Origin of the sequence: Paenibacillus sp. UNC451MF (assembly GCF_000686845.1) — a bacterium.
In the GTDB taxonomy this organism is placed as follows: Bacteria; Bacillota; Bacilli; order Paenibacillales; family NBRC-103111; genus Paenibacillus_S.
The window spans coordinates 115,344-196,170 of sequence record NZ_JMLS01000017.1; the positions used below are offsets into that span (position 1 = coordinate 115,344).

General features: G+C 44.0%; 65 protein-coding genes, 1 pseudogene and 1 other annotated feature (1 of these 67 running past the window's edge). Of the genes and pseudogenes, 53 read left to right on the top strand and 13 right to left on the bottom strand.

The genetic code is table 11. The features are described from left to right. From BP97_RS0117620 to BP97_RS36745, 3 genes are all read left to right on the top strand, one after another. Positions 1-1,553, top strand: the 3' portion of a protein-coding gene (locus tag BP97_RS0117620; protein ID WP_028550270.1) for a PAS domain S-box protein. The gene continues 367 nt to the left of window position 1, outside the view; the window shows 1,553 of its 1,920 coding nt (coding positions 368-1,920); the start codon falls outside the window, past its left edge; its stop codon occupies positions 1,551-1,553. Positions 1,554-1,651: 98 nt separating this feature from the next. Beyond that, positions 1,652-1,916 (top strand) — a binding site (T-box leader). Between the two features lie 156 nt (positions 1,917-2,072). Beyond that, a complete protein-coding gene (gene asd, locus BP97_RS0117625; protein ID WP_028550271.1) occupies positions 2,073-3,158 on the top strand; it encodes an aspartate-semialdehyde dehydrogenase in 1,086 nt (361 codons plus the stop codon). Between the two features lie 265 nt (positions 3,159-3,423). Further along, positions 3,424-4,644 carry a mandelate racemase/muconate lactonizing enzyme family protein gene (locus BP97_RS36745; protein WP_051620695.1) on the top strand — a complete coding sequence of 407 codons (1,221 nt, stop codon included), beginning with the start codon at positions 3,424-3,426 and terminating at the stop codon, positions 4,642-4,644. A gap of 145 nt (positions 4,645-4,789) precedes the next feature. Here BP97_RS36745 and BP97_RS0117635 read toward each other — a convergent pair whose 3' ends face one another. Continuing rightward, positions 4,790-5,974, bottom strand: coding sequence for an MFS transporter (locus tag BP97_RS0117635; RefSeq protein WP_028550272.1), 1,185 nt, complete (start codon positions 5,972-5,974; stop codon positions 4,790-4,792). 99 nt (positions 5,975-6,073) lie between these two features. Between BP97_RS0117635 and BP97_RS0117640 the strand changes: the two genes are divergently transcribed. The 3 genes from BP97_RS0117640 (at position 6,074) to BP97_RS41720 (ending at position 8,129) form a co-directional block, all read left to right on the top strand. Next, positions 6,074-7,021 (top strand): helix-turn-helix transcriptional regulator, encoded by a 948-nt coding sequence (locus BP97_RS0117640; RefSeq protein WP_028550273.1) that lies wholly within the window; start codon positions 6,074-6,076, stop codon positions 7,019-7,021. A gap of 99 nt (positions 7,022-7,120) precedes the next feature. Continuing rightward, a complete protein-coding gene (locus tag BP97_RS0117645; protein ID WP_028550274.1) occupies positions 7,121-7,429 on the top strand; it encodes a hypothetical protein in 309 nt (102 codons plus the stop codon). Positions 7,430-7,664: 235 nt separating this feature from the next. Next, positions 7,665-8,129 (top strand): YiaA/YiaB family inner membrane protein, encoded by a 465-nt coding sequence (locus BP97_RS41720; RefSeq protein ID WP_028550275.1) that lies wholly within the window; start codon positions 7,665-7,667, stop codon positions 8,127-8,129. 58 nt (positions 8,130-8,187) lie between these two features. On the opposite strand, the gene BP97_RS0117655 is transcribed toward BP97_RS41720, so the two are convergent. Continuing rightward, entirely contained in the window at positions 8,188-9,552 is a 1,365-nt protein-coding gene (locus tag BP97_RS0117655) for an MFS transporter (protein ID WP_036746110.1), read from the bottom strand. 173 nt (positions 9,553-9,725) lie between these two features. On the opposite strand from BP97_RS0117655, the gene BP97_RS0117660 reads away from it, so the two are divergent. Further along, positions 9,726-10,385: a helix-turn-helix transcriptional regulator gene (locus tag BP97_RS0117660; RefSeq protein ID WP_028550277.1), complete on the top strand. Its 660-nt coding sequence runs from the start codon at positions 9,726-9,728 to the stop codon at positions 10,383-10,385. 113 nt (positions 10,386-10,498) lie between these two features. Here the strand turns inward: BP97_RS0117660 and BP97_RS0117665 are convergent, their stop codons facing one another. Continuing rightward, positions 10,499-11,497, bottom strand: coding sequence for a cation diffusion facilitator family transporter (locus BP97_RS0117665; RefSeq protein WP_028550278.1), 999 nt, complete (start codon positions 11,495-11,497; stop codon positions 10,499-10,501). Between the two features lie 213 nt (positions 11,498-11,710). After that, positions 11,711-12,094, bottom strand: a complete 384-nt coding sequence (locus BP97_RS39740; protein WP_197035485.1) for a YmaF family protein — start codon at positions 12,092-12,094, stop codon at positions 11,711-11,713. A gap of 226 nt (positions 12,095-12,320) precedes the next feature. Between BP97_RS39740 and BP97_RS0117670 the strand changes: the two genes are divergently transcribed. The 13 genes from BP97_RS0117670 to BP97_RS38955 all read left to right on the top strand — a co-directional run bounded on the left by BP97_RS0117670 (position 12,321) and on the right by BP97_RS38955 (position 25,023). Continuing rightward, positions 12,321-12,566 carry a glycine zipper domain-containing protein gene (locus tag BP97_RS0117670; protein WP_028550279.1) on the top strand — a complete coding sequence of 82 codons (246 nt, stop codon included), beginning with the start codon at positions 12,321-12,323 and terminating at the stop codon, positions 12,564-12,566. 332 nt (positions 12,567-12,898) lie between these two features. Beyond that, a complete protein-coding gene (locus tag BP97_RS39745) occupies positions 12,899-13,213 on the top strand; it encodes a heterocycloanthracin/sonorensin family bacteriocin (RefSeq protein ID WP_081824247.1) in 315 nt (104 codons plus the stop codon). 156 nt (positions 13,214-13,369) lie between these two features. Continuing rightward, positions 13,370-15,298: a putative thiazole-containing bacteriocin maturation protein gene (locus BP97_RS0117680; RefSeq protein ID WP_028550281.1), complete on the top strand. Its 1,929-nt coding sequence runs from the start codon at positions 13,370-13,372 to the stop codon at positions 15,296-15,298. Continuing rightward, complete coding sequence (locus tag BP97_RS0117685) at positions 15,295-17,238, top strand: TOMM precursor leader peptide-binding protein (protein ID WP_028550282.1); 1,944 nt, start codon at positions 15,295-15,297, stop codon at positions 17,236-17,238. The genes BP97_RS0117680 and BP97_RS0117685 overlap by 4 nt, the downstream gene beginning before the upstream one ends. A 21-nt stretch (positions 17,239-17,259) precedes the next feature. Beyond that, positions 17,260-18,837 carry a SagB family peptide dehydrogenase gene (locus BP97_RS0117690; protein WP_028550283.1) on the top strand — a complete coding sequence of 526 codons (1,578 nt, stop codon included), beginning with the start codon at positions 17,260-17,262 and terminating at the stop codon, positions 18,835-18,837. Between the two features lie 114 nt (positions 18,838-18,951). Next, a complete protein-coding gene (locus BP97_RS0117695; protein ID WP_051620698.1) occupies positions 18,952-19,512 on the top strand; it encodes a GNAT family N-acetyltransferase in 561 nt (186 codons plus the stop codon). Positions 19,513-19,600: 88 nt separating this feature from the next. Then, positions 19,601-19,810 carry a hypothetical protein gene (locus BP97_RS0117700; protein WP_028550285.1) on the top strand — a complete coding sequence of 70 codons (210 nt, stop codon included), beginning with the start codon at positions 19,601-19,603 and terminating at the stop codon, positions 19,808-19,810. Positions 19,811-19,947: 137 nt separating this feature from the next. Next, complete coding sequence (locus tag BP97_RS0117705) at positions 19,948-20,346, top strand: Rrf2 family transcriptional regulator (RefSeq protein ID WP_028550286.1); 399 nt, start codon at positions 19,948-19,950, stop codon at positions 20,344-20,346. A gap of 114 nt (positions 20,347-20,460) precedes the next feature. Then, complete coding sequence (locus BP97_RS0117710; protein ID WP_028550287.1) at positions 20,461-21,363, top strand: NAD(P)/FAD-dependent oxidoreductase; 903 nt, start codon at positions 20,461-20,463, stop codon at positions 21,361-21,363. Between the two features lie 135 nt (positions 21,364-21,498). Then, a complete protein-coding gene (locus tag BP97_RS0117715) occupies positions 21,499-22,764 on the top strand; it encodes an FAD-binding protein (protein WP_028550288.1) in 1,266 nt (421 codons plus the stop codon). 198 nt (positions 22,765-22,962) lie between these two features. Continuing rightward, positions 22,963-23,676: a kasugamycin N-acetyltransferase AAC(2')-IIb gene (gene aac(2')-IIb / locus BP97_RS0117720; RefSeq protein ID WP_028550289.1), complete on the top strand. Its 714-nt coding sequence runs from the start codon at positions 22,963-22,965 to the stop codon at positions 23,674-23,676. 118 nt (positions 23,677-23,794) lie between these two features. Further along, positions 23,795-24,331, top strand: a complete 537-nt coding sequence (locus BP97_RS0117725) for a GNAT family N-acetyltransferase (protein ID WP_028550290.1) — start codon at positions 23,795-23,797, stop codon at positions 24,329-24,331. A gap of 245 nt (positions 24,332-24,576) precedes the next feature. After that, the gene (locus BP97_RS38955; RefSeq protein WP_051620699.1) at positions 24,577-25,023 is read left to right on the top strand and encodes a FixH family protein; all 447 of its coding nucleotides are present in this window, start codon (positions 24,577-24,579) and stop codon (positions 25,021-25,023) included. Positions 25,024-25,109: 86 nt separating this feature from the next. Here BP97_RS38955 and BP97_RS0117735 read toward each other — a convergent pair whose 3' ends face one another. Beyond that, positions 25,110-26,012, bottom strand: coding sequence for a LysR family transcriptional regulator (locus tag BP97_RS0117735; RefSeq protein WP_231506330.1), 903 nt, complete (start codon positions 26,010-26,012; stop codon positions 25,110-25,112). Between the two features lie 104 nt (positions 26,013-26,116). Here BP97_RS0117735 and BP97_RS36755 point away from each other — a divergent pair, with 104 nt between their 5' ends. The 6 genes from BP97_RS36755 (at position 26,117) to cyoE (ending at position 31,719) form a co-directional block, all read left to right on the top strand. Further along, positions 26,117-26,773, top strand: coding sequence for a histidine phosphatase family protein (locus BP97_RS36755; RefSeq protein WP_036746111.1), 657 nt, complete (start codon positions 26,117-26,119; stop codon positions 26,771-26,773). Positions 26,774-26,985: 212 nt separating this feature from the next. Continuing rightward, positions 26,986-27,891, top strand: a complete 906-nt coding sequence (gene cyoA, locus BP97_RS0117745) for a ubiquinol oxidase subunit II (protein ID WP_028550292.1) — start codon at positions 26,986-26,988, stop codon at positions 27,889-27,891. A 25-nt stretch (positions 27,892-27,916) separates the two neighbouring features. Further along, on the top strand, positions 27,917-29,902 hold the full coding sequence (locus tag BP97_RS0117750; protein ID WP_028550293.1) for a cbb3-type cytochrome c oxidase subunit I: 1,986 nt from the start codon (positions 27,917-27,919) through the stop codon (positions 29,900-29,902). Continuing rightward, positions 29,899-30,510: a cytochrome o ubiquinol oxidase subunit III gene (cyoC, locus tag BP97_RS0117755; protein WP_051620701.1), complete on the top strand. Its 612-nt coding sequence runs from the start codon at positions 29,899-29,901 to the stop codon at positions 30,508-30,510. The genes BP97_RS0117750 and cyoC overlap by 4 nt, the downstream gene beginning before the upstream one ends. Position 30,511: 1 nt before the next feature. Further along, positions 30,512-30,838, top strand: a complete 327-nt coding sequence (gene cyoD / locus BP97_RS0117760; protein ID WP_036746112.1) for a cytochrome o ubiquinol oxidase subunit IV — start codon at positions 30,512-30,514, stop codon at positions 30,836-30,838. Next, on the top strand, positions 30,835-31,719 hold the full coding sequence (gene cyoE, locus BP97_RS0117765; protein ID WP_028550296.1) for a heme o synthase: 885 nt from the start codon (positions 30,835-30,837) through the stop codon (positions 31,717-31,719). Before cyoD ends, cyoE begins: the two co-directional genes overlap by 4 nt. Positions 31,720-31,792: 73 nt before the next feature. On the opposite strand, the gene pdxR is transcribed toward cyoE, so the two are convergent. Next, positions 31,793-33,229 (bottom strand): MocR-like pyridoxine biosynthesis transcription factor PdxR, encoded by a 1,437-nt coding sequence (gene pdxR, locus BP97_RS0117770; protein ID WP_028550297.1) that lies wholly within the window; start codon positions 33,227-33,229, stop codon positions 31,793-31,795. A gap of 270 nt (positions 33,230-33,499) precedes the next feature. Here pdxR and BP97_RS0117775 point away from each other — a divergent pair, with 270 nt between their 5' ends. The 6 genes from BP97_RS0117775 (at position 33,500) to BP97_RS0117800 (ending at position 40,612) form a co-directional block, all read left to right on the top strand. After that, on the top strand, positions 33,500-34,453 hold the full coding sequence (locus tag BP97_RS0117775; RefSeq protein WP_028550298.1) for a carbon-nitrogen hydrolase family protein: 954 nt from the start codon (positions 33,500-33,502) through the stop codon (positions 34,451-34,453). A 341-nt stretch (positions 34,454-34,794) separates the two neighbouring features. Beyond that, positions 34,795-35,532: a hypothetical protein gene (locus BP97_RS0117780; RefSeq protein ID WP_028550299.1), complete on the top strand. Its 738-nt coding sequence runs from the start codon at positions 34,795-34,797 to the stop codon at positions 35,530-35,532. 12 nt (positions 35,533-35,544) lie between these two features. Continuing rightward, entirely contained in the window at positions 35,545-37,233 is a 1,689-nt protein-coding gene (locus BP97_RS0117785; protein WP_028550300.1) for a vWA domain-containing protein, read from the top strand. 21 nt (positions 37,234-37,254) lie between these two features. Continuing rightward, positions 37,255-38,394, top strand: a complete 1,140-nt coding sequence (locus BP97_RS0117790) for a toxic anion resistance protein (protein WP_028550301.1) — start codon at positions 37,255-37,257, stop codon at positions 38,392-38,394. Positions 38,395-38,507: 113 nt separating this feature from the next. After that, the gene (locus BP97_RS0117795; RefSeq protein ID WP_028550302.1) at positions 38,508-39,443 is read left to right on the top strand and encodes an aminoglycoside phosphotransferase family protein; all 936 of its coding nucleotides are present in this window, start codon (positions 38,508-38,510) and stop codon (positions 39,441-39,443) included. A 239-nt stretch (positions 39,444-39,682) separates the two neighbouring features. Then, the gene (locus tag BP97_RS0117800; RefSeq protein ID WP_028550303.1) at positions 39,683-40,612 is read left to right on the top strand and encodes a tyrosine-type recombinase/integrase; all 930 of its coding nucleotides are present in this window, start codon (positions 39,683-39,685) and stop codon (positions 40,610-40,612) included. Positions 40,613-40,767: 155 nt separating this feature from the next. Here BP97_RS0117800 and BP97_RS0117805 read toward each other — a convergent pair whose 3' ends face one another. Together BP97_RS0117805 and BP97_RS0117810 are read right to left on the bottom strand one after the other, a co-directional pair. After that, entirely contained in the window at positions 40,768-41,085 is a 318-nt protein-coding gene (locus BP97_RS0117805) for a thioredoxin family protein (protein ID WP_028550304.1), read from the bottom strand. A 3-nt stretch (positions 41,086-41,088) separates the two neighbouring features. Further along, positions 41,089-41,460, bottom strand: a complete 372-nt coding sequence (locus BP97_RS0117810) for a MerR family transcriptional regulator (RefSeq protein WP_028550305.1) — start codon at positions 41,458-41,460, stop codon at positions 41,089-41,091. 224 nt (positions 41,461-41,684) lie between these two features. Between BP97_RS0117810 and BP97_RS0117815 the strand changes: the two genes are divergently transcribed. Beyond that, a complete protein-coding gene (locus BP97_RS0117815; protein WP_028550306.1) occupies positions 41,685-43,256 on the top strand; it encodes an FAD-dependent oxidoreductase in 1,572 nt (523 codons plus the stop codon). Positions 43,257-43,364: 108 nt separating this feature from the next. Here the strand turns inward: BP97_RS0117815 and BP97_RS0117820 are convergent, their stop codons facing one another. Next, positions 43,365-44,210: an AraC family transcriptional regulator gene (locus BP97_RS0117820; RefSeq protein ID WP_036746114.1), complete on the bottom strand. Its 846-nt coding sequence runs from the start codon at positions 44,208-44,210 to the stop codon at positions 43,365-43,367. Between the two features lie 124 nt (positions 44,211-44,334). On the opposite strand from BP97_RS0117820, the gene BP97_RS0117825 reads away from it, so the two are divergent. The 4 genes from BP97_RS0117825 (at position 44,335) to BP97_RS0117840 (ending at position 51,661) form a co-directional block, all read left to right on the top strand. Beyond that, entirely contained in the window at positions 44,335-45,633 is a 1,299-nt protein-coding gene (locus BP97_RS0117825; RefSeq protein WP_028550308.1) for an ABC transporter substrate-binding protein, read from the top strand. A gap of 44 nt (positions 45,634-45,677) precedes the next feature. Then, positions 45,678-48,251 (top strand): glycoside hydrolase domain-containing protein, encoded by a 2,574-nt coding sequence (locus BP97_RS36760; protein WP_051620703.1) that lies wholly within the window; start codon positions 45,678-45,680, stop codon positions 48,249-48,251. A gap of 5 nt (positions 48,252-48,256) precedes the next feature. Beyond that, positions 48,257-50,380, top strand: a complete 2,124-nt coding sequence (locus tag BP97_RS0117835; RefSeq protein WP_051620704.1) for an alpha-N-acetylglucosaminidase — start codon at positions 48,257-48,259, stop codon at positions 50,378-50,380. Positions 50,381-50,746: 366 nt separating this feature from the next. Next, entirely contained in the window at positions 50,747-51,661 is a 915-nt protein-coding gene (locus tag BP97_RS0117840) for a hypothetical protein (RefSeq protein WP_156043248.1), read from the top strand. Between the two features lie 183 nt (positions 51,662-51,844). On the opposite strand, the gene BP97_RS0117845 is transcribed toward BP97_RS0117840, so the two are convergent. Further along, positions 51,845-53,146, bottom strand: a complete 1,302-nt coding sequence (locus tag BP97_RS0117845) for an FAD-dependent oxidoreductase (protein ID WP_081824249.1) — start codon at positions 53,144-53,146, stop codon at positions 51,845-51,847. Further along, complete coding sequence (locus BP97_RS0117850; protein ID WP_028550312.1) at positions 53,143-54,450, bottom strand: ABC transporter substrate-binding protein; 1,308 nt, start codon at positions 54,448-54,450, stop codon at positions 53,143-53,145. The genes BP97_RS0117845 and BP97_RS0117850 overlap by 4 nt, the downstream gene beginning before the upstream one ends. Before the next feature lie 171 nt (positions 54,451-54,621). Between BP97_RS0117850 and BP97_RS0117855 the strand changes: the two genes are divergently transcribed. Both BP97_RS0117855 and BP97_RS0117860 read left to right on the top strand, forming a co-directional pair. Next, positions 54,622-55,434: an AraC family transcriptional regulator gene (locus BP97_RS0117855; RefSeq protein ID WP_028550313.1), complete on the top strand. Its 813-nt coding sequence runs from the start codon at positions 54,622-54,624 to the stop codon at positions 55,432-55,434. Between the two features lie 83 nt (positions 55,435-55,517). After that, positions 55,518-56,072, top strand: a complete 555-nt coding sequence (locus tag BP97_RS0117860; RefSeq protein WP_028550314.1) for a YdcF family protein — start codon at positions 55,518-55,520, stop codon at positions 56,070-56,072. Positions 56,073-56,115: 43 nt separating this feature from the next. Here the strand turns inward: BP97_RS0117860 and BP97_RS36765 are convergent, their stop codons facing one another. Further along, positions 56,116-57,057: a nucleoside hydrolase gene (locus tag BP97_RS36765; protein WP_036746118.1), complete on the bottom strand. Its 942-nt coding sequence runs from the start codon at positions 57,055-57,057 to the stop codon at positions 56,116-56,118. A 622-nt stretch (positions 57,058-57,679) separates the two neighbouring features. Between BP97_RS36765 and BP97_RS0117870 the strand changes: the two genes are divergently transcribed. The 13 genes from BP97_RS0117870 (at position 57,680) to BP97_RS0117930 (ending at position 78,937) form a co-directional block, all read left to right on the top strand. After that, positions 57,680-59,011, top strand: a complete 1,332-nt coding sequence (locus BP97_RS0117870) for an ABC transporter substrate-binding protein (protein WP_028550315.1) — start codon at positions 57,680-57,682, stop codon at positions 59,009-59,011. Positions 59,012-59,178: 167 nt separating this feature from the next. Beyond that, positions 59,179-59,940 carry an AraC family transcriptional regulator gene (locus BP97_RS0117875; RefSeq protein WP_028550316.1) on the top strand — a complete coding sequence of 254 codons (762 nt, stop codon included), beginning with the start codon at positions 59,179-59,181 and terminating at the stop codon, positions 59,938-59,940. Positions 59,941-60,016: 76 nt separating this feature from the next. Continuing rightward, positions 60,017-60,856, top strand: a complete 840-nt coding sequence (locus BP97_RS0117880; RefSeq protein ID WP_081824251.1) for a helix-turn-helix domain-containing protein — start codon at positions 60,017-60,019, stop codon at positions 60,854-60,856. 276 nt (positions 60,857-61,132) lie between these two features. Next, positions 61,133-62,794, top strand: a complete 1,662-nt coding sequence (locus BP97_RS0117885; protein WP_028550318.1) for a discoidin domain-containing protein — start codon at positions 61,133-61,135, stop codon at positions 62,792-62,794. Between the two features lie 438 nt (positions 62,795-63,232). Next, positions 63,233-65,152 carry a glycoside hydrolase family 97 protein gene (locus tag BP97_RS36770; protein ID WP_051620705.1) on the top strand — a complete coding sequence of 640 codons (1,920 nt, stop codon included), beginning with the start codon at positions 63,233-63,235 and terminating at the stop codon, positions 65,150-65,152. 111 nt (positions 65,153-65,263) lie between these two features. After that, positions 65,264-67,537, top strand: a complete 2,274-nt coding sequence (locus tag BP97_RS0117895; protein WP_028550319.1) for a helix-turn-helix transcriptional regulator — start codon at positions 65,264-65,266, stop codon at positions 67,535-67,537. Positions 67,538-67,678: 141 nt separating this feature from the next. Then, positions 67,679-68,650: an ABC transporter permease gene (locus BP97_RS0117900; RefSeq protein ID WP_028550320.1), complete on the top strand. Its 972-nt coding sequence runs from the start codon at positions 67,679-67,681 to the stop codon at positions 68,648-68,650. Positions 68,651-68,677: 27 nt separating this feature from the next. Then, positions 68,678-69,556 (top strand): carbohydrate ABC transporter permease, encoded by an 879-nt coding sequence (locus BP97_RS0117905; protein WP_028550321.1) that lies wholly within the window; start codon positions 68,678-68,680, stop codon positions 69,554-69,556. A gap of 61 nt (positions 69,557-69,617) precedes the next feature. Beyond that, positions 69,618-71,126, top strand: a complete 1,509-nt coding sequence (locus BP97_RS0117910) for an extracellular solute-binding protein (RefSeq protein WP_028550322.1) — start codon at positions 69,618-69,620, stop codon at positions 71,124-71,126. Between the two features lie 95 nt (positions 71,127-71,221). After that, the gene (locus BP97_RS36775; RefSeq protein ID WP_051620707.1) at positions 71,222-73,756 is read left to right on the top strand and encodes a glycosyl hydrolase family 95 catalytic domain-containing protein; all 2,535 of its coding nucleotides are present in this window, start codon (positions 71,222-71,224) and stop codon (positions 73,754-73,756) included. 31 nt (positions 73,757-73,787) lie between these two features. Beyond that, positions 73,788-76,343, top strand: a complete 2,556-nt coding sequence (locus BP97_RS36780) for a glycosyl hydrolase family 95 catalytic domain-containing protein (protein WP_442952372.1) — start codon at positions 73,788-73,790, stop codon at positions 76,341-76,343. Positions 76,344-76,635: 292 nt separating this feature from the next. Next, the gene (locus BP97_RS0117925) at positions 76,636-78,114 is read left to right on the top strand and encodes an Lsa family ABC-F type ribosomal protection protein (protein WP_028550323.1); all 1,479 of its coding nucleotides are present in this window, start codon (positions 76,636-76,638) and stop codon (positions 78,112-78,114) included. Positions 78,115-78,283: 169 nt separating this feature from the next. Next, entirely contained in the window at positions 78,284-78,937 is a 654-nt protein-coding gene (locus BP97_RS0117930; protein ID WP_028550324.1) for a M48 family metallopeptidase, read from the top strand. Positions 78,938-79,150: 213 nt separating this feature from the next. On the opposite strand, the gene BP97_RS0117935 is transcribed toward BP97_RS0117930, so the two are convergent. After that, a complete protein-coding gene (locus BP97_RS0117935; protein WP_028550325.1) occupies positions 79,151-80,194 on the bottom strand; it encodes a YheC/YheD family endospore coat-associated protein in 1,044 nt (347 codons plus the stop codon). Positions 80,195-80,393: 199 nt separating this feature from the next. Here BP97_RS0117935 and BP97_RS41435 point away from each other — a divergent pair. Then, positions 80,394-80,827 (top strand): annotated as a pseudogene (locus tag BP97_RS41435) (collagen-like protein); the annotation flags it as partial.

Here is an 80,827-nt window from a genome sequence, read left to right on the forward strand (position 1 = left end):
ACAATACGAAGAATAAGCTTGCTGAACAGAAGCTGCAGGAAAGTATTGAGCGTTATACTTCATTAAAAAAGTACAACCACGACGCTATCATTTCATTCGGACTGGATGGCAATATTATCAACGGCAATCAAATGGCGGAGCAACTGACTGGATATAAAATTGAAGAGCTTTTCGGTGTAAGCATTTCCAAACTGTTGGGACAAAAAAATCTTGCTGGAATCTTTTCAGCAAACCAGGATTACTCTTCCATTGAAAAAAATATTAATTATATCCAACACAAAGAAGGTCACGCGATAGAAGTGCTAGCAACGTTAGCTCCCATTTTTATACATAATAAAAATGCAGGTTTTTATATTATTGCTAAAGACATGACTGAGCAAAAGCGGCTGCTTATTGAGAAAGAAGCCGCAGAAAAGACGAATAAAGCCAAAAGCGAATTTTTGGCAATGATGAGTCATGAGATACGGACTCCTATGAATGGGGTTATCGGAATGACGGATTTGCTCTTGGAAACAAAATTAGATCAAGAACAGCAAGAGTATGTTCAAATAATTAAGAAAAGCGGGAACACGCTTCTGACGATCATTAACGATATTTTGGATTTTTCCAAGATTGAATCAGGGATTTCAGAAGTTGTTGTAGAGCCATTCAATGTCAGAGCGATTGTGTTAGAGACATTAAATATCATTATGCCAAGGGCACTTGAGAAAAACTTGGAGATTTCTACTGCCGTCTGCCCAAAAGTTCCTAACATTGTAGGTGGCGATGATACCAAATTAAGACAAGTCCTTATCAATTTGCTTAGCAATGCCGTTAAATTTACATCAGAAGGAACGATTTCAATCTCGGTGGATTGTGTCACTCATGAACAGAGTACGGTGTTTCTTCAATTCAAAATTCAGGATACAGGTTTAGGAGTTCCAAGAGATAAGGTGAATCGCTTATTTGATCCTTTCTACCAGGTCGATAATTTTATGACGAGGAAGACGGAGGGAACTGGTTTAGGCTTAGCCATTTGTAAAAAGCTTGTTCAATTAATGGGGGGAGAAATATGGTACGAAGCCTCTGCAGATCCTTCAGGTTCGCTTTTTATCTTCACAGCCCAATTTCAAGTCGAACTCCAAACGGAATCCCAATCTATAGATCTTTCCCTTGAGCAGGAAAGTGAAGCTTCGAATTCCATTAATATTTTGATTGCTGAGGATAATCCTGTTAATCAGATCGTCTTAAAGAAAATGTTGGAAAAGCTTGGCTACCGTTCAACGATAGTGGAAAATGGAAAAGATGTGGTAGTAGCGGCTCAGAGCTTCCCGTATGACCTTATTTTCATGGATGTTCAAATGCCTGTGATGGATGGGTTAGAAGCAACCAAGACGATAAAAGCCAATTCAACGAGTCAGAAGACTCCTTACATTGTGGCAGTAACCGCTCATGCAATAAAAGGCGACCGAGAAAAATATTTAGCCGAGGGTATGGATGAATATGTTAGTAAGCCTATTAGTATGAATGCCGTATCAAGAATCATTGACAAATTCATGGAGAACGCACCTTAGGGTGTGTTCAGAGGCATGATCAAAATTAACAATGGTGTGGATTTTTTAAAAAAATGTTTACCGCACCGCAGTTTTTTGATATTATAATCGCAACACATTCAAATGCGATGAAGAGACGAGTAAATAAATGGATTCTTTCACAGAGAGCTCCCTTAGCTGAAAAGGAGCAAAGATTTCTTTATTGAAAAAAGACTCAGAGCAGCACATCGGAACCTTAATTAAAGAGGATGGTGCGCCAGGAGCTCCTGTTACAGAGCTAGAGTATAAGCATTACATCGTAATGCCGTACTTGAAGAGGCAAATATGGCGACATATTAGCGAATCTGGGGTGGTACCACGAGCATATAGAATCTCGTCCCCAAGACAAATAGTCTTGGGGGTGGGATTTTTTTTATTGTAGCAAAGTTAGCCGCAAAACATGTTATATAATGTACGTCAAATCAGAATGTTAGAATATCGAAAAAACAGATGTTACAAAATGAACGCTTAATTATATCATTTGAAAGGATTTGAATATCTATGTCAGAAAAACTAAGAGTCGGTATTGTTGGAGGTACAGGCATGGTTGGCCAGCGCTTAGTTCAATTGCTGGATCAGCATCCTTGGTTTAAGGTGACGGCAATTGCAGCCAGTGCCAGCTCTGCCGGGAAGACTTATGAAGAAGCAGTGAAAGCCCGCTGGAAACTGTCTGACCCTATTCCAGAAGATGTGAAAAACATCATCGTTCAGGATGCTTCGAAAGTAGAAGAGGTAGCCAGTCATGTCGACTTTATCTTTTGTGCAGTTGAGATGAACAAGAATGAAATTCAAGCATTAGAAGAAGCCTACGCGAAAACGGAAACGCCTGTTATTTCCAATAACTCGGCTCATCGCTGGACACCTGATATCCCGATGGTCATTCCTGAAATTAATCCAGAGCATATCGAAGTTATTGCTGCACAGAGAAAGCGTCTGGGAACCTCGAGAGGATTTATTGCCGTTAAGCCTAACTGTTCTATTCAAAGCTATGTACCTGCACTTCATGCTCTGCTGGATTATAAACCAACAAAAGTGGTTGCATCGACGTATCAAGCGATTTCCGGAGCAGGCAAAAACTTTACCGATTGGCCGGATATGTTAGATAATGTTATTCCGTATATTGGCGGCGAGGAAGAAAAGAGTGAGCAGGAGCCACTGCGCATTTGGGGCAGCATTGTAAATGATGAGATTGTAAAAGCAAGTGCACCATTGATTACAACACAGTGCATTCGCGTTCCAGTAACCGATGGACATTTGGCTACAGTATTTGTATCGTTCGAGAACAAACCTTCGAAGGAAGAAATTCTCAGCCGCTGGCAGCAATTCAAGGGACGTCCGCAGGAGCTTGGTTTGCCAAGCGCGCCAAAGCAGTTCATCACGTACTTTGAAGAAGAAAACAGACCACAGACTAAATTGGATCGCGACATCGAGCATGGTATGGGCGTTTCTACAGGCAGATTGCGCGAGGATTCCATTTACGATTATAAATTCGTAGGTCTATCACATAATACATTACGTGGAGCAGCAGGCGGTGCAGTTCTGATTGCAGAGCTGCTTAAAGCGGAAGGTTACATCCAAGCAAAATAAACAAATACGCATTGTGATTTATCCTAAAAAAACAGCAAGCATCCTATGATTTAGGGGATTGCTGTTTTTTTTAGTATAAGGATCTAGTAAGGCATGATAATTAGAGAATCTGATGCATTGCTGAGGTAATAAATGGTATCATAATCATGAATACATGGAAAAAGGAAGATTCTTTTAGTCAAAAGAGAAATGATGTTTGTAACAACCTGCTATTAAATAGAGGGTGCATGCTTCTGAAGACACTATAGTTTTAGGAGGAAAACGTATGGTAAATACTTATAACGATTTGTCCTATTTACATTTAGAAAGCGCTCTCACCCATGCGAAAAGTAATGTTAGCATCGCTGATTTAGAAGAAGCGGCGAATTCTGCTGTTTTAAATGTGGAAGGGATTACTTCACCGGTGATCATACAGTCCATTGAGCTGTTGTTCAATAACGGATTATACTTCTTGAGGACCCGATCGAAAGACGGTTCTGAAGGGGTCGCTGTGACAAGCGAGCGTGCAGGTTATTTGTATCCTTTGCTCCAGCAGCTGATCATCCCTTACTTTATAGGCAAGGATGCCAGAGATTTGGAAAAGCTATTAGATGGTGTTTATGTGTACCAAAGCAATTATAAACTGTCCGGGCTTGCTCTTTGGTGCTGCATATCATGGGTGGAGGCCAGCTTGCTGGATATGTTAGGTAGAATGAGTGGCAAGCCGATCGGCGATCTTCTAGGAGGTGTCATTCGCAACGAGATTCCTATTTATGTGGCAAGTGGCAACAGAGGGACAACGCCTGAAGAGGAGATTGAAGTGTTGCAGAAGAAGGTCGCCGAGACGGGAGCCAGGGCTGTTAAATTTAAAGTAGGCGGCAGAATGAGCAAAAATGCCGATTCCATAGAAGGGCGATCCGAAACGCTCATTTATTTGACGCGCAAAACTTTTGGTGATGATTTCACCATACATGCTGATGGAAATGGTTCCTATGATCCTCCGGTAGCTATTAAGTACGGTAAGATTTTGGAGGAAATTGGTGCCTTCTTCTATGAAGAGCCTTGTCCATTCGAGCATCTTGAGGATACCAAGGAGGTCGCGGATGCGCTTCAAATCCCACTGGCCTTCGGGGAGCAAGAAACCAGCTTAAGGCGGTTCCGGTGGATTATCCATAATGATGCCGCTCAAGTAGTGCAGCCTGACCTACAATACAACGGAGGATTTATAAGGAATACCCGTGTTGCCAGAATGGCTGCTTTAAAAGGCATACCTGTCACACCGCACATTTCCGGCGGGTTTGGATATATCTATATGCTTCATTTTGCATCGTACATTCCGAATATTGGGAAATTTCAGGAGGACAAAGCGGGTGTGAAAGTGACCGACTACCTATTCACTCCGCAAATGGAAGTGAAAGATGGCGTCTTTCGAGCACCTACAGGCCCCGGTCTTGGAATGGATTATTCAGTGGTTGACAAAGTGCTTCGTAAAGCGCACCTGATTTAAGATAAAATCAAAATTAATGTGAACTGGCAATACAGTAAAGACCTCATAAAAAGGCCTTTCTCAAGGCCTTTTTCCACTGTTTGCGAGCAGATTGTCGGTATAGTTTTATCAACTTTCCATTTGTATCTCTTCAAACGCACTTAAGCTACGCATTAGATTTGGCTTCAGCTTTTGCCGCTTGTGTCGACAGGACACCGCTTGTAATAAAAACAAGCAGCGAGCACGCCAAACAGATCCCCGTAAAAATACCGACAGCAGAATAACCGTTAAATCCCGCATACAGCAATCCGGCCATCCAAGCTCCGAACGTGGTCGCTCCATTCATGGTTGATGTGGCAAGACTTGAAATAGTACCACGGATAGTAGGATTTAAACTATTCAGCAGTCCCACCATAAGCGGGAATAAAATACCAAGGATAGCGAATATGAAAAAGTAAACACCTTTCACTATATTAACCGACGACACATGAGGCAATATGATATAAGCTGAGATAATAATGAGCATCCCCACCGCCATAGTCTGAAACTGATTTAATGCTTTTATCACATAAGGAGAGCATAGGCTGCCGAGAAAATTTCCAAGCCCCAAGAAGATGATCACATAACCAGCCTCATCAATAGAAAGGTAAAAGCGGTCCGTCATCCATTTCCCGAGAAAAGCAAAGGCGGCGCTGCTCCCTAGATGAACAAAAAAGTAGGCGAGGAAGGTGCCTCTTGCTTTGCCGCTCTCTAGAAGGGGAACGTATCTTTTTAATATAGACGGTTTAGTTCCTTGGTGGTGGTGCGGTTTCATACTAGGCACTGCAAAAAAGACTGCAACCGCCAGCAGCAGTGAAAATAACCCGATGGTCCAGAATGGAAGAGACCAATTGCTTGCTGCCAGCAGGCTTCCGATCGGCACACCAAGCGCTTGAGAGACTGCGAGCCCTGCGTAGGCAACGCCCAGTACTTTACTGATTTTAGCCGGGGGAAACAGAGTTGGAATGGATGCCCACACTTGCGGCGCAGTAAACGCTGCGCTGACTCCCGCCAAAAACCGGAACAAGCACATAGTCCAAAAATCAACGGCAAACCCGCACAAGCATGTTGAAACGGCGAAGCATGTAAGGCCTGACAACATTACTTTTTTTCGATCCCATCCATCGGATAAAGGTCCGGCGATCAGCGCAAACACCGCTGAACCCAAGGTGTAGGCTCCCATCATCCATCCTGCCATTTCTGTAGGTACACCGAACCTATCTTGCAGTGTCGGAAGCAAGGGAGAGATCAGAAACGTATCCGTACCGATAACGAACATGATAAGAAAAAATAACACGAGAATTTTACTCATTCTATTCACCATTTTCTTTTTTATTTGATCTTGACCCCTATTCTAGAGGATAATAGTGACAAGAGTTGTCACGAAATATAAAATAATTGGAGCTAGCTCATGTCTAAATCGAAGCGTTTATTGGAACTGATGATGACGGTCAATCGAAAACGGAAATTTACGGTTAAAGAGCTTGCTATGGAGTTTGGCGTATCCACTAGAACAATGTTAAGGGATCTGCAGGAATTAAGTGAGCTAGGGGTTCCGCTTTATTCGGAGGTAGGTCCGCACGGTGGCTATCAGGTGTTGAAGGAAAGAATTTTGCCACCCATCGCATTTTCAGAAGAAGAGGCTGCCGCCTTGTTTTTTGCGGTATATGCACTTCGTCATTATTCTTCTTTGCCTTTTGAAGCGGAATCTGCCTCCGCACTGGACAAATTTTATTTACACATGTCGGGGGACGTTCGAGATCGTATTGATGAAATGAAAAACCGTGTAGACTTTGTGACGCCGACAAGACAGCAGGAATCCCCATACTTATCGATTTTGCTCGAGGCAGCCGTCCAACAAAAGGTACTGCTCATCCAGTACGAGCCGCGGGGAGAAGAGGCGGGGCGGAAAATACAACCGATCGGAATTTATGCCAATAACGGCTTGTGGTTTTGTCCGGCTTATTGCTTTCTGCGTAAAGATTTTCGCATATTTCGCTGCGATCGAATTCAATCTGCGGCATACGATGTTGACGGTACGGAGCCTATGGATCTACGGCACGTACATCTTGAAAATAAGGAGTTGGTATTTCAGAAGGAGAAGGAGTCTACCCAGCTTTATGCAGAACTGAGCCGAAAAGGGGTACAGATGTGTGAGGCTGTATTATGGCTGGGTTCCCACCTGAATATCCGCGAGGATGGCACAGGCTGGCTGGAAGGTCCAATTCCACAGAGCGATCTCGCATTTTATGCCAGATTTTTCATAGGTTTGGGCAATGAGGCGACAGTCAAGCATCCTACGGAACTGATTGATTATATAAAACGACTATTCAAAGAGATCATGTCCAACTATGAATAGTGCGAAATTTGATGCGTGACGGAAGTAATGGGAGATTTTTTGTAAGCGAAGCCAGTTGTTGTTAAACTAAAGAAAATGGAACCTATTGGAGGCATCTCAATGAGTCAACGCTATCGAATTACAAGAGCATTTCAGGAAAATGGAAATTCAGAACAAACAATAACATTGGAAGAATGTAAAGAATATTTTACGTCTAAACCAGATTTCGCTTATACACCAGTATTTACTGTGACAGGTTCAACCAGCATGTCCATTGAGGGAGACTTTTTCATGTGGAGTTACGGTGAGGTAAAGATCCCATTCCGATATTATGAGGGAGATATTTATGTATCCGGCACTAACGAAGCAGTAATCCCCAAGATGCTTGAGGTTGCGAGCGATTTGAGGGCGGACGTGGCAGAAGGGTGATTTAGTAAACAAAATGGAAAGATACTGAGGCAAATCATAATCTTAAGTTATTCAAAGGGGACATATCCACTAAGGTGCGAATCGCTACAGACGAATATCAGTTTGGTACTAGTTTAAATTAAGCCTTTTCACATAGTACACGGCAAGTTAACATATTTGTAAAAGAGAACCAATGATGTTGACGAACTAACCATCTGCATATTAGTCGCTTGTAACCTTAAGAGGAGGTACCCCTATGTACCCAAAGTATCAAAGACGTAACACACTTGCTTTCACAGCAGCATCTTACTTCGCCCTTGCTGCTGGAATATTTTTATATTGCCTTGGTATTTACAATGCTGACTGGCAATTAAATGTAAAAGGTTACTACTTGTTATGTATGTTCTTAATCATTATTACAAGCATAGTAACCCAAAAGGTGATACGGGATAATGCTGAGGATAAAGAACTAAAAAACGAAAATCCAAAACATCGTTTACGTAACACTCCCGCATTCACAGGAATGGCGATAGTGGGGTTAATAATCGGTTTCTGCATGTTTTTCATTGGATTATACAATGCAACATTTGAATTAAACGAAAAGGGCTACTATATTGCCGTTATGCTTTTGATCTCTTATAGTTCTATCGGGGTACAAAAAGTGACTCGCGATAACGCTGAGGACAAGGAGATCTTCGAGAATCATAATCTCAATGGATAATATCAGAAAAACCCGCCAGTACGATTAGGCGGGTTTTTCTGATATTAGCAGCAATCCATCATCCCGCTTGGACTGCTTTCTTCATTCGCGATCCTGCGAATAAGCTTGTGAGAATTAATACAAGATTAAGCGTCATAGCGATGGTTATACTTGTTTCCATGTCCAAGCCTGTCGATTGAGTGATGGCAATAAGGGCACCGCCGATTCCGATGACAATCCCCGGCGTGAAGGAATCGGCAAATTGGAGGTTAGCCGATACTTCCCCGGATTCACCTTCTTTGGAATTGGCGAATGCGACGGCGCCGCTAGTCGGATGAGCCAATCCTATCCCTATCCCCGTGATCATTTGACCAATAACGGATACAGCAATTGTAGATGTTGGGATCCAGAAGACAATGCCAATTCCAACAATCATAAAAAGTACTCCGATTATGATCCGTTTATGTCGGCCACGGCCTTGATCTGCAGTATCCCAATAGGATTGCATGAAGGAAATGGCGCACCAGCTAAGCGCGGCGCTTGCTACGACTAGCCCGGCTACATCGGCTGTTACTCCCTTAGTATCTGTTAACGACAGCACTAGGAAGTTTTGTGTGCTCGCATAAGCAGCGAAAAATAATCCCCGGGACGCAATAAGAGAAGGCAGCCCCTGGCGAAGTCTCAATGTCCCTGAGGGCAGCAACTTACGAAGCGGCTGTATCATAAAAACCAATCCTACAATCAGCATGAGGCCAATTGCCTTTGGAAGCATACCGAGACCGCTCAAGAAAATTCCGGTACCGATGGCAAGCAAGATGGATAGCCAAGTGGAGCCTGAGGTGCTTCTTTCTTGAACAGCCGGAACCTGCAGTTTACGGAAGACAGGCAAGCTGAGAAGGGCGGCTAGAAGCAGAAAGGGAAGTACTCCCCAAAAAACGAAGCGCCAAGACAGTTGTTGTGCAATGACACCTGCAACGTAAGGACCTATCATAGATGGCAGCACATAGGCGGTACCAAAAGCACCCAATATTTTCGTGCGGAGCTTATCGGGATAGCTTAAAGAGATCGCTGTATAGACGCAAGTCATCATGGCACCGGCGCCGAAACCCTGCAACGCTCGGGAAATGATCAGAATCAGCATATGATTCGCCATGGCAGCAGCAATAAGCCCCAATGCAAATAGAATCATGGCGAGAGTGAAAGGCAGAGCAGGTCCTTTCTTGTCAATTTGACGCCCAACTACCAAAGTCCCAATAATTTGCGCAAGCAAGTAAGCGCTGAAAATCCACCCATAAAGATGGATTCCATTTAAATCGCCCGCAATGGCAGGTGCCACCGTAATGACAGCTAATCCTTCGAAACCTACGGCCATTACCGCCAAAATGATTCCAATAGATAAGGCTATGTATTTCGGTCCAAAAATACTATTTTCTGTGTCAGGCAAAACGATCAACCTCCATTTGCTCAGTTTTTTATTATGTATACTTCGTATCCGGATACTTTGTAAACATATTACTTTACAAAATACAGGTGAAAGTTTACTTTGTCAATATTTATCTTTATAATGTCTGTATACTTCTTATTTCTCATTTTCGTGTACAAAGAGGGTGTTATTAAATGAAAAATAACAGTCATGGGAGAGAGGCCAACGCTGAAAAAACAAGGCGTACCATTGTGAAGCTGTTAAAACAGCAAGGTCCTTCGGATGCACTTCAGCTGTCGACTGAGCTTGGCATATCAAGAATGGCCGTGAGGCAGCACTTATACGATCTGCATGAACAGCAGTTGGTAACGTTCGAGGAAGAAGCTAGAGCTATGGGGCGCCCTGCAAAAATGTGGAGACTGACCCAAGAGGCTAATCGACTTTTCCCTGACGGGTATGCCGATCTTACCGTCAACTTAATTGATTCGATGAGGGAGGCGTTTGGAGAAGAAGGGTTGGAGAAGCTGCTTGAAATTCGAAACCGCAAGCAAGTGGTCGAATACAAGAAAAAAGCGCCAGTCCACTTACCCCTAAATGAACAATTACAGGCACTTGCCGAACAACGTACGGCTGAAGGCTATATGGCTGAAATCATTGAGAATGCGGACGGTACGTATTATTTTGTTGAAAAGCATTGCCCTATTTGTGAAGCGGCACAAGTCTGTTCGGGACTTTGCAGTAAAGAGTTGGAAATGCTTCAGCTCGTCCTGGGCAATGAGGTTATAGTGGAGAGAAAAGAGCATATGCTAACAAGCGGCAGCCGATGTGTGTATCAGATCCAACGATGTTGTTAGCCTTTGTGGAGGAAACGGCATATTACGGAAACAGTCTCCATGGCGTGAAAGAATAAAAAACCGACCCGTAAAGAAGGATCGGTTTTTTGCATATCGTCTGAATCAAACTAACATTATGCGAACTTATTTAAAACATCTGGTGTCCAGTCTTTTACACCATTATCTTCTAAAATACCTAATACAACGTCTGTAATATCTGGGTCAGCAATCAATTTATCTTGAACTCGGAATTTTATATCGTCAGCATCGGCTAATGTGAGGCCTTTGCGTAATTCAATCATCGCATCGACGTGATAATAACGTCCTTCTTGTGTAATACGAATCTCGTTAATGTCTATTACATCCTTATCGGAAAGGATTAGCATCGCTACTTTTTCAGCTACATCGCGAGGGGCAGCCACACCGATCAAACCAATCATATTGTCATATCCAACTCGAAATGCAACGCCGACCATCAATAAACCGATGAGGATAGTTACGACACCATCAAGAGCTTCAAATGTGGTTAGAGAAGTTATTAATACCGCCATCATAGCTAATGCCGCACCCGTGACAGCAACAAGATCCTCGTAAAATACCAAACGAGTAGGGGGGGCTGAGCGACCTACATGTTTAAAGGATGCAACAATAAAACCTAACCCTCTAGTTTCAACTCTTGCTTCTTTCATAATTTCCTTCATAGCTTTTAATAAGATTAGACCGTCAACAACAAGGTTAAACAGTAATGCTACAATATTTAACCAAATTCCTTGACCAGCTTGAACTGGATGATGAATCAAATGCCATCCTTCTCGAACCGTTTCGTAAGCCATGATGGATACGACAATAACCGCAATCATACAAAAGATGTTAATAACTCGACCAAATCCAGTTGGAAATTGACGAGTAGGTTTTTTCTCTGCAAGGATGCTACCTACAAACACAAAACCTTGGTTAATACTGTCCGCCAATGAATGCATTGCAGAGGCAAACATTGCACCGCTACCACTCATTGAAGCACCTACACCTTTGGCAATGGCAATAAAGGCATTACCGATCATCGCAATAGCGGATGATTTATTTCCTTTCTTAATCAAGCTCAATAAATTTTCTCGTTCCGGGTCCGGGTCCATTTCTTCCTCCTTAAAATTTGGAAATCCTTTTGAATATTACCTAATCCACATCTGCTTTAAACTCTTGGGCTTAGATATCAATAATTAATACGAGCGAATATTACAGCAGTTTCACTTAACAAAAAAATTTTCTTCTCTATGTATTACCGAAATTCCAAGTAACTCAAAAAGCTTGTGTGCCATATACACACAAGCTTTTATTTATCCATTTCTTTAGCCTACTTCACGCCCTGTTGTACCTTGGTACCTATGAGAATGTGGAAAACGTCCGTTTACTGTTGTAAACCCTTGAAAATAGTGGTAATGTCCACCAGTAGGGAAGTCAATAGCAGGGCCAGTAACTCCACGAAGGTTATGTGTATGCCCGTCATCAAGCGAGGTAACAGCGTAATAATCATGTGTATGTTGAACACCACTAGCAGCAGGCTCGGTCATTCCAGCATAATGATGATCATGTCCTGCATCAAATGAGGTAATCCCTGAAAATGGATGTGAATGAACAGGCCTCCCATCCCAAGAAGTGATATACAATTTGTGTGAATGGTCTGACTCAGAATCATTTGAGTGAAAGATAAAGCCTGTAATAGGTATCTCCATAATACACACCCACGCTTTCTATGATATTTGCCTATCCATAATATGAATGGGGAAGACGATTGGATACTCCTCCATCCGGTGAATGACCAAAATCAGCTTTTTTGGGTAATGACTGAAGAAATTTTCCAAAGTAAGAATTCTTTCACACTGGTTAGGGCAAGATACTTTGGGGAACTGCAACTGCGAGAAGAAGCATTTCCTAATACAGTGTGAGGGAGTGAGATGAATGGTAAAGAACAATGAGCGTAATCGTAATGATGATTCTGCCCAAGAAACGACTGAGATGGCTGGTGCTGACGTAGGCGAAGCTGTAGGAACAGCAGGTGGCGGTGCTCTAGGAGCAATCGTAGGCTCTGCCTTGGGGCCTGTTGGTACCGTTGTAGGTGGTATAGTAGGCGCAGCTGTTGGTAACAAGGCCGGCGAGAACGTTGGAGATAATGAAGCTGCAAATGATAATAATCAGAAAGATTAACATGATGTGAGAAAAAAAGGTGCAGGTGAAATCCTGCATCTTTTTTTACTAACTTCTTACATTCCAAGAATCGAATTCTTAAAAACCGTGCCTAGACGGCTTTTTTTATTTTAAGGGACCAAATCCTTGTCTAAATTAAGACAAGAATTTGGTTATTTTTTTGAGCAAAGAGAAGCGTTTAATTGGCATTTGGTACAAACGCCTATAAAATGGGCGTTTGATTCAGTAACAAATGCGGAGATACTCCATAAATTGGAATTATGTTCATCAAGAGCAGTTGAGCCTTCCATTATGCTCATACCAACTAGAAAAAATTATTGGAGGTTTTTAAAATGAATGAATTCCAAAATGATCTTCAACAATTAAGCGTTTCTTCCCAATTTCAATCCAGTGAGATGACGCCTTGGAGCCAACAAAGCCAATATCCAGAAGGTCAGTATCCCTATGGAGTGAATCCGGTGGATCCAGCACGGTTATGTATTGGTTTTGGTGTCGGTTTTTGTGTCGGCTTTTGCGGTGGTTTTTGCACTGGCTTCTGTGGAGGTTGCGGCGGCTGCGGAGGCTGCGGAGGTTGCGGTGGATTCCGCTGCGGAGGTTTTCGTTGTGGTGGATTCCGTTGCGGCGGCTGCCACCATCGTTGTCGCTAATCGTTTCGTCTCGCTGAAAACCCTGCCCCTGCAACGACAAGTTGTCAGGGGCATTTATTCATTATGGGCAATGGCATGTGGGACGAATTGATGTACATATATTACTAGGAGAGCGATTCTACAAATTGGCACTATGTACCATTTAGGAGGAGTGAAATGACAAATTTAACCCCTGCTGCACGTCTGAAAGTAAAGGAGGACACGTTTTTTCTCCCTGTTCCGAACGATGCGGTGTATTTCCGGAATAATGTAGGCACATTTCGGATGGAAGGCGGGATGATCGAGCGTTGGATTGAAAAATTAGTTCCTATGTTTAATGGGGAGCATACATTAGCGGATTTAACGAACGGATTATCGCACCCGCATCGGGAACGGGTTTACGAAATCGCGAACGTGTTGAACCAGAAGGGCTTTGTCCGGGATGTTAGTAAAGACAGGCCGCATCAATTATCGAACGAGATTATCCAAAAGTTCGCTGCTCAAATCGTATTTTTAGAAAGCTTTGGCGATTCAGGGGCATATCGGTTTCAGAGTTATCGGCAGACTGGCGTACTAGCAGTAGGCTCTGGTCCGTTTTTTGTCGGGTTGGTTTCTGCATTATTAGAGTCAGGACTTCCAAAGATCAATATGTTGATAACGGAATCCGAGCCAACGAACCGAGAGCGGCTGGCAGAATTGGCGGATCAAGCCCGTCTTAGTGATCCTGATGTGGTGCTTAAGGAGATTAATAAACGAAAAGAAGGAGCAGACGGTTGGAGGGACGCTGTACAACCATATCAAGCGATTTTGTATGTATCTCAAGTTGGAGATTTAGAGGAGTTCCGACTCCTCCATGCAGTTTGCAAAGCAGAGAAGAAAGTTTTGCTTCCGGCCATGTGCCTTCATCAGACAGGAATGGCAGGTCCCGTCGTGCATCCAGAGTATGAAGGGTGCTGGGAATCGGCATGGCGCCGAGTCCACCAAACGGCTGTTCACAAGAATCCTGAGCAGCATTCTTTCTCAACCACTGCCGGGTCGATGCTTGCTAATGTGATTGTGTTCGAGCTTTTTAAAAAAGTTACTGGAGAAACTGAGCTAAGAAACTCGTTTTTTCTGCTGAATCTGGAAACATTGGAAGGGGGCTGGCATCCATTCATACCGCATCCTTTGGTACACGGGTTTGCGAAGCCACAGGCGGATCGAGCATCGAAGCTGCAATTTGACGGGAAAGAGGAGAGTTCGGACCCAGATGCATCCAACCGTTTGTTTACTTATTTGAATCAATTGACTTCACCGCAATCGGGAATCCTCCATATTTGGGAAGAGGGGGATCTAAAGCAACTCCCACTTTCCCAGTGCCGTGTCCAGGCGGTTAATCCGCTTTCGGAAGGACCGGTCGAAATGCTGCCGGAGATGCTTGGAACAGGTCTTACACACGAAGAAGCGCGGTGGGAAGCAGGGTTGATTGGGATTGAAGCGTATGTAGCCCGCTTGGCGGAAATGCTCGTGCCTACTAAAGAAGTTATGGGAATCGGTGTAGGAGGAACTACGGCAGAAGCGATGTTACGTGGGTTACAAGCAAATTTAACCGAACGGTTGGCTGCACAGCAGGAAGTTCGGAAGCCATATGTCACACGGGTGCAGTTGAGCAGAGTGGAAGATGAACGATGTCGGTATTATATGCAAGCTTTGACTGCTATGGGGAAAGAACCGGTGATTGGCTTGGGCGAGGAAGTTTTGGGATTCCCTACAGTTTGGGTCGGTACAACTGACTATTGGTATGCCAGTACCGGATTAAATAAAACAATGGCTTTGCAGAGAGCACTTAAAGCGGCGCTGCAGAAGGTACAAAATCAATCCGTATACCCAGCGCATCACGTGCTGGAAACCGCATCGGTGCGAATTGGAAACGAAACGATGTCTGATCTCATGATTCCTTCGAGTGAAGGAACTGCACAATCACAGACAGCATTACAGGAAGCTTTGGAGATTCTGACGAAGAACGGCAAGCAGCTCTTTGTTGTGGATCTAGCCGTGGAGCCGTTTTTGAAAGAAGGGCTTAGTGGTGTATATGGTGTGCTGCTTCGAGAGGGGGAATCCCGGTGAACGTAGGGGTAGCTATTATTGGCGAGGGAGGATTGGCGGGGCTCGTAAGTAAAGAGATGTCCTCCCTATGCCAGGTTGTGCGTCTGAACGATTTTAAGGAAGAAGTTCCTGAATCGGTCGATTTTGCCTTGGTACTGCACGATGCATGGCATCCTTCTGTTCATCGGGAGGCGGAAGAGATGTTCCGGGCAGCAGGCATTCCATGGCTGCGAGGCTTTGTTACCTTCGGTGAAGGTGTAATCGGACCACTGGTTCGGCCAGGGGTCTCCGGTTGCTCGCATTGTGCTGACACACGCCATCTCATGGCGGGACGTGACCGCAAGGAAATGTGGATGCTGGAGCAGCGTCTGACTGAGGCAGGGGGAATTCCTCACGATGCTTGGGCATCGCGTACTGGACTTTTACAGATGACACATCTGCTTGTTAAAGAGTCACAGAAGGTAATTCAGGGCAAACGGTCTCAATTGGAGGAACTGATGTTTTTCCTTGATCTGAAAACATTGACGGGTAAAACTCATTTCTTTTTGCCCGACCCGCTATGTCCGACATGCAGCTATTTGATAGAAGATACGCCGGAGAGGGCGTCCATTTTGCTTCAACCAAGTCCTAAAATCAACAGAAAAAGCTACCGAAGTCGATCATTAGAGGATCTGGCGGGATTTTTAGTTAAAGATTATTTGGATTATAAGACCGGGTTCTTGAATGGAAAAATGGTTGATCTTGTTTCTCCTTTTGCCGATGTGAGCGTAAATCTTCCGATGTTTGATCAGGATGAGCCAACGGCTGGCCGTACCCATTCCTACGCGGAGAGCGAGCTGACAGCTATTATGGAGGGATTGGAGAGATATTGTGGAATGGCGCCCCGTGGCAAAATGCCGGTGATCCATGATAGTTATCGTAATCTGGCGAATCATGCCCTTGATCCTTCAGCAGTAGGCTTGTATGCGAAGGAACAATATGAGCAGCCACATTTTCCATTCAAGCCCTTTCACTCTGAAGAGCCTATCGACTGGGTGTGGGGTTATTCATTCGAGAGACAAAGTCCGATATTAGTACCGCAACAGCTAGCCTATTACAGTTCTCCCTGCGGACATGGGTTTATCTATGAAACGTCCAACGGCTGCGCGTTGGGTGGAAGCATGGAGGAGGCAATATTTTACGGCATCATGGAAGTGGTGGAACGAGATTCTTTCCTGATGACTTGGTATGCGCAGCTTCCGCTCCCTCGGCTTGATGTACATTCTACCGGTGATTCCGAATTGGAGCTTATGATCAACCGCTTGCGAACGGTGGCAGGATTCGATGTGTATTTGTATAACGCGACTATGGAAAATGGAATTCCGAGCGTTTGGGCGTTGGCCAAAAACATGAAACCCAAAGGGGTAAATCTCATTTGCGCTGCAGGAGCACATCCGGATCCGGTTCGTGCTGCGAAAAGTGCGGTTCACGAATTATCTGGGATGATGCTGACGCTCGATGGAAAGTTCGAAGAAAACCGAGAGAGGAACGTGCAGATGTTCCACGATCCGTGGTTGGTTCGCAGTATGGAGGATCATTCTATGCTGTACAGCCTGCGGGAAGCAGAGGATCGTCTTCAATTTCTACTGGAAGATAACCGACCTTTAAGGACATTCCAGGAGGAATTCAAACAAGCGCCTGAACACACAGATCTGACCGATGACCTGAAGGCTGCGCTCCAATCGTTCCACCGGTTGAAGCTCGATGTGATCGTAGTCGATCAGACGACTCCAGAATTAAAACGAAACAATCTATATTGTGTTAAGGTGCTAATTCCAGGAATGCTTCCAATGACTTTCGGTCACCATCTCATGAGGGTGACGGGGTTGGATAGAGTATTAAAGGTACCGGCACTACTCGGGTATGTAAAGCAACCGCTGCTCTTAGAACAGCTTAATCCGCATCCGCATCCGTTCCCATAAAACGACCTAGGAGGAAGGAAGATGAGTCTGGAAAAATTCCTGGGCAGCCTTCATTCGGATAGCGATGATTTCAAGCCTTCGGATTGGGAAGTCGATTGGGATGATGCGCCGCTAACATATAAGCTATACCGCAACTTACCTGTTATTCCACTTTCCCCTGAGCTGCCATTGTCTCTCTATAGATATAAATCGCCCGCCAATCCTGATCTGACAACCATCGGTCACATTCTCTGGCATGTTTATGGTCTAACCCGAATAAACCAGTTACCTACATATTCTTCCATGGGCTATACGGGCAGCCCTGTACAGATGTACCGGCGGTTTGTCCCTTCGGGCGGCGGTTTGTACCCGAACGAGCTATACGTATATTTGAAGACAGCGGATGCTCCTGTAGGAGTATATCATTATGACGCGGCGCATCATCGGTTGGTTTTGCTCCGCGAGGGCGATTTTGATTCCTATCTGACCCGGGCACTAGGTAATCGATGCGACATATCGGGTTGTTTTGGAACGGTCTTTACTTCAGTCATGTTTTGGAAAAACTATTATAAATACAATAACTTTGCTTATCGCCTACAAGGACTAGACACTGGTGTATTGACGGGTCAATTACTCGAGGTGACGAGACGGTTCGGTTATGAATCAAGTGTATATTTTCAATTTCTTGATCGAGCAGTCAATCATCTGCTTGGGATAACCGATCAGGAGGAAAGTGTATATGCTGTCATTCCGCTTTCGGCCAAACCAACAGCAACAAGACTTAATCAGGGGATCGTCGAATTGGCGGGAAGCTCTGCCGTTGAATTGTGCAGGGAACTTCCAGTCATTCGGCACGAGCACTACGTACGGTCGCTAGAAATCAAGGAGTACCCGATGCTGACCAAGATGAACGAAGCTTCAATGTTAGATTCAACCAGTTCTTTTGGATATGTTAAGGCGGTGAAGCATGTTGAAAGCGGGCTTCAGACCGTATTCATGCCCCGTGTGGATCGGTTAACGTATGATTTAGCATCCGTCTGCCGGAAGCGAGCTTCGCCAGAGTCGAATTTCGTATTGAGTAAGGTGACACAGTCAGAAGTGGCGACTCTCCTGCAAGAAGCGACGGCTTCTTTGTCCTATAATAATGATTTGAATGGTAATAATGAAAATCCTATTTCACGTATTTCCTTATACTGTTGCTTGTATAACGTTGATGGCATTCCAAACGGAGCTTATTGTTATGATAGTGAGGCTCATTTGTTACGCCGAGTACGGCCAGGAGATCAACGGCTACGGTTACAGAAGGGAATGTCGTTGGATAACGTGAATTTGTTTCAGGTACCAATGTGCTTGCATGTAGTTGGTGACAAGGACTACCACAAATCGGTATTAGGGTATAGGGGATATCGAATACAGCAGATGGAAGCGGGTATGCTTGTACAAAGCTTGTTATTAGCGGCGTCTTCCATCGGATTGGGTGGGCGGCCATTGCTCGGATTTGATCCTGCTCTTTGTGACGAACTTTACCAATTGACTGATCAAGGAAAGACTACCCTGATCCAAATTCCGATCGGTCACTATCGTTATCGTGCTCTTTTGGAAGGCAGCCTGCACAGTTAGTCAGAAACGCTTATCATCCAACCAATGATTTGCTAATCTTACTCCACCAGTAATGTTATAATCATAGAAGATTAACTTTTCTTGGACATGGATTATCGAAAGTGGTGAATAGGATTGGATACATTGGAGTACCAGATCACAGACGAGTGGGACGAAACCCGTTGGATCACCGTGGAGCAAATCTACGAACAAGCGTTTCCGCTTGACGGCAAGAAAAGTCGAGACATCATTCGTCGCATGTTTGAAAAACGTATGTGTCAGCTGCACACAATCGCTCAAGGATCAGAAATCGTTGGGATGGCGCTAACTGGAATCGATAAACAAGCAGACGCTTTGCTAATCGATTATTTAGCGGTTCGTACTGATGTTCGCGGCAGAGGTTACGGACGATTACTGCTGGACCGAATCAAGCAATGGACGCGTACGGCTGCGGGCTGCAAAGGAATTATTGTTGAAGTGGAATCCGAACCGACGGAGGAGAATAGCCGGCGAGTCCATTTTTGGGAAATGAACGGGTTCCATCTTACTGCTTATGTTCATCAATACATTTGGGTACCTGAGCCTTATCAGGCAATGTATTTGAACTTCGATGAGATGGATCGGTTGCCTGAGGATGGGATAATGTTATTTCGCAGTATTACACGGTTTCATGAAAAGGCGTATCGTCGTAAATAATAGTGTCCCCCCGATAACAAAGAATGAATCACAAATGAATATTCTGTCCATATTAACTGTGGTGTGAATTATTAAGGAGGAATATTCAATGACAGACCAACAATCGAATCAACATGAGCAAAGTGCAAGAACCAAAGCTCAAAATGAGTTGAATCACGCACTCCACGCGCTTAACGAAGCAACTCATAGTAATGTCAATCGAGAACAAGACGTTCAGGCTGCAAAAGAGCAGCTGCAAAAAGCCCAATTGGAACATATGCAGGCTAAAGTTTCTGACAGCCAAGACTCACTTTCTTAAACGATAATTGCCCCCCCAAGAGGGGGTGTTTTTATATACAAAAGTCCTACAATGCAGAAAATGAATCCAGGCAGTTGACATACTTGTTGTTTCAAGGATATTATAGATACAATAAGTCTTTGTATTGAGGTGTTATTATGAGATTTACAAAAGCGACCAATTATGCTCTGCATACTATGCTCTTGCTTGTTGATGCTTCTTCAGCGAAGCCAGTTGGCGTTCAGCAGTTGGCGGAATCTCAAGGTGTTTCACCCACCTATCTTTCCAAAATTTTAACGAGGCTCGTGAAAGCTGGAATGATCGAATCGATTTCCGGGGCCAACGGAGGCTATCGATTATCCCGCAAAAAAGACGACATTAATTTTTTGGATATTATCCATGCCATTGAGGGGAATGCCTCCTTGTTTGAATGTGATTTTGTCCATGGCGACGAATGCTTGATTCAAGCTGTTATGAAGGAAGCGGAAGAGAAGATGGAGGGGCATCTCAAGAATACAAAATTGATGGATCTGGCCAAAAAGCAAACGCAAGTTTAAGGAGAACCATGTTAGGTTGAATGAAAGATTAAGATTCTCTAAGTGTGTTAAGTATTTTTTGGTTTTATTATAGATATAAAGAATCTGTAATATCTATTATAGGAGATGATCATTATGATTTACGATTGCGCGATAATTGGTGGAGGCCCTGCCGGGTTAAATGCTGCTCTTGTACTCGGTAGAGCAAGAAGAAGCGTGGCTTTGTTCGACAATAATCGCCCCAGAAATGCCGTTACACATGCATCTCACGGCTTTATTACGAGAGACGGCGTAACACCGGCAGAGTTCCGCCGCGTTGCCTATGAGGAGGTACTGCGATATCCTTCTGTCGATCATCTGCAAACCGAGGTTGTTACGGTTAGTAAAATCGATTCCGGATTTGAGATGATTGATTCATCAGGCGTTGTAACTCGAGCTCGAAAGCTGATTTTGGCGACAGGAGTTAAGGAGATATTTCCCGAAATTGAAGGTTTACATCCGTTGTATGGGAAAAGTTTGTTTAATTGTCCCTATTGTGATGGTTGGGAGCTACGCGATCAACCGCTTGTCATTGTTTCAGAACATTCGTCAGTTTTTCATACGGCCAAAATGCTCCACAACTGGAGCAAGGATTTAATCGTCTGCACGAATGGCCAGGTGTCTTTGTCGGATGAGCAAAAAAAGCGGCTTCTATCAAAAGGGATTGATGTGATAGAAAAACCTATAGCGGCTTTCATAGGTAAAGATGGCCAGTTAGAACATGTTCGTTTTGCCGATGGGACTCAAATCCCAAGGGCTGGTGGCTTCGTGGCTCCCAAATTTGTGCAAAGCGCACCGTTCGGCGAACGTTTGGGCTGTGAAAGGACGGAGTTAGGCGGGATCAAGACCGATCATTCGGGAAGAACCTCAATACCTGGTTTATATTCTGCAGGAGATGCTTCGTACTTCATGCCTTCCCAATTAATTTTTGCCGCGGCAGACGGCAGCAGAACTGCTATGGGGGTTAATATGGATTTGACGGAAGAAGATTTTGAATAACAATGTAATGTGTCCCTTATTCATGACACAAATGTTCCTGAAAAATGAACTCTCCTAAAGGAATTAGGTATTTCTCGACGAAATATTTTACTTGAGAGACTTATCTGAATTAGTCCAGCAAGGAGTGTGTGGATTATGGAAGTATTTCGAAACTGGGCAGGTAACTATAAGTACAGCACCTCGCACCTTCATGTTCCCGAAAATACGGAACAAGTACAAGAATTAGTGGCACGCTGCGGCCGAATCAAGGTGCTTGGTACGCGCCACTCATTTAATGGAATCTCCGATTCTACTGAAAATCTGCTCTCTTTGCAGAAGCTTAATCGAGTGATTGCATTAGATCGCACTAGCAGTAGAGTGACGATCGAGGCCGGTGTCCGATATGGTGAGCTATGCCAATATCTTCACAGCAATGGCTATGCGCTGCACAATCTGGCTTCACTTCCTCATATTACTGTCGTAGGTGCATGTGCTACGGCAACGCATGGTTCCGGTGATCTGAACGGCAACCTAGCGACAGCAGTTCATTCCCTGGAGGTCATCAAAGCGAATGGGGAGACGATTGTCTTCTCACGGGATCAACAAGACGGGGTCTTCGATGGAACCGTTGTAGGACTAGGGGGCCTGGGTGTAGTCACCAAAATGACTTTGGATATATTACCGGAATTTCAGATGAGTCAGCAAGTATATGACAATTTGCCTCTGGTACAGCTTAAAGACCATTTCGATGATATATTTTCCAGTGCTTACAGCGTCAGTCTATTTACTGATTGGAAGAATGCGACATTCAATCAAGTGTGGATAAAACAGAAAACAACAAATCAATCCTCCGATCCGATGGAGCCTGAGTTTTTCGGAGCGGCACGGGCAACTGCACGACGACACCCAGTGCCAGGTCAGACATCAGAGAATTGTACCGAACAGATGGGCATTCCAGGACCATGGTACGAACGGATGCCGCATTTTCGCATGGATTTCACCCCAAGCGCCGGAGAGGAGCTGCAAAGCGAGTATTTCGTATCGCGCCATGATGCATATCAAGCATTGTGTGCGATTGACCAGATACGGGAATACATATCGCCACTGCTCTATGTTTCCGAGGTTCGTACGATTGCAAAAGACGAGCTGTGGATGAGCCCTTGCTATAAGCAGGAATCTGTAGCTATCCACTTTACGTGGAAGCCTAATTGGGAGGCGGTTCAAAAAGTATTGCCTATCATCGAGGAAAAGCTCGCGCCTTTCCATGCTCGTCCACACTGGAGTAAGCTCTTTGCCATGCAGCCGGAGCAACTGCATTCCCTCTATGAGAAGCTGCCCGACTTTCAACAGCTGCTCCTTCGATGTGATCCCGAAGGGAAATTCCGCAATGACTACTTGAATAAATACATTATGGGGAACTAATTCCTTGGTTATTTACTTTATTGTATAGAGTAATCAACAATACGAAGCTGCCGTTGAGAAGAACGGCAGCTTCGTTGCGTTTAAAAACGGCAGGATAGTTCGGTTATTATTAAATATTCTCTGGTCATCTTTGGGTATGTTGATACTATGGATAGTGATTCGTGAGAAAATCACTTTAATGGACTGGAGGGGTGGAATTTGAGTAATCAGGACTGGATCAAACCCTATAAGTTGGTGGAATACCATGCAGAGGCTTTGTTTACACATGACCATAACTTGCGGCTACGCACGATAAATGAACCCTGGCCCGGAGCTGCCGATGCTCCACGGTTTTTCTTGGGTCGATCTATTGAGGGAACGACTCTCAGTCGATTCCGGTATGATGTACAGGAGAAGCTTGTCAGGCAATTAGAAGGACTTTGCGCTGACGAACCAATTGTGACAGATTTCCAGACGAAGCCAAAACATTTTGAAGCGTATATGAACCTCCTCCAAGGGAAAAGGTTCACGATGGGACCATGTTATCTTGTTCCTAGAGAGGCCGCATCTACAATGAAGGTAGTCAACGTCAACCGGGAAAATATGAAGGAATTGTTGGGCGGAAATTTCGAATGGATGACTTCAGAAATAGACTACGCGCAGCCTTGCGTAGCGCTAATAAGGGAAAACCAGGCTGTCTCGATTTGCCGAAGTGTTCGCATCACATCCATGGCACATGAAGCTGGTCTTGAGACCTTGGAAGAGTTTCGTGGTATAGGATATGCTGCTTCAGTTGTAGCCGGATGGGCAATGGAGGTTCGGAAGGTAGGAGGTTTACCGTTATACAGTACCTCGTGGGACAATCTTGCATCCCAAAGTGTAGCTAGAAAATCAGCATTGTCCTTTTATGGAGTCAATTTCACAGTTTATTGAACCGTTTCGTATAGGGAGATGTGTTTAATCCTATTTGAGGTAGCGGGTAGAATTAGAGAAGCGTAAATGTGATAAAATAAAGGGGAAATCAAACTATTTTGAATTAGGAGAATTAAATGTGAGCATAACTATCAGAAAAGAACTATTAGATGATTATAAATTGACTGAAAGAATCATAAAGAATGCATTTGCTAATTTAGAGTTCAGCGATAAAAAAGAACATGAATTGGTGGCTCGAATTAGAAAATCAGATGTTTTCATTCCTGAACTATCATTAGTGGCCACGGACAAAGATAATAATGAGATCGTTGGACATATACTTTTATCTAAAATAAAAATTATTAATGATAATCAAAGTGTTGAATCACTTGCTCTTGCTCCTGTTTCGGTCTTGCCAAATTACCAAAATAAAGGCATAGGAGAGCAGTTGATTCTTGAAGCATTACAAAAAGCAAAAGAATTTGGATACCATTCTGTCGTTGTACTCGGACATCCACAATATTACCCGAAGTTTGGCTTCAAAAAAGCATCTTTATGGGGGATAACGGCACCATTTGAAGTGCCAGATGAAGCATTTATGGCGCTTGAGCTGCGTCAAGGAACTCTTGATAATGCTTCAGGAGTTGTTGAGTATCCAAGTGTTTTCTTTGATTAAGTTACGATTACAATCTTAATTGTCGTTTCCAGTATATTGCCGAAGGATAGTCGTCGGATCGAAGAAGCTCATTATTCTCTAGAGGCCATCATTAATACTGAAAAAAGACATAAACCATTCTTCAATGGGAAGGATGATTTATGTCTTTTTTGGTATTCATAACTTTTATTTATACATAGAACAAATTATATATTATTAATGGATGCTTGGTCTGTGTATACTTGAGCTACAAAGGAGGTTGAAACATGATCAACTACACAAAGTATATGAGAAAAAGCATATTATCGCTGGTCAGTTTAGCTTTTCTGTTTATGTCTACTGCTTGTTCTGGAGCCATTGATGCAAAAAGCAGCTCTGCACAAGCGGTTGACGTTGATGTAAAAACGGTTCAGGAAGTGCTGCTACCTGGACGAGCAATTCTTATAGACGCTGACGTAGCCCAAGGGAATAATAAGGTAAAGGATGCGGATGATGTCAAAATAGAAATTTGGAAAAAAGATAGTGACAACCATAAAATGATTACTGCAACTCATTGGCTTGACGGCACTTACCGTACTAAAACGTTATTTTCGGAAAGTGGAACCTATTATATGCGAGCGCACGTCAAGGATCAAAGAGGGGATGTTACAACTACCGAACAGGAATTGTTCGTTAAAGATGTACTTCCTTCCGAGAGTCAAATAAAGTCTTGAATCATCGTTTAACTATAAATTAGATAGCTCAGGAACTCTATGGAATCACCATTTCCAAGAGTTCTTTTACATAGGTCGGGTTTCATTTAAGCTTTATTTTTAAGAACTATAGAAATAAAATCGCGAATATATCCTTCCAAATAAGCCGGTTCATGTGAACAAAGTACGATCTTATTCGTAAGCCGGATTCCGTCAACCTCAACCTTTGCCAGCTCTCCACGCCTAATGAATTGACTTGCTACAAGAAGAGAAACATAACTGACCCCGTATCCCGCTACAACAGCTTGAATCGTTTCATTAAGTCCATTAAATTGCAATTCTATACTTGGAGGACTCACGTTCTGGGCTGTGCATACTTCAACTAGCCTTTTTCTTGTGGTGCTACCTTCCTCCCTCATGATAAACGGTTCCTTGATCATTTCCTCAATTGAAATATGCTGGTTGGCATATTTATGGTTGGGAGCAACCACGAAAACAAATTCATCACTGTATAATTCCAAGCACTGCAGAGAGTGGTTGGTCTGTGTCGTGATATTACTGTTCCCAAAAATTGCGATATCTACTTCGTAATTATTCAAGCTCTCAAATGCGTTTTGTGAATTAACAGTCGAGATTTCGACTTCTACCTGAGAATATTTTTGTTTAAAAAGAGAAGCCCACCTCGGGATAAGAACACTTGTTGCAAGATAATTACCGGAGATTCTCAGCTTTCCTTTGGGATGACTTTGGTAATCTTCGATCATGCCTTGAATTTGCTCTTCCAAAATAAATAGCTTTTCCGTAGGTTTAAACAGCTTTTGCCCAAATGGGGTTAGAACCAAGTTTCGACCCTTTTTCTCGAATAAAATGATACCATATTGCTTTTCGAAATTTCGGATTTGGGCTGAAATAGCGGGTTGACTGATGTTCAGCCTTTTGGATGCCTCTGTAACACTTCCGGCTATTGCAACATGATAAAACAACATCAAGGCATGCAGATTAATGGACATTCGAGCACCTTCTATACATTCTATTAATATATAATATAAAACCTATATTATTATTTTATGCATTACGAAGGTATACTTCAAGTAATTGGGAAAGGGGATGCGTTATGGATAGCACATCAGTCTACCTCGTTAGACATGGACAGACGGAATGGAATGTGGAACAGAGAATGCAAGGGCACTTGGATTCACCCTTAACTCGAGAGGGCCAAAAGCAAGCCGCTCAACTGCGAGACCGATTAAAGGAGATGAAGTGGGACGCCATATTCTCAAGTTCAAGTCCGAGAGCTGTCCAAACAGCCGAGATAATTTCCGGAATGAACCGTGAGCATGTCAGACAATTGGATGCATTCAAAGAAATCAATATGGGCCTGTGGGAGGGCCAGCTCTTAACTGAAATACATGGGCTTTACACAAGGGAGTACGGACGGTTTTTTGAAGAGCCACACCTATATTGCCCGACTGAAGGAGGAGAGACTTACTTTGAGTTGTTGGTACGGGGCGTATCCGCTTTGGAAGATATTTTAACCGCTTTTAAAGGGGGAAAGATTCTTATTGTAACTCACCGTATCACTTTGAAAGTCATTATGAACTATTACTTTGGGAACACGCTAAGTGAGATGAGGGAAATGCCAGATATTGCCCCAGCTAGCCTAAGCAGCATCCATTTCAAAGACGGCAAATCCTTTATAGAATTGTATGGCGATAATTCACATTACGCAAACCATTTAGCAGCAGCCTACCCCAAGGAAGCTGAGAAATGAATAGTGCTAAGAAAGTTCAACTGTCAGAAAATTGGCTCTCCTGTGGTGGGCTATTTTTTTTGGAAATATGACCAAATCATGATCAAATGATCTCAAAATGTTGAACTTGGAGGGTGGAATTGTGTCCTCAAGCGGTTGGTGACACTTTTGCCGCTCTCTTTTAGAGTGAAGCTTAATGCAAGCCATACTGAAACAAGGAGTTGAGACACAACATGAATTTTTCCCAAACGCTGAGATGGTTCGCATTATTATCCATGATGATGGTTTTGCTGTTCCTCTTCACTGGATGTTCCGATATCAGCGTACTTAATCCGAAGGGACCTATTGCGGAGCAGCAGAGGGATTTGATGCTCATTTCAACAGCGTTATGCTCCATAGTCATTATCCCGGTACTCATTCTAACGGCCATCATCTTATGGCGTTATAGGGATAGAAAGGGCAGAAAAGCAGACTATTCGCCGAATTGGGCACACAGCACCAAGCTGGAGGTTATCTGGTGGGGGATTCCGATTATCGTCATTCTGGCGATAGCGGTGATTACCGTCCAATTCACTTATGCGTTAGAGCCTTCCAAACCGATAAAGTCCGATGTCAAACCAATGACCGTTCAGGTGACCTCTTTAAACTGGAAGTGGCTGTTTCAATATCCTGAACAAGGGATAGCCACCGTGAATGAGTTAAAAATTCCTAAAGGCGTTCCTATCCGGTTCGAGATAACGGCTGATTCTCCTATGAATTCTTTTTGGATTCCTCAGCTTGGAGGACAAATCTATGCTATGTCCGGCATGGCCATGACGCTTTATTTGCAAGCGGATGAATTAGGTACATTTTGGGGATCAGGCGCCAACTTTACTGGTAAAGACTTTGCGAAAATGTATTTTGACGTAGACTCCATAACACAGGACCAATTTGATCAATGGGTAAGAGGGGTTAAAGCGGATTCGCCAGCGCTTACGCTCGATGGCTACAGGCAGTTGGCTGAGCCTTCCGCTTCTAAGGTTCTGACGTACTCTTCCTTCCCTGAAGGATTGTTTCAAAAAATCGTGACCAAATATGCAGCATCTCATCATCATGAAATGTCTGTACAGGAAGATAACACTATGCACGAGCATAAGTAAGCTGTAGGAAAGGAGAAATAACTTCATGCTGGATCATGCCAAAAGCTTCGCCTCCCAATTTTTCGTAACCGGCGATCCGTTGATTTATGGTGCCGATGTAAGTATCGTACTGACTCTGTTGGCTATTTTATTTGCACTGACTTATTTCAAAAGATGGGGGTGGCTGTGGCGAGAATGGCTGACAACGGTCGATCACAAGAAAATCGGTATTTTGTATATTCTTTCCGCTTTTCTTATGTTGTTTCGCGGCGGGGTGGACGCTCTACTAATGCGAACGCAGCTCGCGATGCCGGAGCTGGGATTTCTGCAGCCTGAACATTACAACTCGATATTCACCACGCATGGCGTCATTATGATATTGTTTATGGCTATGCCCTTTATGTTCGGTCTATTTAATGTGGTGGTGCCGCTTCAGCTCGGAGCGCGGGACGTAGCGTATCCGTTCCTGAATGCACTCAGCTTCTGGCTGTTCTTCGCTGGAGCCATGCTGTTCAATCTGAGCTTTGTTATCGGCGGTTCGCCAGATGCAGGCTGGCTTGCTTACCCGCCTTATTCTGAGCTGATGTATAACCCTGGTGTCGGACAAGACTTCTATATATGGGGCATCCAAATATCCGGGATCGGCAGCTTGATGACCGGTATTAATTTTATCGTTACCATTCTAAAGATGCGTGCACCAGGCATGAAGCTGATGAAAATGCCGATGTTCGTTTGGTCTGTACTCTCGAGCTGTATTGCAATTATTTTCTCGTTTCCCATCCTGACCGCGACATTGGCGTTGTTGTTTTTGGACCGATATGCCGGAGCACACTTTTTCACATTAGATGGCGGCGGGAATCCCATGATGTACATTAACCTGATCTGGATGTGGGGACATCCCGAAGTCTATATTATTGTTCTGCCGGCGTTCGGTATTTTCTCCGAAGTAGTGGCGACCTTTTCCAAGAAAAAGCTATTTGGCTATAAATCAATGGTGTATGCGATGATGATCATCAGCGTTTTATCGTTTCTTGTGTGGGCGCACCATTTCTTTACGATGGGTTCGGGGGCGGACGTCAATGCCTTCTTCGCTTTGTCCACAATGCTGATAGCCATCCCGACCGGGGTCAAAGTGTTCAACTGGCTGTTTACCATGTTTCGGGGCAAGATAACTTTCGAATCGCCTATGCTTTGGACGGTTGGGTTTATTCCTTGTTTTGTGATTGGCGGTATGACAGGAGTGCTGCTATCGGTTGCTCCAGCGGATTTTCAATATCATAACAGTTACTTTCTGATCGCACATTTTCATCAAGTGATTATAGGCGGTGTCGTGTTCGGGTACTTTGCAGGCTTGTATTACTGGTGGCCTAAATTGTTCGGTTTCAAGCTGAACGAGCGCATCGGCAAGTGGGCGTTCTGGTTCTGGAATATCGGTTTCTATGTATGCTTTATGCCGCAATATGTACTCGGGTTAATGGGCATGACACGGCGTGTCGTCACCTATAGCTGGGATAAAGGCTGGTGGGAGCTCAATCTGGTATCTACTATCGGCGCCGGGCTCATGGGAATTGCGTTTCTGTTCCAGGTGTGGCAAATTGCCCATGGCGTCAAGCATTTTCGGAAAAATCTCGATACGACAGGGGATCCATGGAACGGACGCACTTTGGAATGGTCCATTCCTTCTCCAGCGCCTCACTACAATTTTGCAGTGATTCCGCAAGTATCGGAGCAGGATGAATGGTGGGAGGAGAAGCACCGAAGGGGAGAGGGACCGTATGTTCCGAATGCTGCAAAATCATTAGAGCCGATTCATATGCCCAAAAACTCCGGTATTCCGATAGTAATGGCGGGGTTCTGGTTTGTAGCTGGCTTCGGATTCGTGTTCCATTGGCTGTGGTTAATCATACCTGGATTAGCGGGCGTTGCAGCTTGCATGCTAGCTCACTCTTTTAACTATGATACCGACTATTATATTCCGGTCGACGAAGTTCAGCGTACGGAGGCAGCTTTAAGGAAGGTGAACAACTCATGAATGGCACCCATCTGACTGAACCGTCAGTTACAGGGCATCACGAACATCCAGATTTGGAAGAGATGCGCACGTTCGGCTTCTGGATTTACCTCATGACGGATATTATGATCTTCGGCACGTTCTTTGCCACTTATATCGTTCTGAAAAACAGTACCAATGGAGGACCCGGTCCAGCCGATTTGTTCGAACTGAATGGAGTTATTGCAAGCACATTGATATTGCTTACAAGCAGTTATACATGTGGGTTGGCCGTACTTGCCATGCACAAAGGAAAACAGAAGGCTCTGGTAGGGTGGCTCGGCCTCACGGCTTTGCTCGGTGCCCTGTTTATCGGACTGGAGGTCAAGGAGTTTGCCGAATTCGTGAACGAGGGCGCAACGATGGGTACCAGCGCATTTTTATCGGCATTTTACACGCTGGTAGGTACTCATGGATTGCATGTCACAATTGGATTGGTTTGGATGATCGCGTTGATGATGCAGCTGACCAAAAAGGGGATTACCCCCGTAACGAAACGAAAAGTCCATGTAATCAGCCTGTTTTGGCACTTTCTGGACGTGGTTTGGATTTTTGTATTTACCGTTGTCTATCTAATGGGGGTGAACTAAGATGGCGCACATGATTTCGGCACATTCACAGGAAGAAACGCATGGATCCTTTCGATCGTATACAATAGGTTTCTTATGTTCCCTCATCTTGACTGCCATTCCTGTCGCCATCGTCATGGGGGGGTGGCTTACGGGGAGCACTAAAGCTATTGTATTGATGGCGGCGGGAGTACTTCAATTGGTCGTGCAGCTGTTTTTCTTTATGCATCTGAGGGAAGAGAAGAAGCCGCGTTACAATTTGATTTCACTCCTTCTTGGGCTGGTGATTCTGTTGGTCATCGTTGCTGGGTCGATGTGGATCATGCTATACAACATGGTGGCAGCATGAGCCTAACATCTTCATTCCGAGACTGGATCGAATTGACCAAACCACGCATTCTTCAACTAAATCTCATTGCTGCATTTGGGGGCTACTGGTTAGCTTCCAAATGGTCAGTGGATTGGGAGCTTCTGTTATGGGTGCTGATAGGAATCACGCTTACGATGGCATCTTCTTGTGTCATGAATAATGTGTGGGATTATAAGCTTGACCAAAGAATGAACCGGACCAAGGATCGGCCGCTTGCCACGGAGAGAATTAAACGCAAGAGTGCGTTGGCATATGGATTGATACTTGGGATTGCGGGAGAAATCGTGTTATTCTGGAAAGTAAACGAACTTTGCGGTTGGCTCAGCCTTGTCGGCATGTTTGTTTACATAGTGGTCTACACTATATGGTTGAAACGAGCCTCCACCTGGAGCACATCGATTGGAGGAATATCAGGAGCCATACCACCGGTTATTGGTTATTGTGCTTTTTCCAATGAGATCGATACAGGAGCACTTCTTCTGTTTGCGTTATTGTTTCTATGGCAGCCAGCTCATTTCTGGTCGCTTGCAATTCGACGCGTTGAAGAATACAGAGCAGCGGGATATCCGCTGTTACCAGTCCAGAAAGGAATTAGACGAACCAAACAGCAGATGATTCCTTATGTCGTTCTGCTGCTCCCGACAATCATTTTACTCTATTTGTTTGGCTATTCCGGGCTCGTCTTCCTGATCGTATCCTTGCTAGCATGTGTGGCCTGGTGTTGGCACACGCTGTGCGGGATTGTGACTGTCAACAACGATGCTTGGGCAAAAACCAATTTTCTTTTATCTGTCAATTACTTGATGATCGTGTTTGTCGTTATGATTCTGGATACGCCAGGACGCCCTTTTTTGAATTGAACGAAAGGGTAGGAATGGGAAAAAAAGGTTGGCATCGAGAATGCCAACCTTTTCATTATATGGTACCGGAAGGCTAGGTCATCAATTCCCTTAGCGCTTCAGCAAATTTGGAGATACCAGATTTTATTTCTTCGGCATTTGCTCTTGCATACGTGAACCGAACGAAACCCGGGTCTGAACCATACACGCTGCCAGGTACAAAAACGACGCCCTTTTTGATCGCTTCTTCCAGCAGTTTAGCATCGGGAACTACGTGCAACAGCTTGCACCACAAATGCAACCCGCCCTGAGGCGCAGTGAAGGTAACCAAATCCGGCAGCTCCTTCCGCAGAGATTCGATCAGTAGATCCCGTTTGAACTGCAATTGGATTTGCAGACGATCCAAATGAGGTCTAAAGTAAGACGATTTGATGAATTGGGCGGCTACCTGCTGCGGAATGACGCTTAGACCAAAGTCCATTTGCTGTCTGGCATCAGCGAGTCTCTCCACAATTGATCGCGGTGCTACCATCCAGCCGATCCGTAGACCGGAAGCGGCAATTTTGGAAAATGAACCGATATAAAGAATGGAACCGTTCGAATCCATCGATTTGAGCGGCATGGGTACTTTACCCTCGTAAGCCGTTAAGCTAAAAGGATCATCCTCCACAATTGGAAGTCCTAATTCGCTTGCGACGTCAAACAATTGTTTTCGCCGTTCCAAACTGATTACGGTACCAGTCGGGTTTTGAAAATTCGGGTTCAAGAACACCATCTTGATACGATGCTTTTTGTATAAAGAGCGAATGTCGTCCGGACACACTCCGTGCTCGTCAACAGGCAGCCGGAACAGACGCAGACCAGCGGATTGAAACATGGGCAATGAGTAGCAGTAAGAAGGATCTTCTATTGCAACGGCATCTCCTGGAGACAATAAACATTGCGTAATTAAATACAAAGACTGCTGGGAGCCGGATGTTATCAAAATGGATGATTCGGATGCTTGTATACCCCGATATGTATCCAAATAGGATACCAGTGCTTCTCTTAGCGGAACATAGCCTTGTGGGTTGTCATAGCCCAAATAAGATGTGTAACGATGTTCACTCATCAGTGCAGCAATTTCGTTGACGGGAGCTAAATCCGGTGATAGTTCGCCGCTGGCAAAATCTATCAAAGAAGGCTGCTGAGTCAGCGCTTCTCGAATCCTGCGCAAAAAGGGCAGATTGGGCAGAAAGCTGCCACCCTCGGCGTATCGACTCCAGTTAGGCGTATGCTTCGGCATAGCTCCCCATTTGGTTCTGCTTACACGCGTTCCGCTGCCTGCCCGGCTTTCAATGATCCCCATTGATCGAAGCTCGCCAAATGCCAAAATGACGGTGCTTCGGTTGACACCCAGTTGTTCCGCAAGTTTTCGTTCGGAGGGAAGCAAGCTGCCCGGGGGGAATTCACCGTAGGAAATTTTTTGTTCCAGGTGGTCTGCAATTTGTTCATAAAGAGGTTTGCTGCTTTGTCGATCGGGTTTCCACATGATTTCATCACCCTTTGTTCGTAAATAAAACGTAGCTGTGATGTTTATCATACCATTCATCTTTAATAGGTATGAACATGGTTTTCATCGTAACGTTGACAATTGTTTATCTATTTTTTGAACTTGGATGGTTCAAGAATGAATCAATTGGCTGGTCCGATTTCTTCTCCTTTTGGATGGTTTAATTGCTGCTCATTTCATTTATCATAGTAATCAAATAGGATTTATTTTGGGTTCATTGCCAAATTTTATACGGTGAGGTGTATTGAGATGAGAAAAAATCATTTAAAAGTAGCTGTTGTTCAATCCGCTCCCATATTGTTCAATAAACAATCTGCTTTGGACAAGATTGCTTCCATGACGAAGGAAGCTACCCATCAAGGGGCAGAACTGATCGTATTTCCTGAAGTCTTTTTGCCAGGCTATCCACGAGGACTGAGTTTTGGAACACGAGTCGGAAGCCGCACCGCAGACGGGAGAAAAGATTGGGAACGTTATTGGGCAAGCGCTATCGAAATACCGGGAGCCGAAACCCGGACTCTTGGTGAACTGGCAAAGGAGCTTGGGGTTTATCTGGTTATTGGCGTTGTAGAGCGGGATCAAGAATTTAGTACCGGCACGTTATTTAATTCGATTGTTTACATCGGCCCGGATGGGGAGCTTCTGGGCAAGCATCGAAAGCTAGTTCCTACAGGCTCCGAACGACTTCTATGGGGACAAGGGGATGGTAGTACGCTGAGTGTCTTCAATACGCCTTTCGGTAAAATTGGCGGATTGATTTGCTGGGAAAATTATATGCCACTAGCGAGAACGGCCATGTACGCACAAGGAATCGATATTTATATTGCGCCTACAGCGGACGCTCGCGATACTTGGCAAGCTACCATACGGCATATTGCTTGTGAAGGCCGCTGCTTTGTCATTTCCTGCAATCAGTATGTAACCAAGGCGTCTTATCCCACGGACTTGGCATGTTATGAAGACATTAAGGAAGATGCCGACATCCTCAGCAGAGGGGGAAGCGCCATTGTCGGCCCGCTTGGCGACTACATCGTTGAGCCGCTCTATAATGAGGAAGGGATTTTAATCGCAACATTAGATCTTAGTGAGATCATCCAAAGCCGTTTCGATTTTGATGTTGTTGGGCATTACAGTCGCCCGGATATATTTCAATTGGTCATTAACGATAATAAACAAGAGATTGTTCGGTCAAAAAAGCTGTAGATCCTTTACATTATATTATGTGACACGGCCTTGTGGTCGTGTTTTTTTTCTTTCCGTTCAAGAATGTAGGGGAGAAGGTTCATGCAGTTCATGTATCATCCAGGAATGGATTGTCCAGGGTGATGTTTTTGCCTATTTTTTTTACAATTTGAATACAATTCTTATGATGGTGCGTAGTACATGGTGGAATATATTTATAATTACCCAATATAGTCAAAAAACAACAATATGATAACTTTTTTTGGTAAAATAGACAGGGTAGGTGCTTTTAGCAGAATTTGTCTAATTCAAGAGGATCCTGGAATGATTAGCTGCGTAGTACCCATAGGAGGTGAATACATTTGAATATTACAAAATACATAAAGCTAATGGGACTAATTATCAGTGTGGTCGTTGTGAATATCTTAGTCCTTTCTCCTGGATTTATTGGAGTAAAGATAGGTGGCAGCCCTCTCGAAACTGCAGTTGGAGTAACTGTATTATTTGCAAGTGTGCTTGTGCTGCTCTACGGGAGTTATGCATTGCTATTTAAAACGCCCGCAGCGTTACCCGTAAAACAGATCAAAACATATGAGGACTATGTAGAGGCTTTGACTCACTACAGAAAAGTAAAAGTGTTGGAGTCAGACATCACTCTTGCGTTAAGGCAGCTGGAACGAATTAGAAAAAAGAAAGACACCTTATTAGAAATCCTAAATCAGAGATTTGAATCCACGGAGTTAAGTTACATAAAGTTTACTTCCGTGACTCAAGAGGTAGAAAAGCTATTTTATCTTAATTTAAGAAGTGTTCTGAACAGGCTTCATGTTTTTGATGAGGCAGAGTATGAAAGTGTCATCGTTCAGAAATCAACACAATTATCCCCAAAGATTCTTCAAGAGAGAACTATAGTTTATAACGAGTATATGAATTTCATCAAAAATTCTCTTTCTACGAACGAAGAAATCTTATTAAAGCTAGATAAGCTGATATTGGAAATATCTCGGCTAGATAGCTTGGAGCCTGGGGATATTGAAGCGATGCCTTGTATGCAGGAGATAGACTCCTTAATTAAACAAACAAAACATTACAAACAGTAAGAGGTGCTAAGAATGCAAAAAAGAAGTAAATTTTTTCTGGTTTCAGGAATTATGGTTGTATTCGTATTTATCATGGTATATGCAGGAGTAAGTCTAACTTCAAATTTTGGAAAATCAAAAGCACAAATTACTTCTGAAGATGCAGCAAAGAAATTAAGAAAGCTTTACTCTGATGTTTCCGTTGCAACCGAGACACCCGTGAAGGGGCAAATAGACCTTAACCCGATAGATGTCGCGGCATCCTTGCCTGATATTTCCAAGTTCCCTATAACCGTAAACAACACGACGGATAATTTTGTTGAAATTTTCTCGTCTACTGAGAAGTCAGGGACTGGCGTTGACGGTTGGTTGACTGAGGTAGCAACGGAGTTTAACAAAGCCAATATCATGGTAAACGGCAAATCTGCTTCCGTAAAAATTCGCAATATTGCTTCCGGCACTGCTGCTGATTATATTAAATCCGGTAAATATGTTCCAGACGCTTTTACCCCTTCAAATGAATTGTGGGGAGAAATGGTCAAGGCCAGCGGGGTCAAGACGCAGCTCGTATCCAAGCGTCTCACAGGTAACGTTCCTGGAATTGTTATAACTAAGTCTAAATATGATGCTATAGTGGGCAAATATGGTTCGGTGAATGTAAAAACCGTTACGGATGCTATTGCGAATAACGAACTTGCCATGGGTTATACCGATCCCTTTGCCAGTTCCACTGGGTTGAATTTTCTTGTAACCGCGCTCAGCACGTTCGACAGTTCGAATATTTTGAGTGATAAAGCGGTTCAAGGATTTGAAAAATTTCAATCTAACGTACCATTTATTGCATCTACAACCATACAGATGAGGGACGCGGCTAAGTCTGGTGCACTTGATGGATTTGTTTTGGAATACCAGACGTATGTCAATACAGCCGACTTGAAATCTGGCTTTGTCTTTACCCCATTTGGTGTAAGGCATGACAGTCCATTATATGCATTGGGCGATCTTTCGCAAAACAAATCAGAAATTCTCTCTAAATTCTCGGAATTCGTAACGCAGGATAAATATCAAAAGGCGGCACAACAAAAAGGCTTTAACAGTCTAGAGGAGTACAAATCCGAACTCGCACCCGTCGATGGTAACCTTCTGTCATCTGCGCAAAAGGTTTGGAAAGAAAAGAAAGACGGTAGCAAGCCCCTTGCAGCGGTTTTTGTAACGGATGTTTCGGGCAGCATGGCGGGAACGCCTATCAACCGATTGAAGGAATCATTGATAAAAGGTCAAAAATATTTAGGTAAAAGCAATAGCATCGGTCTTGTCTCTTATTCAAGTGGCGTAACCATAAAGCTGCCTATCGGTAAATACGATACTTCCCAGCAGTCTATGTTTGTCGGGGCTGTGAATAGTCTCCAGGCTAGTGGCGGCACGGCCACCTTTGATGCCATTATTGTAGCGTTGAAGATGCTTCAAGATGAGGTAGCTGCCAACCCCGATGTTAAGCCTATCATCTTCGTCCTTAGTGATGGAGAAACAAATGAGGGCCATTCATTAAATGACATTAAAGGGTTAGTCGAGGCTTTCAAGATCCCTATTTACACTGTTGGCTACAACGCAAACATAAAGGCACTTCAAAGTATTTCAAGCATCAATGAAGCAGCAAGTATTAATGCAGATACAGATGATGTGGTCTACAAGCTAGGCAATTTATTTAATGTCCAAATGTAGTGTAACCAAAGGAGGATTGGCATGTCATTTTCTATGGAAGTTGTAAGTACGGAAGTAATTAAAGAAGTGATAGAGCAAGAGGTAAAGCCTGTACCTGAGGAGATAGCAAAGCTGAAGGAGGCAGCGGATGCGAATGTTGCGATCATTATGGCATTAGATCTTGATTCGCTTGATAAGAAGAAAGAAATATTGCAGTCTATTGACACCTATGGCTTGAATACAATGAGAATGTCCTCGAAAAAAAATACAATGCTGCAGGTTTCTGTAGGAAATCTTTCAAAAATTGGCGACGAGGGGGGACCGATAGCAAAGGGTCTTGCCGAGTTGCATACTCAGTTAAAAGATTTGGACCCGAGCGTAGTTGACTTTGCAAAGAGAGGTCTCCTTGGAAAATTGTTCAATCCGTTGCGTGCGTACTTCCTTAAATATGAAAAAGCGGACGTGGTGATAGCGGATATTGTTGTTTCTTTGGAGAAGGGGAAATCGACCCTCAAAAATGACAACACAACCCTTGAAATCGAACAACAGGAAGTCAGGGAATTGACTAAAAAACTTAGAAAAGAAATTCAACTGGGGATGTTAATGGATGAGTCCATTGAAGCGCAAATCGAAGCAGCGAAACTGCGTAACGAGGATCCAGATAAAATCCGTTTCATCACAGAAGAAGTGTTATTTCCTTTGCGTCAGCGCTTAATGGATATGCAGCAAATGTTGGCTGTGAATCAACAGGGCATTATGGCTTTCGAGGTTATAATTCGTAACAATAAAGAGCTCATTCGTGGAGTAGATAGGGCTAATACGGTTACTATTTCTGCTTTGCGAATTGCTGTAACTGTAGCAAGCGCGCTTTACAATCAAGGAATCGTTCTGAAAAAGATCGACCTCTTGAACCAAACGACGAATGATATTATCGCAGGTACGTCAAGGATGTTGAAGGAGCAAGGGGTTGCAATACAAAAACAAGCTATGCAAACTAGTGTTTCGGTAGAGACATTGAAACAGGCCTTTACTGACGTATTGTCTGCTTTCGATTCTATTAGCATGTATAAGCAAGAAGCACTTCCTAAGATGCGTGAAACGATCGATCAATTCCGAACATTGGCGGATGCTGGCGAGAAGCAGATTCTGCGGTTAGAGAAAGGGAATATGTTGGGTCTTTAATCATTAGAAAGAATTAGATCCTGCCAGAATTAGTGCGGTCATGTTCTACTTGGCCGCACTTTTTTCTTTTATCAAACATAAGTTTCTGAGCTTGTTGAAGGAGGATACAACGAATGGAGGACTCTGTAGTAATACAAGCAGAACGGATTGCGGGCTATTTTCTGCTAGAACAAGTGAAAACATCATACCAGATCGTAGGTAAAGGCACCGTAAATAAGGTTTGCGTTGTTGAGACGGAGAGTCGTAAAGTAGTTGTCCGTATGAACGATTCAAGTACATTTCCAAGCTTTATTAAAGAAAAATGGTGTATCGAGCAGGCAGCTGCAGTTGGCATTCCTGGACCTAGGGTGTTGTCCATTGGATTAGTTAATGAAACAGCTTATATGATTCAATCTTTTATTGATGGTGATAACGGGTTAGATAGTACGATTCGCAAGTCCTATGTTTGGAAGCAACTTGGCGAATACGCCAAACTTATTCACTCGATTCAAGTGAAAGGATACGGAGAAAATCTGATTGATCCAGTCCGTGGTGTGTTTCAGTCACCTTCTCATCCGGGATCAGACGGCAGTTGGGAGGGGTATGTGCAGTATAATATCCATAGTTTGACAGAGTATGATCGATTGATTGAGCTTGGAGTAATCACTCAGAAGGAATCGCAGAGAGTGCGAAAACTGTTCGAGAATTTGAAGAAAGAAACATTCCGCTTCGGTTTAAATCATGGAGATATCTCTTTGAAGAATACGATTGTCAGTCAGGCAGGCCAAGTTATATTACTGGATTGGGGCAGTGCAGAAGTAAGTGTGGTACCACATGGTGATATTATCCAAATGATACAGTGCCAAATCCTAAATGAAAGGCCGAATGTTGACGAACTCAAAACATTTTTAGACGGTTACGGGATAAGTGAAAAAGAGCTTACTGCCCTGAAACATTTGCTGCTGTTAAGAGCTTTCGATAAACTCAGGTGGGCTATTGATCGAAGACCTGACCTGGTCGAACCCTTTGCTGCGTTTGCAAAACAAGTCGTTAATAGGATAATGGATTAGAAGTAATTGAAAGCTGTACAGCTCGAATTTAGCAATAGCTCCGCGGCTTGGAATATACCAGGGTTAGCCACTTCGAATAGAAGAAGCAGATTTATTGTCCCCATGGACAACATTGTAAGATCTTGTAATTTAGGTTTTGAACGATTTTTTTAGTGCAAATAAAACTAGATATCACTATAATTATAGTATAAATTTCTTCTACATTGATGTTAGAGAGCGAAGAGAGGAGGAAATTTAGAATGGGCCATGCCTATTTCGATGATGATCTACTGGATTTTTTTGATATATGGATGAAAGACCAAGGCTTTACTTCCCAAACGCAAAAAGCTTATCTTGGCGATACGCGACAGTTTTTAGAATCGATTGCGCCAAAGGCAATAACAGAAATTGAATCCATCGATATTATGCGATTCCTTACTAAAGTACGGCAGCGTGGAGCAGGCGACTCAACAAGGAACCGATATTTATCATCTGTGCGCACATTTTACAACGCCTTAGTAGAGCACAGGTATGTTTCGAATAATCCCGCATTGCATATAAAAAAGTCAAGGATTGAAAAAGAAAAGATGCCTTCCTACCTTGAGGAAAATCTGTTATCCCTTTTTATAGAATCCATCGAAGGCAAATATCAAATTAGAAACGTAGCTATGTTCCTTCTAATGAGTTATGCTGGACTGCGCGTTAGTGAATTGAGTAAAATGAATATTTCAGATTTCAAAAAATCGACCAACGTTTTAGAAGTTAATGGTAAGGGGAGAAAATGGAGGACAATCCCACTTCCGGAGCAGTTGGTTTATATTCTCAATTTAGCGCTCGAAGAACGTATTCAACCTAAAAAGGATACGGAGCAAGCTTTTTTTATTTCTCAGTTTGGTCGGCGGATAACCATTCGAATGATTCAAAAAATTGCTGAAGCCAACTTCTCAGTGCTCAAAAAGAAGTATAGCGAGCTTCAGGGAAAAGCGCTAAGTAGTCACAAGCTAAGGCATACGTTTGCTACTCAGCAGGTAATCGCAGGGACGGATATACGGACTTTACAAGAACTACTTGGGCATTCAAGTATTCAAACTACTCAAATTTATACGCACGTTGGTGATAAGCAAAAACAAGAAGCTATGAACCGAGTCGTACCTTATTTGCCCAAATTCCGCAGTCAAGTTTCACTATAAGCTCTTGGCAATGAGTGGCTAAACAAAGCCGATGAAAAACGATATGCAATTCACGAGATTTCTTCTTGTTCTGGAGAATAAATCGCAAAAAGCCGCCCGTGAAGGCGGCTTTTGCATTTAATGATGCTGTTTAATCCATGTGACGAAGAATTCAGTCATAAGTAACGTGAGAGCAGCGTTTCGTACACACTTTTCGGCCGAAGCCCTACCAGCTTTTCAACGGGTTCTCCGTTGTGGAACACAATGACGGTTGGCATCGACATAATTCCGTACTCGGCAGCTACCTCAGGCGATGCATCACAATCCACTTTCAATAACGATAACCTTTCCCCATACTCGCGGTCTAGCTCTTCGAGAATTGGCAGCAGCACTTTGCACGGAGGACACCAAGAAGCGCCAAATTCGACGAGCGTCACCCCTTGTTCGCGTATCATTCTTCGAAAAGATGTATCATTGTTAACTTTCATGCTCATAGCTCATTCCTCCTTATCGTCAATTTGTCGCTCATCTAAGATGGAGCGGATGCGATCCTCTAAATTCAACTTGATATTTTGCAGCAGATGAATCTGATCATCAATCTCCGCAAGCTTCTGACGGTAAATGGGGAGCACTTCCTGACAGAATGCTTCCTTGTTCTTCAAGACACATTGCAGAAAGCCAGCAATCTGCTCTGTTGACAGCCCGAGGGCCAGATATAACTGAATTGTCCGCACCTGTTCTTCTGTGAGTGGCGAATATTCCCGATATCCGTTACCATGGCGGGCTGGAGTAAGTAGACCCTGCTGCTCGTAATAGCGCAACGATCTAATGCTAACCCCTGTACGGGCTGACAGCTCCCCGATTTTCATACAAAGCACCTCCTTTTCGGACGATACACATTCATTATAAACCCTGACATTAATGTGAGGGTCAAGTGGTTTTATTATAAAAATGCCGGAGACATTAGATCACAATGTGGAAGTCTTTTTGTGGTTCTGCAGATACATTGCAACATAAAAAACTAGTTTACGTCTAGAAGAATAGGGTTAATTAAACAAATATGCCTAAAGGAGGGAAATGGTGAATGATGAACATGGAAAAAAATATCCAAGCAGATATTGCCATTATAGGCGGAGGGGTAGGAGGTTGTTCCGCAGCGCTAGCCGCATGCAGTTTGGGAAAGAAAGTGTACATGACCGAAGAATACGATTGGATTGGCGGTCAGTTGACGAGTCAGGCTGTTCCACCTGATGAGCATAAGTGGATTGAGCAATTCGGCTGTACGCGAAGCTATCGAAAATTTCGCGACCAGGTCAGGAGCTATTACCATCATAACTATCTGTTATCGGAATATGGGCGTTCGGCATACTATTTGAATCCCGGTAACGGCGGAGTAAGCCGGCTATGCGCTGAACCGCGCGTCATGCATGCCGTGCTGCAGCAGATGCTCGCACCATTCATCAACAGCGGGAAACTCACCGTTCATACACGTTGTAAAATAACAAAAGCACATACACAAGGTAACAAGATCCAAGCCGTTTCCGTAAAACACGAAAATGGGGAGACACTGACTGTCCACGCAGCTTATTTTCTTGATGCAACGGAATGCGGGGACGTGCTGCCTCTTGCGGAGGTTGAATACGTAACCGGGGCAGAATCGAGACAAGAAACAAGCGAACCACATGCATTGGAGGGTCCTGCTGATCCTTATGATATCCAAGCATTTACTTACTGCTTCGCCATGGACTATTTCGAAGGTGAAAATCACGTGATTGATAAACCCAAAGATTATGAGTTCTGGCGTACTTTTCAAGCGCCATTCTGGCCAAACCCGCAGCTGAATTGGGTATCACCAGATCCCAAAACGCTGGAACCGACGGAAGAAACTCTTTTTCCCGGTACAGATAAATATCCTTTGTATGTTTATCGTCGTATTGTGGATCAAGCGAATTTTACATCCGGAACGTATCCGTCAGATATTTCGTTAGTCAACTGGGCTCAGAATGATTACTTTCTTGGAAACATCTACGATGTGCCTGAATCACTGGTCGAAAAGCATCTGCACCAAGCGAAACAGTTGAGCTTTTCTTTGTTATACTGGCTGCAGACGGAAGCTCCTCGGCCTGACGGGGGAGTGGGTTACCCGGGACTGAGGCTGCGTCCAGATGTTGTCGGGACTACTGATGGAATGGCTCAGGGGCCGTATATTCGGGAATCGCGCAGGATAAAGGCGGAATTCACGGTATTAGAACAGCATGTAAGTGCTGCAATACGAGACGAGCAGGGGGCAGAAGAGTTCCCAGACAGCGTAGGAATCGGATGTTACAGAATTGATTTGCATCCAACTATGCGGGGACACAATTTCCTGGACATTTCTTCGGTACCTTTTCAGATTCCACTGGGTAGTCTGATTCCCAAACGGGTTACGAACCTACTAGCTGCATGCAAAAATATTGGGACGACCCATATTACGAATGGTTGCTACAGACTTCATCCGGTTGAATGGAATATAGGGGAGTCCGCAGGCTATACAGCAGCATTTTGTTTGAACCAGAGCATGAACCCCAGTGAGGTTCGCGCAAACGCAGAGAAGCTCAAAGAACTTCAAGCTTTACTTACGGCGAATGGGATCGAATTGGCTTGGCCTAAGATAGGAGCTGTGTAACCGATCCTCACTTAGAGTTAACATGATTTACAGTTGCAAGAATCATTATATTCTAATAAAGATCGCTCTCCACCTGGTAAAACAGGGAAATGAGGAGAGCGATCTTTTTCAGCCTTCTTTTGACATAACACCGAACATCATTCGATACTGCAAGGGTGAAAAGCCAAACTGATTTTTAAACTGACGGCTGAAGTAATGAAGCTGGATTCCTACCGTTGAAGCGATGTCCGTAACCGACAAGGAGGTGGAGGTCAGCAGTTTTTTTGCCTTCTCCATCCTTAATTCATGAATGTATTGAACGGGCGACAACCCTAGCATCGATTTGAATAATTGGCTGAAATACTGAGGATTCATGTGAACCAACGATACGAGTTCGTTCATTGTAATCGGCTCTGACAGATGATCCTCTATATATTGTACGACGAGCTCCATCTTCTCGTGAGACAACGCTCCAGCAAGATGTACCTTCTCAATTCCTGATTGTTCGAAAAAGTAATGCAGCAGCTCGAACAGAAGCGCCTTCACTTTCCAGACGGCAATAAGATCAGGACTCCTGAAATAATGGACAAGCTCCTGAAATAGCCTTTTTACTCGCTCCATATCGCTAACTTCTATATAAAACGGTGTTTGTAATACATCCAGTAAACTCAAATCTCCGATGGACGCCGTAAAATGGCAAAAATATTTTAAATACGTATGATCGCTGATGGTCCCATGCCCTTCCCGAATTCCCGAAGGAATCAAATATAATTGCCCAGCTCGGGGACTGAATTCTTGATCGTTGATGCTAAGCCATCCTTCTCCATCCAAAATAAAATAAAATTTATGAAGCTCGGGAACAAAACTCATATTTCCCCAACTGCGCGGAACTCTTACCATACTGGCAGACGTAACCGTCGTTTGCATATTGGACAAATAATGCTTCAAAAGTCGATTGTGATGGATCAGAATCATAATTTCCTCCATATTATGGTAAATTTTTAGGAACTTTAAGTGGTTTATGCAAAGATATTATACAACAGAATCTTTAGAATGGGAGTGAAAGGAGAGGTTTATAAGCTGAAAGGGAGGAAGGGATATGGTTCGATCATTCGGTTTGTTATTAATTGCGGTATGGATTGTATTAACGACTGCAGGTTGCACTCCAACAGAAGGAAGTAACAGTAAGGAGCGGGGAATGGAACAAGAAAGCTCCCTCAAACCCGTCAATTTAAAGGTACTCGGCATTATTACATTCTCCGACGAGCAGTGGGACAACATCTTCGTCAAGCCGATCCAAAAGAAATTTCCTAACGTGACATTGGAGAGATTGAACGAAAAAAATTACAGGGAAAGACTAACATCGGGGTATGTTCCAGACCTGCTCATTACTTCTTATGCTTCTATTCCAGATTTGATCGAACTGAAGGTTGCCGGCGATATCGGACCCATGATGCAAAAATATAAGTTCGATGGTACCAATTTTGATAAGCCTGTTATGGACATGTTCAAAAGCTTCCCTTCATTCCAATTTGCCGGTTTACCAATGTATAAAAACCCTAAGGTAATGTTTTACAACAAAGATATTTTCGATAGGTTTGGCGTTCCTTACCCTACGGATAATATGACCTGGGAGCAAGCAGTAGAGCTTGCCCGCAAATTGACAGTTACTGATGAAGGCATTCCTTACATGGGACTTCAGCCGGGAGGGCTGTCGCATCTTGCAGGACAATTATCTCTTCTGCAAGTCGATCCGAAAACGAATAAAGCTGCGGTTAATTCCGACGATTACCAACGGCTGTTTCAATTTTTGAAGCAGATCCAAACGATTCCAGGTATGGATTTGGGCAAGGCCAACTCGGATGCTTTTTTCAAAAACCGCACGCTTGCGATGTACGATTATTGGACGACGGACGGTTTGATTCCACTAGAGGAAGCTCATAAAACGGGAAATCCGTTGAACTGGGATTTGGTTACTTCGCCAATGTTCGCAGATAAACCTGGAATTCACTCGATGACGGATGTACATGTCATGCTCATGTCTGAGATGAGCGAGCACAAAGATCTGGTGTATCAAATCATGTCCTATATTGCCTCTTCAGAGGAAGTTCAATCCGAGTTCGCCAAAATTGGAAGAGCTCCTGTGTTACGCAGCGATAAAGTATTTCAACACTTCGGAGAAAATTTCGCTAGCGTGAAAGGAAAGAATCTTGAAGCCATCTTTAAGACTGGATTCGCGCCAAGACCCGCACCTTCTGCATATGAAGGATTGGCCAGTAAGCCAGTGAATGATGCGCTGTCCCGAGTCTTATCCGGTAGCGAGGATATCAACACCGCATTGAGGAAAGCTGAGGAGGAAGCCAATAAAAACATTGAAACGGCTGCAACAGCGAAGTAGCGGGATGATGCGAATGACTGCTAGAGAAGGAGTGTAATAACCAAGTGACGCAAAAAGAGAGTGAAGTAAGGAAACAGCGGCTTGTTGATAAAGGAGTTCAAGAACAATCAGACTTCTACTTACTTGCAGTGGAGAGGGAACGGCCCATTGTTACACTTCAGGATATGCCTGAAGATTGGCTTGAACGTTCCGAGCGGAGAGAGTTTACAGCTGTCACAAGACCGGGCGAGTTTTTTGCTCTACAAATCGTGTTATTCGCTAGTAGCTGTTCGTTGCAGCAGGTACAAGCAGACTTCAAGGATTTGGTATCCGGGCATGGACAGCGAATTCCTTCTTCAGGGATCGAATGCTTTGCCTTGGAAGGACAAGATGCCTCAGGTCAATTGTTCAAGAAGGACGTTACTGTCAATCAGGGTGGGGTTCAGTCATTATGGATTGGAATCTCTGTTCCGACAGATGCATCAGCGGACCATTATATCGGTGAATGGACCATTATGGCTGGCAGCAAACGTAAGCAGTTAACCGTTAGGCTTACCGTAGCGGGGGAACCATTGGACGATGCCGGGGATAGCGAACTATGGAGACATTCCCGTTTAAGGTGGCTGAACTCGGATGTGGCCCTGGATGACGATGTTACATTGCCCTATACTCCGGTTACCTTAAAAGGCATGACGGTAGGATGCCTTGGCAGGGAAATGACGTTAGACGAGCATGGATTTCCCGAATCGATTATCAGTCGGTTTAATTACGCGGTGGACGGAATGCTGGAAAAAGGACGGCCTATTCTCGAGGAACGGATACGACTTGTTGTGGAGAGCCAACACGGAGAAGTCGAGTGGAAGAGTAAGGGATTCCAAATCGAACAGCAGACAGACAGCTGCATCGGTTGGATTGCGGAAAGCGACAGTAGAACATGGGAGATGAGTTGTCAGGCTAAGTTGGAGTTCGATGGATTCGTTCAATTCGACGTGACCTTAAGGGCGAAAGAGTCGGTATGCATCAACGATATACGGCTGGATATTCCTTTTGTACCAGAAGTGGCGCGCTATGCGATGGGAATGGGCCATAAGGGAGGATTCCTCCCCGACCAGCTTGATTGGAAATGGGACCCATCCAAGCATCAAAATGCGATATGGATCGGAGACGTCAATGCCGGTCTTCGGTGCCGGCTTCTCGACCCGGATGGACAGAGACCGTTCGTTAATATCTACTACAAGCACCGTCCGATAACGGTCCCGGACAGTTGGCATAATCAAGGTAAAGGAGGCGTTACACTCTTAAGGCAAGAACGCAACGTACTATTCCGCGCTTATAGCGGAGAACGTATTGTCGATAGGGGAGAGGAGCTCCATTTCCAGTTCGATCTGATGATCACACCGCTGAAGACTATCGATATGCTCGGTCATTGGAACAACCGGTATTATCATCGTCTGGAAGGAAAGGCGTTAATGAATACGTGGCAGGCAGCAGCGGAGGCAAGCGGCGCCAATATCATCAATGTTCATCATGGTGCCGAAGCCCATCCTTATATTAACTATCCGTTCCTTGAAGTGGAGAACTTGAAGCAATTCGTTGAGGAAGCTCACGACAAGGACTTGAAGGTTAAGCTGTATTACACCGTTCGGGAAATGTCCGATCATATGGTGGAACTGAAAGCACTCCGAAGCTTGGGTGATGAAATATTTCCACATCCGAACCCAGCAGTAACCACTTCATTGTGGCAGGGGGATGCCGCCGCTTGGGTGCGCGAGCATCTGGGAGATGACGTCATACCGGCATGGAAACATGAATTTAAAGTAGGAAAACATGCCGGGGAAATTGATGCGGCTATTCTTACAGACGGCACTTCGAGGATGGTCAACTACTATCTGGAGGGGCTGAAATGGCTCGCGGAGCAGGTCGGTATTGATGGTATTTATATTGATGATACCGCATATGACCGTATCGCAATGCGTCGTGCCCGCAAAGTTCTGGATCGGGCGAAACCCGGCTCCCTCATCGATTTTCATACATGGAATCATATGAACGAGCGGGCAGGCTTTATCAACAATGCCATTTTGTATATGGAGCTGTTTCCTTATCTGGACAGCTTATGGATTGGAGAAGGCTTTCGCTATAACGAGGTAAGCCCTGAATATTGGCTTGTAGAAATAAGCGGTATCCCATTCGGATTAATGGGAGAAATGCTCGGTCATGGCAATCCGTGGCGCGGGATGGTATACGGCATGCCGAATCGGCTTGGTTGGTTCGGCCAAAGTCCCGAACATCTCTGGAAGCTGTGGGATCACTTCGGTATTCAGGAAGCACAAATGCTCGGTTATTGGCATCCTGATAATCCGGTGCATCCCGAGCGATCCGATGTGCAAGCCACTGTCTACAGTATGCCTGAGCAATTACTCATTGTTCTTGCGAGCTGGGCGGAGGAGCCGATCGAGTGTGGGCTGCAAATCGATTGGGAGAAGCTTGGTTGGAATCGCGAATTGATATCCATCGAAGTGCCGGCGATTCCGGATGTTCAAGAACGATTGACACTGGAATCATTAGACAGGATACCGCTGCAGCCTCAGCAAGGTTTACTTATTGTATTGCGATCAAATAAGAGACAACAGGAGGAGTAACGCTCATGATAGGAGATATGAAGAAGAATTTTTTTAATAAAGAGGTTGTAAACGGCTTATTGAACAGGCTACTGGGTTCAGCGAATCGAGAACAATTTGATCTGGAAGAGATTGCACAGGAGAATGGACTTGATGTGTTTGAAATTGAAAACAGAGGTAAACGCGTCGTGCTCCGGGGCTCTAACGGCATCAGTCTTGCTTCCGCTCTCCACTGGTATTTGAAATATAGTTGCCATGCTCATATATCCTGGTCGGGAAATCAGCTTTCATTGCCGGAGCAGCTTCCTCAGGCAGTAGAGATTCGTAATACGACGCCATACCGCCACCGCTATATGTACAACTTCTGCACCTTCAATTATTCGATGACTTGGTGGGATTGGGAGCGTTGGGAGCGCGAAATCGATTGGATGGCTCTGCACGGGATCAATATGCCGCTCTCCGTAACCGGACAGGAAGCGGTTTGGATGGCGACCGGGCGCAGACTCGGGCTGTCAGACGAAGATATGCTGCAGCATTTGACAGGACCGGCATATTTGGCATGGCACTATATGGGAAATGTAGACGGTATGGGAGGACCACTTCCGCAAAGCTGGATCGACGGGCAGCAGGAGCTGCAGCAGCAAATACTTGAGCGCGAGCGGCAATTCGGTATGACACCGGTACTTGCGGGATTCTACGGTCATGTACCAGCTGTATTGAGAGAGAAGCGTCCCGGCGCGAATATCACGCAGCTTAAGTCATGGTTCGGTATGCCCGGCATTCACTTCCTCGATCCTCGCGACCCGTTGTTTGACGAGGCAGCTGCTATTTTTTACGAGGAACAGGAAAGGCTCTATGGCACGAACCATTTGTATGCTATGGATCTGTTCCATGAAGGCAAATCTCCTGACAACTCGCCAGAATATGTGACGGCGTCAGCAAAGGCTGTTTGTCAAAGCATGTTGAACCACGACACAGAGGGAGTTTGGGTCATGCAAAGCTGGTCGATGTCAGAGCCGATTGTGCGAGCGCTCCCAGAGCGGCATCTTCTGATGCTGGATCTGTATGCGGAGAATAACGCCAAGTGGAAGCAAACCCATGCCTTCTACGGCAAACCGTGGGTTTGGTGCATGCTGCATAATTTCGGAGGGCGCAACGGAATGTTCGGCGATTTGGAGGCTGTGGCGCAAGGTCCGGCGCAGGCGCTTCACGATCCGGGGAAGGGCGATATGGCAGGAATCGGATTCGCTCCCGAAGCCATAGAAGAAAACCCTGTATTTTACGAGCTGCTGAGTGAAATGGTTTGGCGGAAGGAAGCTCCCGAGCTGGATAAGTGGGTGCCAACTTATTTGCAACGCCGTTATGGGAGCCACAATGAAACAGCAGTGGAAGCGTGGCATTGGCTACGACGGTCGGTATATTCCAAAAATTCGAATTATGAAACCGTCGTTTGTGCCAGACCCAAGCTGGAGATCAGACGAACATGCAATGGAACTGTAGTCCCCTTTTACGATGTACGAATGCTGCTACGTGCATGGGAGTGTTTGTTGGGTTCTGGGGATGAATTGCGGTCATCTGCCAATTACCAGTACGATCTTGTCAATGTAGGCCGTCAAGTGCTGTCTGATATCGCCAGGCCTCTGCACTTGAAAATGATCGAGTCGTTTCGGCAAAAAGACCGCACGCTGTTCAATCACAATTGGAGCGCATTGGAGACACTGATCAGTGATCTGGATGAGTTGCTTGCAACGAATGTTCATTTTCTTACAGGACCTTGGGTAAACAGTGCGAAGAAGTGGGGGGGCAATACCGAAGAGAAGGCGCTTCACGAGTTCAATGCCCGCACGATCATCTCCACCTGGTGGCCTGAAGTCACTTTCGACGACTATGCACACAAACAGTGGTCCGGTATTATGTCAAGCTTTTATCTGGAAAGGTGGAGAAGATTCGCCGTCTGTTTGGAAGCTGCTATCGACGAACCGGATGCATTCGACCAGGAAGCCTTTGACCTTGATATTCGCAAATGGGAGCTAGACTGGATGAAGGGAAGCGATGCGTTTGCCACAGAACCGGCAGGGGACCCCGTAGCCGTATCCCGTCGGTTGTGCGAGACATATGCGTCTTGGGTCGACCATTTCTGGAATAAATAATACTATTCAAAAAGGTTGCTCCTTATAATAAAGCCAACCTCCTATTCCGAGAACCGGAGTAGGGGGTTGTTTGTGTTCATTTTTCACTTTATATTTGATACAAAACACTAAACAGCAACTTAGAACTGTTAAAGCGGTATAATGAAATAATCGATGCCAATACGTTTAGGTAAAAACTGTTATGGAAGAGACTGGAAGGATCATGTAAAATAGGAATGCAGATCAGAACAGCTGCGGTTGAGACTGAATAATGGGAGAGGATAATTACGATAAGAGAACTAAATGAGTTCAACTTACAGCAATCTTTAGGTGTTGAGAAAGGGGTACACTTTGCAACTCTGTATACGTGAATATGAAAGTCATGATTTGGAGCAGGTACTGAAATTATCACATGCTTTTTATGCTGGAATTCAGGGTTCATTTTCGTTGGTTGACAATATAATGGGAAATCGAATGATTGCGAAGTATGTGATAAGTGATTTGGAAACTGGACTCATTTATGGATATGCACTACTAGCAGAACAGATTATGCAAAAAATCAAGTTAAGATTAGAGTTTGTCGTAAAAAACGACTTCACGCTGATGGAGGTAATTCATGAACTTTACAACAAAATAGAAAATGTCATAAAAAAGGTGGCCCCCTACACAGTCGAAACAAGAATGTTCACTCCAAATTCGAAAGAAATCAATTTTTTTACAGGAAAAGGGTTTAAAGAAAATCATCGTATGGTAAAACAGATTCTTCATATTCAGTCAGCTAACATAGATTCTATTACTGGTCTTGAGAATGATCTGCAGAATAAAGGAATCATTATCAGCACGTTGGCTGAAGAGAAAGTCTATCGCTCAGAGTCCTTGAATGATTTAAAAAGACTTATACTTGACACCAATCCCGATTTTCCAAACGAGCTCCCATCACATTTAATGCAACCAAATAAGGATACATCATGGTTGAACAAATCAGAACTAATTCCAGAGGCATTTTTTATCGCAATTCAAGAAGGATGTTATGTCGGTTATTCATGTCTATTTAAGGGTCCAAATAACTCATTGATTCAAGGTAATACAGCTATTTGCAGGGATTTAAGAAATCTCGGAATTGCTACATTACTGAAATTGAGAGGGATCTCTTTCGCCAAGATGAATAGCTTTGACATTATCTATACAGCAAATCGAGATTCGAATAGATCCATGGCAAGGATTAATGAAAAGCTTGGGTGGATTATGTACGATAGTGAAATTCGTATGGAGAAGATAGTAAATAAACAATACGGAATTTAATAATGTCAGTTAATATAATCATTGTTTGCTGTTTTGAATAGGACAGGTGATGTTAGAAGAGGAGTTGTAACCGCTATCTATCCAGCACTTAGAGAAGCGAAAGGACAATAGCGGTTTTTTGGGGATACGATCGAGAACTTAGCCTTTTTCCAGATGAGTCTACAGGGAAATGTAAATACTACTCTACGGGACAATAGCCCCGAATCGTTCCAATTCACGACGCAGACGGTCAATAGGAACGTCTCGTACCGAACTTCGCTCTTCAACTGCAATCGCTGCAGCCATTCCTGCTACCTGTCCGGTGGCCATACAGCTGGCTTGAACGCGAAATGCCGAATTCGCCATCCTGTCGCCGGAAACGCAGCGGCCGGCAACGAGTAGGTCATCGCTTCCTTTCGGAATTAATGCCCGGTAAGGCAGTGTGGGTACAACTCCCGGCGCAATCATTTTTTGCTCGATATGAAAGTCGCTATGATGGTGCAAATCGATCGGATAAAAGCTGTTGCAGACCGCATCCGGCCATACATATCCGGACACATATGCTAATTCGTCCACGACCGCTTCTCCATCGATGCGCCAAGTTTCACGAATTCCGCATTCGTTCGCAAAATATCGGACCTCCAGCTTTTCGCAGCCAGGAACACTTCGCAGCATTGTTACAGTATCTAGCAAATATTGTCTTGCTTGGATCTCCGCAAGCGTCTTCGTCTCCGAATCTGAACCATCAATCCCCTGAATATGCATATGAATACGCCCCGACTTCAGATCATGGTACAAATTGTTTCGGCTGCGGCCGATGACTCCGTTTCGATAGGCATCCTCATATATCCGATTCAGCTCTTTTTCGTTCACAGCCGTGAGATCGTAACCATCAATATCATTGATCAGCGTTCCCGGTTGAAGCTGCTCTCCTTTCATGCGCGAGTATCCCATTATTCCCGTTACATTAGCATCACCGGTCGCATCAATAAGCTTGCTGGCCTTAAACCACTTTAAGCCCTCCTTGCCGACCAGCGCTACATAGTTTCCATCATCTCGTTTTACAACGGCAGCCGGCATTTCATGAAATCTTAGACACACGCCTGCTTCAAGACACATCTGATCCAGCACCGAACAATAAATAAACCGGTTCACCCCTATTTGTTGCATCCAATGCTTTTGCGGGATAATGGAGAAGTCAGGAAGTTCCGCTCCACCCAACGACGCAGTACGTTCAATAATTTCCCACCCGATACCCCGTATCACCTGCTTACCCCAAGCATGAAAGAGGCCAGGAAAATTGACCGATGCTACGGTTGTCGTTCCGCCGAGGACACCGTTTTTTTCTACTAGCGCTGTCCGTTTTCCAGCACGAGCTGCTTGAATTGCCGCCACACATCCAGCTGATCCGCCACCGAAAACTATGATGTCATATTCTTCTTGTACCGTAATACTTGCATGTATAGGGTTGTCTGCCAACAATCCGGCGTTTTGCTCCATATTCATTTTCTCACCGCTTCCAAAGCTTTATTGGCCTGCTCCTCAGTCTCTCTCAGTGCAGTATTCAGATCCATATTGCCCACAATGACCTTTGCCAGATTCACGCTAAGCGGCGTTGATATCAAGCCATCATTTGCGGAACGGATGATTGGAGCAGCAGGCTTATTCGTCGATAGCGCCTCAATGATTTGTTTATCTTTATAGGTTGTATCCTGACCGAATGCATCTCGGACAGCCTGGCTTTTTACGACAGGTATAAAGCCCTTCTTCGATAGAGTCGTCTGGAATTCGTCCGAAACTAGAAATTTCAAAACTTCCATCCCCTGATCCTTATACTTGCTCGTACTCGTAATAAAGAGGCCATTCGGATAAGGCTGGGAGCCTACTCCCGGCAAATCGCTGAACACAGGCAAGCTGACAATCCCCCAGTTGAATGTGTTAAAGTCAGGCTGCATTTGCAGGTAAAAATTCATAACAAACATAGCCATATTTTTGTCTTTCATAAAGTTGTCGTTATTGAATGTTTTATTTAATGAGGTTAAATATCCGCGATAACCGTCCGCAAAGGTCGGCTCCAGAATGGTTTTGCTGATCAGCTTGTAATAATCACTAGTATTGATTGCCGCTTTTCCCGTCGCCTCATTGATAAAAGGCAAAGAGTACGGATTCATCGTCAACATGTGATTGATGGAAACGCCAAGACCAATGTACTGTCGATCTTCGAAACGGGTTAACCTATTTCCCAACGCAATAGCCTCATCCCAAGTCATTCCATTTTTAGGATAAGGGACGCCGAATTTATCGAAAATGTCCTTGTTGTAATAAAGCACCAGCCCTCCATCATGAAGCGGAAAACCGTACAATTTCCCTTGATCGCTTAGCGATTGGAATACAGCAGGTTCGAACCGTTCCATATCAATTTTATGTGTCTTAATAAGCGGAGTCAGATCATAGTTGAAACCGTTATCAATTATATTGGTGCGCATGCCCCCTATTGAATCATGAATCAGGTCGATTGTTTGACCGGAAGTGATTACATTTTGAAGCGAGTTTTGAGCGTTTCCCTGAATGTAGGTGAATTTGTACTTCGGAAACTTTTGTTTAAGTGCTGTCCCAAACCGTTCATTCCATACTTCTTCCGAATTGCCGACCGCACCAAAAACAACGAGTTCAGCTGGCTCATCGGTATACGTTTTTGATTCAGCATCGGGTATCGGTTGTTCCGATAGGTTCAACGTTTCGCTGCATGCCACCAAAACGAAAGCCATTAGCAGACACGTTGCGAATGCCTTACAATTGGTCTTTCTCATGGTACGTACAACCCCTTTGTTTTATGGGATATAGCAGGCCTGCTATCCTCATTTATTGTAGGTGAATGGATTTACTTTCTCCATACACTTTTGTAAGCTAAATGATATACAAATGATCCTAGCTAAAGAACAAGTCGTTCACGGATGATCTTACAGAAGAGGGGAAATCTATTGAATATTCCGTTAATCGGACTTATCCCGCAATTGACGTATTTTCGGCACGTGGTTCGACGAGAACAATTTTTTGAATATGAGAGTATTCAGAAGGAATGGCTCTTATTTGCTGTAGAGGACGGATCGTTTTATTTTGAAATCGAACACCATCACGCAACCGCCTCTTTCGGCGATCTCGTCTTCTGTCCACCTGGCGTCGTGTTTCGTCGGGTTGTCATCTCTCCCGTCACGCTCTTTGTACTCCGGATGGGGTGGAGGGACGATCAGGGGAATGAACTCAATCCTATGCAGCTCGATAGTCTTCCGATTGGTAAAGTCAGCTTGCGCAATATGGAAAAGCTTCTTGCCGATTACACTGCATTAAAACAGAACAATTACCTTGACGAGCGATGGAACATGGTTATTAAAAGCCATTATCTGCACCATATCTGGCTTCTGCATTGCGAAGAAGCGGAAGACTTGCCGACCGTAGTGGTTCCCCGTACCTCAGATCCACTCGTTCAGAAGGCGACTAAGCTTATTCAGACGCAAGCATTTGAGCAGTTAAGCTTGAATTCGATCGCCTCAACCCTTGGAATTAGCAGGGTGCAGTTATGCCAAAAGTTCCAAGAGGAACTAGGGACGACTCCAATCAAATATCTCACCGCCCTTCGTATCGAGAAAGCCAAGAAGCTGCTTACCGAAACGAATTTGACGCTGGATCAAATATCGGAATGCTGTGGCTATCAGAACGGGTTTTACTTAAGCCGTGTATTTAAACACAATTGCTCGATGACTCCCAAACAATACCGTAAGGAACATCGCCTGTAGGGACATCTCATAGTTAACGGACAGGATTATGTGATGATAAGCAAGTCATAGGCAAGTAGTTCGATAATGTGGAGGAATAAACCATGTCTTATCCATTCGATTGCATTACCAACTTTATTTTCGTTGAAACCGAAATTGCTCCAGCAGATGTGATTTTAGTTCCTGGTGCAAGTCATCCACAATTAATGGAAAAAGCGGCTTCCTTGTATCTACAGGGACTAGCGCCGTATATACTTCCATCTGGCGGAGCTAACCAATATGTAGAAACCACTGAATGGGATTTTTTACGGAATATTGCCATTGCGAATGGAGTGCCTGAAGAAGCCATTTTAAAGGAAGATAAAGCACAAAATACTTTTCAAAATGCTCGTTTTTCGCTGGAGGTTCTAAAAAATAAAGGAGTTTCCCCTAAAAAAGTTATATTGGTTTGTAAAGCAGGACACTCTCGTCGAGCATTATTAACTTATCAAACCGTGTTTCCAAAAGAAACTGAATTCTTCATCTCGCCTGTAATCGACAGAGCAGGAATAACCAAGGAAAACTGGTTTTTATCTGAAGTTGGGGTAAGTCGTATAATGACTGAAGTTGAGAAAATCGGTAAATACTTTGGTCATTCTATTTTAAATTGGGTTAAATAAAAGAAATACCGGCTACTGATGAATTCAGTAGCCGGTTTTAGCGTCATTTTGTACCAAAAACCGAATATTGTTCAAGCTTGAAAAAGAAATCCTTGAAGATCGGGTCTCTATGCACAAAATTAGCATAACGGATGAAATGGCGCGAGTTATCTTGACTCCAGGTGATCTGATTCGTCAATAGGGGACTATGGACAAGTGCGGTTGGAACGGTAGCAGGGTTAACTAACCACGCGATTACGGAAATGTCCCAGATGACACGGGAGTATGCAAAATGGTCCTTACTGCATGCTTCATAACGTTCCGCGAGGAAATCTCCGATAGATCCTTTGCCCTTAACATATCGCTCCACTTCGGGAAGCGTCGTTAATAAGTGGGATGCTACGCCGACACATGGGATGAGTACAAGCGGCACGCCACAATCAAACAGGATTTGGGCTGAGAGAACGTCCTGCTTCAGATTGAATTCATTCGTATCAGCCCAATCGAGATGGTGACCTCCCAACCAAACGACAACGATTCTTTCTATAATCTTGGGTTCAAGCAGGATTGCTGAAGCAACGTTGGTGATTGCACCTATGCCAACTACATATAATGGTTCATTATCCGGAGCAGCCATGGCACGTGCAATAAGATCACGGGCAGCCGGACTATCTACCGGCTCTTCAGCCGCTCGCAAGAACCTCTCAGAACCTCGAAAGACGAAGTCCTCCGCATGAACATTCATTCTTTGCAAAATACGAATAATTTCGTCATAACTTTTTTTCATCCCGTCCTTGGGACCTTCGGACAAGTGGTTAAAAAACGGTGCAGCATAAATCGCATGCAGATTGATTTTTTCTTTGGATAACAACGTGTAGACAATAGCGAATTGATCGTCGATTTCATTAAACGTGTCCGTATCAAGCACGACATTTACCATGCCTAACGGCGGCTGCAAGCGCCGAATAAGCTGTTCTTCATGGATTCTCGGGAATTTGACCGGCATAGGAATTCACCTTTCTTTTTGTGATTGAGATAAGTTTTCTATATCTTTTGGTTATTTCATGATGAATTATAACGAAGAAGGTATGTGAATTATATATTTATTCGGAGGTTCTTTTATATATATCGGCTTTATAAACAACGGAAGACGATCTGGCTTAGTTGGGATGGTCTCTTTTCAACGCGAATCTATTCAGATGCTTATAAATAGCCAAAAAGTATAATTGAGTATCCGAAAAATGATAAGATTCGTGAACGATGATGCAGATAAGGAGAGACGACGTTAAATCATGATAATTTTTTGAGGCATGCTCCGAATGATCATCAAGATATGTTAAAAAAAGCCGAAAGATATAAATGAATTCTCCGAATAATTATATTATTCATCCCTAAGCGCCAGTATAATTTTGTCATGATTCATATAAATCGTTTGAATGAACAAGTCAATGATAAGGAGGGCGATTGCAGCAGATCATTTTTTGCCAACTTAATTTGAGTGTCTTTAATGAAAGCGCTTTATACGAGGATAATATGTGACTTGAGGCTTTGAAAACGGGGGATAGGTTTCCAACGGTGTGTGAGTTGGGACCGAACCATTATAACAATTAGAAAGGGAGGAAGCAGTAATGTTCACAAAAAGCGTCGTGTTGACAGTAACAGCAGCAAGCCTCTTGACAATCATGGCCGGATGTACACCACCTTCGGTAGAAGAGAAGAAACCAGAGACCTCACAGCAGCCGAAGATCGAAGTTCCGCAAGGCCCGGTGACCTTCAAAGTCGCTTCGAGCAGGACTAAGGATAGCTTCGAGGAGGTAACCAAGTCTATTCGTGCGAAATATCCGAACGTTAAATTGGAATTCATGACCAATTACAAGCTTGAAGAGAAGACGCTTAGAGAGATGATCGCATCGGGGGATGTGCCAGATATTTTCGACGTTGCTACAACCCATATTCCAATTATCCTAGACTTAGACTTTCCTCTTGATCTCGAGCCGATAATCCAAAAGTATAATGTAAACCTCAGCCATATCGATCAGGAAGCGCTAAAAGACATTCGTGCTTATAATGGGAAGCAGATGATGATACCGACGAACTTGACGCCGCCAATGGCACTTTTTTACAACAAAGATTTATTTGACCGTTATGGTGTACCGTACCCGAAGGTCGGAAGTACGTGGGATGAACTGATGGATTCAGCCAAAAAGCTGTCACGTTCCGATGGTGGTATTAACTACATGGGGTTGTCTACAAGCAATAACGCCAACTATATGGTTAAACAGATGTCTCTGTCTTATATTGACCCCCAAAATGGTAGATCCGGCTTAGTCTCGAACGAAGGATGGAAAAGAATGTTTGAGAAGTGGAAGGATATCTACAGTATCCCGGGCAATTACCCAACGGGTACAAGATTCACCGCTGGAACGAATTATTTCCTGAAGGATAAGAACCTGGCCATGTATCCGTTCTATCTCTTTTTGCTGCAAGAGAAGGCATTTCAGGATGCTGCGAGCAGTGGGTTTAATTGGGGAGTAACGACTTGGCCAACCTTTAAAGATGCTCCGGGGGTTGGTTTTGGGAGCTTTTCCGGAGGATTTATGATTAGCAAATCGAATAAGTATCCAGAATTTGCTTTTCAAGTCATGATGACCTTGATGTCGGATGAAGGGCAGATCGATCTGGCGAAGAATGGCATGACACCGAGTGTGACAAAGCCGGAGCTCCGCAGCCACATCTATGAAGGCAATCCGGTTGTGAATCAAATCCCTAAAGACATATTGACCGCCATTTATAACACGAAAGAACCAAAGCCAGTTTTCAGAACTAAATATGATACAACCGCTTTAAGCATCGTAACGAAATATATGCATGAATATCTTGATGGCAAAACAGATTTGAACACAGTGCTCTTAAGAGCGGATGAGGAAATCAATAAGGTTATCGAAGCGGATAAGAAATAAGAGAACGTAACATCGGTGCTAGTAGCTTCGCTATGATGCGTAAAGACGGTTCCTGGGTATCCAGGAGTCGTCTTTTGTTGTAGTCTTTGCATAGGACTGCATTTGGGAAAGCAGTGGGAAGTGCTAAGCAAATATTTGGGGTTTTCAACACCCAGGAGGGAGTAAACATGAACGTTATTCTCAATTTGTTTCATACGGTAACTCGCGCTGCGGACAGTTATATTCATTTTCACACTCACAACGGTTTTGAAATCGTATATTACGTCAACGGAAGTGGTACGACGCAGATTGACAAAGAGAAATTTGATTATGATGCCAGTTGTTTCTCTGTCAGTCAGCCGGGTTGCCGACATGATGAATACCGTCGTACTACCACGGATGTAATCTATCTCGTTTTTAACTGCAATATCTCAACGATCCCACTTCGGAATGGTCTATACCGCGATCCCGACGGAACCATCTGTAAGCTGCTGCAGCGGATGGCTGCAGAACTCTCTTGCAAGTCGAAATACTATGATATCCTTCTTCGCTGCCTCCTAATGGAAGTTATTGTAGAGATCGGCCGGATCACGAATGTTGAGACGGTAGAAGAGGCAGACGATAACCTGATCTATGCTAAAAACTACATCGAGCAATATCACGGTGAGAAAATGGATCTGCAAGGTCTTGCCAAAACGCTAGGTTACAGCTATGACTACTTTCGTCATTTATTTAAAGACTATACAGGTTATTCGCCTATGCAATATGCCGTTCAACAGCGTCTTGAACGCTCCAGACAGATGCTTACGGAGGGCAGAGAACCGATTACAACGATCTCAATTGAATGCGGCTTCTCCAACAGCCCTCAATTTTGCAAAATGTTCAAGAATCAATTTGGGATGAGCCCGAAGCGATTTCGGGAAAAGCATGGGGTTATGCAAAAGCTATAAATACCAGAATTCCTATTTTTCTGAAAAAGTTATAAAATAAACTACATACAAGCCTTTGGCAGATTGTGGGGGACAAATGATGAAGGGAAATAGCATGCCTGATAGCCTGAACCGCTTATTGCGCCACCGGCTTTCCGGCTTGAGGCTGAATTTGATACATGCAAAGTATTCGGAATGTCCTTCGAACTGGATAAGGCACAATTTCATACCCGAATATAATAAGTTCTACTATATTACCGAAGGTTACGGTTCCATAAAGGTTGGCAACCATATCTTTGAACCAGAGCCGGGGCAGTTGTTCTTTGCCCCAGCAGATATTTTGCAATCCTTTGCAGTGACTAATGGACAGCCTTACCGGATGTATTGGAGTCATTTTATTTCCAATATAGGATTAGGACAATTATTCCAAACGTTCGGTCTCCCGAATATTGTTACTGTGAGGGAGCCTAGCCGATTGCTGGAGCATTTTCGTCAAATGAGTACAAATCGAGAAAGTCCGTTGCCTACGTCTTCTTTGAAAATCCAATCAGCTCTATTTGAAATTCTGTCTTTGTTTATTGATACAGCATTGTCCGAAGGGGCCGTCAGTGTGCCTGTTTTATCTGATAGCAAGCTACTTGACACGATTCAATACATCGATCAAAATCTGTCCAATGAATTTACAATCGACGAGCTGTCGGAAATCGCGCATTTTCATCCAAACTATTTTATACGTTTCTTTAAAATGCATTTGGGTGTTCCACCGATGCGCTATATTTACGAACGGAGACTTGAGAAAGCCAAGGAGCTGCTGGTGAGCACGGACTTGAAGATCAGTGAAATAGCTGATTCCACAGGGTTCTATGAAGCATCCCATTTCTCCACAGCCTTTAAAAAATATACGGGTATTTCGCCGTCGGCGTATAGGAACAAGTAGATGTACCCCTAGCTAAGTGCGTAGGAAAGGAGTTTGGGAACAGAACTTTTACAAAGTTAGTTAGATATAAGCAGTAGTTAATATTATTCATTTCAGTCAAAATGAAAGCGCTTTATAATAAAAAAGCACAAGATTCAGCTGTGCAAGTAAAAGGTTATAGACCCTAGTATGAAAGGGGGAGTAGGCTTTAGACTGATTAGAAGCAGAAGATTCCGGAGGAATACTGCACCGCATTCTATTCAAGCCAATTGGCACTGAAAAGGAGGAAATTATCTTATGTCTAGGTTCTTTGCTATTCTTAAGGTACAAATGAAGTGTCTCGCATTAACCGGATTGCTCTTAACCAGCCTCTCACCGTTTACAGTCGGTCAGGTTCAAGCCGCCGATCCTATGGTGGTTGACAGTTTCAGTGGTCCTGTTACTCAGAATGAAATAAATTCGTTTAAATCCTACATCTTAAGCCTTCAGCCTGTCGTTTGGCCCAATACCGAATCCATGCAAAACGAATATGCCCAAGGGAAAAGTGGCGAAAGCATTAAAGCTATGGGGCTTATGTATGAAATGACAGGTGATACGGCTATTCTTGATCGTATGATCTACTTCTGCGGGGTCCTTCTCTCCCAGCGTAACGATATATTGCCGGCTCCATACGGCCAACGGACCGTATGGACTAATACTATTGCTCCCGTATGGCCGGGCAACAGTACTGGAACCGCGTCCGCAGATTCAGCCAACGGCGACCCGGTCGGTCATCTTGCCAACTGCGCCAGGTTAATCCTTTCAACTCCATCGATTTGGAATACGACGGTTCCGGACGGCAACCCTTATGGTCACGGTGTGACCTATAAACAACGTGCAACCAAATTTTTAACTGAAGCCGATTTTGTAGTCAGCCAGTTCATTTTTCCAAAGCTGCTTAATTTATCGAACGGCAATAAGTACTACTTTTCATCGCAATCCCCTTACATGACCAATGGGGCAATGCCTTGGAACCAGCAAATGATGATTTCGTTCGGCTTGCAAAATCTTGCCGTTGCTCATGAACTTCTGGGAGATAATCCGACGCTTGTATCCCAATATGACAGCATTGTACAGGCGAATGTGAATTGGTTTTTTGCCAACAATTCTGCCAAACAGGTTTATACGAACAGTGCCGGTAATACCACTTACAATTGGGGTTATAACCCTACGCTTCTGAGCGGGGAGGATAACAGTCACGGGAGTCTGGACGTAGCAGGTTTCTATCGCCAATTTTTAAGCGGCCGTTACGGCATAACGGCTGCGCAGCTGAAGCCTCTTGCCAACATGTATGCAGACATTATGATGAGGGGGCCAAACGATTTTGCGGGTAAAGTTGACGGAACGGATGGCTCAGGGAACAGTGCACCTACGACGTATGCCCGGAGCGGATACTTATTCTTGACGGCGCTTCGTCCGGATGTATACAACGCGTTAACCAACGCGGATTCGTCGAGAGCTGGCACAAGCATGGATATATTCTCCCGATTGATGTGGGCAAAAAACAAGAGGTACCAAAATGGCGGGAACCTTGCCTCGGGTAAGACCTACAGTGCCTCCTCGACTTGGAGCTCGTCGTACGACGCTAATAAAGCGTTCGACGGTGACGCTGCAAGCCGTTGGTCGGCGTCAAGCGGCTCTGTGAGTAACCAATGGATCCGTGTTGATTTAGGCACCGCGAAAAATTTTAATCAGGTGTTCGTTAAGGAAATCACCTACAATAGGATTACGTCCTACAAGCTGCAATACTCTAATGACGGAACGACATTTACGGATATTGCTGGTACGTCGGGAACAACGATCGGTGCAGGCAAGTCGATAGATTTTAGTAATATTAGCGCCCGATATTTGCGGCTTTACATCAACTCTGCCAGTCAGGAGCCGACCGTTAACGAGATAGAGGTATACGAATCAAATTGAATCAGGTAATTAAAGTAAACTCGAACTAGATAGTATTCCATTTAAATCATAGTGTACCTGCCATCTTGTTTCTAAGGATCGGCAGGTATTTTTATATTGAACATTTGCTATTTGATCGAACTCTTCAGTTAACTGCACAAGCTGATTGTGTGGAAAAAGTGAGTTATATACAAAAATACCTTGGAAAAAGACATTCCCTTTTTGAGTGAGTGTTATAAAATAAAAATAGGATCGGCAATGGGGACAGGCACAATTTAGTGTGGAACCTACTACCTTGGTGGAACTTTGCATGTCCAGCTTACTTATTGGCATTTAGTTCGTCCTTTCAAGTGCTCGGTGATAGTATACTAAAATGAAGACGCTTGCAAAAGTAAGGGATGTATGTGAGTAGATTTAATTTTGAGGAAATCTTTATTCTACTTTTAGGAGGCAAACTACATGCAAACTGGACCGAAATCGACGATTGAATTGAATGAGGAAGAGAAGCCATCAAGAAGAACACAACGGGTACTACCGTTGAACGAGGTTGAGGTAGTCAGTCCAGACGGCAGAGTGAAGTTCATCGTGGGCTCCAATCCGGAGCGGATAAGCTTCAAAGTGACACTAGATGACACCATCGTCATTGAACCATCCGCATTACACATGATAGTAGACGGTTACCATCTATCTTCGGGTGTCATTTTGGGTGGACTCGAAACGTACAACATAGACGAAACCTATGCGTGGCACGGCGCCCATAGCACAGCAACCAATCAATGCAATGGCGTGAAGATGCAGCTTACCCATGATCTAAGCATGACTTCTTATATTTTGGAAATCCGGGTATTTAATGATGGCGTAGCCTATCGTCATGTCGTTGCAGGTGAGGAAGAGGATGTTCGCGTACCGGACGAAGCTTCCGAGTTCATCCTTCCAGCGGGTTCTACGGTCTGGTTCCACGGGCTAGAAGGACACTACGAAGCTGAATATGCCAAGGAGGAAGTGTCCAATACCCTATCGGGTCAGTGGAGCGGCCCTCCATTGACCTTCCAGCTGCCGGATAATAAGGGGTATGGTGCAATAACTGAAGCCAATCTGGTGAATTATAGCGGAATGGCCTTGGAAAGTGACGGAAGGCGTGGTTGGGTTATTGGTCTTGCTCATCGTCATCCGATAAATTATCCGTATGAGCTTCGATATGGACGTGAAGAGGCGAAACGTCTGGCTACGCCAGCTTCGGTTAACGGCACTGTGACCACGCCTTGGCGCGTGGTGTTGGTGGCTCGTGACTTAAACATGCTTGTGAACTGCGATATTGTGCACAATCTATGTCCTCAGGCGGACACGCGACTGTTCCCTCAACAGGTGAAAACGCCTTGGGTGGAGCCAGGCCTCGCCGTATGGGATTACCTGGACAGGAATTACGAGCCAAGGGAGGGTATCAGTCCTTTGGATCTGATGAAACGCTTCTCCCTAATGGCTAATGAGATTGGTGCCAAATATCACATTCTGGAGGGCTTCGCCTACCGCTGGTCTGACGAAGAAATCCGGGAGTTTGTGGATTACTCGAATGCTCTAGGCGTAAGAGTCATGTTCTGGAGGCACAGCAATCAGTTACGGACTGAGGAGAGCCGAGAACAGTTTTTCTCACGGCTGCATCGACTGGGTGTGAGCGGTGCCAAGATCGACTTCTTTGACCATGAGGCCAAGGAAAATATTGATCTTTACGAGGAGCTGCTCAGATTGGCTGCGGAGTACGAGCTTGTGCTCAACTTCCATGGCTCCAACAAGCCAACAGGCCGCATCCGAACTTGGCCGAATGCCATGATCTATGAAGGAATCCGAGGTATGGAATCAAGCGGGTTGATGAAGCGGGCACGTCACGAGACGATTCTGCCTTTCACTCGCTATTTGGCTGGACCAGCGGATTACACAACGATGATCTTCACGGAACGGAGAAGGGATTCAACTTGGGCGCACCAGATCGCATGCCTTGCGACATTCCACAGTCCGATGCTGACGATCGCTGCGCATCCGCAGAGTGTTCTGGATAATCCAGCTGTGGAAGTTATCAAAAGCATTCAGGCTGTATGGGATGAGACTATAGTGCTGCCGGAGTCGAGGATTGGGGAGCTGACGATCTTCGCAAGGCGGAGCGGCGAGAAATGGATATTAGCGGTCATGAGTGCCAGTCCTGCCCCAAAAATCCAAGTGCCTTTATCCTTCCTTGGTGAGGGGGCATATAAGGCAGTCTTCGTGCATGACAATATGGAAAATGATGGAGCCGTTGTCGTTGAGAATAGCACTTCAGAGCGAACCGAAACGTTGACAATTGAACTGAACAGCGGCGGCGGATTTGTCGGCCTGTTCACAAAGTAACAGCTATAATAACATCAAGCCTTAGCCTAACCTCCATGGTTTGACTAAGGCTTGATCTGTTTCAGTAGCTCGTTTCCGGATACATTACTTTCACCGGATAGGAGAATGATCATGACAAAGAAAAGTTACTTTTTAAAATTGCTGGCTTTCAATATTGCCCTCGTCATCATTTCTGTATCTTTTCTCGGTTACATAGCATATTGGAAAACATCCGGGGTATTAAATGAGAGGATCCACACTGTTAATACAGAGATGTTGATCCAAACACAGCTTCAATTAGAAAACTCGCTTCAATCCATAGAATCCGCCATCGTACAATTGTCATTATCGCCGATCTTCACAAAAATTTTGGAAGATGATTTAAATATCATAAGCTATGATAATTATTTAAAGGTCAGAAACATGGTGCTTGAAATCAGCTCCTTGTACTTACATGACTCCATTATTAATAATATCGAAATCATTAATTTGGAAAAAGGCTGGGTTTTACGCAATGGCGGAGTCCTTGCTATTACCGAGGTATATAATGACGAAGAAATCGAGAAGTTTAGGCAGTCCGGCACCGGGTCATCATGGAGCAAGTTGAATGCCGACTACTTTCAATATACGTTAAAGGTTCCTTTTGCAAGCTTTCAACAGTTTCAAGGTATTATTCGAACGAAGCTGTCCAGTCACGAAATTAATCAAGAGCTGATGGCAAATAAAGAGCTGGGCGAAATCACGTTGATCGACGCTAATGGCCAGATGATTCGAAGCTTTACGCAATATAAGCTGAGAGACGACAATGTTAACGAAATCGTTGACCAAATTCACTCAAGAACTAGTCAGGCTCCACAAGGAACGTTCCTCGCCAAGCTCGGCGACGCCGACTATTCGATAATTTACATGCAGTCCGCCAAATATAAGTGGACGTATGTATCTGTCGTTTCTACCTTAGAGGCCAGACGAGACTCGCGATTTATCGGCTTATTTATTTTCATTACGGGCATTTTCGTGGTAAGCGTGTTTTTTGTTCTTTCTTTATTCGGTACGAGAAGGCTGTATTCACCGATCAAACGGTTATACCAGCTGGTTTCGTTGTACTCCAACGAGAAGTCTCCATTGCAGAGCAATGAACTGGACTTTATGAATAACAAGCTGCTTCTATTTTTTCAGGATAGTAAGAAGCTTCAAGGGCAGCTGGAAATTCAGACGCAGCAGCTGAACGATTTTTTTGCCTTTAAGCTGTTCCAAGGGGAAGTCAAGCAGCGAGAGATTGATAAGAATTGGAGCAATCAAGTTCATTGGTGCCAATTTGGAGTGCTTACTGTACAAATCGATACCATAGAGGGGACCGTATACAAGGATTCCGATAAAGATCTTTTGCTATTTGCGGTCAAAAATATGGGGACTGAAATCGCAGGGGAATTACTTGTGCTGAATCCCGTCATTATGCATAATATAGCCGTCGTTTTAATGGGTGTAAATCATCGCAGCGCTGGGGCATTCAAGGAAGAAATATATTTGCTATCGCGCTCTATTCAGCAAGCTATTAAGCAATATTTGCGGCTGCAAATCAGCATCGGGATCAGTGCACCATTCACCAAATTAGTACAGGCCGGAGTAGCTTTCCACGAAGCAGCCGATGCGCTCAAATCGCGGATTACCCATGGCCGTGAGGCGATATTATTTGCCTCTGAAGTCGATGTAGCCGATGCGGTGAAGGTGAAGTATCCGACACATATTGTGAAAGAATTAACCGATGCCGTCAAATTTGGTGATACCGACCAGTCCAAGCGTTCTCTAAATTCCTTTACCAAGGAAATATTTTCTGGTCAGTACGATTATCGGAATTGCTCCATGTTTGTCTTCCTATTGCTTATGGATTTGATTAAAATTTCTAATCACTCAGATGAAAGATTTCTCAAATTATTCAGGGAAAAGCCGATCTTTGACCAACTGGATTTATTGCTGCAAACGTCTGCTCAGGAAACGGAAGAGTGGATTCATAGTCAGGTTGTAGAGCCGATTATCGAAGAAATTCTTGCAAGGAACGAGACCCAACAAAGGAATATAACGAAAATGCTGATACAGTACATACAGGACGAGTATGATACGGAATTGACTCTAGAAGGCTGCGCATCCCGTCTTCACTACAATCCCAATTATTTGGGGCAAATCTTCAAAAGAGAAACAGGGAGCACCTTCAGTGATTACCTGTCTCAATACCGGCTGATCCTTTCAAAGAAGTTGCTCGTTGAAACCAATGATCAAGTACAAGAAATTGCGGAGAAGCTCCGCTTTAGCAATTCACAGAATTTTATTCGTTATTTTCGCAAAATGGAAGGGATGACGCCGAAACAGTATAGGGATTATGAAGCAAAACGCGGATCTTTGTCCCGATAATCCCTAAACCACTACACTGTGGATTATAGATAACTCTTGTGAACAACGGTGATCACCAAACAACTGCGGGACGGATTATTTACGACTTACAGCCCGGCTTGGTATGTTACGGTTAGAAACCGGTCAGAGGGAGGGAATGAAATGAATACGCTTGCAAAAGGGGCTCAGGAAACGCCTTCTACGGCGAGCGTAAGGACGAGCGGTAAAATGGATCGATTCGTAAAAGAATTGATTAGAGACCGTTGGCTTTACCTTATGCTGCTACCAGGCGTACTGTTTTTTGTTGTGTTTCGCTACTTACCTATGTGGGGGCTAGTCATCGCATTTCAAAATTATATGCCGTTTCTGGGGATCATGAAAAGCGAGTGGGTAGGCTTTGCTCATTTCGAGTATTTGTTTACAAGCCCTGATTTCTGGATGCTGCTGCGCAATACCGTCATTTTGGCCGTCTACAATATATTTTTCTTTTTTCCGCTGCCGATTATCATTGCACTCCTTCTTAACGAGCTTAGACATGAATGGTTTAAAAAAATGGTTGTTTCGCTTATCTATGTGCCGCATTTTCTTTCTTGGGTTATTGTGGTCTCTTTCTTTTATATCTTTTTTACGATTAAAGACGGCATCATAAATGAGCTGATTCAGTCACTCGGCTTTGCTAAGATCCATTTTCTCGATAGTGCAGCCTGGTTCCGAACCGTGGTGACACTGGAAGTAATTTGGAAAGAAACCGGTTGGGGAACAATCATCTTTATGGCTGCATTGGCAGGTGTAAACCCCCAATTATATGAAGCGGCAAGGATGGATGGAGCGAACCGTCTTCAGCAGCTTTACCACATCACATTGCCTTCGATTCGAAGCACTATCATTATCCTATTAATTTTACGGTTAGGTTCGTTCTTAGATACTGGCTTCGAGCAAATTTTCCTAATGCTCAATGCACTCAATCGTGAGGTCGGTGAAGTGTTCGATACCTATGTATACACAGTGGGAATTCAAGGCGGTCAATTTAGCTTTAGCGCAGCAGTCGGTATGTTTAAATCGGTGATCGGACTCCTGCTCGTATTAATCACCAATCGGTTAGCTAAGAAGTTTGGTGAGGAAGGCATTTACTAGTAAGAAACGTGGAAAGGAGAGAGGGGAATGCATTTATATCGTTCTTGGGGCAGCCGGCTATTTGACACTCTCAACTATGTTCTTATGTTTCTCATAGCCTCCGTTACGGTCATCCCATTCCTGCTTAACGTGACTGGTTCATTCGCTTCTCCGGAAGAGGCATTGCACAAAAACTTTATTCTCATTCCGGAACATTTTTCGTTAGAAGCATACCGTTATATATTCAGCACGAACATCATCCCCCGCTCGCTGCTCGTCACCATCTTTATTACGATTGCAGGTACAGTGATTAATATCGTACTTACCTCATTAATGGCCTTCCCATTGGCAACGAAGCGTTTGCGTCTTCGTCGGCCAATCATGCTGATGGTTATCTTCTCCATGCTGTTCAGCGGGGGGATGATTCCTACTTATTTGGTGATTAAAAGTCTAGGGCTCTTAAATACATATGGGGCGTTGCTGCTTCCGAGTGCCATAAGTGCATTTTATTTGATTATCTTGAAGAACTTTTTCATGCAGCTCCCGGATGAGCTTGAGGATTCTGCCCGAATCGATGGCTGCAATGACCTTCAGACATTATTTCGAATCGTGATTCCTTTATCCATGCCGGCTATTGCGACACTAACGCTCTTTTATGCGGTTGGACATTGGAATACGTTTTTTAACGCCTTGCTGTATATTAATGACTCTGCAAAATTTCCAATTCAAGTGTGGCTGCGCACCATCGTCATCTTGTCACAAACAGGGATAGGGGATTCTGCGAATTCGTTCGAAGGAGCTATTCCTCCGGGCAAAACGATTCAAATGAGCGTCATCGTCGTATCCACGCTTCCTATATTGGTTGTTTACCCATTCCTGCAAAAGCATTTTGCCAAAGGCGTGCTGCTTGGGTCGGTTAAAGAGTAGGGTCGATTGCTCTGTGAAGGTTATCAATGCATCATACCAATAAAATGGAGGGTTGATTTTTATGAAAAGAGGTCGGCTGAGCAAGTCTGTTACTTCAACTGTATTGTTCACGGTTTTCATTTCAGCCTTAACTGCTTGCAATACCAATACGGAAACGGCAGCCCCAGCCCCAGACGCTTCGGGTACCGGCCCGATGACCATTAAAATGATGAGTCAGTATGAGAGTGCGGAGCCGCCTACTGCGGATAACCCCGTTATCAAGTATATCGAAAAGGAAACCAATACGAAATTGAATATCACGTGGGTACTGAACTCCAATTATACGGATAAATTGAATGTGACGATGGCATCTGGGGATCTGCCTCAGGCGATGCTTGTTGTCAATCCGCAGGATACCGTGATTGTCAGTGCAGCACAAAACGGCTTTTTCTGGGATGTGGAGCCTTATTTGAAAGACTACCCCAATCTGAGCAAGCTTGATAAGAACACGCTCAATAATACTCGGATTAACGGAAAAATATACGGGCTTTATCGCGGCCGCTATCCGGAAAGAATCGTGCTTTATTTCCGTAAGGATTGGCTCGACAATGTAGGTATCAAGGAGGCGCCTAAGACGGTGGATGAATACTATCAGGTGCTCAAAGCGTTTACGTATAACGACCCGGACAAGGATGGGAAGCAGAATACGTGGGGAATCACCGAGAACAAAGATCTTGGAACCTACACATTCCCGCTCCTGTTCGGCGCTCCGAACGGTTGGGGCTACGCAAACAACCAAGCGATTCCCGATTTCATGACTAAAGAATATATGGATTACCTTAAATTCATGAGAAAGCTATATGACGAGAAAATTTTAAACCAAGACTTTGCTACGGTGCCAAATGCTAATGTGTCGGATGACTGGAGTAAAGGGAAAATCGGCATCCGAGGCAATATTGCTGAAAACTATCGCGGAGATTCCTTCTCTTACCTCGGCAGAACACTACCTGGTGCGGATGTTCACATTATTCCGGCGTTAATCTCGACTACGGGACAGAAACGGGTCCAAACAAGCAGCGGCTATAACGGCATGTATATGTTCCCGAAATCAAGTGTGAAGACCGAGGCTGAGCTCAAGAAAATTCTTGGCTTCTTTGACAAAATGGCTGACGACAAAATGATCAAAACCGTTATGCTCGGAATTGACGGAGTTCATTATAAAGAAGAGAACGGTGTAACAAAAATTTTGGATGATACGAAATACAACAAAGAAGTGGTGCCAGTAGTCCATATGGCGATGCGATTAGATCTCATAAATAACGGTACACCACTTGCCAAGGAAGCAGCGGATGCCTTGAAGGAAATTAAGCAGTACGGTGTTACCGATGCAACCTTCGGACTTATCCTAAGTGACGACGGGAAGAAAAAACTATCGACTAATAAGAAAATTATCGATGACGCCAAAATCAAATTCATTATGGGTGTGATTGATGAGGCAGGCTACGCTAAGGAGATCGATCGATGGAAGCAGTTGGGCGGTAACGACGTCATTAAAGAATACACCGATCTGTATAACAAAAATAAGAAGTGAAGACAAGTCGTGGCTTTGCTGGATCAGGGCAAAAGCTCTGGTCCATTTCCTACGGAAGCGAAGTTATCTATCATATCTGGGAGCGTGAATTCATAATGGATTATAGGGAGCTTGTTTCGCATGGAGACTTACATTATAACCATACGGTCAAAAGAAGCGAGGGCGGGCTGCCTATTGGCAATGGTAAAATGGGCAGTCTGCTTTGGACCTCACCCTCTGCCGTCAAATTCCAGGTCAACCGAGTCGATGTGTATGCCAATGACCGTTCCACGAACAGCTTCAATCAGAGACATACGGATTACGGCTATGCATGCGGCTTTGTGGACATCGATTTGGTCGACTACGGAGAGGATGTTTTCCAAGACGGCACGGTCCACCAGCACTTAGATTTATACGATGCGCTTGCATCCATACGGGGCAATGGTGTGAAGCTTGAGGCTTTTGCATATGATCACAGCGATTTGTTTGCCATTAAGGTGGATGACGAAAGGGACCTACCTCAGGGTATCAATATTAAGCTGAAAATGCTGCGTCCAGCCGAGGTTATAACTAAAAGTCACTTGGCCGTTTCCACATTAAGCATGCAGAAAGGCATCATGCTCCTAAAGCAGGAATTCAGAGAGGGTAATTATTATTGCTCGTCGGTAGTTGCTATTGGCATCTCAGGCCGGGAAGGCGTCATTCGGATGAACGATGAGATGGGTGGTCGTGAGCCTGTATGTGACTTCAGGGAAAGCAAGGTGCTTGGACAACCAAATGAAACGGAAATGCGCTTATGCGTCAAACCGGAAGCGGGCAGCTTTGAAATCTTAATTGCGAGTGCCGCTACCTTCGATGAGAACGAAGATATTACGACTGCGGCTGTTAATCAACTGGTATCCGCCCAGAATGCGGGCTATGAGCGTATGCTGCAAGAACATAAAGCATGGTGGAATGAGTTCTGGAGTAAGTCCTACATCCGATTAAGCAGTGCAGATGGCAGCGCCGAACGTGTAGAAACGCACTATACCTATTACTTGTACCTTATGGCAGCGAATTCCCGTGGAGGAAAATACGCTCCGAATTTCGGCGGCATGCTGTTGAGTCCACGGGGCGATTTCCGACATTGGGGCGCCATGCAGTGGTGGAGCAACCTAAGACTTTATTACAATGCCGTTCTCGCTACAGGCCATCATGAGCTCATGCTGCCTTACTTCAGCATGTACTCAGGAATGTATGATTCCTGCGCCAAAGCAGCGGAGCAGCAGTGGGGGAGTAAAGGAATCTACATTCCGGAAACCGTATGGTTTAATGGTGTGGATGAGCTGCCAGAGGATGTCGCTGTGGAGATGAGAGAACTGTACTTGCTGCAAAAGCCATGGGAGGAGCGCTCGGAGCGGTTTAAACAATATGCCCACAACAAGCATCCGCACGAAAGCCGTTGGAATTGGAAAGGACATGAACGATGGGTGGATGGAAATTTAACCTATACCGATAAGAGCTGGGGTCCCTTTGGTTCCACATCGCATATGTTCGTCAACATCGCTGGGATTGCTTATCATTATTGGAACTATTATGAGTTCACCAATGACTCGGAATGGCTAAGAGACCGGGCTTACCCGATGATAAAAGGGGCTGCCGAGTTTTTGCGTAACTACCCTCATATGCGCAAAGACGAAGACGGCAAATATCATATGTACAATACCATTAGCGGGGAAAAATATATCGGCGGCAAAGATACGATACAGGTGATGTCTTCACTGTATGGGATTATGCCTGTGCTAATCAAGGCGGCGGACATTTTGGCCGTGGACTCAGAAATGATCCCTGTATGGAAAGAGTTTTACCACAATCTGGCTCCCATTCCGACGAGTGATCATCCTGAAGCGGTGTTCAAAACCAAAGAAAATGAGCCTGCAGTATGGGTAGGAGCCATCGGAAAAGTGCTAGACGAGAGAAGAGACATAGCTACAGATCCGATGCGTTACTTTAATCTGTGTACTCTGGAAACCGCCTTTGACAATCCAGAATGGTTTGAGATTGGCATGGCTACCCTTGCCTTCCAGGAAGCTCAACTGGGTGGAGACTGGGGCAAGGCAGCGACGGAGATGTCCTCCATTACTTCTGTGCTTGCAGGTATGGGGCATGCGGTGGGCTTCAAGCAAGCTGTAATGGCCCAGCTGGAATGTATTAATGCAGAACGAGAGTATTGCTATTATCAGGACACCGGCCGAATCAAGTTCTATGATAACCGGCTAACGGTTAGAGAAGGAGTCAACGCGATCAGTGCGCAGCGACTGGGCAATGTGGCGAACGGACTGCAATATGCATTATGTCAAAGTCAACCTGGTGGTCCAGGCAAAGCATCGGTCATTCATGTGTTCCCTGCCTGTCCGAAGGATTGGGATGCTGAATTCTCTCTTTGGTGCCATGGCGGCTTTAAGGTGACTTCTGCGATTCTTAAAGGTGTCATCGACTCCATCTCCATTGAGTCCACACTTGGCGGAATCTGCAGGCTGCGCAACCCATGGGGTGACAAGAAAATAGCGATTGTTCATGAAGACCAAAAAGAGATAACGCTGCTGGGGAGCTTGATCGAATTTGAGACTTATCGGGGGGCAACCTATTCGATAGCTGTACCCCATCATTAATCCTTGAGGAGTGTGTTCATAAGTGACAAAGATGGTCGAAGTAGGCAAGATAAATTATCGTGATCTCGTTTCTCGTGCGGATCTGCATTATGAGCATACAGTGAAACGTAGTGAAGGCGGTCTGCCTCTAGGAAACGGGAGGATGGGAAGCTTACTATGGACATCGCCTTCTGCGTTGAAATTTCAGATTAATCGGGCAGACGTATACGCTAATGACTGCAATACTAACAGCTTCAATCAGAGGCATATGGATTATGCATATGCGAGTGCATTTGTGGATATTGATTTCGTTGATTTTGGGGAAGATGTGTTTCTGGATGAAAGCATCAGACAGCATTTAAGCCTTTATGATGGAATAGCATCTATCCGTGGGGATGGGGTTACAGTGGAGGCCTTTGCTTCCGCCTATCAGGATGCTTTTGGGATTAGAGTATTGGATGAGAGAGAAGATCCTCAGGGAATCAATCTCAAACTAAAAATGCTTAGGCCTGCGGAAGTCGTGACCAAGAATCACTCGGCTGTATCCACTCTGAGTATGGCGGATGACATGGTTGTGCTTAAGCAGGTATTCCGGGAGGGAAGCCATTACTGCAGCTCCGCCGTTGTTATTGGAATCTGTGGGCGGGAAGCGAGAGCTAGAATGAACGATGAGTTCGGGGGTCGGGAGCCTGTAGGGCAATACCGGAAGAGCCAGGTTATCGGCCAGCCAAATGAAACCGAGATGCGCTTGTGTGTGAAGCCTGGTCAAGGCATGTTCGATATTTTTATCGGCAGCGCAGCCAGCTTTGACGAAGACGAGGATGTAGTTGCTGAAGCCATAAGGCAAGTACAACATGCTTTAAACACAGGGCTCGATCGCATGTTACTGGAGCATAAAGCTTGGTGGAACCAGTTCTGGGAAAAATCCTATATCCGCTTGCACAGTGAAGATGGCACAGCTGAATATGTGGAGCTTCACTATACCTACTACTTGTATTTGATGGCATCCAACTCCAGGGGAGCACAGTACCCACCGAATTTTGGAGGCATGCTGCTTAGTCCTCGGGGAGATCTGAGACACTGGGGAGCCATGCATTGGTGGAACAACATGAATTTATATTACAACGCAGTGCTCCCATCTGGCCACAATGAGCTTTTTCAGCCGTATTTCAACATGTATTCGGGCATGTATGATTCTTGCGTAAAGGCGGCAGAGCAGCAGTGGGGAAGCAAGGGAATCTACATTCCTGAGGTTGTGACGTTTAACGGAATGGAAGTGCTGCCTGAGGATATCGCGGAGGAGATGAGGGACTTGTACCTGTTGCGGAAGCCATGGGATCAAATGTCTGATCGATTCCGTGTATTCGCTAACGCCAAGAGGCCTCATGAAAGCCGTTGGAATTGGAAGTATCTGGAGAAATACGTGGATGGCCAATTTCAGTATGTAGAACGTGGGTTCGGGCCATTCGGATTTACGACTCACATGTTCGGCACCCAAGTCGGAATCGCCTATCATTACTGGCTGTATTACGAATATACGAAAGACGAAGCATGGCTTCGAGAGAGGGCATATCCCATCATTAAAGGAGCTGCCGAGTTTTTTCGCCATTTCCCCAACTTGAAGAAGGATGCAGACGGAACTTATAACATATATCACACAACCAGTGACGAAAAATATTATGACGGCAAAAACACGATGGACTCGATGGCAGCAATGCATACCATTTTTCCTGTTCTCCTGAAAGCTGCAGAGATACTGGACATGGATGAAGAACTGAGACCGGTTTGGCAGGAGCTGTACGATAATCTTGCTCCGCTGCCTAGAAGTGACCATCCGGATGCCGTTCTGAGAACTGCAGAAGGTGAATCCGCTGTCTGGGTTGGTGCCATCGGTCCGGTACTGGATAACAAGAGCAATGTAGATTTGAAGCCTGGGCGGTTTGGTGATTTATCTTCACTGGAGACAGCCTATGATCAACCGGAGCTGTTCGAAACTACCGTAGCAACTATCAAGTACTATGAGACGTTAATTGATTATGATTGGAGCCGGGCGGCTTACGAAATGTCGGGTACGGGACGGGTGCTGGCCCACATGGGACTCGCCGAACCATTCAAACAAGTAGTATTGGCGCAGTTGGAGTGCGTCAACGCAGAACGGGAATACTGTTACTTTGATGATACGGGTAGAGTGAAGTTTTTCGACAACCGACTGACGGTTCGAGAAGGAGTGAACTGCATAAGTATACAGCGGTTAGGCAATGCGGCGGCGGCCCTCCAATCGGCTCTTTGCCAAAGCCAACCCCCAGGTCCGGGTAAAGAGTCAGTGATTCGAATCTTCCCTGCATGTCCCGCAGATTGGGATGCGGAGTTCTCTTTATGGTGCCATGGAGGCTTTAAGGTGACATCTTCGATTCGAGAAGGGGTTGTATCCATTGTAAAAATCTGTTCTACAATTGGAGGCACATGCCGTGTAAGAAATCCTTGGGGTGAAGCCGAAGTTAATTTGATTCAAGCAGGTAATCAAACCGTGACGCTGACAGGCTCTCTCTTGGTCTTTAATACGCATGCAGGCAATGAATTCGAATTGATTCGTGGCTCAATAAAGTAAATCCATTGTTGAAATTAATAAATGGGTATGTTAAGATACATTTAATTTAATGACTGGAGTTGAAAAGTATAATGTAATATTTCTTGCTAATTATATAAAACAATAAAACAATAAAAGCGATATTTTTCGCATGTTTTATTCTTTATATGCAAGAAAGTTACTACATCTTTTCAACTCAAACAATATATCCTTATCTAACTCTATAGAGAGTTGGATTAGCTGTATTTATTTGAGCTACAAGAAAGTAACTTTCTTGTAGCTTTTATTTTTTTTCATACAGGAGGATCATTTCATGTCATTAATTAATGTTACAAATTTAACGTTTGGCTATGACGGCAGTTACGATAACATATTTGAAAATGTAAGTTTTCAAATAGATACAGATTGGAAATTAGGATTCACAGGAAGAAACGGCAGAGGGAAGACAACATTTCTCAATTTGCTGCTTGGTAAATATGAATACAGCGGTAATATTTCTGCTCATGTCAGTTTTGAATATTTTCCTTTCCATGTCGACAACAAAGATAATAATACCCTTGATGTAATCAGTGACATTTATCCAGACTATCTTCATTGGCAATTAATGCGCGAGCTCTCATTGCTTAAGGTTTCTGAGGATGTTTTGTACCGGCCCTTTGATTCATTGTCTAACGGAGAGCAAACGAAAGTGCTATTGGCTGCATTATTTCTTAAGGAAAATAGTTTTCTGTTAATTGATGAACCAACCAATCATCTTGACATGAATGCAAGAAAACTTGTCAGTGATTATCTGAATACCAAAAGCGGTTTTATTCTGGTGTCTCACGACAGATCCTTTCTTGATAACTGCGTTGATCATATACTTTCAATTAATATGAGCAGCATAGAAATTCAAAAAGGTAATTTCTCCGACTGGTGGGAAAATAAAACGAGACAAGATAACTTTGAGCTCGCAGAGAACGAGAAGCTAAGAAAAGACATTAAACGCTTGTCTGATTCTGCTAAACAAACGAGCAACTGGTCACACGAAGTGGAAAAAACGAAAAACGGTACAAGAAATTCCGGTTCCAAAGTAGATAAAGGGTATATTGGTCATAAGGCAGCTAAAATGATGAAGCGCTCTAAAGCCACCGAGCATAGACAGCAAGCTGCTATTGATGAAAGGTCTCAGCTCCTTAAAAATATTGAAAGCTCTGATAGCTTAAAGATTTCTCAGCTTGCTTTTCATAAAAACCAGCTCGCTGAACTTGAACATGTTTCGATTTATTACGGAGATAAGATGGTTTGCAAAGATGTTAGTTTTACTATTGAACAAGGCGAGCGAATTGCACTATCAGGTAAAAATGGCTCCGGAAAATCAAGCATCATCAAACTTATTTGTGGTGAGGATATAAATTATACTGGTACGTTCAGAAGGGGAAGCCAGCTTAAAGTATCCTACGTTTCACAGGACACCTCACAATTACAGGGTAATTTAACGGACTACGCTGCAAACAATGGGATTGATGAAAGTCTTTTTAAATCGATTTTAAGAAAGCTAGATTTTTCCAGGGTTCAATTTGAAAAGGATATTTCAGCTTTTAGCGGCGGCCAAAAGAAGAAGGTGCTGATTGCAAAAAGCCTTTGCGAGAAAGTGCATTTGCATATTTGGGATGAACCGCTTAATTTTATCGATGTTATTTCTCGGATGCAAATTGAAGAATTACTGCTGGAACACTCACCGACCATCCTTTTCGTGGAGCATGACAGGGAATTTTGCAGCAATGTTGCAACCAAGATCATTGAACTTTAAAGTTATTTGGTGATTGATATAACTACTTAATAAACTATCCTGATTTGACCGAGCAAAGGGTGAGGGCTCTCGACCCAATCAACACTATTGGCTCAGAGTTACCTTGCCCCTGACTTGGTTCACTACTTTGATGAGAATTAGAAATAATCTTTTAGGAACGATGATAATTATGAAAATTGAATTTGAAAATAATACGATAGAATTTAATGTTCTATATGGAATTAGGAAAAAGATTACGATTCATATTGATTCTATGGGTTTCATAACGGTTAAAGCACCTAATGATACCAGTAAAGAATTGATTATGAGAGCTGTGAAACAGCATGGTCAAAGGATCCTAGAAAAATTACATAGCATTGCTGAAGCTCGTGAAATTCCAAAGACAAGAGACTATCAAGAAAAAGGAAAGTTTCTTCATCTTGGAAAATATTATTTTCTTCATGAGTTAATCGAGACTAATGGTTTAAATGAAGAAGAGTTGAAGCTAAATTTAAAGAAGTTCTATTTCGCTAGCTGCAAGAGAGTTATAGGGGAAAGAGTCAAAATGTATCAGACACAACTGAAAGTAAAACCCAAAACAATTGAGATCGATGAGTCCAAGACCAAGTGGGGAAGCTGCAGCTCGGATAAAAAACTCACCTTTAATTATCGTTTAGCCATGGCTCCAATGGATGTTATTGATTATGTAGTCATCCATGAACTATGTCATCTTACACATATGAATCATGATCGATCATTTTGGAGACGTGTTGGAACTATTATGCCGGATTATAAAGAAAAGGAACAGTTTTTGGCCATGTATGGACATGCTATGACACTTTGAGATTATGGATGAATGCATTTTTATTAGAATAGTGTGAAGCTTGTATAGGATCCCCAGATCGAATCATAAAAATGTCTTGCAGATCAGACTGCAAGACATTTTTTTCTTATGAATGGGTTACGGGTTATTATCTACCGAAAGAGGGGCGAGGTGCTTGGAGATAAAAGGTATTTGTTCATTCAATAATTTAAGCATTGTTACCTTATTTACATTTTATGATTGAGAGAGATAATAAGCATATTCTACTGGTCTACCATAAATCAGTTTTTTGTGTTTAAAACTCTTGATGTCCTTGTAAATATTTTTTTGGGGTTTTCCATTAAGTTCAATAATCCATAAATCACTTTGTTTGTCTAATACAAAATCCACACTTAATTCTCCCAATAAACCCATTTGAATTTCTGCTTCTTGTGCGGCCTTTACACTTACTTCGAACAGAGATTGAAGGATTTCATTTATTTTTTCAGGTGAAAATAATCGCGGAAGAATTTCTGCAACATCACAAATGCTTTCACACATACTCGTGTTAAAGTAATGTTCATAAGCCACTCTACATGTTATGGTGGAAATCATCCATTTTCCAAGGATATCCTTTTGAACAAGCACCCGGATATCAAAATGCTGATGATCAAGTAGATTCATATGAATCCCCTGTTGAACCATGTAATTCTTTTGCCCGAGAAGTTCATCCAATTTTTCCTGAATGCTTTCATTTTTTCTGCAAATGTATCTTGGAGCCAAACTATGCAAAGAGATGTGAATATCTTCATTATCCGTAAGTTCAACTCTATACACTGACGTCCCTTTAAATCCATAAATTGGCTTAATGTAGACAAGTCTATATTTCTCTAATAACTCTGATATTTTCACTTCATTATATAAAAATGTGTCTGGGACATACGGCTTAAGATTTGATTGTTTTAATAGGTTATAGAGATCCCATTTATTGAAAAAATTGATATTGTTGAAGCATTTGTTCCTACCAATTACCTTCTCTAGGCGTTGAATGGTGATTAATTTTTTGTTAAAACAACGGTTATAGACGGCATGAGGAAAAGAAAATGAACTTTGTTTCCATTTGCCTTTTTTCAAACTAAGTCCAATAATACGTTGTTCTTTCCAATGAATATCTGACGGAGTAAAAGCGTAAAGTTTTAATTTTAGATTATGATAACGCTGATAAATCTTCAAAATTCTTTTTCTAAATTTCCTTTTTGTAACCATAATACCTATTATTGGGTGATTGTCCAATTTCATCACTCCTTAGCCATCGATGCCTATTATCATTTAATGCTGTCGTTGACAAAATGGTATGGGACAATCGCTTAGCTATACTAAAAATCCAAAAAATAATGGTTTAATTACCTTTTTTTTTGTTTTTAGTAGGCATCCACAGTGTTTGTCTTATAGGGCTTTTAATATGATGAAATACGTTTGATAACAGGGAGATGAGACTATGGGAAGATACAATTGTCCTCCAGGACCTCCAGGACCTGAAGGACCAGAAGGACCGCAAGGGCTACAAGGCCCAGCAGGGCCAGAAGGACCTATTGGAAAAGAAGGACCTGCCGGGAAAGAAGGACCTGCTGGGCCACGAGGTAACCAAGGTCCAGCTGGACCTGCTGGACCGCAAGGTAACCAAGGTCCAGTTGGACCAGAAGGACCGCGAGGTAACCAAGGGCCAATTGGACCAGAAGGACCGCGAGGCAACCAAGGTCCAGTTGGACAGCAAGGAGCGACTGGGGCAACGGGAACAGCAGGAGCGATGGGACCGGCAGGGGCAACAGGAGCAACGGGACCAGCGGGAGGGCCAGCAGGAGCAACAGGCTCGACAGGTGAAACTGGAGCAACCGGAGGTACTGGGGCTACGGGAGGTACTGGTGCAACAGG

Excerpts from the sequence above, each read along its gene's own strand:
- BP97_RS0117810 (WP_028550305.1), bottom strand. The coding sequence starts at position 41,460 with ATGAAAATCGGGGAGCTGTCAGCCCGTACAGGGGTTAGCATTAGATCG.
- BP97_RS36755 (WP_036746111.1), top strand. The coding sequence starts at position 26,117 with ATGGATAGCACATCAGTCTACCTCGTTAGACATGGACAGACGGAATGG.
- BP97_RS0117835 (WP_051620704.1), top strand. The coding sequence starts at position 48,257 with ATGATAGGAGATATGAAGAAGAATTTTTTTAATAAAGAGGTTGTAAAC.
- BP97_RS0117895 (WP_028550319.1), top strand. The coding sequence starts at position 65,264 with ATGACAAAGAAAAGTTACTTTTTAAAATTGCTGGCTTTCAATATTGCC.
- BP97_RS0117900 (WP_028550320.1), top strand. The coding sequence starts at position 67,679 with ATGAATACGCTTGCAAAAGGGGCTCAGGAAACGCCTTCTACGGCGAGC.
- pdxR (WP_028550297.1), bottom strand. The coding sequence starts at position 33,229 with ATGTGGAAACCCGATCGACAAAGCAGCAAACCTCTTTATGAACAAATT.
- BP97_RS0117925 (WP_028550323.1), top strand. The coding sequence starts at position 76,636 with ATGTCATTAATTAATGTTACAAATTTAACGTTTGGCTATGACGGCAGT.
- BP97_RS36770 (WP_051620705.1), top strand. The coding sequence starts at position 63,233 with ATGCAAACTGGACCGAAATCGACGATTGAATTGAATGAGGAAGAGAAG.
- BP97_RS0117640 (WP_028550273.1), top strand. The coding sequence starts at position 6,074 with ATGTCTAAATCGAAGCGTTTATTGGAACTGATGATGACGGTCAATCGA.
- BP97_RS0117750 (WP_028550293.1), top strand. The coding sequence starts at position 27,917 with ATGCTGGATCATGCCAAAAGCTTCGCCTCCCAATTTTTCGTAACCGGC.
- BP97_RS0117645 (WP_028550274.1), top strand. The coding sequence starts at position 7,121 with ATGAGTCAACGCTATCGAATTACAAGAGCATTTCAGGAAAATGGAAAT.
- BP97_RS0117680 (WP_028550281.1), top strand. The coding sequence starts at position 13,370 with ATGACAAATTTAACCCCTGCTGCACGTCTGAAAGTAAAGGAGGACACG.
- BP97_RS0117880 (WP_081824251.1), top strand. The coding sequence starts at position 60,017 with ATGATGAAGGGAAATAGCATGCCTGATAGCCTGAACCGCTTATTGCGC.
- BP97_RS0117825 (WP_028550308.1), top strand. The coding sequence starts at position 44,335 with ATGGTTCGATCATTCGGTTTGTTATTAATTGCGGTATGGATTGTATTA.
- cyoC (WP_051620701.1), top strand. The coding sequence starts at position 29,899 with ATGAATGGCACCCATCTGACTGAACCGTCAGTTACAGGGCATCACGAA.
- BP97_RS0117790 (WP_028550301.1), top strand. The coding sequence starts at position 37,255 with ATGTCATTTTCTATGGAAGTTGTAAGTACGGAAGTAATTAAAGAAGTG.
- BP97_RS0117885 (WP_028550318.1), top strand. The coding sequence starts at position 61,133 with ATGTCTAGGTTCTTTGCTATTCTTAAGGTACAAATGAAGTGTCTCGCA.
- BP97_RS0117910 (WP_028550322.1), top strand. The coding sequence starts at position 69,618 with ATGAAAAGAGGTCGGCTGAGCAAGTCTGTTACTTCAACTGTATTGTTC.
- BP97_RS39740 (WP_197035485.1), bottom strand. The coding sequence starts at position 12,094 with ATGGAGATACCTATTACAGGCTTTATCTTTCACTCAAATGATTCTGAG.
- BP97_RS41720 (WP_028550275.1), top strand. The coding sequence starts at position 7,665 with ATGTACCCAAAGTATCAAAGACGTAACACACTTGCTTTCACAGCAGCA.
- cyoA (WP_028550292.1), top strand. The coding sequence starts at position 26,986 with ATGAATTTTTCCCAAACGCTGAGATGGTTCGCATTATTATCCATGATG.
- BP97_RS0117805 (WP_028550304.1), bottom strand. The coding sequence starts at position 41,085 with ATGAGCATGAAAGTTAACAATGATACATCTTTTCGAAGAATGATACGC.
- BP97_RS0117870 (WP_028550315.1), top strand. The coding sequence starts at position 57,680 with ATGTTCACAAAAAGCGTCGTGTTGACAGTAACAGCAGCAAGCCTCTTG.
- BP97_RS36780 (WP_442952372.1), top strand. The coding sequence starts at position 73,788 with ATGGTCGAAGTAGGCAAGATAAATTATCGTGATCTCGTTTCTCGTGCG.
- BP97_RS0117800 (WP_028550303.1), top strand. The coding sequence starts at position 39,683 with ATGGGCCATGCCTATTTCGATGATGATCTACTGGATTTTTTTGATATA.
- BP97_RS0117665 (WP_028550278.1), bottom strand. The coding sequence starts at position 11,497 with ATGGACCCGGACCCGGAACGAGAAAATTTATTGAGCTTGATTAAGAAA.
- BP97_RS0117635 (WP_028550272.1), bottom strand. The coding sequence starts at position 5,974 with ATGAGTAAAATTCTCGTGTTATTTTTTCTTATCATGTTCGTTATCGGT.
- BP97_RS0117775 (WP_028550298.1), top strand. The coding sequence starts at position 33,500 with ATGAGAAAAAATCATTTAAAAGTAGCTGTTGTTCAATCCGCTCCCATA.
- cyoD (WP_036746112.1), top strand. The coding sequence starts at position 30,512 with ATGGCGCACATGATTTCGGCACATTCACAGGAAGAAACGCATGGATCC.
- BP97_RS38955 (WP_051620699.1), top strand. The coding sequence starts at position 24,577 with ATGATCAACTACACAAAGTATATGAGAAAAAGCATATTATCGCTGGTC.
- BP97_RS0117845 (WP_081824249.1), bottom strand. The coding sequence starts at position 53,146 with ATGAATATGGAGCAAAACGCCGGATTGTTGGCAGACAACCCTATACAT.
- BP97_RS0117705 (WP_028550286.1), top strand. The coding sequence starts at position 19,948 with ATGAGATTTACAAAAGCGACCAATTATGCTCTGCATACTATGCTCTTG.
- BP97_RS0117785 (WP_028550300.1), top strand. The coding sequence starts at position 35,545 with ATGCAAAAAAGAAGTAAATTTTTTCTGGTTTCAGGAATTATGGTTGTA.
- BP97_RS36775 (WP_051620707.1), top strand. The coding sequence starts at position 71,222 with ATGGATTATAGGGAGCTTGTTTCGCATGGAGACTTACATTATAACCAT.
- BP97_RS0117815 (WP_028550306.1), top strand. The coding sequence starts at position 41,685 with ATGGAAAAAAATATCCAAGCAGATATTGCCATTATAGGCGGAGGGGTA.
- BP97_RS0117735 (WP_231506330.1), bottom strand. The coding sequence starts at position 26,012 with ATGTCCATTAATCTGCATGCCTTGATGTTGTTTTATCATGTTGCAATA.
- BP97_RS0117860 (WP_028550314.1), top strand. The coding sequence starts at position 55,518 with ATGTCTTATCCATTCGATTGCATTACCAACTTTATTTTCGTTGAAACC.
- BP97_RS0117795 (WP_028550302.1), top strand. The coding sequence starts at position 38,508 with ATGGAGGACTCTGTAGTAATACAAGCAGAACGGATTGCGGGCTATTTT.
- BP97_RS0117710 (WP_028550287.1), top strand. The coding sequence starts at position 20,461 with ATGATTTACGATTGCGCGATAATTGGTGGAGGCCCTGCCGGGTTAAAT.
- BP97_RS0117820 (WP_036746114.1), bottom strand. The coding sequence starts at position 44,210 with ATGATTCTGATCCATCACAATCGACTTTTGAAGCATTATTTGTCCAAT.
- BP97_RS0117690 (WP_028550283.1), top strand. The coding sequence starts at position 17,260 with ATGAGTCTGGAAAAATTCCTGGGCAGCCTTCATTCGGATAGCGATGAT.
- BP97_RS39745 (WP_081824247.1), top strand. The coding sequence starts at position 12,899 with ATGAATGAATTCCAAAATGATCTTCAACAATTAAGCGTTTCTTCCCAA.
- BP97_RS36765 (WP_036746118.1), bottom strand. The coding sequence starts at position 57,057 with ATGCCGGTCAAATTCCCGAGAATCCATGAAGAACAGCTTATTCGGCGC.
- BP97_RS0117875 (WP_028550316.1), top strand. The coding sequence starts at position 59,179 with ATGAACGTTATTCTCAATTTGTTTCATACGGTAACTCGCGCTGCGGAC.
- BP97_RS36745 (WP_051620695.1), top strand. The coding sequence starts at position 3,424 with ATGGTAAATACTTATAACGATTTGTCCTATTTACATTTAGAAAGCGCT.
- asd (WP_028550271.1), top strand. The coding sequence starts at position 2,073 with ATGTCAGAAAAACTAAGAGTCGGTATTGTTGGAGGTACAGGCATGGTT.
- BP97_RS0117905 (WP_028550321.1), top strand. The coding sequence starts at position 68,678 with ATGCATTTATATCGTTCTTGGGGCAGCCGGCTATTTGACACTCTCAAC.
- cyoE (WP_028550296.1), top strand. The coding sequence starts at position 30,835 with ATGAGCCTAACATCTTCATTCCGAGACTGGATCGAATTGACCAAACCA.
- BP97_RS0117670 (WP_028550279.1), top strand. The coding sequence starts at position 12,321 with ATGGTAAAGAACAATGAGCGTAATCGTAATGATGATTCTGCCCAAGAA.
- BP97_RS0117715 (WP_028550288.1), top strand. The coding sequence starts at position 21,499 with ATGGAAGTATTTCGAAACTGGGCAGGTAACTATAAGTACAGCACCTCG.
- BP97_RS0117700 (WP_028550285.1), top strand. The coding sequence starts at position 19,601 with ATGACAGACCAACAATCGAATCAACATGAGCAAAGTGCAAGAACCAAA.
- BP97_RS0117850 (WP_028550312.1), bottom strand. The coding sequence starts at position 54,450 with ATGAGAAAGACCAATTGTAAGGCATTCGCAACGTGTCTGCTAATGGCT.
- BP97_RS0117930 (WP_028550324.1), top strand. The coding sequence starts at position 78,284 with ATGAAAATTGAATTTGAAAATAATACGATAGAATTTAATGTTCTATAT.
- BP97_RS0117660 (WP_028550277.1), top strand. The coding sequence starts at position 9,726 with ATGAAAAATAACAGTCATGGGAGAGAGGCCAACGCTGAAAAAACAAGG.
- BP97_RS0117935 (WP_028550325.1), bottom strand. The coding sequence starts at position 80,194 with ATGAAATTGGACAATCACCCAATAATAGGTATTATGGTTACAAAAAGG.